This is a genomic window from Vibrio halioticoli NBRC 102217 (assembly GCF_000496695.1).
Taxonomy (GTDB): domain Bacteria; phylum Pseudomonadota; class Gammaproteobacteria; order Enterobacterales; family Vibrionaceae; genus Vibrio; species Vibrio halioticoli.
Genome location: NZ_BAUJ01000012.1, coordinates 1 through 94,808, shown reverse-complemented (window position 1 = coordinate 94,808; position 94,808 = coordinate 1). Strand labels below are relative to the sequence as shown.

Annotated in this window: 79 protein-coding genes and 1 pseudogene; 29 read left to right on the top strand and 51 right to left on the bottom strand. The window is 43.1% G+C overall.

Annotated features, from left to right (window positions below; translation table 11 throughout):
- Positions 1-125: 125 nt before the first annotated feature.
- Entirely contained in the window at positions 126-869 is a 744-nt protein-coding gene (locus VHA01S_RS05380) for a phosphatase (protein WP_023403339.1), read from the bottom strand.
- A gap of 685 nt (positions 870-1,554) precedes the next feature.
- Between VHA01S_RS05380 and VHA01S_RS05375 the strand changes: the two genes are divergently transcribed.
- The 3 genes from VHA01S_RS05375 (at position 1,555) to VHA01S_RS05365 (ending at position 10,124) form a co-directional block, all read left to right on the top strand.
- Positions 1,555-4,134 carry a GH92 family glycosyl hydrolase gene (locus tag VHA01S_RS05375; RefSeq protein WP_023403338.1) on the top strand — a complete coding sequence of 860 codons (2,580 nt, stop codon included), beginning with the start codon at positions 1,555-1,557 and terminating at the stop codon, positions 4,132-4,134.
- Between the two features lie 473 nt (positions 4,135-4,607).
- Positions 4,608-7,181, top strand: coding sequence for a GH92 family glycosyl hydrolase (locus tag VHA01S_RS05370; RefSeq protein WP_023403337.1), 2,574 nt, complete (start codon positions 4,608-4,610; stop codon positions 7,179-7,181).
- Between the two features lie 345 nt (positions 7,182-7,526).
- Complete coding sequence (locus tag VHA01S_RS05365) at positions 7,527-10,124, top strand: GH92 family glycosyl hydrolase (RefSeq protein ID WP_023403336.1); 2,598 nt, start codon at positions 7,527-7,529, stop codon at positions 10,122-10,124.
- A gap of 922 nt (positions 10,125-11,046) precedes the next feature.
- Here the strand turns inward: VHA01S_RS05365 and VHA01S_RS05360 are convergent.
- On the bottom strand, positions 11,047-12,408 hold the full coding sequence (locus VHA01S_RS05360; protein ID WP_039970210.1) for a PTS fructose transporter subunit IIBC: 1,362 nt from the start codon (positions 12,406-12,408) through the stop codon (positions 11,047-11,049).
- Between the two features lies 1 nt (position 12,409).
- The gene (locus VHA01S_RS05355) at positions 12,410-12,850 is read right to left on the bottom strand and encodes a PTS sugar transporter subunit IIA (RefSeq protein WP_023403334.1); all 441 of its coding nucleotides are present in this window, start codon (positions 12,848-12,850) and stop codon (positions 12,410-12,412) included.
- Between the two features lie 411 nt (positions 12,851-13,261).
- On the opposite strand from VHA01S_RS05355, the gene VHA01S_RS05350 reads away from it, so the two are divergent.
- Positions 13,262-15,847, top strand: a complete 2,586-nt coding sequence (locus VHA01S_RS05350; protein ID WP_023403333.1) for a GH92 family glycosyl hydrolase — start codon at positions 13,262-13,264, stop codon at positions 15,845-15,847.
- 160 nt (positions 15,848-16,007) lie between these two features.
- Here the strand turns inward: VHA01S_RS05350 and VHA01S_RS05345 are convergent, their stop codons facing one another.
- From VHA01S_RS05345 to VHA01S_RS05340, 3 genes and pseudogenes are all read right to left on the bottom strand, one after another.
- The gene (locus VHA01S_RS05345) at positions 16,008-16,886 is read right to left on the bottom strand and encodes an acetamidase/formamidase family protein (RefSeq protein ID WP_023403332.1); all 879 of its coding nucleotides are present in this window, start codon (positions 16,884-16,886) and stop codon (positions 16,008-16,010) included.
- A gap of 187 nt (positions 16,887-17,073) precedes the next feature.
- Positions 17,074-17,151 (bottom strand): annotated as a pseudogene (locus VHA01S_RS18030) (peptidylprolyl isomerase); the annotation flags it as partial.
- A 36-nt stretch (positions 17,152-17,187) separates the two neighbouring features.
- Positions 17,188-18,063, bottom strand: a complete 876-nt coding sequence (locus VHA01S_RS05340) for a bacteriophage abortive infection AbiH family protein (RefSeq protein WP_023403331.1) — start codon at positions 18,061-18,063, stop codon at positions 17,188-17,190.
- Between the two features lie 237 nt (positions 18,064-18,300).
- Between VHA01S_RS05340 and VHA01S_RS05335 the strand changes: the two genes are divergently transcribed.
- Positions 18,301-19,596, top strand: coding sequence for a phospholipase D-like domain-containing protein (locus VHA01S_RS05335; RefSeq protein ID WP_023403330.1), 1,296 nt, complete (start codon positions 18,301-18,303; stop codon positions 19,594-19,596).
- Between the two features lie 66 nt (positions 19,597-19,662).
- Here the strand turns inward: VHA01S_RS05335 and VHA01S_RS05330 are convergent, their stop codons facing one another.
- From VHA01S_RS05330 to VHA01S_RS05285, 10 genes are all read right to left on the bottom strand, one after another.
- Complete coding sequence (locus tag VHA01S_RS05330) at positions 19,663-21,759, bottom strand: DEAD/DEAH box helicase (protein WP_023403329.1); 2,097 nt, start codon at positions 21,757-21,759, stop codon at positions 19,663-19,665.
- Positions 21,759-22,610: a HamA C-terminal domain-containing protein gene (locus VHA01S_RS05325; protein WP_023403328.1), complete on the bottom strand. Its 852-nt coding sequence runs from the start codon at positions 22,608-22,610 to the stop codon at positions 21,759-21,761. The genes VHA01S_RS05330 and VHA01S_RS05325 overlap by 1 nt, the downstream gene beginning before the upstream one ends.
- Positions 22,611-22,866: 256 nt before the next feature.
- On the bottom strand, positions 22,867-23,145 hold the full coding sequence (locus VHA01S_RS05320) for a peptidylprolyl isomerase (protein ID WP_023403327.1): 279 nt from the start codon (positions 23,143-23,145) through the stop codon (positions 22,867-22,869).
- A gap of 85 nt (positions 23,146-23,230) precedes the next feature.
- Positions 23,231-23,476 (bottom strand): hypothetical protein, encoded by a 246-nt coding sequence (locus VHA01S_RS05315; protein WP_021714543.1) that lies wholly within the window; start codon positions 23,474-23,476, stop codon positions 23,231-23,233.
- A gap of 69 nt (positions 23,477-23,545) precedes the next feature.
- Positions 23,546-24,724: a tetratricopeptide repeat protein gene (locus VHA01S_RS05310; protein ID WP_023403326.1), complete on the bottom strand. Its 1,179-nt coding sequence runs from the start codon at positions 24,722-24,724 to the stop codon at positions 23,546-23,548.
- The gene (locus VHA01S_RS05305; RefSeq protein WP_023403325.1) at positions 24,721-25,347 is read right to left on the bottom strand and encodes an energy transducer TonB; all 627 of its coding nucleotides are present in this window, start codon (positions 25,345-25,347) and stop codon (positions 24,721-24,723) included. The genes VHA01S_RS05310 and VHA01S_RS05305 overlap by 4 nt, the downstream gene beginning before the upstream one ends.
- 9 nt (positions 25,348-25,356) lie before the next feature.
- Positions 25,357-25,761 (bottom strand): ExbD/TolR family protein, encoded by a 405-nt coding sequence (locus tag VHA01S_RS05300; protein ID WP_023403324.1) that lies wholly within the window; start codon positions 25,759-25,761, stop codon positions 25,357-25,359.
- 35 nt (positions 25,762-25,796) lie between these two features.
- Positions 25,797-26,354, bottom strand: coding sequence for a MotA/TolQ/ExbB proton channel family protein (locus VHA01S_RS05295; RefSeq protein WP_023403323.1), 558 nt, complete (start codon positions 26,352-26,354; stop codon positions 25,797-25,799).
- Complete coding sequence (locus VHA01S_RS05290; RefSeq protein WP_023403322.1) at positions 26,354-27,733, bottom strand: MotA/TolQ/ExbB proton channel family protein; 1,380 nt, start codon at positions 27,731-27,733, stop codon at positions 26,354-26,356. The genes VHA01S_RS05295 and VHA01S_RS05290 overlap by 1 nt, the downstream gene beginning before the upstream one ends.
- A 3-nt stretch (positions 27,734-27,736) precedes the next feature.
- Positions 27,737-28,516 (bottom strand): DUF3450 domain-containing protein, encoded by a 780-nt coding sequence (locus VHA01S_RS05285; RefSeq protein WP_023403321.1) that lies wholly within the window; start codon positions 28,514-28,516, stop codon positions 27,737-27,739.
- 481 nt (positions 28,517-28,997) lie between these two features.
- Here VHA01S_RS05285 and yegD point away from each other — a divergent pair, with 481 nt between their 5' ends.
- On the top strand, positions 28,998-30,350 hold the full coding sequence (gene yegD, locus VHA01S_RS05280; protein WP_023403320.1) for a molecular chaperone: 1,353 nt from the start codon (positions 28,998-29,000) through the stop codon (positions 30,348-30,350).
- 121 nt (positions 30,351-30,471) lie between these two features.
- Complete coding sequence (locus tag VHA01S_RS18320; protein ID WP_023403319.1) at positions 30,472-30,642, top strand: hypothetical protein; 171 nt, start codon at positions 30,472-30,474, stop codon at positions 30,640-30,642.
- Between the two features lie 28 nt (positions 30,643-30,670).
- Here VHA01S_RS18320 and VHA01S_RS05275 read toward each other — a convergent pair whose 3' ends face one another.
- The 13 genes from VHA01S_RS05275 to VHA01S_RS05215 form a co-directional block, all read right to left on the bottom strand.
- A complete protein-coding gene (locus VHA01S_RS05275; RefSeq protein WP_023403318.1) occupies positions 30,671-31,774 on the bottom strand; it encodes a S1 family peptidase in 1,104 nt (367 codons plus the stop codon).
- A gap of 297 nt (positions 31,775-32,071) precedes the next feature.
- Positions 32,072-32,644, bottom strand: coding sequence for an elongation factor P-like protein EfpL (gene efpL / locus VHA01S_RS05270; RefSeq protein ID WP_023403317.1), 573 nt, complete (start codon positions 32,642-32,644; stop codon positions 32,072-32,074).
- Between the two features lie 205 nt (positions 32,645-32,849).
- The gene (locus VHA01S_RS05265; protein WP_023403316.1) at positions 32,850-34,070 is read right to left on the bottom strand and encodes a M20/M25/M40 family metallo-hydrolase; all 1,221 of its coding nucleotides are present in this window, start codon (positions 34,068-34,070) and stop codon (positions 32,850-32,852) included.
- Positions 34,071-34,628: 558 nt separating this feature from the next.
- Entirely contained in the window at positions 34,629-34,841 is a 213-nt protein-coding gene (cspE, locus tag VHA01S_RS05260) for a transcription antiterminator/RNA stability regulator CspE (protein ID WP_021714528.1), read from the bottom strand.
- Positions 34,842-35,515: 674 nt separating this feature from the next.
- Complete coding sequence (locus tag VHA01S_RS05255; RefSeq protein WP_023403315.1) at positions 35,516-35,959, bottom strand: F0F1 ATP synthase subunit epsilon; 444 nt, start codon at positions 35,957-35,959, stop codon at positions 35,516-35,518.
- A 15-nt stretch (positions 35,960-35,974) separates the two neighbouring features.
- Entirely contained in the window at positions 35,975-37,360 is a 1,386-nt protein-coding gene (gene atpD, locus VHA01S_RS05250; protein WP_023403314.1) for a F0F1 ATP synthase subunit beta, read from the bottom strand.
- Positions 37,361-37,389: 29 nt separating this feature from the next.
- Positions 37,390-38,259 carry a F0F1 ATP synthase subunit gamma gene (gene atpG / locus VHA01S_RS05245; RefSeq protein ID WP_023403313.1) on the bottom strand — a complete coding sequence of 290 codons (870 nt, stop codon included), beginning with the start codon at positions 38,257-38,259 and terminating at the stop codon, positions 37,390-37,392.
- A gap of 46 nt (positions 38,260-38,305) precedes the next feature.
- Positions 38,306-39,847, bottom strand: a complete 1,542-nt coding sequence (gene atpA / locus VHA01S_RS05240; protein WP_023403312.1) for a F0F1 ATP synthase subunit alpha — start codon at positions 39,845-39,847, stop codon at positions 38,306-38,308.
- Positions 39,848-39,856: 9 nt separating this feature from the next.
- On the bottom strand, positions 39,857-40,408 hold the full coding sequence (locus VHA01S_RS05235; RefSeq protein WP_023403311.1) for a F0F1 ATP synthase subunit delta: 552 nt from the start codon (positions 40,406-40,408) through the stop codon (positions 39,857-39,859).
- An 11-nt stretch (positions 40,409-40,419) separates the two neighbouring features.
- Positions 40,420-40,890, bottom strand: a complete 471-nt coding sequence (locus tag VHA01S_RS05230; RefSeq protein ID WP_023403310.1) for a F0F1 ATP synthase subunit B — start codon at positions 40,888-40,890, stop codon at positions 40,420-40,422.
- 67 nt (positions 40,891-40,957) lie between these two features.
- Complete coding sequence (gene atpE, locus VHA01S_RS05225; protein WP_004730405.1) at positions 40,958-41,194, bottom strand: F0F1 ATP synthase subunit C; 237 nt, start codon at positions 41,192-41,194, stop codon at positions 40,958-40,960.
- A gap of 45 nt (positions 41,195-41,239) precedes the next feature.
- Complete coding sequence (gene atpB / locus VHA01S_RS05220) at positions 41,240-42,007, bottom strand: F0F1 ATP synthase subunit A (RefSeq protein ID WP_023403309.1); 768 nt, start codon at positions 42,005-42,007, stop codon at positions 41,240-41,242.
- 1 nt (position 42,008) lies between these two features.
- A complete protein-coding gene (locus VHA01S_RS05215) occupies positions 42,009-42,410 on the bottom strand; it encodes an ATP synthase subunit I (protein WP_023403308.1) in 402 nt (133 codons plus the stop codon).
- 634 nt (positions 42,411-43,044) lie between these two features.
- On the opposite strand from VHA01S_RS05215, the gene VHA01S_RS05210 reads away from it, so the two are divergent.
- Together VHA01S_RS05210 and VHA01S_RS05205 are read left to right on the top strand one after the other, a co-directional pair.
- Positions 43,045-43,527 carry an arginine repressor gene (locus VHA01S_RS05210; RefSeq protein WP_023403307.1) on the top strand — a complete coding sequence of 161 codons (483 nt, stop codon included), beginning with the start codon at positions 43,045-43,047 and terminating at the stop codon, positions 43,525-43,527.
- A 145-nt stretch (positions 43,528-43,672) separates the two neighbouring features.
- Entirely contained in the window at positions 43,673-44,764 is a 1,092-nt protein-coding gene (locus VHA01S_RS05205) for a DUF3541 domain-containing protein (RefSeq protein WP_023403306.1), read from the top strand.
- Positions 44,765-44,868: 104 nt separating this feature from the next.
- Here the strand turns inward: VHA01S_RS05205 and VHA01S_RS18315 are convergent, their stop codons facing one another.
- Both VHA01S_RS18315 and hpf read right to left on the bottom strand, forming a co-directional pair.
- Positions 44,869-45,027: a hypothetical protein gene (locus VHA01S_RS18315; RefSeq protein ID WP_023403305.1), complete on the bottom strand. Its 159-nt coding sequence runs from the start codon at positions 45,025-45,027 to the stop codon at positions 44,869-44,871.
- A 238-nt stretch (positions 45,028-45,265) separates the two neighbouring features.
- Positions 45,266-45,622 carry a ribosome hibernation-promoting factor, HPF/YfiA family gene (gene hpf / locus VHA01S_RS05200; RefSeq protein WP_023403304.1) on the bottom strand — a complete coding sequence of 119 codons (357 nt, stop codon included), beginning with the start codon at positions 45,620-45,622 and terminating at the stop codon, positions 45,266-45,268.
- A gap of 673 nt (positions 45,623-46,295) precedes the next feature.
- Between hpf and VHA01S_RS05195 the strand changes: the two genes are divergently transcribed.
- The 7 genes from VHA01S_RS05195 (at position 46,296) to VHA01S_RS05165 (ending at position 55,238) form a co-directional block, all read left to right on the top strand.
- Positions 46,296-48,374, top strand: a complete 2,079-nt coding sequence (locus VHA01S_RS05195) for a DUF4962 domain-containing protein (RefSeq protein ID WP_023403303.1) — start codon at positions 46,296-46,298, stop codon at positions 48,372-48,374.
- A 290-nt stretch (positions 48,375-48,664) separates the two neighbouring features.
- Positions 48,665-49,567 (top strand): LysR family transcriptional regulator, encoded by a 903-nt coding sequence (locus tag VHA01S_RS05190; protein WP_023403302.1) that lies wholly within the window; start codon positions 48,665-48,667, stop codon positions 49,565-49,567.
- 131 nt (positions 49,568-49,698) lie between these two features.
- Positions 49,699-50,127: a universal stress protein gene (locus VHA01S_RS05185; protein ID WP_023403301.1), complete on the top strand. Its 429-nt coding sequence runs from the start codon at positions 49,699-49,701 to the stop codon at positions 50,125-50,127.
- Between the two features lie 299 nt (positions 50,128-50,426).
- The gene (locus VHA01S_RS05180) at positions 50,427-52,043 is read left to right on the top strand and encodes a phosphoethanolamine transferase (RefSeq protein ID WP_023403300.1); all 1,617 of its coding nucleotides are present in this window, start codon (positions 50,427-50,429) and stop codon (positions 52,041-52,043) included.
- Positions 52,044-52,380: 337 nt separating this feature from the next.
- Entirely contained in the window at positions 52,381-53,340 is a 960-nt protein-coding gene (locus tag VHA01S_RS05175; RefSeq protein ID WP_023403299.1) for a TRAP transporter substrate-binding protein, read from the top strand.
- Positions 53,341-53,431: 91 nt separating this feature from the next.
- On the top strand, positions 53,432-53,932 hold the full coding sequence (locus tag VHA01S_RS05170) for a TRAP transporter small permease (RefSeq protein ID WP_023403298.1): 501 nt from the start codon (positions 53,432-53,434) through the stop codon (positions 53,930-53,932).
- A 1-nt stretch (position 53,933) separates the two neighbouring features.
- Entirely contained in the window at positions 53,934-55,238 is a 1,305-nt protein-coding gene (locus tag VHA01S_RS05165; protein WP_023403297.1) for a TRAP transporter large permease, read from the top strand.
- Between the two features lie 126 nt (positions 55,239-55,364).
- Here VHA01S_RS05165 and VHA01S_RS05160 read toward each other — a convergent pair whose 3' ends face one another.
- Entirely contained in the window at positions 55,365-56,258 is an 894-nt protein-coding gene (locus tag VHA01S_RS05160) for a DMT family transporter (RefSeq protein ID WP_023403296.1), read from the bottom strand.
- Positions 56,259-56,558: 300 nt separating this feature from the next.
- On the opposite strand from VHA01S_RS05160, the gene rbsD reads away from it, so the two are divergent.
- The 6 genes from rbsD to VHA01S_RS05130 all read left to right on the top strand — a co-directional run bounded on the left by rbsD (position 56,559) and on the right by VHA01S_RS05130 (position 62,475).
- Positions 56,559-56,978 carry a D-ribose pyranase gene (gene rbsD, locus VHA01S_RS05155; RefSeq protein WP_023403295.1) on the top strand — a complete coding sequence of 140 codons (420 nt, stop codon included), beginning with the start codon at positions 56,559-56,561 and terminating at the stop codon, positions 56,976-56,978.
- A 30-nt stretch (positions 56,979-57,008) separates the two neighbouring features.
- Positions 57,009-58,514 (top strand): ribose ABC transporter ATP-binding protein RbsA, encoded by a 1,506-nt coding sequence (rbsA, locus tag VHA01S_RS05150; RefSeq protein ID WP_023403294.1) that lies wholly within the window; start codon positions 57,009-57,011, stop codon positions 58,512-58,514.
- Positions 58,511-59,494 carry a ribose ABC transporter permease gene (gene rbsC / locus VHA01S_RS05145; protein WP_023403293.1) on the top strand — a complete coding sequence of 328 codons (984 nt, stop codon included), beginning with the start codon at positions 58,511-58,513 and terminating at the stop codon, positions 59,492-59,494. The genes rbsA and rbsC overlap by 4 nt, the downstream gene beginning before the upstream one ends.
- A 68-nt stretch (positions 59,495-59,562) precedes the next feature.
- Positions 59,563-60,441: a ribose ABC transporter substrate-binding protein RbsB gene (gene rbsB / locus VHA01S_RS05140; protein ID WP_023403292.1), complete on the top strand. Its 879-nt coding sequence runs from the start codon at positions 59,563-59,565 to the stop codon at positions 60,439-60,441.
- A 103-nt stretch (positions 60,442-60,544) separates the two neighbouring features.
- The gene (gene rbsK / locus VHA01S_RS05135; RefSeq protein WP_023403291.1) at positions 60,545-61,459 is read left to right on the top strand and encodes a ribokinase; all 915 of its coding nucleotides are present in this window, start codon (positions 60,545-60,547) and stop codon (positions 61,457-61,459) included.
- Positions 61,460-61,473: 14 nt separating this feature from the next.
- Positions 61,474-62,475 carry a substrate-binding domain-containing protein gene (locus VHA01S_RS05130; RefSeq protein WP_023403290.1) on the top strand — a complete coding sequence of 334 codons (1,002 nt, stop codon included), beginning with the start codon at positions 61,474-61,476 and terminating at the stop codon, positions 62,473-62,475.
- Between the two features lie 124 nt (positions 62,476-62,599).
- Here the strand turns inward: VHA01S_RS05130 and ureG are convergent, their stop codons facing one another.
- The 15 genes from ureG to VHA01S_RS05055 all read right to left on the bottom strand — a co-directional run bounded on the left by ureG (position 62,600) and on the right by VHA01S_RS05055 (position 76,780).
- The gene (ureG, locus tag VHA01S_RS05125; protein WP_023403289.1) at positions 62,600-63,223 is read right to left on the bottom strand and encodes an urease accessory protein UreG; all 624 of its coding nucleotides are present in this window, start codon (positions 63,221-63,223) and stop codon (positions 62,600-62,602) included.
- A gap of 18 nt (positions 63,224-63,241) precedes the next feature.
- On the bottom strand, positions 63,242-63,934 hold the full coding sequence (locus VHA01S_RS05120; RefSeq protein ID WP_023403288.1) for an urease accessory protein UreF: 693 nt from the start codon (positions 63,932-63,934) through the stop codon (positions 63,242-63,244).
- A gap of 39 nt (positions 63,935-63,973) precedes the next feature.
- The gene (locus VHA01S_RS05115) at positions 63,974-64,579 is read right to left on the bottom strand and encodes a HupE/UreJ family protein (protein ID WP_023403287.1); all 606 of its coding nucleotides are present in this window, start codon (positions 64,577-64,579) and stop codon (positions 63,974-63,976) included.
- A 47-nt stretch (positions 64,580-64,626) separates the two neighbouring features.
- Entirely contained in the window at positions 64,627-65,076 is a 450-nt protein-coding gene (ureE, locus tag VHA01S_RS05110; protein WP_023403286.1) for an urease accessory protein UreE, read from the bottom strand.
- A gap of 20 nt (positions 65,077-65,096) precedes the next feature.
- Complete coding sequence (gene ureC / locus VHA01S_RS05105; protein WP_023403285.1) at positions 65,097-66,800, bottom strand: urease subunit alpha; 1,704 nt, start codon at positions 66,798-66,800, stop codon at positions 65,097-65,099.
- Between the two features lie 122 nt (positions 66,801-66,922).
- Positions 66,923-67,261, bottom strand: a complete 339-nt coding sequence (locus VHA01S_RS05100) for an urease subunit beta (RefSeq protein ID WP_023403284.1) — start codon at positions 67,259-67,261, stop codon at positions 66,923-66,925.
- Between the two features lie 80 nt (positions 67,262-67,341).
- A complete protein-coding gene (gene ureA, locus VHA01S_RS05095) occupies positions 67,342-67,644 on the bottom strand; it encodes an urease subunit gamma (RefSeq protein WP_023403283.1) in 303 nt (100 codons plus the stop codon).
- A 25-nt stretch (positions 67,645-67,669) separates the two neighbouring features.
- A complete protein-coding gene (locus VHA01S_RS05090) occupies positions 67,670-68,659 on the bottom strand; it encodes an urease accessory protein UreD (protein ID WP_023403282.1) in 990 nt (329 codons plus the stop codon).
- Complete coding sequence (gene urtE / locus VHA01S_RS05085; protein WP_023403281.1) at positions 68,656-69,351, bottom strand: urea ABC transporter ATP-binding subunit UrtE; 696 nt, start codon at positions 69,349-69,351, stop codon at positions 68,656-68,658. The genes VHA01S_RS05090 and urtE overlap by 4 nt, the downstream gene beginning before the upstream one ends.
- A 1-nt stretch (position 69,352) precedes the next feature.
- Positions 69,353-70,204 carry an urea ABC transporter ATP-binding protein UrtD gene (urtD, locus tag VHA01S_RS05080; protein WP_023403280.1) on the bottom strand — a complete coding sequence of 284 codons (852 nt, stop codon included), beginning with the start codon at positions 70,202-70,204 and terminating at the stop codon, positions 69,353-69,355.
- Positions 70,201-71,376: an urea ABC transporter permease subunit UrtC gene (urtC, locus tag VHA01S_RS05075; RefSeq protein WP_023403279.1), complete on the bottom strand. Its 1,176-nt coding sequence runs from the start codon at positions 71,374-71,376 to the stop codon at positions 70,201-70,203. The genes urtD and urtC overlap by 4 nt, the downstream gene beginning before the upstream one ends.
- A gap of 10 nt (positions 71,377-71,386) precedes the next feature.
- Positions 71,387-73,015 carry an urea ABC transporter permease subunit UrtB gene (gene urtB / locus VHA01S_RS05070; protein ID WP_023403278.1) on the bottom strand — a complete coding sequence of 543 codons (1,629 nt, stop codon included), beginning with the start codon at positions 73,013-73,015 and terminating at the stop codon, positions 71,387-71,389.
- Positions 73,016-73,167: 152 nt separating this feature from the next.
- Entirely contained in the window at positions 73,168-74,451 is a 1,284-nt protein-coding gene (gene urtA, locus VHA01S_RS05065; protein WP_023403277.1) for an urea ABC transporter substrate-binding protein, read from the bottom strand.
- A gap of 302 nt (positions 74,452-74,753) precedes the next feature.
- The gene (locus VHA01S_RS05060; protein ID WP_023403276.1) at positions 74,754-76,121 is read right to left on the bottom strand and encodes a TrkH family potassium uptake protein; all 1,368 of its coding nucleotides are present in this window, start codon (positions 76,119-76,121) and stop codon (positions 74,754-74,756) included.
- Positions 76,118-76,780 (bottom strand): potassium channel family protein, encoded by a 663-nt coding sequence (locus VHA01S_RS05055; protein ID WP_023403275.1) that lies wholly within the window; start codon positions 76,778-76,780, stop codon positions 76,118-76,120. Before VHA01S_RS05055 ends, VHA01S_RS05060 begins: the two co-directional genes overlap by 4 nt.
- Positions 76,781-77,305: 525 nt before the next feature.
- Between VHA01S_RS05055 and VHA01S_RS05050 the strand changes: the two genes are divergently transcribed.
- From VHA01S_RS05050 to VHA01S_RS05030, 5 genes are all read left to right on the top strand, one after another.
- A complete protein-coding gene (locus VHA01S_RS05050; RefSeq protein WP_240432765.1) occupies positions 77,306-77,620 on the top strand; it encodes a hypothetical protein in 315 nt (104 codons plus the stop codon).
- Positions 77,621-78,068: 448 nt separating this feature from the next.
- Complete coding sequence (locus VHA01S_RS05045; RefSeq protein WP_023403273.1) at positions 78,069-80,519, top strand: TonB-dependent receptor plug domain-containing protein; 2,451 nt, start codon at positions 78,069-78,071, stop codon at positions 80,517-80,519.
- An 81-nt stretch (positions 80,520-80,600) separates the two neighbouring features.
- The gene (locus VHA01S_RS05040; protein WP_023403272.1) at positions 80,601-83,393 is read left to right on the top strand and encodes a M16 family metallopeptidase; all 2,793 of its coding nucleotides are present in this window, start codon (positions 80,601-80,603) and stop codon (positions 83,391-83,393) included.
- A 70-nt stretch (positions 83,394-83,463) separates the two neighbouring features.
- Positions 83,464-85,197, top strand: a complete 1,734-nt coding sequence (locus tag VHA01S_RS05035) for an ABC transporter ATP-binding protein/permease (RefSeq protein WP_023403271.1) — start codon at positions 83,464-83,466, stop codon at positions 85,195-85,197.
- A 322-nt stretch (positions 85,198-85,519) separates the two neighbouring features.
- A complete protein-coding gene (locus tag VHA01S_RS05030; protein WP_023403270.1) occupies positions 85,520-86,077 on the top strand; it encodes a VC2662 family protein in 558 nt (185 codons plus the stop codon).
- A gap of 75 nt (positions 86,078-86,152) precedes the next feature.
- Here VHA01S_RS05030 and VHA01S_RS05025 read toward each other — a convergent pair whose 3' ends face one another.
- From VHA01S_RS05025 to VHA01S_RS05010, 4 genes are read right to left on the bottom strand one after another with little or no spacing between them, the layout of a single operon-like run.
- On the bottom strand, positions 86,153-87,316 hold the full coding sequence (locus VHA01S_RS05025) for an ABC transporter permease (RefSeq protein WP_023403269.1): 1,164 nt from the start codon (positions 87,314-87,316) through the stop codon (positions 86,153-86,155).
- Positions 87,313-88,452 carry an ABC transporter permease gene (locus tag VHA01S_RS05020; RefSeq protein ID WP_023403268.1) on the bottom strand — a complete coding sequence of 380 codons (1,140 nt, stop codon included), beginning with the start codon at positions 88,450-88,452 and terminating at the stop codon, positions 87,313-87,315. Before VHA01S_RS05020 ends, VHA01S_RS05025 begins: the two co-directional genes overlap by 4 nt.
- 4 nt (positions 88,453-88,456) lie before the next feature.
- Complete coding sequence (locus VHA01S_RS05015; RefSeq protein ID WP_023403267.1) at positions 88,457-89,437, bottom strand: HlyD family secretion protein; 981 nt, start codon at positions 89,435-89,437, stop codon at positions 88,457-88,459.
- The gene (locus VHA01S_RS05010; RefSeq protein WP_052029579.1) at positions 89,427-90,815 is read right to left on the bottom strand and encodes a TolC family protein; all 1,389 of its coding nucleotides are present in this window, start codon (positions 90,813-90,815) and stop codon (positions 89,427-89,429) included. The genes VHA01S_RS05015 and VHA01S_RS05010 overlap by 11 nt, the downstream gene beginning before the upstream one ends.
- Before the next feature lie 424 nt (positions 90,816-91,239).
- On the opposite strand from VHA01S_RS05010, the gene VHA01S_RS05005 reads away from it, so the two are divergent.
- A complete protein-coding gene (locus VHA01S_RS05005; protein WP_023403265.1) occupies positions 91,240-93,591 on the top strand; it encodes a fatty acid cis/trans isomerase in 2,352 nt (783 codons plus the stop codon).
- A gap of 252 nt (positions 93,592-93,843) precedes the next feature.
- On the top strand, positions 93,844-94,808 hold a 965-nt coding region (locus tag VHA01S_RS05000; RefSeq protein WP_023403264.1), incomplete at its 3' end, for an ATP-grasp domain-containing protein.

Genomic DNA, 94,808 nt, shown 5'->3' with positions numbered 1-94,808 from the left:
GCTAGTTCTGATCACTTACTTAGTGTGATTGGTGTTAAAAGTTAATACCAAGCCCAACAGTCCTATTGGGCTATATCCATTGTTTACCCTCTATTAAACTACAAAATAGCCTTAACTAAATAGCTTTAAAATTCAAATTCGTCTGCAATATCAATACCTTTTGTCGCAAGATAGGCAAACAATGAATCAACGGTATTGTTCACCACACGCTGCGCTGGATAACCCACTTCTGTGATCAATGCTTTTGCGACATCAAAACGCCCTAAATCCCATGCATTGTGCGCGTCTGAGCCAACACTGATTGGCGCATCGTATTGTTTGGCTAGCGTCGCCAATATTTTGCAGTTGCTATAACTGGCTTTTCTTGAATATAAAAAAGAGCTGTTGTTTATTTCAAGGGCGACATTTTCTTTTGCGGCCAGTTTAACTATCTCTTCGATATGAATAGGGAAATTCGGGTTGCCGGGGTGTGTCACCACATGCACCTTGCCACTTTTGATGACGTTACTCATCGCCTCGGTGTTTGAATCGATATCTCGAGGCGCAAACACAGGTGGATGAAAGCCAGTAAGGATAATATCTAGGTTGCTACGGATAGACTCATCAATATCGATATTGCCTTGCAGATCTTTAATATTGCTCTCTATACCACGTAAAATACCGACCCCGTCCACAACACGAGGGAAGGTTAGACTGTTTACGAAATGCCACTTATGAGGCGCATCTTCCATATCAGGGCCATGATCGGTATTGGCAAATAAACGTATGCCACGCTTTGGCGCTTCACGCACATAATCATGTATGGTGCTGTAAGCATGATCACTTGCTAAGGTGTGAGTATGTAAATCCACTTCTAACTTGTAACTCATTGTAAAACCTCTTTTAAAACCCTATAGCTACCGAAATATCACAGGCTGTATGCAAACTTTGAACTGCCTACCATATACGACTTTGTTTAAACTTTCATGGCATAAATCAGTGCACTTTACACCTGCTAACAGTGTCAATTGCAATATAAGGTTTGTATAAAACTGCCGTCATTTACGATGACTATACGATTCGATACCCTCACCAAAGCACTATTCAAAAATCATGCATAAAATGAATTTAATTTCCATTTCATTAAGTGCATAAACTTCCTTTAATTATTTAAATTTATTCTTACCTGATTATTAAAATAATAAAAATTCATTTATTGGAAATAAAATCAAATATACTGAATTTAATAACACCTTTTATTTTAACCACTAAAAATGAAATATTACTTCCCATTCAAACACAAAGTTGATTGCGACCTAAGTCACGGATTCACAAGCACTTTACCCATAATTTAAATAGCAACCAATCAGCACAATAATAATATCACCGACAAAAATAAGACCTAGTTAATTATTGTATTATTTAATGCGTTAATATTTAAATAATGAAACAACCATTATTGTTGTTTCATTAACATGTCTACTGATTAGTAAATTCAATACAGGTGATTAATTGTATTACCTTATTAATAATAAAAAGAACATCTCCCCTACAAATTAATAAAAGGAAGTTACTGTGAAACATAATTTAAGTTTACTTTCGCTATCCATCATCGTTGCTTTAGGTGGTTTAACTGCTTGTAACGATAGCAGTGATAACACTACAGCGAAGGTTGAAAAAGCGGCGCCAACGGTAGCAGCAGAAATAACACCTGCCATTGAGCAGCAAACCCTATTGACACAAGCTCAGCCTAGACAGCTTGATGATTTAACCCAATATGTCGACCCCTTCATCGGTACAGGTGGCACAGGCCATACTCATCCGGGGGCTGTAGCACCAAGCGGTATGGTGCAAATGACACCGATTGTCTACGATACTGGCACGGAAAAATGGAAAGTGTGTTCCGGTTACCATGATGACGAAACAGAGCTTATCGGCTTTGGTCACACAGCATTTAGTGGTACTGGGATCAGCGGTTTAAATGAATTCCAAATGTTGCCATTTACCACTGAAACTATGCCAAAAGACGCGGATATCACTTCCTACCATCCGCATATTGATAAATCTACCGAAGAAGCGTCTCCGGGCTACTATCATGTGAAAATAAAAGAAAGCAATATTGATGTTCAACTCACCGCTACCGAGCGTGTGGGCTACCACAAATACACCTATCCTGATGGTGCCAAACCTAAGATTAACTTAGTGTTTACTGACTTCAATAAGCAAACAAACAAGGTCGACTACTCTATTGTCGATGATCACACCATACGTGTGACGCAGACCATTTCTTCATTCTACACATTGCGACAAGATACCTACTTCTATGTGCAGTTTGACCATAAATTTAAAGCCAACCCAGAGTTCCATCAAATCAAAGGATGGTGGGGACCGACTGAGTCTGGCACTTTAGTGCTCGACTTTAGTGGCGATGGTGATGGTGATGTGCATCAAATCAATGCCAAAGTCGGTATTTCGTACACTAGCTTACAAGGTGCAGAGCAAAACTTTGATGTCGAAGGGACTCGCACATTTGAACAAGCCCATGCCTACACCAAAGGGTTGTGGAACAAAGAGCTGAACGAAGTCAAAGTGGAAGGTGGTACACCTGAAGATCTCACCACTTTCTATACCGCACTTTATCATACAGAGCTAGCGCCGCATCTATTCCAAGACGTTGACGGACAATACCGCACCATGCGTCGTGGCGATTACACCATAGTGAAACACGCCGATGATCCTAACTCTAAAGTATTTAGTGTGTACTCACTATGGGATACATTCCGTGCCTTGCACCCACTTAAAACCATCATCGAGCCTAAACACGCCGTTGAATTAGCCAAAGACCTTATCCGTAAATATGAAGAAGGCGGCATTCTACCAAAATGGGAACTGCACGGTGACTATACCGGCACTATGGTGGGCTACCCTGCTGTTGCTGTTATTGCCGATTCGATTACTAAATTCCCTGACCAATTCACCGCTCAAGAAAAACAAACCGCATTGGCCGCTGCACTGCGCTCTGCTGTTTACAAAAGCGGTAACGAAGTGATGAAATTTGACCCAGGATGGAGAGTGTATGACGGCGTACAAAAAGAGAACTTAAAATTTGTTGATGGTTCTCGCAATAGCCTAGATGAACCAATGAGCACTGAATGTGATCCATTGGCACCGGCTAAAGATTCATTGTGTGGCTTTGTTCCAGCGCTAGGCCATGACCATGGTCAAAACGAATCGGTATCCTACGGCTTAGAAATGGCTAACTTTGACCATGCAGTGGTGATGATTGCTAATGCTGCAGACCGTGATGATGTTGCGAAAACATTTGAGCGCCGCTCCGAATACTGGCACAAATACTGGGATGCTTCTAACCCCGACAACCCAAGTGAAAACTGGAAAGAAAAATACAACATGACCGGCTTTATGCGCCCTGTATGGTCTGATGGTAGTTGGTTCACTTCTGATGATGGTGAATTCCACCCTTACAAAACCAACAGCGGTTCGGGTAACTACACTGAAGGGACTGCATGGCAATGGACATGGTTTGTGCCACAAGATGTGGAAGGCTTAAAAACTATCATGGGTGGCAATGACGCCTTCTTAAGCAACCTAAACGAAGTGTTCTCAAATGTGTGTGACAGTGCTAAGGATTCGACCTGTGCAACCACACCAGATATGACCGGTATGTTGGGACAAGTGGCGTTTGGTAATGAACCATCACAACACATTCCATTCCTATACAACTGGACGAGTGAACCTTGGCATACTCAAGAAGTGGTTGACCAAATTCAGCACACTATGTACGGCACAGATCGTGGTGACATAGTCGGTAACGAAGATGAAGGTCAAATGTCGGCATGGTATGTGATGTCTGCACTTGGGCTATACCAAGTCAGTGGTTCAGATCCTATCTTGACGGTTGCACGTCCTCTGTTTGAGAAAGTGCAAATCCCTATGCAAGATGGCGTATTTACCATTACCGCAGAAAACAACAGCACAGCGAATAAATACATTCAATCTGTGACTATTAACGGCAAACCACTCAACAAAAACTTCACTTTTGATTTTGCAGATTTGAAGGCCGGTGGTGAACTGCACTTTGTAATGACTAATGACGTCAATCAAGCAATGAAAGCGGATCAACTAGCCAAAAGCTAAGCTCCCTTTTCATCCATCGCTAGGTAAATAAAAACGTTAGCTTGGTTCTTCGGAGCCAAGCTATTTTTTATATCTATACATAATGAAAAATAGTGACAATAAGTATTAGAAATCATTCCTTAACGGTAATTTCTTGGTTATTTACACAATAAGACATTATTAATTTTAAAGTGATTCAGATTCATTATTTAAACACGTAAAAGTGCAATATTAATTTTCATTTGGTGACGCGAACCATTGCGATATAAGTCACGGATTCATAAGCACTTTAGCAATACTTTAGACAGCAATAAATCAACAAAAACATTATTCAAACTTGCTTCTAAATATATAATTACTTGTAGTATTTAAGGTTTAAAAAATACTACTTTCCTTTCAGGGCGTAATAATTAAAGCAACAGAATTAATTTGTAATATTTATATTAAAAATAAAAACAAACATACCCTACAATTATTAATAAAAGGAAGTTACTGTGAAACATAACTTTAGTTTACTCTCACTATCCATCATTGTGGCACTCGGTGGCTTAACTGCATGTAACGATAACAGTGATAACACTCCGGCGAAGACGGCAAAAACAACTCCAGCAGCAAAAACTGCTGCGCATAAAGCACCTGTAGTAGAACAGCAGCAGCTACTTACCGCCTCTCAGCCTAGACAACTGGATGACTTAACTCAATATGTTGACCCTTTCATCGGTACTGGTGGAACAGGGCATACTCATCCTGGCGCCGTCGCACCCAATGGTATGGTACAAATGACGCCAATTGTTCATGATAAAGGTGGCAATGGATGGAAAGTCTGCTCTGGATACCATACCGACTTTACTGAACTACTTGGTTTTGGTCATACCGCACTAAGCGGTACCGGTATTGGCGGTTTAAACGAGTTCCAAATGCTGCCATTTACCAGTGAAAGTAAACCTGCAGATATCGATATTACCGCTTATCATCCGCACATTGATAAATCTACCGAAGAAGCGTCTCCGGGCTACTACCATGTGAAAATCAAGGAAAGTAATATTGATGTTCAGCTCACCGCAACCGAGCGTGTCGGCTACCATAAATACACTTTCCCTGAAGGTACCTCACCTAAAGTCGCCTTATCATTTAGTGACTTTAACAAGTTCATGAGCACCTTTGCCTACACCATTGTCGATGATCAAACCATACGCATTACGCAGACAATTTCTTCATTCAATACCATGCAACAATCTACTTACTTCTACGTGAAGTTTGACCATAAATTTAAAACAGGGCCACTTTATCACCCTGTCTCAGCATGGTATGGCTACCAAGGTTCACTGGTGTTAGATTTCAGTGAAGATCCAAATGTACATGAAATTAATGCAGAAGTTGCCTTGTCTTATACCAGTCGTCAAGGCGCTGAACAAAACTACGATGTAGAGGGTAATCGTACCTTTGACGAGGCTTATGCGTACACTAAAGGCCTATGGAATAAAGAGTTAAACGAAGTCAAAGTAGAAGGTGGCACACCTGAAGATCTCACCACTTTCTATACCGCGCTCTACCATACCAATATTGCACCGCATATCTTCCAAGATGTGGACGGCCAATATCGTTCCATGCGTCGCGGTAATTTTGCTGTGACCAAAACAGCCACCGACCCAGACTCTAAAGTGTATAGTGTGTACTCAATATGGGATACATTCCGCGCCTTGCACCCACTTAAAACCATCATTGAGCCTAAACATGCGGTTGAATTGGCTAAAGATTTGCTCAGAAAATACACCGAAGGCGGCATCTTACCAAAATGGGAATTGCACGGTGACTATACTGGCGTGATGGTGGGATACCCAGCGGTGTCAGTAATTGCCGATGCCATCACTAAGTTCCCTGACCAATTTACCGAACAAGAAAAACAAACCGCATTAGCGGCTGCACTTCGCTCTGCTGTGTATAAAAGTCAAAGTGCAGTGGCAGAATTTGACCCAGGCTGGAAAGTCTACGGCGGCGTACAAAAAGAGAACTTAAAATACGTCGATGGCTCTTACAACACCCAAAATGAACAAATGACCAGCGAATGTGATCCATTAGCTTCAGCCAAAGATTCGTTATGTGGTTTTGTGCCTGCGTTAGGCCGTGACAATGGTCAAAATGAGTCTGTTTCGTACGGCTTAGAAATGGCCAACTTTGACCATGCCGTAGTAATGATTGCCAACGCTGTTGGTCGTGATGACGTAGCCCAAACATTTGAGCACCGCTCCCAATACTGGCACAAATACTGGAATGCCTCTAACCCAGACAACCCAAGTGAAAACTGGAAAGAAAAATACAACATGACCGGCTTTATGCGTCCAGTATGGTCTGATGGTGAATGGTCTACCTCTGATGATGGTGAATTCCACCCTTACCTCATTAACCATGGTTCTGGTAACTATACCGAAGGGACTGCATGGCAATGGACTTGGTTTGTACCGCAAGATGTTGAAGGCTTGAAAACCATCATGGGGGGTAACGATGCCTTCTTGAGCAACCTAAACGAAGTGTTCTCTAATGTGTGTGACAGCGCTAATGATTCTACCTGTGACACCACCGATGATATGACGGGTATGTTAGGGCAAGTGGCATTTGGTAACGAGCCATCGCACCATATTCCATTCCTATATAACTGGACATCAGAACCTTGGCACACACAAGAAGTAGTGGATAAAATTCAGCACACCTTATACGGCACCGACCGCGGCGACATAGTAGGTAACGAAGATGAAGGTCAAATGTCAGCATGGTATGTCATGTCAGCATTAGGTTTCTATCAAGTCAGTGGTTCCGACCCTGTACTTACTGTCGCACGACCTCTATTTGAGAAAGTGCAGATTCCGATGCAAGACGGCGTATTTACCATCACGGCTGATAACAACAGCACAGCCAACAAATACATTGAGTCTGTCACTATTAACGGAAAACCGCTTGATAAAAACTTCACCTTTGATTTCTCAGAATTCAAAGCAGGTGGCGAATTGCACTTTGTTATGACTGATGATGTCAACAAAGCGATGAAATCTGTTCAGCTAGCAAATGGCTAATAGCAATCACAGTAATTAAGTGAATATGCATTAATAAAAGCTTGGTTCTTTTGAATCAAGCTTTTTTATGCTCTCTATTAATTATATATTTATAATAATTAATAGCGTTAAATATATTATAAAACTGGAATTTTACATTTCATTTAGAGTGAAGCCTCACTGCGACCTAACTCACTAAAAACAAAGATATTTTAAGTTAATTTATGTACGCCAATTATTCTTAATATATAGATAATTATTACTTTCGCAATTGTATTATTTAACGTTATAAAACGCAGTTAAAATACATTTCCGAACAGCTGAAAATAATAAAAAACACCCTACAATTAATAAAAGGAAGTTACAGTGAAACATAACTTTAGTTTACTCTCATTGTCCATTATTGTGGCACTAGGTGGCTTAACCGCATGTAATGATAATAGTGATAACACCGCAGCCAGCGTTGATAAAAATGCACCAGCAGTAGAAAAAACAACGCCAACTCCGACACCAACCCAGACACAAAACGTCGAGCAACAACTTCTTACCGCAGCTCAACCTCGACAACTTGAAGACTTGACTCAATATGTTGATCCTTTCATTGGTACCGGTGGCACCGGACATACTCACCCTGGCGCTGTGACACCCAATGGGATGATACAAATGACACCGATTGTTGACGATGAAGGCGTTGATTGGTGGACTAGATGCTCTGGTTATCATACTGATTTCACAGCAATTCTAGGCTTTGGTCATACCGCACTCAGTGGTACAGGTATTGGCGGTTTAAACGAATTCCAAATGTTGCCGTATACCACAGAAAGTATGCCTAGTGGTTCTAAAATTGAGACTTATCGCCCCCATATAGATAAATCGACAGAAGAAGCCACTCCGGGTTATTACCACGTGAAAATTCAAGAAGGTAATATCGATGTACAACTTACTGCCACCGAGCGTGTCGGTTATCATAAATACACCTTCCCTGATAGCGCTAAGCCAAAAATCAGCTTTGTTTTTGACCGATACAATAAGCAATTCAACTCTGTTGACTATCAAATTGTGGATAATCAAACCATACGCATTAAACAAACTATTGCCTCGTTCTTTACCCTGCACCAATCAACGTACTTCTATGTGAAGTTTGACCATAGCTTCAAAATGCCCCCAGAGTTTATTGAAATCCCGTCAACATCATCTTGGAGCCAAGATAAAAATGGCGTGCTAGAGCTTGATTTTAGTGGCGATCCTAGTGTCCACCAAATCAATGCCAAAGTGGGAATTTCATATACTGGCCCGCAAGGTGCAGAGCAAAACTTCGATATAGAAGGCACTCGTACTTTCGATGAAGCTCGCGCTTACAACAAAGGCTTGTGGAATAAAAAACTGAATGAAATCAAGATTGAAGGTGGTACACCAGAGAACCTAAAAACCTTCTATACCGCGCTGTACCACACCAATATGGCGCCACACATCTTCCAAGATGCTGACGGTCAATATCGCAGTATGACTCGCGGTGATTACTCGTTTGTGAAAACCGCCACAGACCCTAACTCTAAAGTGTATAGTGTCTACTCATTGTGGGATACGTTCCGTGCATTGCATCCGCTAAAAACCATTATTGAGCCACAACACGCGGTTGAATTAGCCAAAGATCTTCTTAGAAAATACCAAGAAGGTGGCTTGCTACCAAAATGGGAACTTCATGGTGACTACAGCGGCACTATGGTGGGCTACCCTGCAGTTGCAGTAATTGCCGATGCCATCACTAAATTCCCAGACCAATTTACCGATAAAGAAAAACAAACCGCATTAGCGGCGGCGCTGCGCTCTACACACTATAAGAGCTACGCCGAAATATCTAACACTGATCCGGGTTGGAAAGTCTATGATGGCGTGCAAAAAGAAAACTTAAAATACGTCGATGGCTCGCACAACAGCTTAGGCGAACCAAGCAATACTCAATGTGACCCATTAGCGCCAGCTAAAGAGTCTTTATGTGGCTTTGTGCCTGCTAAAGGTCAGCAAAATGGTCAAAATGAGTCTGTCTCATACGGCTTAGAAATGGCCAACTTTGACCATGCGGTGGTAATGATAGCCAATGCGCTACATCGTGATGATATTGCGAAAACCTTCGAGCTACGCTCTCAGTACTGGCATAAATATTGGAACGCCTCTAACCCTGATAATCCAAGTGAAAACTGGAAAGAAAAATACAACATGACCGGCTTCATGCGTCCAGTGTGGTCGAACGGCGAATGGTCTACCTCTGATGACGGGGAATTCCACCCATATAAAACCAACCACGGCACCGGTGATTACACCGAAGGTACGGCATGGCAATGGACTTGGTTTGTACCGCAAGATGTTGAAGGCCTAAAAGCCACTATGGGGGGTAATGACGCCTTCTTGAGTAACCTAAACGAAGTCTTCACCAATAAATGTGCAAGTGACGACCCTGCGCAATGTACGACAACTGCGGATATGACCGGGATGTTAGGACAAGTGGCGTTTGGTAACGAGCCATCGCATCACATTCCATTCCTATACAACTGGACATCTGAACCTTGGCACACTCAAGAAGTGGTCGATAATATTCAGCACACCTTGTATGGCACGGCTCGTGATGACATGGCAGGTAATGAAGATGAAGGTCAAATGTCGGCGTGGTATATCATGTCAGCGATGGGCTTCTATCAAGTCAGTGGCTCTGATCCTGTATTTACCCTAGCGCGACCTCTGTTCGATAAAGTACAAATCCCAATGCAAGATGGGGTATTTACCATTACCGCAGACAACAACAGCGACACCAATAAATACATTAAATCAGCGACCATCAACGGTAAGCCATTAAATAAAGACTTTACCTTCGATTTTACTGAGTTCAAAGCAGGCGGCGAACTTCACTTTGTAATGACAGATGATGTAAGCCAAGCGATGAAACCGGATCAATTAGCGAAAAGCTAATACCCATTAAGGTTATCAATGCCTATATAGCTTGGCTCTTCGGAGCCAAGCTTTTTTATTTGCGGGCCATTTAAATACCATTCCTACCATAGCGTCCCCATACTACCAACAAGACTGACTCTTCACTGTGATTGACGATAGAACGTCAGATAGTTTCAATGCAACTTAAGGAGAGGCAACTTAAGGCATGGCAACTTAAGCTCGCCAAAAGTATTAACTCGATATCGATAGATAAACCACCAGCAAGCTATCCCTTTGCCTGGTCTTTTTATTGCCTAGCAGGAAACCACTTTAAAAACTATCAGGCTGAATGACTATTGATTGCTCTTTAGAAGACTTTAATCAACATCTATTGCCTTAAATATCCATGCCAAGAAATTAACTTGCACAGTGACACTTTCAAATACCAGAAAGTAAAACATCATTCGCTAAGAAGTGTGTATTGTAAAAGGTAAGGTAATAAACGATATAGCACTAAAACGCGATGCATATTTAATAAGTCTATTCACTAGAAGCTAGCCACACTTAAACCAATCCTAACAATATAACTTGCTCAGTAATATTAAAAGAATATGGCTTACCCAGAGTGAGTTCTATTAGGATAAGTTATCTATATAACGAGAAATATTATTCAATGAAATGATAAGGACTGACTAGCACTTTTCTATATGAGATTTGCACAGCGTCCATATTAACTTATATGAATACACTATTAAGACATCATTAATTGCGCAGAAACGAGTGTTTCATATACAGATATAGCCAATGAATAACGGCTATTAGTATTACTATTGTGGATATTAAGAAAGGAAAATAAAAAATGGGAAGAGAGCTCCGGCTATCTTCCCATGAGAACAATGCAGATTTTAAATAATAATCTTCAATATTGGACGCGTAATTTGAAGACTATTAAGGTCAAAACCTAAGCAAATAAACCTGCAGCGTTCTTAATAGCGTCTTTAGTTGAACATTCTACTGTTTCTAAGCTTGCAAAACGTTCAGGCTCTTTCACTTGGATATCGTGGGCTAAAATTACTTTCTTAGCATGTTTAATATCGTCAGCAGTAATACGGTTTTGAATGCCATCTTGGCCTTGAGTTTCAACTTTAATATTAATGCCCGCCGCTTTAGCCGCTTTTTCTAGAGCAGCTGCAGCCATAAAGGTATGCGCTACACCTGATGGGCAACAAGATACCGCTACGATATCAGGGTGACCTGAGTTACCCGCTGGGATAGCTGCGCTTGGAGCCGTTGTAGAATCTTTAACAGTTTCATCATCTTCAGTAACCACTGGTTTCCACAAACCAACAATTAACGCAGTCGTTAGTGAGCCTGCAATAATACCGATTAGGTACGAGGTACGGCCTTCAACAACAGGTAGTACAATCAATCCACCCCAAGGAGCATGACACAATACATCGGCCATGAAACCTATTACGTTACCTACGATACCACCAGCGACGATTGCTGGTAGCACACGCAATGGATCGTTGGCAGCAAACGGAATCGCACCTTCAGAGATACCAATTGAGCCCATGATGACAGCCGCTTTACCCGCTTCTTTTTCATCAGAGTTGAATTTTTTAGGGAACAAGAAAGTCGCAAGAGCCATACCTAGAGGTGGAGTACAGATAGCGATTGCAACGCCACCCATCAACCATGGTTGAGTACCCACTTGAGTTTGTGCAAATAGAGTTGCCACTTTGTTTACTGGACCGCCCATATCAAATGCAGTCATACCACCAAGCAATGCACCAAGAGCCACTTTACCTGCGCCAGCCATGCTAGTAAGGCCTGCGTTCATCGCACCCATACCCAGTTTGATTGGCTCACCAATACCCCACAATACGATACCTGAGGTGATTAACGTACCGACTAGAGGGTATAGGAAGAAACCACCTAATGCCTTCATATTGGCCGGTATTGGGATCTTTTTAAGCTGTCTTACTACATAACCGGCAATGAAACCTGTCACGATACACCCTAAGAAACCACCACCAATATCAGACATTAAACCAGACGCAATCATCGCTGGAGCAAGAGCAGGTTTGTCCGCTAAAGAGTAAGCAATGTAACCACCAAGAATAATAGGGAATAGAACTAATCCTTTAATACCTATCGTCGATATATCGGCCAAAATACCACTATCAGGCACAGCCCCTTTACCAGATAACATTACCGCGATGGATAATAACACCCCACCTGCCACAATGAATGGAAGCATGTGGGAGGTACCAAATAATAAGTGTCCTTTCAGACGGGAAAAAGTTTGAGTAGTCACGATATTAGTCCTTTTTTATTATATTTAGTGCATCTTGTGCAGATTTTGCATTACACAAGTTAGTTACAAATTCTGGGTCAAACTTAACGAATAGGGCCTTCAGTATTTCAATGTGATAATCACTATCTGCCGGAGAAGCAATCATAAAGAAGACTTTGGGTTGAGGTTCATCATCGTCTTGATCGTATTCGATACCGTCTGGTGCTATACCGACTGATATAGCAGGCGAAATAACGGTTTCACTTTTACAATGTGGGTACGCAATTCCATCAGTTGTCGTTGTACACTGTGCTTCTCGAGTTTCAATTCCTTTAAGAAATACATCCAAATCTTTAATTCTCGACTCTTTCAGTAGCGGTGCAGCGAGTTCCTTGAAGAGGTCTTGTTTATTTTTAGAGACAATATTTACATTGATTAGCTCTACATTTATTAACTCTTCGAGCATAGGGTAGTCCTTATTATTTTTTCATGTAGGTAGGAATTGCTTTTTAAATTATTGGAAAATAGATAATTAAAATGGCGAACAAGTCACATAATTAAATTTGAAAGAGATCATAAAAATGGAATGTTACATTTCACGATAAATTAAATTTCCATGCGATATTAATCACAGAATAATTAGTAATTAAAAAATACTTTAATTAGGAATTTATACCAATATTAGAAATAATTATTCTGAATACCAATAATCTATTTGTACGACCATTGTAATGTATTACAAATAGCCGCAGAAATATGTATTCCCTTAATCACATCTCTTAATATTCGTTAAATCAGGTAATTTAAAATAAATAATAATTTGTATTATCTTATTAAAAATAAACATTCCTAATCTACAATAAACAAAGGAAGTATCGTGAAACATAATCTCAGCTTGCTCTCATTATCCATCGTAGTAGCTCTTGGTGGATTAACCGCTTGTAATGATGATAGTAATGACAAAGTCGCCGAACATACTGCGAAGCCTGCCACTGAACAGGCCCCCGTCAAAACTACCCAAGCTACTGAAAATTGGAGCGTTATAAATGCTTCTAAAACAACCACTCCAGAGATTTTACCCGCGACAGACCTCACTCAATACGTTGACCCTTTCATCGGAACGGCTAAAACAGGGCATACTTTCCCTGGTGCAATTGCGCCAAATGGGATGATTCAAATGACACCTGTCACCGACGATATGGGAACAGATTGGTGGGCGGAATGTTCAGGCTATCACGATAAGTTTGATACTTTAATTGGTTTTGGACACACTGCGTTAAGTGGTACTGGTATCAATGGTTTATCTAATTTCCAAATGCTGCCATTTACCAATGAAAGTATGCCAGATGGTACAAAAATTGAGAGTTATCGCCCGCACCTAAATAAAACAACTGAAGAAGCTTCTCCTGGCTATTACCATGTCAAACTTAAAGAAGGTAATATTGATGTAAAATTAACCGCTACCGAACGTATTGGTTATCATAAATATACGTTTGAAGATGGGGCTAATAAAAAAGTCAGCTTAGTATTAAACGCATTTAATAAAGATTATGCCTACAACAGTTATGAAGTAGTGGATAATCGTACAGTTCGAGTGCAACAAACTTTCCGTTCATTTGGCACCATAGAACAAACTGTCTATTTTTACGTTCAATTTGACCACGATTTTGTTGATAACCCTGTTTATCACAAAGAAGATGAGTGGGCTGAAGATGGTGCGCTGGTTCTGGATTTCAACACCTCACCTGACTCCGTAAAAGATCACGTCATTAATGCCAAAGTGGCGATCTCTTACACTAGTCCTGAAGGGGCTGAAAACAACTTCGATAAAGATGCCACTCGCTCTTTTGATGAAGCCCGAGAATATACCAAAGCTGAGTGGAACAAAAAACTGAATGAAACCAAAGTGGTAGGTGGCACTAAAGATCAATTAACCACCTTCTATACCGCGCTATACCACACCAATGTTGCGCCACATATCTACCAAGATACGGATGGACAATACCGCACCATGAGCCGAGGTAACTCTGCCGAAGTCAAACAAGCACCTGAAGATTCACCGGTATTTAGTGTTTACTCTCTATGGGATACCTTCCGCGCCCTACACCCACTAAAAACAATTCTAGAGCCTAAACATGCGGTGGAATTGGCCAAAGACTTGGTACGTAAATATCAAGAGGGTGGCATTTTACCTAAATGGGAGTTGCATGGCGATTACACCGGCACTATGGTGGCCTACCCTGCTGTTGCCGTTTTAGCTGATGCTATTACTAAATTCCCTGACCAATTTACCGATCAAGAAAAACAAACCGCTCTTGAAGCCGCACTGCGCTCATCTGTTTATAAGAGCGAAAATGAAGTGAACGATTATGGCTGGGAAAACTACGACAAAGTGCAGAAAACCAACCTGCAATTTGTTGATGGTACTTTAATGGCCGATGGCACACCTGAAACCACCGAATGTGACCCATTGGCTTCGGCCAAAGATTCACTATGTGGCTTTGTACCTGCTAAAGGACACGACCACGGCAATAATGAATCGGTCTCTTACGGCTTAGAAATGGCTAACTTTGACCACGCTATTGTGAATATTGCCAAAGCAGCCCACAAAGATGACGTCGTCAAAACCTACCAACGCCGCTCGCAATACTGGCATAAATATTGGAATGCCTCTAACGCCGACAATCCAGATGAAAACTGGAAAGAAAAATACAACATGACAGGCTTTATGCGTCCAATTTGGTCAGAAGGCGAATGGGCAACCTCTGATGACGGCGTGTTCCATCCATATCAAACTGTTCATGAAACTGGAGACTACACCGAAGGTACAGCATGGCAATGGACTTGGTTTGTACCGCAAGATGTCGAAGGCTTAAAACAAGTGATGGGCGGAAATGACGACTTCTTGAGCAACCTTAAAGAAGTGTTCTCAAATACCTGTGACAGCAAAGACGAATCTGAATGTACTAAGACTGCAGATATGACCGGTATGATTGGGCAAGTGGCGTTTGGTAACGAGCCATCGCACCATATTCCATTCCTATATAACTGGACTAGCGAACCTTGGCATACACAAGAAGTCGTCGACCAAATTCAGCGAACCTTGTATGGACCACACCGTGGTGATATTGCGGGTAACGAAGATGTTGGTCAAATGTCGGCTTGGTATGTCATGTCAGCAATGGGATTGTATCAAGTCAGTGGTTCAGACCCAGTATTAACGGTCGCACGCCCTATCTTTGATGAGGTACAAGTACCAATGGGCGATGGTGTATTCACCATTACTGCCGAAAATAACAGTGCGCAAAACAAATACATTAAGTCAGTTACCATCAACGGTAAACCTCTGCATAAAAACTTCACCTTTGATTTCTCTCAGATGAAAGCAGGAGGCGAATTGCACTTCGTAATGACCAACGATGTGAATCAGGCCATGAAACCTGATCAATTAGCCAAAGGATAAGCTGCTCTCCCCCGCAGCTAAACCAAAGACAAGCATGGTTCTTTGAGCCATGCTTGTCTTTTTTATGAGAAGGGGTCAGGTCTTGAAATTTGCATAGCTTGCGTGAGCAAGCTATGCAAATTTCAAGACCTGACCCCTAGAGACCGTCCCCCAGAAAAGACTATTTAAGCCAAGATAAGTTGACCGTTACTTTCGCCGTTTTTAATGGATTCACTATCTGAGACACACCTAAGTCTGCGCCCACACTCATCCAGCGACACGCAACATGCTCATCCAGTTGATGTTCAGAAATAAGGTATTGGTGAGTCTTTTCAACGGCCGCCGTCGCCGCTTTATCAAGATCAGGATCAGATGCGATAAAGGTAAACAGTTCGCCATTTAATACCGAAGGAGTCGGCAATTGTGATTGCTTTAATACCTCAACAGAAAGAGTAACTTTACCTGAAATCTCAACACCCGTTCCAGAAAGCTCCCCATCCCCCATTGCCGCATGCAAATCACCAAGCGATAGCAATCCACCAGCATGATTTACAGGCAAATACACGATAGATCCTTTCTTGATCTCTTTAGTATCCATGTTGCCACCATGCTCACCAGGGCTACCACAGGCAATTGCACCCTCTGCTGGCGCAGTGCCGATCACACCTACCATAGGAGACAGTGGCACAGAAAGATTTGGCGCAATTTGTGCGCTTTCACCGATGATCTCAACAGGTTGTACAATCGAACCAGAAAGCTTATGTGAAAGGCTACCAAAAAGATCAGAGGACACCATAGAACCCATTGCTGCCAACTCAATATCATGAATAGTAATGGCAAGCACATCCCCTACTTCCGCGCCGTCAATAAATACTGGGCCTGTAGCTGGGTTTACCTTAGCAAAGTCAATCTCTTCGAGAATATAGCCAGCCCCTTCCATTTGGTTACGAAAGCAATCGAAGGTATCAACAGAGAATGTCTGATTTTGTTGTACATGTGCAACGGCAGCGTTGTCTTTACTCATGGCGTACACATAATCTTTGGTGGTGATGTGAGTCATTGTTTTATCCTGTCTGCAGCGCCTCTCAAACAATTAGAAACGCGGTGATAAATTAGTAATGTGAACCTAATATTTGAAAAATAGAAATTCCAAGCGGAATAAAAGCATCATACTCGCTAGTCAAAAAATACTTAATAATGGATTTGCAATTTTTGATTTTAAAATAAAGGCTTATTGACAAAAACGCCTTCACGATGTGCCAGCCGAATTTTGTCTTCACCAAATGCGGTGTAATTGTTTCAGCGGAGAAAACCACTTTATCAAACTAGGTATGCTATATAACGCAAGTTATGCCTTTATCCTACCCTGCTATCGGATAAGTTGTTCCAAGATCACCAGACGATAATGAGGTCAGCTTAGCTTCAGGCACACCCAAAGTTAGTAACTTATCATGGGTATACATTATGCCATCACCAAAATTCCAGTTCTCCCAAACAGCATCAGGATAGGCTTCCAAGATACATCTAAAGTATGGTACGTCGATATCATTGACAGAGTGACCTATCACAATGATTTTTGAAACATCTCCGTGGCCTTCTAGCTGGGCACGATGACTTTCTAATATCGCATGAACTGGCTTATGAAACTTATCTGTAACTGAAGCAACTGTTCTTTGGGACTCATCAAACCAAGGCTCGTCTTCATTCCAAGGCATTGATGTGGATTGATTGCCGTTCCCGATTCCATGACCAAAAATGACATTCCATCTGGCTTTACCATGGATATGCAGAACATCTTCGTCAGGAATCGAATATACGTCTTGAAGAGTAGATGTATAGTTGAAGTTGATGAACTTGGAATCATTTGGAAATTCAAATAATTGCGAGGCTGTAGTTACGTCTATTGCTCTTATCCAAGTGTTAAAAGTATCTGTTACTGCGCCCACCAATTCATCTACTTTAATGGCCATCTCATCTTCATAGCCATACAAGCTACTTGAAGAGTCTGCCAGTTCGTCTAAGCTTGGCTGCAATACCGCTTCTTCACTGAAGTCATCCTCATTGAAAACACCTAAGTTTTCTTCAAAGTTAGACCATTCTTGATCATCGTAAAACTCAGGGAAAAAGACAAAATGCTCGTTTAGGTCATCATGATGCTCTCGATGAAAGTGCCAATAACTTGTAGGTAATCCATTCTGAATATCAAAACCATTACCGATTATCACTAAAGTTGTCACACTACTAGCCCCCTACAGATAGTATCTCAAAGTTACAAGTTGCATATTATACCAAGCAATAATCGCATAATCTTATGATTAGTCGACAAAATTCCAGAGTAAGAAATGCGTTTATTTGCTTCAATATTGCCTTTCAGTCGAGGGAGGACTAACCCTAAACTTACATTGCTGCTCTGAGCTTGATAAACATTGACTAACTATGCGTTCTCCATACTCAATTAGTGACATAATAGAGGCATGTTTTCTATTTGGGCTGAACTGATGGATTTGTATACTAATCGAACTTCAAAAAATGACTTCATCCAACACGGTATTATTGAGCATGTAGATGAGGGTATGGACTTATTCTTTGCAACCGCATTTTTTACTGAAGCCAATGTTGTAGAAGAACTACTTGCTAAAGGATGCCACCTTCGTTTTGTTGTGCGGTTAGGCTTTCCAACTTCACCAACTGCACTCGAAAAACTTCTAACTCACAAGAACGTTGAAGCTAGATTCTTCACAAGCAAATCATTCCACCCCAAGTTATATATCTTTGGTGATAAAACGATTTTGCTTGGTTCTGCTAACTTCACAACAGCAGCTATTCTATCCAATCAAGAAATCATGGTAGGTATAGGTTCTGATGATCATCGTTTTGCCGAACTACAAGAGCTATTTGGTGATTATTGGAATGAGGCTGAAGTCCTGACAAAAGACGCCATTAACAAATACCGAAGTATCTACAGCAAATTCGCTCAAGCCAATAGATTGATTATTGAAATGGAGAACACTGTCACCGATACAATGGGCGACATCAATTTCTCAAATATTAATCGTGGGAAGAAAAAATCATCGAAGAAATCAATTTTCTTAGACTCCTACCGAAAATCATATCAGGAAGCTGTAACAGCTTTTAGACGAATTGAAGATATCTATCAAAACTTCGATAGAAAGGTTGATGCCGAGCTAATACCTCAACGACTTGAGATTGATTCATTCTTCAGTTTTGTTCGAGATTTCTATGCCACACAAGAAACATGGAAACACCAACCTATTGGATGGGACGATCAACAGAAATCCAAAACAAAAGCTCTGATTGATGAATGGCTAACAACTAAGTGGGAACATTTCGAAGAACGCATAGTTCCAGTTAACTACCCTTTGATAAAGAGGGTTCTTGGTTCAAAAGAGTCAATAAAATCAGCAACAATGGAGGAACTAGTCGACGCTTTGTGTATTCTACACTCATTCCATGATAGGTTCCGATTCTATAAAGGCGGCTTGGGAACTCTAAAAGCTTCTTTTATTGAGCATAATGAAGAATCAAGGGTAAAAAATACCATAACATACTTGTTATACGGGGCTGGAGATGTAGTTGGGCGCATGGCTGACTGCATTTACGATAGTGAGTATAAATTAAACGAATTTGGGAAATCTAACGTGCAGGAACTTATAGGTTGGATTAACAAAGAAGATTTGCCAGTAATTAACGGCAGGACAACCAAGGTACTTAGATATTTTGGAAATGATATTCGCCATATAAGCGAGTAATTTGTACTGATTCATGCCTGATGTTTTGATCATACAAATAAGCCGCCAAAAATGGCGGCTTATTATTTAGATGTTCTTCATCGCATCTTCAATGAACTTGCGCTCAAAGTCAGAAACATACAAGGAGCTAGGATTAATCTGTCGCAGTGAAGCGAGAGTTTCGTCCAACCCCTTTCCTAGTTTGAGTTGCTTGCGGATCTTCTTCGCTATAGGAAGAGGCAAACCATATTCATCCAAGGCAATTAGCTCGGGTACTTCGTACAAGTTTTCAACTTGTGCAATGAACGAACTGTAATCTCCGGCGGGCATTTCAAATACACCAAAAATATGCTTCTGAACCTTATCCAATGCAGAATAAAGACGTGGAATCATATAGTTAGCCCATCTACGCTCAAAATCAAATGATGCTTCAATAGCTTTGTTCATATTATTGATGTTGCTATCGTTTTGATATACATCCCAAATGAAGTCTTTACCAGAGCCAAGACGTCTAAGGCGATTCCACCAAAATGTCAGTTGCTTACTTGATCGAATACCACCTTTACCATTAGTTAGGTGCCTAAATAGTAACTCGTTACAGAAATCTACCTGATCATAGGAAGGTTTATTCTTCCAACATAGAAACTCGTGATAAGCAGAGACATGATCGTAAATATCATTGGCTAAATTGATGATACTTGATGGAGGAACACCCTTTAGCTCTTTGAAAACATCAAACGGTATTGATGTTTGGGAGTGCAGGTATTCGAGTCTATTCTTCAGAGATTCATTTACAATATCCTGATCGTCAAGCTGCACAGCTAAAGACTCAGGAATGTTTTCACCGATAGTGACTGCTGGAATATCAACAGATTCATCGACGGGCTCTGGTGGCTCATCAAAAGTGTAAATATGACCAATAAAGTGCTCAAACATGCGTCCCGCACGTCCTTGAATATTCTTGAACGTGAAATACTCCATCGCATTATTAGCAACTTTGCTTTCATATATCACTACGTTTTTAGCGACAGTATTGACTCCCTCGATTAGTGACGAAGTACAAACAAGAAATTTGAGCTTTCCTTCGTTAAACAACCTTACATTCAGTTGCCCTATCGAACGAGTAATCTTTCCATGATGAACTGATATCCCTCTGCGATACCCGTCAACAACGTTCCAACCTTGATGGTAATTATCTGCCACCCATTCAGCAACATCATCGTTACTCTCTATTACAGGAAGTTCTTCGATGAGGTAGTTAAGAATAGTGTTTGCCTGACCAGGAGACTTTGCATAAATCAATGTTGGTTCATTCATAGTCCGAATAAGCTTCAAGAATGCTTGCTTACGATTCGGCTTCGCTTTCAAAGTCAGTAACTTCGAAGAAACTGTATTGAAATCTGTGCGGAAGAACCTACAACGATACTTCTCACCAAGAGCTTGTGGAATCTCGTTGATGTTTGGACCAAGCATGTAAAGTTGCTTAGCTGTCTTAGCAACCGAGTAGAGTGCAATATTTAGTACAATTGCCCTTTCCTCATCACCCTCAGCAGCAGGATCTAACTTGTAGAACTCATCAATAACAAATAGATCTACATTCTCAATATCGTCTCGCTCTACAGCACGCTCCTGCGTTAGAACGAAAATATTCTTGTCAGCTTTTTCCTGACCAAAGTGAGTGATAATTTTGTAGGCTTTGTGCTTAAGGCACTTCTTTCTAAGCTCGTCAATCAACGCAATAGTTGGGACAATGATTACAATATTGTCATATCTCTCAGTGGCAATGAGCTTGTCAATAATCAAACTCTTACCAAAGCTCGTGGGTGCACTCAATACAACATTTTCACCGGACATTAATGCCCTATACACTTCAGCCTGTTCACGGTGAAACACGATGTCACTGTTTTCAGTTGGCTGATTGAATCGGTAAGCAATCTTATCGTTGATATCAAGGTTCTCGAAATCTACGTAAGGAAACAGCCCCACTGAACGAGTAAGTTTGTCTAAGATGGGCTTGTATTGACCGAATAGCTCCCTTTTTTCCATAGCGAAGATGACAGCATCTCTTGCCAATTTGTCATCACTGCCATTAACGATCTTTGAAACTTCTGATAAAACCGAAAATGGGTTTGTTCGAATGTTATCATCCTCAAAGATTCTATCCATAGTGGTTATCTGGCTCATTAGAATAGCTCTTGTAATGCTTTTAGCTTGTTATCAAAACTACTGACCAAAACAGACTTGTCTTGGAGAGGAAGAAGTATTAGATGAATGTTTACATCAGGGATATTTTTTCTAGTGAACTTGTCATAAATACCCTGAATTTCAGCCTCTACTTGCTCTTTAAACTCAGCAGTCGCCTTAGTTGCATCAGCGTAGAGCTTACTTTCATACGTTAAGAATACTGGTACATGAATCGAGTCTATGATGTCATCAAGACTGTTAGCTGCATCTAACATAGGTTCGAGCTTGCGTTTGTACTCGTTACCATCATTAATCTTATTTTCAATCCACATAAACTCGGAACGAAGATACTTTGCTTGGAAGTGGTCATGCAGCTCAGAGACTACGTCTCTGATAGCCCCATCAATGCTCTTGTAAAACTTCACTTCACCAAGCCAAAGATTAACCGAATCATCCTCCGTCAAAGTGACATGAACGGAATCAAAGCCTTTTACAGTATCGTTAGCGTGTGTTTTGTAGTAGAACTTTGATATCAACGGAACAGCATTGAAATGCTCTAGCATGATCGAATAGAGAATCAGCTCCCCAATCTCACCACGCTTTTCTGGTTTTTCTGAGGTATAGATAGATTGTGCAGCACGAGCCAAGTATGTACCTGCATTGCTAGCATTCACATTGGCGGCCTCTTCTGGAGGTAACACAAAAGATACTAAGTGATTTTTGATTAGGTGCTTAATAAAGTCGTCCCCTCTCCACATACCTTGCTCAAAGCCAACACAAAAAGCTCTCAACACTGGAGAATTACTAGGCTGATGGACACTCACTTTCAAAAAATTGCTTTGGTAGCCCATCAAATCGTCCTTAAACCATTTACAATTACACGCATAGAATCATCAAAATAATAAACAATATGAATACAATCTACTTCAAACGTCCATTTTTTTGAACATAAATATTATGATTTCATGATTTAAAACAGCTAGTTATCTCATTATGATTTAGATGACGTCTAACTTTGAGGACAGCTTCATTGACGTAAAAAGAGGACTTCTGATTGTATAGATATAAAAAAGAGGCTGATTGGCCGCCTCTTAATGATAGATAAGATCATGTTCTCCACAGCACCTTCACAATGTGCCAGCCGAACTTTGTCTTCACCAAATGCGGTGTAATTGTTTCAGCGGTGAAAACCACTTTGTCAAACTGAGGTACCATCTGACCTTTTTTAAACTCGCCCAGATCGCCCCCTTTTTTCCCCGAAGGACAAGTGGAGTACTTGCGTGCTAATTCAGCAAATTTCTTGCCTTTTTTAAGCTGAGCCATGATGTCATCAGCTTTATCTTTATGCTTCACCAATATATGAAGCGCGTGCGCTGTTCTTGCCATTGTTGTTCCCTAGGGGTCAGGTCTTGAAATTTGCATGGCTTGCTTGAGCAAGCCATGCAAATTTCAAGACCTGACCCCGATTAGATTAGTGACGTGTTGGACCTCTTCTTACAAGATCTTGCCCGTTCTGGAATACATCTTCTGTGACCCAACGAGAAAGTAGAAGCTGATGATTATCATCAAGTACCGCAACAAAGCGGCGACCGTCTTTATTGCTAGTTGCTAAAGCCAGTCCAGCCACATTGGTTAGGCTAAAGCCACCATTTTCAACCGCAACTAAAAATGCTTCAAGCTCTTCTAACGTGGTAATAATGTCTGCATCATTGTTCATGTGTGTTTTCTCTAGTGAGCAAAGTGATAATGGCAGAATGGTGCGATATTTTATTCTAGAATGCAAATTTCAAGACCTGACCCCGCTTAATTGAGTTAAGTATTTAACCCAATTGATTGTTGAGGGGGTTGAATTTATTTGGTTGGCTTTTTGTGCGTGGCGTAGGGCGTTGGGGATGTCGCCTAGGCGGTAGTAGGCCTCAACGCTGGTGAGCTCGGTTCTTGAGCTGGTTTTTTGTTTTTTCAGTTGGGTTAATGCGGTTTTGTATTGCTTGTTTTGCATTAATAATTGGATATATGACCAGCGATATTTACTCTCTTTTTCGGTGGCTCTAGCCCAAGCTTTTAATGATTTGTCCCACTCTCTGGCTTGTTGCCAATATTGCGCTTCTATGGCGAGATCTTTCGCTTGAGTGTTGTCTGCTTTGTTTAATGCGTGAAAAACTTCTGCTGCTTTGAAAGGGACATTTTGCTTGGAGTACAGTTGCGCCATCATGCGGCGTTGAGTTTCGGTTAATGTAAAGCCTGCTCGCTGATACTGCTTCAAGGCTGCCAATGCTTGCGGGTAGTCTTGTAGCTGCAAATAGAGATTAATGGTCTGTAGCCACCAACGCGTAATGTCAGGCTCGTATCCGCGCAGAGCTAAAGTGGTTTTCAAGGCGCTATGCCATTTTTGTAGCGACAGCTCTGCCCCTAAACGTAGGTTTAACACGGATACTTGAGGGGCTCCGCCCAATGCCACATATTTGTTGGTTGCATCAATCACCGGTTGCCACTGCTGCAACTGATAGTTGCCTTGTGCGATGCGCAGCCACACTTGTTGGATGGCGTTGATGGCAATAATTTTATGCGTATTATTTTGCGCGATGATCTCATGATAAGTCTTGATTGCAGAGCGAGTATGACCATTAGATAGCTGAATATCCGCAAGCATACGCAAGGTTTCAAGATGCTGTTCCACTGGTAAGCCATTGGCTTCTACGGCTTTAGAAAGTGCCTTTTCTGACAGATGCGTTTGCTTTTGTTGCCAGTACAAAATGCCCAGCATTCTTTGTACGACAGAGGTATCGTAGACGCGACTTGTTGAGATATTCTGTAAAATTTTAATCGCTTTATCATTGTGATCATTGCTTTGCAATTCATAGGCTTGATACACGCGAGTAGCCACATTACGACTTAACGTTTGTGCTTGAGCTGTGCCCCCTATTAGGCTAATCATTAGGGCTAGAGCCAATAGTAAGTGCTTCATTTTTGCAGTCTAAACTCCAACTTCAAGGTTTGCCCTTTTTGCGCTGTGGCTTTGCCGTTAACCACCAGCGGTTGATACTTCCAGCGCTGTAATGCACGCATCGCTTCTCGGTCGAAAATACGTTTTGGTTTGCTATCAACAATCTTAATATCTGTCGGTCGGCCGCGATCATTAATGGTAAAGCTCATCACCACATAGCCTTCTATTTTTCGGCTCAATGCACGGATGGGATAACGAGGTTCAATTCGTTGTAATGGCATGACTTGTTGATTTTGTCCAATACTGACCGGACCCGGATTAGCAATCGTCAAACCAGACACTGCGGTATCTACCGTCACTAAAGGCAAATCAAATTTTTGCATGGTAAACGGTGTATCCGATAGCTGGCTTGAGCTACTGGTGTGCATCTCTGGCGGTTTAGTCGGCGTTTGCGGAGGCTCTGGCAACTGGCGTTGACGCCTTTGGGCGTGGCTATCTTGCTCTACTTGTAAGATATCAAAGCGCACGATTGACTGCTGTTCAGGCAAAGGGCTTTTGCCTAAGTTGACCAACCAAGTCATAAAGCCAAATACAAAAAATGTCAGTAATAGCGCAATCGGCAAAGCGATAAATAATCGTTTCATCAACAGTCTCTATTTCGCCACAGTGGCAAGGGCAATTTTTTCGATACCAGCACCTTTTACGCCGTCCATCACTTCCACCACAGTACCATTAAAGGCAAACTTATCGGCTTGAATCACCACGGATGCATCGGGTTTATCGATAAGTAAGTTCTCTAGCGTTGCTTGCACGCGCTCTATATCGATTAAACGTTTGTCGATATAAACCAAGTTATTGTCGGTAATTGCGATAAAAATGCCGGCATCTTGCTGACTAGTTGCATTGGCCGCTTGCGGGCGGTTCACTTCCACCCCTGACTCACGCACAAAAGAGCTGGTCACAATAAAGAAGATCAACATGATAAATACGATGTCTAGCATCGAGGTCATATCCACTTGCGCTTCATCATTGCGCTGGCGACGTCGTCCTAATCTCATTTTAATAAACCTTTAAAAACTGGGTTAGCATTTGGCTAACCGGTGTGGGTACGTAACAAGCGTTCTAAATGCAATTGCTTACGCTCTGCAAGCCCACACAATCTGGAATAAATAAACATACTCACTAGCGCGGCCACCATGCCCGCCATAGTAGGGATGGTCGCCATTGAGATGCCAGCGGCCATTAAGCGCGGCTCACTATTGCCTTGCGCGGCCATCACATCAAAGACAGAAATCATGCCGGTCACTGTCCCTAATAATCCAAGCATAGGGAATAAAGAGATCAACACTTTCATCAGCGACAATGACTTATTTAAATTAAGTTCTGATTCCGATAGCCAAGCTTCTCGCTGCGACAGAGCAAACCATGAATGGCGGTCACTGCGCTGTTGCCACTTTGAGACCCATTGCTGTTGATACTTAGGAAACACCCACACAAAATACATCACCCTATCGAGCACCAACACCCAAAAAAACAGCATCACAAAGGCAAGCCACCATAAAACGGGGCCGCCTCGAAACATCAACTGCTCAATAGAACCGTAAATGGGGAGATCCGTTAAGGTAGTCCAAAATGCCAATACGTCGCTCATTACGCACGAACCTCTTGGCTAGCACCTTGCGCGTCAGGTTGAGCAAGTTTTCTTTGCTGGGCTTGCTCAGCTCTTTGGGCAACTAAGCCCACGCCTTGCTTCTCGATGATATTGCGAATGCCTTCTGACAAGCTAGACAGCATGTTGTGCACCAATAGCAATGGCATAGCCGCAATAAGGCCAAGTACTGTCGTGATCAATGCCATGGAAATACCACCCGCCATAATACGAGGATCAGCGTTACCAAATTGAGTAATGGTTTGGAAGGTATCAATCATGCCTGTTACCGTACCCAATAGCCCTAACATTGGCGCAATGGCGGCCAATAACTTAACCGTAGAAATGCCTTTTTCTAAGTTTTCTTGCTCATCCATAACCGCTTCCAGTAGACGCAGTTCAAGGGCTTCAATTGTGGGGCTTTTATCCTCTTGATGGACCAAGATAACGCGACCTAGAGGGTTATTTGAGGTTGGATTATCCGTATGTTTCAGCTGTTTTGATATCTTCGACTTAATAGAAATCAAAACAAGTGCGCGGTACAAACCTATAAGCAAACCAATCAATAGCAAACCGATAATAATTTTACCGACAATGCCGCCCTGCTCAATGCGTTGTAATAACGTTGGATTGTTGGCAAGTTGCTCTAGCAACGCCCCGCGAGTAGCATCAACGGCAATCATTGGCGTGCCACTGCTAATGTCCATGCTCGACAGGAGCGGATGCTCAGGCTGAACGCTGTAACTGGTCGCCATCTGCTTAGCGGCATCCCAAGCCAAATAGCCATTTTCATCCGCCAACGCAAATGCGCCCATACGCAGCACTTGTTTTTGGGAAATTTCACCCGCTTGGTTCACATAAGGGATCGTCACCCGTGTTGCCTGCGAGCTAACTTGTATTTGGCGAGCATAAGCGCGCCACAAACCATACAGCTCATCTTTTGCCGGAATAGATTTCGCATCGATAATGCCAGACACCAAAGCAAGATCGCTCTCTAAACCAATCGAGACCACTGAGCGCTGCTGTTCCATTTGTACATCTTTGGCCGCTTGACGTACCACGCCAAAAATCTCACCTAAACTGCCGGTGGCTAAGGTCAGTTGCTTCTCTTTATCAGCTAGTGTTTGCTCGTTACTTTGGAAAGTATCGCTGAGCGTTTCAATCTCTTTATTAAGTTGAGTGCGCTTGGCTTGCAAAGCTTTTAACTCACGTTTCAGCTTGGCTTCTGTAGCTGCAAACTCACCTTCACGCTGCTTATTGGCTTTTTGCTCAGCGGCTTTAGCTTGCGTGGTTTGATTAAGCAGGCTTTGGTTGGCATAACTTGGCGCCGCGCTCAATAGCATCGCCACGCTCAGCGTCATTATGGCTAGGTAGTGTTTCATTGATTACTTCTCCTGGCCTTGGGTTAACGATACAGGTAATTCAAGCAGCGACGGCGAGGCTTGCTTGGCGGCAATATCAAAGGCTTTGTCAATGTCATGTCCGACACTGCTATTTTGCTCAAGCCACACTTTTTGATTGGCATCCCATGCCCAGTATCTTTGACGATCGTTAGAACGTGCCACCAAAGAGATGCGCCCTAGGTATAACTGCTCAACAATCATGGATTTACCTGCAAATTGAATCGCGCCCGTATAGGCACCCATCTTAGTGCCGTAATCCATTTCAATTTGGTAGGCTTCTAAAATACGACGATATTTTTCTGCATCACTGATATCTGCTTGCGTCATCATATGTTGCAGGCTAGCCAGTCGCTTCGCGCGCGCCTCTGTTCGGATAGGACGATCGTTGGCATTGATACCTTCAAGGCCGGCTAACATTTCATACATCAAAGGCACAATGCTCTGGCGCGTATCATCAATTTTTGAAATTTGAGAATCGTAACTGGCTAACTCTTCGGTTTGGCTAGCAATCAAACCATTAAGGTGCTGATGGTAGACCTCTAGGTTATGCACTTCGCGTTTAAGAGCGGCGATGTCAGCTTCTAGCTGAATAGCTTGTTGGCTGCTTTTAAGCACCTTTTTTTGACTGTTTGCCGCACTGCTAGTGATTTGAGTCTCTATTTTTTGCGACTTTTGTAATGTGGCCTGCGAAGAGGCGAAAACGAGCGAGCTGAGCATAGATAAGCCCGCGACGACCAGAATTCGCACTGTATTGTGGTTCATAAGGTTCTCATTAAATCTTTGATTTAGCTTGCATTGAATACGGAAATACACTTTGAGACAAACGCTCAGTACTATTATTTAGTGGAGTTATATAATAATACCTGTCGTACAAACACTTTGATCTCACCCCATTGTTTACGAAAATATGTCTTCAACTCAGTCTAAAAAGTCAAAATTGTGACACAAACGCAAATGAGAAGCGGTATTGTTTACGATAAGTGGCCGCTATCTTAGAGATTGCCATCATTTGATGCAATAGAGATTTCACCTATCTGCTTATTTACACTACAAAATTTCCATATAAAGCCAACAAAACTATTTCTCTAGACCCAAAGTTGTCATCTTTAAGATTGTAGATAAATATCATTTTTTCTGTGCGAACAAATTACGCTTTTATTAATTCAGTGATTTTCTTGACCCAATCCGTCGAAACAGTGTTTAATTGCGCCCCTTTCTAAAAAATAGACCTTTGGAGAACATTATGGCAATCGGCTTTGACTACGGCACAGCAAACTGCTCAGTCGCACACATTATCGATAACCAAGCCGTTCATATTCCATTGGACAACAATCAGAAATACATTTCATCAACTCTATGTGCACCCACCTCAGAATCCATATCTGAGTATCTGTTTCGTCGCAAAAATATCCGTCCAATCACCGAGCATGGTGAAGCTATCTTAAAGCGTGCTATCCGTAGCAACCAAGAAGAAGGGATAGACGTGATGGAAGAAGATATCTTGTTTGGTCAAGCTGCGCTCGACCTCTATTTGCAAGAGCCAAAAGATGTTTACTACATCAAATCACCAAAATCCTTTCTTGGGGCTCGTGGTTTAAAAGAGGTGCAACTCGCATTTTTTGAAGATTTGGTGTGTGCCATGATGGAAAACATCAAATCTCAAGCAGAAACTTCACTTGAGCGCTCCATCACCGACACGGTTATCGGACGTCCGGTTAATTTTTTGGGGCGAGGCGGAGAAAAATCTAACCAACAAGCTCAAGATATCTTACTGCGCGCCGCAACCCGAGCGGGCTTTAAAAACATTGAATTTCAATTTGAACCTGTTGCGGCGGGGCTTGATTACGAAAGCACCTTAACAGAGAATAAAAACGTGTTGGTGGTGGATATCGGCGGCGGTACCACCGACTGTTCAATGATTCAAATGGGGCCGGATTGGCTCGGCAAAAGCGATCGCACACAAACTCTGCTTGGGCATACAGGTCAACTTGTGGGTGGCAATGATTTGGATATCCATATTGCCTATAAACAGTTTATGACTGAGCTAGGTAAAGGCGGACGTAAACTTTCTGGACTTGAACTGCCTATCAGTCAGTTTTGGCATTCTATCTTGATTAACAACGTGCAAGCACAGCGAGAGTTTTACGCCAAAGAGAATCTACCCGTGCTTAAACAATTGCAACGTGAAGCGGTTGATCCTGCCAAACTGGCGCGCATGATTGAAGTCCATCAAGGCGCGCTTGGCTACAGCATTGTCTCTGAGGCAGAAAAAACTAAAATCGCCCTTTCTGAAACCGATAACTATTTAGCACAAATCAAACTATTATCAGAAATTATCGAAGTGCCAGTGCTACAGCGCGAAATGGAAGAAGCCATCAAGGTGCCACAAGAGAAAATCACTAAACTGGTGCTCGAAGCGGTGAATCAATCTCAAATTACCCCTGATGTGGTATTTATGACGGGCGGATCTGCGCGCTCTACAACTCTGCAAAACGCCGTGAAATCAGTACTACCGAATATCCCTATTGTCAGTGGGAACTATTTTGGTTCAGTCACCGCAGGCCTCGCTCGCTGGGCAGATGTTTGCTTTAAATAAAAATAATGTTGTGATTTTTGCGTGCTTGCTCATTTAAGTCTACGATTATAACAATTGTGTTCTGCCAATCCTTATCAGAATAGGATTGGTTGTAACTGGGCGGTTGATATTTGAGGGACGTATGAATATAAAGCCAATACAATTTGTTATCTTAGGTGTAATTGTCGGCTTCTCAATGAATGGTTTGTACGATATGGCGCAAGAAGCACGCTCTACCAGCATGGTACAGCAAAGCGCACAGCAGAAACCAAATACATTTTCTAACTGTACGGTCGACGCTAAAAATTCATAAGCACGCTGATCTAGCGTGCTTTATCACATTAACCGCGTTGCTTATTTTGTAGCAGTCGTCGGCCAACTATCAGGGCCAGTAACCAAGCCCAAGATAGCGTCCCACCAGACTCTTCTAACAAACTAGAGGTTGAGTCGTCTTCTGGGGTGTAGTTTTCTCGATCAAATTCGGTGACCACGGTTTGCGGCGTTTCTCGCCCAGCTAATACGCTATCAATCCAATCTCGATACTCTGCAACTTCGGTGTACGCTGATGAATAATCAGCGCTTGGATCGCCACATTGCGAAGGACCAAAACTGGTAATTCCGACTTGAATATACTCACTGCCGTTGTACCAAAACAAAGGGCCGCCAGAATCACCACCACAGGTGGAATTACGCAGTTGAGAATCTAGGTCAATATCACCTTGCAAACACAGCTGTTTATCACTGATATTGGCCGAATCACAAGCTGAGCTAGACAGTATCCTTTGCGTCACCCCTTGCAGGATATTATCGTTATCACTATTTGAGCGAGTATAACCGTGCCCAATGGAGAGCATTTCGGTGCCCACTACATTATAAACACTGGCATCGGCTAATGAGGCTAACTTTGTGTAGTCGGAAGCCGATACTGCCATCGGCTGTTCCAGCTTGATAATAGCGATGTCATCAGGCCAACTTAAAGTCGCACTATCAATGAAAGTGCTCGGATAATAAAACTCACTGGCTCGAATTAAATCCACCTTAGGAAGTAGGCCAACCGCACTTTTGACTTGCTGTTCATTTTGCAGTTGCGGCGCAACCGAAGTGTAGGTGTAGTAGTAAGAGTCGCCTTCCACACAGTGCGCGGCTGTTAAAATATGATATTGGTCGAGGATAGTGCCGCCGCAGTAGTTTTGATACAGACCTGACGTATCGAGCTGATCAAAGTACACACTGGCAAACGATGGGTACATTTGTACGGAAATGGGAGTGCCATTCACAATGTAAGTGCTTGCTTCGCCTTCGGTTGAGTGCGCGGCAATAGGGCTCACAGCAAGTGCAGTAACTATGGATATTTGAGATAGGGATAGTTGAGATAGGGATATTTGAGATATAGATAGGTTCGTTCTAGAGATCCTAGATATAGCAATTTGCAGTGATTTATACATATACGACTCCGTAAAATAGTGCCCCTACCTAATAGCAATCGCAGTAAATATGGTTCATCCGAGCTTATTAAAATGTAGGTCTTGCAAATCAGTCTCACACCAAATAAACATCATCGCAACAAATTTAACAGTTATTCATAAATATAGCGTTGCTCTTGCACATTTGCACCACAGCACTTAAGTTGTTTTACCCCTTTTGTCTTTTGTAAGATCAAAAAAACGCAGCGCCTTACAGCCACTGCGTTTTCAGATTATTAAAGCTAATTCTGCGAAACAGAAAGTACCTTTAATAGAGATTTATTTGTCAGCACGACCCATAAATGCTTTGTCAGAAGTGTTCACGCGAACCTTCTCACCGCCAGCAATGTACTCAGGAACCTGAATAATAAGGCCTGTAGTCAATGTTGCAGGCTTAGTACGCGCTGCTGCTGATGCACCTTTGATTGAAGGGTCAGTTTCTACAATTTCCAATTCCACAACTGAAGGAAGCTCAAGTGCTACTGGGCTACCGTCAACAAGCAGTACGAACAGACCTTGTGTCTCTTCGTTAACAAATTGCAGTTCTTCTTCAATGCTTTCTTTATTGAAGCTGTATGGGGTGTAATCTTCGCTGTCCATGAACACATATTCATCGCCATCAACGTATGAGAAAGTCGATGGGTGACGGCTGAAATCAGCAAGGTTAATGATTTCATCGGCTTTAAAGCTTTCATCGGCTTTAGCACCTGTCGCTACGTCATACATACGCATGCGGTATAGGCTTGCTCCAGCACGACCACTTGGCGTTAGTTTGTTAATTTCTTTAACGAAGTACACTTTACCGTTGTGCTCAATCGCAGCACTTTTTTTGATTTCACTTGCCTTAGGCATTGTTATTCCCTTGTCTCATTTAAGATCTTTCCAGCCAGAGTATACAAGGTCAAAAAGGGTTGATCATCCTCTACGATCAAATTGTCAGAAATAGCGACAAAATCTGAACCTTGACGGGTATTGACTGGCTTATAGAACGAAAAAACGCTCGAATATCATTCGAGCGTTGATCTATTTATTATCGATGATGAAGCATCACTCTCGATTAAAGAGTATCTAATCGGATGTGGCTGTTTTTCAGATCATCTTGGCGAATGCCTTTGCCTTCATTCATGCTATTGAAGTGACGAAGTAGCTCAGTGATCGCTTCGATAGAGGCTAGCAAATCACCTGTATGCGCAGATTCTGATGAAGTGTGCATATTACGGATAGGATAACCAATAGTGATTGCCGCGCTGTCTACGCCTGCAAGCGCTGCCGCCATGCCGTCTGTACCCATATCACGGCCAGAGAAGTCTAGTTGGCACGGAATGCCTTTTTCACGACATAGAGCATCCATGGTTTGCACTAAGTATTCAGATGATACTGAGCCGCGTCCAATGGTAAAGCCTGCACCCATTTTCAATGGATTCATGTTACGACTGCCAATGCCAGGCGCTGCTTCGTAATCGTGATTAACGTCGGTTGCAATCAGGATGTCAGGTTTTAGCTCGCCCACAACTTGTGTTGAACCAAAGCGACCAATCTCTTCGTGAGTTGCAATAGTATAAAGAACGCGAACGTTATCTAGACCTTCTGCCGCTAGAGTACGCGCAATCTCAGTCACAGAGAAACAGCCCAGACCGTTATCAAGGTAAGCGCCGTAGAAAGTATCTGCCGCTACGCCACGTTTGATAGGACGATCTAACAAGATTGGGTCACCCACACGTAGACCTAATGCTTCAACTTGCGCTTTACGTTCTTCACCGTGCATTTGTAGCTCTAGGTAGATAGATTCAGGTTTAATGCCCTGAGTACCGCTACGTTGCGCAGGAGTAGAGAAGTGAATGGCACCAAGCGCTTCAACGGTTGCGCCTTTGATCGTTTTGTAAGATCCAACATTTTCAGGATCTTGACAGAAAACTTGTACTTCATGACCAATCAATGTGGTCGGCAAGAAAGAATCGGTGTTGATCCACACTTTACCATCTGCATCAATTTTACGAACTTGCATGCGGATTTTATCAGCGTGACCCACGATCATAACGCTAGTTAGATCATCACGACCTGGATGAGAATCGAAAACAATGCTCGCGCTGCCTTTAAATTGATGAACACCCCAGCCTTGTGGCATGAAAGATTCAAATTCTGGTTTGATCACGCCGTAGCTCATTGCCGCTTCAAAACCGATTGGTGAAGGAGCAGAAAGTACTTTAGACATGAACTCAAATTGTTGTTGTGGCATAGGCTGTGCCCATGGCTGACTTTGATTGTTTTCTGTAGTCATTGGTCATTCTTCTTTGGATTTACTGATGGCAGCTAAATTAATACCTGACGCCAATGAATTCAAGGGATTTACGCATAACTCACGATTTGATAAGCACTGTCATGCTTATAAATGACAATAGGGAATTGTTTGAAATTGGAAATAAACGAGGAGTAGAGCTGAAATATTAACTCAAAGCGTTCTGGATCACGAAAACGGCTTGAGTCCACATTTTTTACTATCAACTAATAACGATTAATTAGCTGACTTTTTTAAATTTTGAGCTAGTTTGAATACGCAGTTTTTGAAACCAAAAACGTTTGCGTCCAATAGAACGAGACATAAAATTTCCTTAAATATTGATTATCCTCTCTTTGCAGACGCAATAATGCTGACTGAAATTGATAGGTTGGGTTTTATTTATATTGATGTAGCGAAGAAAATAACTAACTAGACGAACATTTACAGCTTGCAGATGTGTGACAGGTTTTTACTTGCGGTGTTACGATATAAATGATTAATAGGTGTACAACGAAAAGTTAGCGTAGATGATCACAGACCATCTACGCCGACTAAAACTTAGATAGCTACAACGTCAGCAGCTTGAAGGCCTTTTTGACCTTGCTCAACTGTGAAAGACACTTTTTGGCCTTCAGCTAGAGTTTTGAAACCTTCAGAAGCGATAGCACGGAAGTGAACGAATACGTCCTGGCCGCCATTGTCTTGAGTTAGGAAACCGAAACCTTTCTCTTCGTTAAACCATTTTACGATACCAGTAGTTTTGTTAGACATAATGTGTCCCTTATTTTTAAAATCATATTTATTCGCGAAATTGCGAGACGCTGAAATTTTGAATTATTTAATGCTACGATGAAGCTAAGGAAACACTGAGGATGACTACACAAACGAAGGAATTCTGAGGGTTTTGCTTTTACTTTATATTTCATTAATAACTCTGAATTACAGAGTGAAATTGGATACTACACTAATTTATCAGGCTGTAAAGCCTTTAATTTCTTCGTTATCGATGTTTTTTTAACTCATTCACATAAACACTCATTAACGAAGTCGTATTTTAGAACGCGCTATATTTTGCCATTCAAACTAAAAACCGTTCTATAAACAAGTTGTTAGTCGTTGCCATATAACATATGCAACTTACCGCTCATCACTAACCAAAATAAATCGATAGTGAATACGAGAAAGGTGTAAATATTTGTGTTTTGTATATCGCAGAAAGGAAAGAGCCTCAGAGAGAGGGTGAGTCACCTGAGGCCTTAGGGGATCAGAACTACTACTGCTCTGAAGTTTCTCTGCTAAAAGAACCGGTATTCCCTTGGTAAGTCTTACGTTCGACTGCTTACATAGGGAGGCCAACCTGTCGGTAAGAGACAACAAGCCAGCCTATTAACTGATACCAACTCAAGAGCGAACTCTCAAGTTGGTATAAATGAGTCCTAGGACTCTTAGTGGCGAGAGTGTGGGCCGGTAAGCTCCACAGCTCGCAACTGGGCAATGGCTTTCGCTAGTTCAAGCTGAGCTTGAGCAAAGTTAGCGTCCATATCGCCTTTATTGATGTTTTCTAATGCAGCACGTTTTGCTTCTTCTGCGCGAGCACGGTCAATGTCTTTACCATGCAAAGCAGTATCTGCTAGAACTGTGACTACATTTGGTTGCACTTCCACTAAGCCGCCAGAAACATAAAGCACTTGCTCTTCTTGTTTCTCGCCAGTAACAAATACTGTTACCCCTGGCTTAATTTTGCTAAGAAGTGGCGAGTGACCTGGGCGAATACCCAGCTCACCATCAGCGCCTGAAACCGCAAGGGCATGTGCAGGCCCTGAAAACAGCGTACCTTCCGCACTTACGATGTTAAGTTGAAATGTATTCTCTGTAACTCCGATAGCCATAATGCACTCTGCCTCTTAGATAGTTTTCGCTTTTTCAAGCACTTCATCGATAGAACCACAGTACAAGAATGCTTGTTCTGGGATATCGTCGTATTGACCGTCTAGCAAGCCTTTAAAGCCTGACAGTGTTTCGCTTAGAGGTACGAACACACCTTTTTGACCAGTAAATACTTCTGCTACGTGGTAAGGCTGAGTTAGGAAACGTTCAATCTTACGAGCACGAGATACAGTTTGCTTATCTTCTTGAGATAGCTCATCCATACCTAGGATAGCGATGATATCTTTAAGTTCTTTATAACGTTGTAGCGTTGTTTGAACTTTTTGTGCCACGTTGTAGTGCTCTTCACCAACAACTAGAGGATCTAGCTGACGTGAAGTTGAGTCTAGTGGATCGATTGCTGGGTAAAGACCTAGCGCTGCGATGTTACGAGACAATACAACTGTTGCATCCAAGTGAGCAAACGTGGTTGCTGGCGATGGGTCAGTCAAGTCATCCGCAGGTACGTATACCGCTTGGATTGAAGTGATAGAACCTTGGCGAGTTGAAGTGATACGCTCTTGCAGAACACCCATCTCTTCAGCCAGTGTTGGCTGGTAACCTACCGCTGAAGGCATACGGCCTAGCAGTGCTGATACTTCTGTACCCGCAAGTGTGTAACGGTAGATGTTATCGATGAATAGTAGTACGTCACGACCTTCATCACGGAAACGCTCAGCCATTGTAAGACCTGTAAGCGCAACACGTAGACGGTTTCCTGGTGGCTCGTTCATTTGGCCGTAAACCATGGCAACTTTGTCTAGAACGCCTGCTTCTTTCATTTCGTAGTAGAAGTCGTTACCCTCACGAGTACGTTCACCTACACCAGTAAATACTGATAAACCTGAGTGAGCTTTCGCGATGTTGTTGATAAGCTCCATCATGTTTACGGTTTTACCTACACCAGCACCACCGAACAGACCGATTTTACCACCTTTAGCGAATGGACAGATAAGGTCGATAACCTTAACACCAGTCTCTAGTAGCTCAGTGCTGTTTGCTTGATCTTCATAAGAAGGTGCAGCACGGTGAATTTCGTAGTTTTCTTTCTGACCAATCTCACCACATTCATCGATAGGTTCACCTAGTACGTTCATGATACGACCAAGTGTTTCTTCACCTACTGGAACTGTGATTGGAGAGCCAGTGTTCTCAACTTCAAGACCACGACGTAGACCATCAGAGGTACCCATCGCGATACAGCGAACGATACCGCCGCCCATTTGTTGTTGAACTTCTAGTACTAGCGAACCAAGTGCATCGCCTCGTACTGTTAATGCGTCATAAACGCGTGGACCGTTGTTGTGGCTGAATTCGACATCCACCACCGCACCGATCACTTTTACTATTTTACCAACACTCATGTCTAAATCCTCAAATTCTTTTCCGAACCCTATACCGCTTGGGCGCCTGAGACGATTTCACTCAGTTCTTGGGTTATGGCAGCCTGACGCGCTTTGTTGTAAATCAACTGTAGGTTGTCAATCAGTTGACCAGCGTTGTCGGTGGCCGCTTTCATGGCTACCATTCGGGCTGCTTGCTCACACGCGATGCTCTCTACGATGCCTTGGTACACTTGCGACTCTACGTAGCGGTGTAGCAATTCAGAGAGAATGTCTTTTGGTGCTTGCTCGTAGATGTAGTCCCAGCGACGTGCTTGTTTAGCACTTGCATCTGCTTCTACATCTGACGGGTGTGGCAGCAATTGTACTGTCGTTGGGTCTTGCACCATGGTGTTGACGAACTTGTTGTAAACCAAATACAAACTGTCGATCTTACCTTCATCATAGTGTCCCAACATCGCGTTAACAGTACCTAGGATATCTTCCAATTTTGGAGTATCACCTAGGCCAGCCGTTTGCGCTACGACGTTGCCAGCACGTTGGAAGAAGTTGATAGCTTTCGAACCAATCAAAGTGGTATCGACTTCTACGCCCTTCTCACGCCATTGCTGCATGTCATCCAATACTTTCTTGAACAAGTTGTTGTTCAAGCCGCCACATAAGCCGCGGTCAGATGAAATGATGATGTATGCAACACGTTTTGGTTCACGCTGTTGAAGGTACGGGTGTTGGTATTCCAACGAACCCGACGCGACATGAGAGATAACCTGACGCATGTTCTCAGCATATGGGCGAGTTTGCTCCATATGGTCTTGAACTTTACGCATCTTACTTGCCGCAACCATCTCCATTGCACTGGTGATTTTCTGAGTGTTACTAACACTGCCTATCTTGGTGCGAATCTCTTTAGTATTTGCCATTATCTGCTCCTAATTTGTTTCGATTTCTAGTCAACAAACCAGAGCTTTATAATGACTGAACTGAGATAAAGCCTTTCAGTATTTCGTGTAAACCCGCTTCAGTTTCGTCGTTGTAGTCGCCTGTAGCATTGATAGTAGCCATCAATTCTGGGTTTTGGCTGTTCGCGTATGCCAACAACTCTGTCTCGAAATAACCGATCTTAGAAAGCTCTACATCTGCCAAGTAACCTTTCTCTGCTGAGAAGATAACAACAGCTTGATCAGCCACTGACATTGGCGCGTATTGCTTCTGTTTCATTAGTTCAGTTACACGTTCACCATGGTCAAGCTGTTTACGAGTAGTCTCATCTAGGTCAGAAGAGAACTGTGCAAACGCTGCCAATTCACGGTATTGAGCCAATGCAGTACGGATACCACCAGACAGTTTTTTGATGATCTTACACTGAGCAGCACCACCAACACGTGATACAGAGATACCTGGATCAACCGCTGGACGTAAACCTGAGTTAAACAGTTGAGTCTGAAGGAAAATCTGACCATCTGTGATTGAGATTACGTTAGTTGGTACGAACGCTGATACGTCACCCGCTTGGGTTTCGATGATTGGTAGAGCAGTTAAAGAACCTGTTTTACCTTTCACTTCACCGTTAGTGAATTTCTCTACGTAAGCTTCGTTTACACGAGCCGCACGTTCTAGAAGACGGGAGTGGAGGTAGAATACGTCACCAGGGAATGCTTCACGGCCCGGTGGACGTTTAAGTAGTAGCGAAATTTGACGATAAGCTACTGCTTGTTTTGATAGATCATCATAAATGATAAGTGCATCTTCACCACGGTCGCGGAAGTATTCGCCCATAGTACAACCAGCATAAGGTGCTAGGTATTGAAGTGCAGCTGATTCAGAAGCTGATGCTACTACTACGATAGTGTTTGCAAGAGCGCCGTGCTCTTCAAGCTTACGTACTACGTTAGCAATAGTTGATGCTTTCTGACCAATCGCTACATACACACATTTGATGCCAGAATCTTTCTGGTTAATGATTGCATCGATCGCCATTGCTGTTTTACCAGTTTGACGGTCACCGATGATTAGCTCACGCTGACCACGGCCGATTGGAACCATTGTATCAACGGCTTTATAGCCAGTTTGAATTGGTTGGTCTACAGATTTACGTTCGATTACACCCGGTGCAATAACTTCTACTGGGTTTAGTTGGTCAAAGCTGATTGCGCCTTTACCATCGATTGGCTCACCAAGGGTGTTTACCACACGACCAAGTAGACCGTTACCTACAGGCACTTCCAAGATACGACCAGTACCTTTTACTTTCATGCCTTCAGAAAGGTCTGTGTAAGGGCCCATTACAACGGCACCTACAGAGTATTGCTCAAGGTTAAGTGCAAGTGCGAACTTACCACCTGGCAATTCAATCATCTCGCCTTGCATTACGTCTGCAAGACCGTTGATTGTGATGATGCCATCACGAACAGAGACGATAGTACCTTCATTGCGAGCTTCAGTGCTCACACTAAATTTTGCGATACGCTCTCTGATCAGATCGCTAATTTCGTTTGAATTTAATTGCATATCTGTTACCTATCTCGCGTGAAGTTGACTAGCTAGTCGGCTGATTGATGTGTTCACTGAACCATCGATGATTGTTTCGCCAGCTTGGACGACAATCCCGCCTACCATCGTGTTATCTAGCACTTGCTCTAGTTCAACTCGACGCTCTAATTTTTTCTCAAGCGCGGCAGTTAATGCCGTAACTTGCTCTTGTGTAAGTGATTCTGAGCTTGTGACAGTCACAGGAATAACACGTTCATGTTCATCCTTTAGCTCGGTAAACAGGTCATACAACTCTCTTACAACCGAAAGGCGGCCATTTTCTGCCAGGACTTTAATTAGGTTTACGACATGTTCGTCAACTAGTCCTTGGCAAACCTCAATCATGATATCGGCCAGTGTTTCGGCTTGCTGTGCGCCTGCACCTTGTGCTGAAGAAATTTCACTTGCGATGGTTTCTTCTTCTGCCACAGCTACAAGAATTGACAGCATTTGTTGCCATTCTTGTAACTTGTTTTCGCTCAAAGCAAAGTCAAACGATGCTTTGGCGTAGGGATGAGCAATACTTGTGTACTCTGACATATTGCCTCCGCTTAGATTTCACTTATCAATTGATCAACTAGAGCTCGGTTCGCTTCAGAATCCAGGTTCTTACTAATCAACTTCTGTGCACTTTCAATTACAGCGTCTGCCATTTTCGCCTGAAGTTCTTGACGTAATTTTTGACGCTCGCCTTCTAATTCGGCTCTACCTTGTTCTAAGATGCGTGCTTTTTCTTGTTCAGCTTCTTGCTGAGCTAAGCTAATGATTTCACTACGGCGTTTGTTGCCTTGTTCAACCATTTCAGTCACATTGCGTTTTGCATCTTCGATGAGTTGAGCGCCATTTGCTTTAGCTATTTCTAGCTCTTTAGCTGCATTTTCTGAATGGCGTAGGCCTTCAGCAATTTCTTTTTGGCGCTCGTCTAACATCGCTGTGAGAGGTGGCCATACATATTTCATACATAGCCAAACAAAGATCACGAATGAAATTGCTTGTCCGAGCATGCTTGCATTTAAGTTCATACCTTCACCACTAAACTAAATTTTGAATACTTATAAATCGTTCTTTTTTAAGCTTGTAAAATTTGAGTTAAGCTACTGCGAAGATGATGTATAGACCGATACCAACACCGATCATCGGTACAGCATCCACAAGACCCATCATGATGAAGAATTGAGTACGAAGCATTGGTGTTAGGTCAGGTTGACGTGCTACACCTTCAAGGTATTTACCTGCTAGGTTACCGATACCAGATGCTGCACCTGCCGCACCAAGACCGATCAGTAATGCACCTGCTACATATAAAACTGCGCTTACGATATCCATTTGTATCTCCGATATATAAATTTGTTAATTAAATCTGGTTAATAATTAGTGTTCTTCAGTTGCCATGCCTAAGTAGACGATGGTTAGAACCATAAAAATAAATGCTTGTAAGAAAACGATTAAGATGTGGAATAGAGCCCATGGAACACTTAGTGCCCATTGCATCCACCATGGCATTAATGCAATCAGGATGAAGATCATTTCACCCGCGTACATGTTTCCGAATAATCGTAAACCTAGTGATATTGGTTTTGAGATTAACGTTACTAATTCAAGAACAAGGTTTACTGGGTATAAAAGCGGATTATCAAATGGCTGAGTTGTTAACTCTTTAATAAACCCTTTCAGTCCCTTGTGTTTAAATGTGTAAGTTAAAAGCAGAATAAATACACCTAGTGCCATCGACATTGGGATATTTACATCCGCTGTCGGTAAGTCTCTAAAGTGTGTAAAGCCCATGGCTTGAGTAAGCTGTGAAATTAAATCGATAGGTAGTAAGTCGATTGCATTCATTAACAGCACCCATACAAAGGTGGTTAATGCCAAAGGACCAATCAATTTATCTTCTGCCTGGAAAATCTCTTTTACTAGATTATTTACAAATTCAAACGTAACTTCGATTAAACATTGAAAACGTCCAGGAACGCCGCTGGTTCCTTTTGTTACAACATATCGAAAAGCGCCAATGAAAAGTAAACCTGTGATCCAAGACACCAACATAGAATCTATGTTCAATGCCCAGAAACCATCACCTGCAGTAAAGAAAGTTAAGTGGTGCTCTATATAGTCATGAGCAGTAGTAATATGTTCCATACTACGCGTACTCCGATGTATGTGAGCCGATAATAAACGGCGCAAAGAAATATCCAATCATAGTCACTACATACGCTTCTAAAATAACTGGGTTATCTAGTCCGAAGAATCGGAATGCAACGATAAACATTACAAAGGTATATATAAGTTTTACTACACGACTCATTTGCATAAGATCGCGCAAACTATAATTAGGATTTTTTTGAACCTTAAGGCTTGCATATATAAAACCGATTAGCGGTGGGATCATCGCAATAACGACACCCAATGCTGCAGATTCCATATCTACTTTATTACCGAAAATAACTTCAAATAAAACTACACCGACGGCTAATACTACTTGGCAAAGAACAACTCTTTTTGCAGCAACAAGAATGTCACCACTGATTCCATCCAGCCTCATAATAAACCTCGTATTTGGCAGTTAAACTTAATATAAAGAACAGTCGAAAATGACTCGTTATTAATAACTTGATTCTTGGCTGCTCTCTATACATCCCCACGAAATCTCGCCATATAAAACTCATTGGCTATAACTTCGATACCGTTAAGTTACGCCTAAAATTCCGTGATCAAAATACCAAATATCGACATCAATCATTCCATTTATGATAATCGTGTCACTTTATTATGAAACAAAGCATCTGACACTAGATGCGGTTATAAATAAACCAAAGTTATTCAAGAGGTTGCACAATAAGATAAGTTCAGGCTAATTAAGATAAGGATGCTTGCATTATTGGAAGGTAATAATTCATATATGAAATATGGTAATCTGCGCAATTTAGTAGATATGGTCATCATCTTTGATCAACAAATTAACGTAAATTCAGTGGCTTAATAAGCAATAATAATCCAACAAAACTCACTATTTATCCAACCCATTAAGGGTGGATAAATATATGCAACACATTGATTACAAATGAAAAATATTTTCTGATTCAGTGATCTTGTTCAAATACCATTTTTCGTTTCAATGTTAGTATCCGCCACAAAATAATTCACTTAATTTAACGCCCTATAAAGGTAGAAGCTCTATGGACACCCTCACATTAAATCGCATTCAAAATAAAGACCGCACTCTCGAAAGCGTATGTAAACAAGTCCTACAAAATAATAGCTTTTATAATCAAAGTGAATTGAGAAAAAGCTTAATTGAACATGGCTTTGAAGGAATCAGTCAATCTACGGTATCTCGTTTACTGTGCCAGCTTGGTGTTATTAAAGTGGCTAATTCTGTTGGTAAAAAAGTTTACTATTTAGCCCCAGAAAGCAGCCCTATCCGTTTTAACTCCTCGATTGCCTCTCAAATAGAATCCATTGAGCACAACAAAGCGATGGTTGTAGTCAAAACTAAACCCGGTAGTGCACAGCTTATAGCGCGACTGATCGATTTTGACACTGACTCCTCTATCTTAGGCTCAATAGCGGGTGATGATACTGTTGTGGTTATCCCACAAGATGTCGACAATATCGAGATGTGTAAAAGTGCGGTATTAAATATATTGGATTTTAACTAATCGTTTCGTCGTTCTTTATATAGTGCCGATTGCGCTAGAGCCTATTTTGTAAGTGCTAATACGATTAAAGTTAGGATAGCACTTTAAATAGCAACTAAAATAAAGCTAAGTATTGCAGCAGCTTTTAGCAAAAAGGTTCATATACATGCTAAAAAACCGACGGCATTTCATCGGCACACTTATCGTGCTCATTATTGGGGTTGGTTTTTATTGGCAATCCCAGTCTCACGCGCCAGCAAGCTACCGTTCATCCGCCGATATTATTAAGCACACTTACGAGCGAGATCTGTTCACCTTATCGGCGTATAAAAAAGAGCACTATGGATTGCGTATGTTTAGGCAAACGCAAGATCCTAAATACCTGCCACTGGTTCGACAAAACATCGCCGATATTTCGATTAAGCTTAATCAGTTAGCAAGCGATCTCACCATTAACCAATCATTAGATAAATACGCAGAGCAAAGATTGAGTGAGTACCGCCAAAGTAACGGCGAGCGCAGTCAAAGACGATTACAAGTCACCCAAGACAAACCTGAGTATTTTTACCTAGGGTTAGATCTGCTGCATTATATGGCGCGAATTGACGGTTATGGATTACAGCATAAAGATGATGCGCTGTTTCGTCAGCAGTTAAAGGGCTATCCTTTTCAAGCGCTATTTACCGACCAAGAAATGACCAAGGCATGGGCGGCGCAACTGGCCAACCAAGCGTATTGGTTAAAACAGTTACAGCTCGGTGATTATGTAGAGCTATTTACCCAAACTCTGCAGCGTACCTATCCCGATAAAGATGATAGACAGCTCACCACTGAACAATATGAAAACAAAATCTACGGAATGACACATCTGATTATCGCCGACTCAGGCTATTATCAGCGTCAGGTCAATGAGCAAGATCATCCTTGGATTTTTGCCTATTTCAAACAAAACATTGACGATATTATCGCTAACACCAAACAAGACGTGATTTCAGAAGTGGGTATCAGCCTTCTTTTAGCCGGATTAGACAATGATCCGGCAGTAGAAAAGGCGCGTCAGGCTATCCAACACTCTATCGACAAACAAGCAGGCTTAGTCCCTTCCGCCAAAGGTAGCACCGACTACAGCCACGGCGAACACCGCAACCTCCTAGCAATCCTACTCCTCGATTGGCACACCCCAACACCCGGCCCAAACACCACCACAACCCCAGACCTATTCACCCCCCTCCCCTACGGCTTACAAAAGAAACCGTAAGTGTAAAAGCGGGGTCAGGTCTTGAAATTTGCAGTGGCAGGTTTGCCACTGCAAATTTCAAGACCTGACCCCGCAATACCAACCCCGCAACAACCCCGCACACATTAGAAATCTTCAAACACATCATCAACGTAGCCAAATGCCACTATTGACTGGTTTAAACCGTAGAAAAAGTACTCGGCGATCATCAATACCATTAAAATGATGACCAGTAGCGTTGCACCTTGCTTAAATCCATTTATAAAACCCATCTCATAACGCATAAGCAGTTCAATCCTTTGAATTTGCTAATAATTTTTATGGATAGTAATGGTTAATGATTGGTTAAAAAAGAGTTATAAATAAAATGTGTGATATGACCAGTTTGACCTTTATAAAGTCAAATCTGCATCACTTTTTAATGTAATAGATGCAATGAGGGGGTCAGGTCTTGAAATTTGCACGGGGCGCTTTTAGCGCCCCGTGCAAATTTCAAGACCTGACCCCCTTTAGAGGAGAAAATTAAACCAGCTTCATTTCTTGGATGATGTCAGAAGCAATTTCAGGTTTGGTGCTGGTTGGTTTTTCGTGTAGGTCTGATTTTAGTTGGCCTTTACGGTTTCTTAGGCCTACATCGAGTTTTTTAATTGCTGCTGTGATGGCTGGATACATCACATCGTTGGTGGACTTAGCGGAAACTCGGACACCTTCATAATTAGTGAAGACTTCAACTTCGTGATGGCCGTGCTCTTTAGTAATAATGATGTCGCAGCTAATCAGTTGAGGAAAGTGGCTTTCTATCTTATCGAATTTGCTTTCTATTTCGACGCGTGAATCTTCGGTAATTGATACATGATGTGTTTGAATATTTACTTTCATTGTCGCTACCTTTGTTATCACTCTATGGTTTAAACTTAGCAAACAACAATGGCTTTCACCAAGAATCCTCGCAGACATCTGTGATTCACTTCTTTGTAATAAAAAATTCTTCTCTTCTACCCTTGAATATCCATTGTCATGACAGCATATTTTGGTCGCGAACAATTTATCTTGTTGCAATAAAGGGGTCAGGTCTTGAAATTTGCATATGCAAATTTCAAGACCTGACCCCTTTGCTAATAAGTGTAACAAAAAATATTCCTCCCTCCGCGTTCTGTGTTTACTATCATATGAAAAGTATTACTTATACTCACTGAATTTACTGATATACGAACGGTATTGCATTATGGCTTGCAAGCAATACAAGGCTAAGTGCGTATAGAAAATCAATAACCTATCGCAGTAAGAACAGGCTTTCTTCAGTCTATAGTAGGCAACATATAGACCACGCATACTAGGCGCTATCTATTTGAAATAACCAATAGAAGTAGCAGAATAAACGCAATATTCTTTTTATCTTGAGTGGTAAAGAATATTCAGACCTGCGGTAGAGGTCACAAATTTGATCATTTATTGAAATGGTAATCGAGATCATAACTTAATTGTATTACAATAAGGTTTATCAGATTTTTATTTGTTCCCCCAACACTACGATTTATTCACGGGAGTTCGTATGAGCAACGACAAAGCACTTGATGCTATCAGAAAGATGAAGCTAGAGAATGATACGTCAGCAGGTAACTTAGTAGACCTACTGCCTATCGAAGTACAAAAGAGAGACTTTGATCTATCATTCTTGGATACTCTTTCAGAAGCACGTCCACGTCTTCTAGTTCAAGGTGCTGACCTTGCAGAGTTTAAGGCTAAAGTAAAAGCCGATCCTTCTTTCTGTATGTATGATGATTTCATCAAGAACTCTACTGAAAAGTTCTATGACACTGAACCATACGACGAGCCTCAAGCATACCCACCAGAAACAGTAGGTAAAGCTTCTCTTTGGCGTCCTTACTGGCGTCAAATGTACGTAGATTGCCAAATGGCAATGAACGCGACTCGTAACCTATCTATTGCTGGTATCGTTAACGATGACGACGCTCTAATTGCAAAAGCAAAAGCTTGGACTCTAAAACTTGCTACATACGATCCAGATGGCGTGACATCTCGTGGTTACAATGACGAAGCGGCTTTCCGTGTTATTGCAGCTATGGCTTGGGGTTACGACTGGCTAAACGCACACTTCACTGATGAAGAGCGTGAAATCGTTAAGAACGCACTGATCACTCGTCTAGACGAAATCATGCACCACCTTAAAGTGACAGTTGATCTACTGAACAACCCACTTAACAGCCACGGTGTTCGTTCTATTTCTTCTGCTATTATCCCAACGTGTATCGCGCTTTACCACGATCACCCTAAAGCAGGCGAATACATTGCTTACGCACTAGAATACTACGCAGTACACTACCCACCATGGGGCGGTGAAGACGGCGGTTGGGCTGAAGGTCCTGACTACTGGAACACACAAACTGCATTCCTAGGCGAAGCATTCGACCTATTGAAAGCATACTGTGGCGTAGACATGTTCAACAAAACATTCTACGAAAACACTGGTGACTTCCCACTATACTGCATGCCTGTTCACTCTAAGCGCGCTAGCTTCTGTGACCAGTCTTCAATTGGTGACTTCCCTGGTCTAAAACTGGCTTACAACATCAAGCACTACGCGGGTGTTAACCAAAAACCAGAATACGTTTGGTACTACAACCAACTTAAAGCTCGTGATACTGAAGCGCACACTAAATTCTACAACTTCGGTTGGTGGGACTTTGGCTACGACGATCTTCGTTTCAACATCCTTTGGGATGCACCAGAAGAGAAAGCGCCTTCAAACGATCCATTGTTGAAAGTATTCCCAATCACCGGTTGGGCTGCATTCCACAACAAGATGACTGAGCGCGAAGAACACATCCACATGGTATTCAAGTGTTCTCCATTTGGTTCAATCAGCCACTCTCACGCTGATCAAAACGCATTCACTCTACATGCATTTGGTGAAACTCTTGCTTCTATCACTGGTTACTACGGTGGTTTCGGTGTAGACATGCACACTAAATGGCGTCGTCACACGTTCTCTAAAAACCTTCCACTATTTGGCGGCAAAGGTCAGTACGGCGAGAACAAGAATACTAAGTTTGAAGGTCACCAAGATCGCTACTGTATTGAAGCCGGTGGTAACATCACTGATTACGATACAGAATCTGATATTAAGATGATCGAAGGTGATGCAACTGCATCATACAAATTCTTCGTACCTGAAATCGAATCTTACAAACGTAAAATTTGGTTTGTACAAGGTAAAGTATTCGTAGTTCAAGACAAAGCAACTCTTTCTGAAGAGAAAGACATGACTTGGCTAATGCACACTACTTTCACTAACGAAGTGGCTGAGAAATCATTCACTATCCGTGGTGAGAAAGCGCATCTAGACGTGAACTTCATCAACGAATCTGCTGACAACATCACTTCTGTGAAAAATGTTGAAGGCTTCGGCGAAGTTGACCCATACGAATTCAAAGATCTTGAAATCCACCGTCACGTTGAAGTGGAATTCAAACCATCTAAAGAACACAACATTCTGACTCTTCTTGTTCCTAATAAGAACAACGGTGAGCAAATTGAAGTGTCTCACAAACTTGTTGGCAACACTCTTGAGCTAACAGTTGATGGCGAAACAGCAACTATCGAACTGTAATTATTTCGATAAGCTAAAGTAAATGTGAAAGGCTCTAGATATTGCATCTAGAGCCTTTTTTATTGCATAAGATTTACTAACTGAGTTAACCGCCCGTTATGTTTCTATAACGGCCACTTTAAGAGCCCTCAACGAAACCCTCCAATATACATGTATGCCTAAACAGGGATTGTATTAAAATTAACCAAAAGCACACATGCTTGCACTAATACATCAATTTTCATTCGAAACTTGTGTATCTGTGATGTATGTTTAAAAACAGTCTGTTAGAAGAGGATGCAAGGAATCAAATGGCTAAGCACTTCGATAATTTTTATATCTTTTGCCAAGTAGTTAAATTAGGCAGTATGAAAGCCGCAAGTGAGGAGCTAGAAATCCCGCTATCAACTGTAAGTAGACGCATTTCGACCTTAGAAGAAGATGTGAATACACGCCTTTTCATTCGCTCGAAGACAACGCTTTCGCCAACTAGCACTGGCACTCAATATTATCAACGACTCGCGCCTCACTTTCTTAATCTGGCAGAAGAAATTGATAATATCAATAACGATAAAAATGATATTTCAGGGCGAGTATCTATCGACTGTACTGACTTTGTTTATCAATATTTTATTAAAGACAAAGTGGAAGAACTGCTTCGAAAGTACCCAAAACTGAAACTCAAGTTTATCCCTGCTTCCGACACATCCACGTTAGATTCTGATGCCGATATTGGGGTACTGGTTGGCGATCTTCCAGACAGCAACCTTATTGCTAAAAAGCTAATGTCGATTAATGTCAAAGTGGTCGCATCCCCTGACTTTATCCAAACGCCGCCGACCAAATTAGCACAGTTAAAAGACATTGATTACATTGGGCATCTACAACATCAACTCATCACAGGTTACAACACTAAGACCCACAATCTGGAAACGGTAAAGCTGTACCCTAAAATCTCACTCACCGGCGCCGAATCGGTAGTGCAAATGGCAAAGAACAATTTTGGCTTTGCCTTTATTTCGGAATACATTGCCGAAAACGCCATCAAACGTGGCGAACTCGTAGAGTGGATGACAGACTATGAGTTCCCAAGCCGCGACATCTCTTTGGTGTACCGCTACAGGGCGCGTAAGACCAATGCCCAGCAGGTAGTCATCGACGCCATCGTTGCCGGTTTCAATGAATATAAAGAAACTCTAGTCAATCAAGACTAAGAGTTAGCATAAAATAACGCAGCAATAATTGTTTCATTTTATGCTAACTGTCTGATTTGCGAGCTAAGCTGCACACTTTCTCTTCAAATATAACTATGATTAAAGGGTTATTAATCGAAGGGGGTGACGTTATGAACTACAAACATATTCTAGTCGCACTAGAGCTATCTGAAGACAGTAAACTACTGATAGAAAAGGCTTCCGCTCTGGCAAAAACATTCGAGGCGGATGTTTCATTTGTCCATATTGATGGATCACATGGCGAGATTTATACCGAATTAGTGGATATATGTGTCGATGACCAAGAGCCACCAATCAAACGAGTCGCTATGGAGCAGTTAAAGCACTTAACCAGTGATGTTGATGTACCATTAAAGCACTTCCTTATTGGTACCGGAGATCTTGGCGACAAGCTTCCTAACACCATTGCGGACTATGGTTGTGACCTATTGATCTGTGGTCACCATCATGATTTTTGGAGCACTATCATCTCGTACTCCAAACACCTCATCCATAACTCTCCAATTGATATCTTAGTGGTACCACTAGAAGGCCAATAATGTCTTTTAGCTTCATCCATTAATGTCCGATACCAAGTAGACCAGCACGCTACTTGGTATCATATTTAACTAAGTATAAAACTCTGTTATCTGCATTACTTTCAAGCCCCTACCCACTAGTCAGTTTTCTATAAACCACCTAAGCTAAATAAGTTCCATTTAATTTATACAAACTTAATTTCAGCTTTAGCTAGCTATACCCAATATTGTTATTTCGTGAACATATTGCATAATGCCAACCACAGTAATTGAGCGTTTAGCAATAGCGCCGACAAAACTCGCATCCTTCAGGGGGAACAATGAAAGTACTGGCACGGATGATTACGCCGCAATATAGACTGATATGGGGCTGCGCCTTATTGTTCTCAGCTCTATTCAATTTAAGCTTCTTTAAACATTTTATGGATGCTTTTCCAATTGCAGACGGTAATACCGGCTTTGTGGTAAGTGCAGGCGTACTGTTAGTTGCAGTGCATGCTCTGTTCTTTTCCCTATTAGGCGGGCGATTTTTTACCAAAGCTCTGCTTATATTAGGTTTTTTCATTGGCGCAAGTGCCGCTTATTTCTCTTGGACGTACGGCGTTGTCATCGACAAAACCATGTTGCAAAACATGATACAAACCGACACAGCCGAAGCCTTTGGTTTGCTCTCCACGCAACTTGTCATAGTGATGGTTATCTTTGCGGTTGTGCCAGCATTACTTATTTATAAAGTCTCTTTAAATTACCGCTCTCTCTTTATTGAAAGCAGAGCTAAGCTAATTTCTATTTTGCTGTCGGTGGTGATGATCCTGCTGACCTTACTTGCGTATTCAGCAAACTACGCCTCTTTCTTCCGTGAATACAAAAGCGTACGTTACTACTCAGCGCCTCTGTTCCCTATTTACTCGGCAGGTAAATATTTTAAGGGCGATCATAAAGATTTACTTAAACCTGCCGATCAAATGCAAAACGTAGCACCTGATGCCAAGATAGTGCATAAGGTAAAAGATACCCACGAACTGATCGTGCTTATTGTGGGTGAAACAGGACGTGCCGATCACTTTTCATTAAACGGCTATCCTCGCGAAACCAATCCGCTGCTTAGCAAACGCAAAGGTGTGATAAGTTTTTCTAAAATGACCAGTTGTGGCACCTCTACTGCGGTATCTGTGCCTTGTATGTTCTCGTCAGATACCCGTTCACAATTTAGCAGTAAGTCTATTTACAATAAGCTCAATGCGCTCGATACCCTCAAAGATAACAATGTTGCAGTGCTTTGGCGGGACAATAACTCCAGCTCTAAAGGCGTTGCTGAACGTGTTGAGTATCAGTCGTTCAAGTCACCAGACACCAATACCATCTGCGATCCAGAATGTCGTGATACTGGCATGCTCGTTGGGCTTGATGATTATGTTAGCCAGCATCCAAATCAAGACATAGTAGTAGTGTTACATTCAATGGGTAGTCATGGCCCTGAGTATTACAAGCGCTACCCTGCTCGCTTTGAGAAATACACCCCAGTGTGTAAAGGCAACCAGTTAAATAAGTGTTCCAGTGAAGAAATCATTAACGCGTATGATAATACAATGTTATTTACTGACTACTTCATCGACCAAAGTATCGATTGGTTAGACACTTATTCAAAACAGTATCGCACCGCTTTGCTATACATCAGTGACCACGGTGAATCACTAGGGGAAGATGATATTTATCTGCATGGCATGCCTTACGCATTTGCACCAGAAGTGCAAAAACACGTTGCAGCTATCACTTGGTTAAACGACTCCTCACCCTTTAAATACAAGGATGTGGTGAAAAATAAAGACTTACCATTCTCACAAGATAACTTCTACTGCTCAGTGCTATCACTGCTTGAAGTTCAAACCGAAACTTGCCCGCATGAAGCTTCTATTTTCATGAACAAAGGCAATTAAAGATTAAAAAACTCATGGGGTTAGATTTTACATTCTAACCTCTTTTTTCATTCCTCAGCCTTCACTCCATTTTGCATTTTTATTTCTAGTCTTTTAAAAACCCAACGATTTTTTTGCCGTAACCCACAAATCAATTGTCACATTTCATTACACACCCGTTCAAAGCGTGATCAATCACCGTAAAAATTGAAGAAAAACCACTCAATCTCACCGTTGCGAGAGTCAGATCCACAAATGGAGTTTATTTGTCATATAAGATTACTTCTGCAGTGCAAACAGACGCACACATTAGTTAATCCTAATAGGTGCATAAAATTCCCAAAAAAGGATATCAGGAATGAAAAAGTCTCTAATAACGCTTATTGCTTCATCAGTTCTATTCACCGTTGGTGCACAGGCAAAAACACTGACTCTTGGTCATGCAATGAACTTAAACAGTGCAGCGCATGCGGGTATGGTCATTTTTGCTGACAAGGTCAAAGAAAAATCCAATGGCGACATCACAGTTAAGATCTTCCCTAATGGCATGTTAGGTTCGGAACGTGATCAAGCTGAGCAAGTAGTGACCGGCGCCTTAGATATGGCAAAAATCAATGGCTCACTTGCTGAGTCTTTTGAACCAACTTATAAAGCGATTTCAATTCCTTATCTGTTCCGCAACTCAGACCACATGCACACTTTCATGCGCAGTGACGCAGCAGAGAAACTGCTAGCATCAAGTAAAGGCAAAGGCTTTATTGGCATCACCTTGTATGATTCTGGTTCTCGAAGCTTCTACAGCTCAAAACCTATCAACTCTCCAGACGATCTTGCGGGTCTTAAAATCCGTGTCCCTGAGTCACCAACGATGATGGAAATGGTACGTCTACTTGGCGCTAAAGCTACGCCAGTACCTTTCACAGAGGTATACACTGCACTGCAACAAGGGGTTATCGATGCTGCAGAGAACAACATTTCTAGCCTAGTTGAAATGAAGCACTCAGAAGTGGCTAAGTTCTACGCAATGGATCAACACATGATGACACCCGATTTGATCATGATTTCAGAAGCGACGTGGGCTAGCTTGAACCCTGAACAGCAAAAACTGGTAAAAGAAGCGGCGCTTGAGTCTATGGAAGAAGAGATCAAGATTTGGGCTGCTACCGACGACAAAAACATGAAAATCGCTAAAGAATCTGGCGTAACTTTCATCGAGGTTGATACCAGTAAGTTCCGTGAAAAAGTCCTTCCTATGATCAACGATGCAAAGAAAGACCCTGCATTGAAATACTACATCGACGCAATCGAAGCGATGTAAGTAACCTCACCACTAAATAATATCAATCGTTTAATATCAATGCCCTCCCTTCGCGGAGGGCTTAATCAACCGCTGTTGACGTGGAGGAAGGATGTTCTCAGTTTTACGTCAGTTCAAGACTTTTCTAGATAAGGCTATTTTGACATTTTGCGGCATTGCAATTGTCACTTTAGTCATCACCGTAACTTGGCAAGTATTTAGCCGTTATGTACTCAACGACCCTAGCTCATTTACCGATGAACTGGCCCGCTACACCATGATTTGGTTTGGACTTGCCGGCGCCAGTTACTTGTTTGGTAAAAATGGTCACCTTGCTATTACTCTCTTTATTGGTTCTGTTAGAGCCAAACACCGTAAATACTTTCACATCGTCATCAACCTTATCTCAGTGGCTTTCATTAGCCTTGCGATGGTTAAAGGTGGCTTGTTATTGATGAGCCGCACTATGATGCAATTTTCACCGGCATTACAAATCCCTATGGCGTACGTTTATCTCATTTTGCCGCTATCAGGCGTTATCATGCTGACCTATATCCTATTAAGCACCCTTGAGATGTTTGCCCCAGCACAATCTGTTAAGGAAGGTGAATAATATGGATATTTCAATTGGCTTCTGGCTGTTGTGCTTGTTCCTATTTTTAATTGCGTTTAGCGTTCCCATCGCCATTGCGATTGCTATGTCGTCTTTGGTGATCATGTGCTCTATTCTTCCGAGTAACGTGGCCTTTATGACCGCAGGACAAAAGATAGTCACAGGTATAGATAGCTTTAGCTTACTTGCCATCCCCTTCTTTATCTTGGCCGGTAACATAATGAATCGTGGCGGCATTGCCGCGCGACTGGTGCAATTTGCCAAAATTTTAGTGGGTCGTTTGCCCGGCGCACTTTCGCATGTCAACGTATTAGCCAACATGCTGTTTGGTTCGGTATCAGGCTCAGCCGTTGCCGCCGCTGCCGCAGTCGGCAAAACCTTAGAGCCAGAGCTAGAAAAAGAGGGATACGATAAATCGTATTCAACCGCGGTAAACGTTGCCTCTTGTCCAGCCGGACTGTTAATCCCACCAAGTAACTCTTTGATCGTATTCTCAGTGGTCAGTGGCGGCACTTCCATTGCTGCGCTATTTATCGCAGGTTACGTGCCGGGAATTCTAATGGGGCTCAGCTGTATGGTGGTGGCTTATATCATTGCCAAAAGACGCGGCTACCGAAGCGCAGCTGTTGAGCTGACCATACGCGAAAAACTGATTATTACCTGGCGCGCCATCCCAAGTATGGGATTAGTGGTGGTGGTCATTGGCGGCATCATTGGCGGAGTGTTTACTGCAACCGAAGGGGCCTGTATCGCAGTGCTGTATTCGTTTGGTTTATCGCTGTGTTATCGAACGTTAGGCTTAAAAGAGCTCAAAACCATTTGTGTTGAAACCGCTGAGATTACCGGCATCATGCTGTTCTTAATTGGCGCATCAACCATTATGTCTTGGGCAATGGCATTTACTGGCCTACCAAGCATGATAAGTGAGTGGATGTTGTCTATTTCAGACAACCCAATCATTATCTTTATCTTGATGAACATCATCCTGCTGATTGTCGGCATGTTCATGGATTTAACCCCTGCGGTATTAATTTTCACCCCAATATTCATGCCGATTGCTACGCAACTGGGCATGCATCCAATCCACTTCGCGATGATGATGATATTCAATCTATGTATTGGTATTGCCACTCCGCCAGTAGGGACGGCATTGTTTGTCGGCTGTAGTGTCAGCGGTGCGAGGATTGAAGGGGTAATTCGCGCTATATTGCCGTTTTGCGCGGTGTTAATTGCGACTCTATTGCTGATTACCTTTATTCCGTCAATCAGCTTGGCATTACCAAGAGCATTTGGTCTGATTAACTAAGCTAGCGTTAGCTAAGTCAGTCTTAACTAGACAAGCAGAAACAACAGCTTAATCAAAACAAAAGGCATGCCGATTTTATCGTGCATGCCTTTTTAATAGATGTAGCGAGTAAAAATAGCGTCCCTCTTAGCGAGCGCGTTGACCTAGCAACTGCTTACCAAATACATTAATCAATGCCCCAGTCACTATCAATCCGCCACCTAAATAGGTCCAAATTGATGGTATTTCATTAAATATCCATACCCCTAACAGCGCAGAAAACACGATTTGTACATACGAATAAGCCGACGCTTTACCCGCTTCTTGAGTTTGCATCGCTTTGGTTAAGCCGTATTGTCCGATTTGCGTAAATATCCCCACTAAAATCAACAGGATAGTCATAAACAGGCTTGGCCAAACAAAATGATTCCAAATCAATACGATAGATACTGGCAGTGCCACCAGCGGGAAATACATAATAATCACCGAGCTATCCTCGGTTTGGCTTAGCTTCCTGACAATTATGTAGGCAATAGAGCTGCCAAATGCTCCGCACAGCGCAATACCAATACTGAACAAAGGCACCTCACTCGTGCCCTCTGCCAAACTCGGTTGCACCATCACCAATAAACCTACTAAACAAAATCCGATACAGATCATGGTTGATTTTTGAATGCGCTCTTTAAGGAATAAAACCCCAAGCAACGCGGTCGAAACAGGATGCACATATTGTAAAATCGTTGCTTCCGCCAACGGCAAAGTCGTGACCGCATAGTAGACACACATCAAGGCAGATGTACCCACCACACCACGCAACAATAGCAGCGGTTTATTATTACCCCATGCCGAAATGCCTTTACGCTTTACATCGGCATAGCTAATAATCAAAGACACCAACGCCCTTGCCGCCACAATTTCAAATACCGGAATACCGTAATTGCTGATGTATTTCACGCAGGCAGACATAAACGCAAAACCCACCGCAGATAAAAGCATGAAGCGAACCCCAACAGGGATTGATGAGAAAGAAGACGCCGGCATAGTGTTTAGGTACCGTTAAAAAAGAAGACAACGAATCATATATTAATGTGCGCTGGTTCACCATTAGCAGTCAGACTTTGCCTTTAGAAACGCTATAAAATCATCAAGTTTTCACTTTTTATACACCATTACCACCTCTGTCTCTCCTAGAAACCAAGTTCTGTTATTTAATAATTACATGACACTATTCACAGATCATAACCTCTTTTATAGCTAACTATTTCTAAACCATTACACTCTATCGAAACGTATCGATGAAGTGCAAATACAACTTATTGTTTTAGGAAAAGGGCATAACCAATGAAAAAAAGTCTCCTTATCAACTCCGAAATCTCATTTTTAGTCGCCACTTTAGGCCACACAGATGAAATCACCATCTGCGATGCGGGATTGCCCATTCCCGATGCGACTCAACGTATTGATCTTGCATTAACCCATGGTGTGCCATCGTTTATCGACACCATAAAAGTGATCTTATCTGAATCTCAAATCGAAGGGGTTGTACTTGCGGATGAATTCAAATCGATTAGCCCTGATTTACACCAAGCCCTGTTAGAAGAACTAGCAAACGACGAAAAACGTACCGGTAAAACTATAACGATTACCTATGTCTCCCATGAACAATTCAAAGACAAAACTCACCAGAGCCGTGCTGTTGTCAGAACCGGAGAATGTACTCCTTACGCTAACGTTATCTTTCAAGCTGGCGTCGTTTTTTAATTCATATCAATGCTTTAGAAAGGTGGTGTTATGCGACAAGCTACTCTACAACTAGCCAACATAGAGAAGTCCTTCCCAGGTGTGAAGGCATTGGATAAGGCAAGCCTAAACGTTTATCCCGGTCAAGTGATGGCTCTAATTGGAGAAAACGGCGCGGGTAAATCAACCTTGATGAAGGTTCTAACAGGCATCCACAATAAAGATTCAGGTTCAATAACCTATGAAGGCTCAACGGTAGCGTTTAAAGGCCCTAAAGATTCTCAAGAAGCAGGGATAAGCATCATTCATCAAGAATTAAACTTAATTCCTGAGCTGTCTATAGCCGAGAATATCTTTTTAGGCCGAGAATTTACCTCAAAGCTTGGACGTATTCAGTGGTCAAAGATGTATCACGAATCCGATCTTCTTTTGCGTCGACTCAATGTTCAACATAGCTCTAAAAAGCTTCTTGGCGAGCTTAGCTTAGGCGAACAGCAAATGGTTGAAATAGCGAAAGCACTCTCATTTGAGTCCAAAGTCATCATTATGGATGAGCCTACAGATGCCTTGACAGATACTGAAACTGAATCCTTGTTCGCCGTGATTCGAGAGTTGCGAGAGCAAGGTTGTGGCATCGTCTACATATCGCACCGCCTAAAAGAAGTCTTCCAAATCTGTGATGACATTACCGTACTTCGTGACGGCAAATTCATTGCTGAATGCTCCGTTGCAGACACGAATGAAGATGGCTTAATCGAAATGATGGTTGGCCGTAAATTAGATGAGCAATATCCTCGAATAAAAGTACAACACGGTGAAACGTGTTTAGAAGTTAAAGGCTTAACAGGATCGGGAATCCACGATGTGAGCTTTCACCTAAAACGAGGAGAAATCTTAGGTGTATCAGGGCTTATGGGCGCAGGGCGAACTGAATTGATGAAAGTCATCTTTGGTGCTCTCCCCAGTGAGCGCGGTGTCATTAATTTAAATAATCGCACAGTTAATCCAGTCAGCCCTCAAGATGCTCTCGCCAATGGCATCGCTTATATTTCAGAAGACCGCAAAGGTGACGGCTTAGTATTAGGGCTTTCTGTAAAAGAAAACATGTCACTGTGCGCTTTAGATAAATTGACTAAAAAGGGCAAGATCCAACATAAAGACGAAGTGATCGCCGTCGATGACTTTATCCGCCTATTTAATATCAAGACCCCAAGTAGAGAGCAAATCATTGGCAATTTATCCGGTGGTAATCAACAAAAAGTGGCGATTGCCAAAGGATTAATGACCAAGCCCACTGTGCTGATTCTTGATGAGCCTACACGTGGTGTTGACGTCGGTGCCAAAAAAGAAATCTACCAACTGATTAATACGTTCAAAGCAGAAGGTATGAGCATTATTTTGGTCTCGTCAGAAATGCCTGAAGTATTAGGCATGAGTGACAGAATTTTGGTTATGCACGAAGGGCGAATTAGTGGTGAATTTGATGCACTAGATGCGGATCAAGAAAAATTAATGGCATGCGCCGTGGGCAAAAAAATGAAAGAGGTAGCAGCATGAGTAGCAATGCTATGAATAAAACAACAGCAACAAATGACAACAAGTTATTAAGTAAAGAGTGGCTGATCGAGCAAAAATCGTTAATTGCTCTTATCTTTTTAATTATTGTGGTTTCTATTTTAAACCCAAACTTTTTTACCGTAGATAACATCCTAAATATTCTGCGCCAAACCAGTGTCAATGCCATCATCGCCGTTGGTATGACGTTGGTTATCCTAACCGCAGGTATCGATTTAAGTGTGGGATCTGTACTCGCACTCTGTGGTGCATTTGCCGCAAGCTTAGTCGCTATGGAAGTGCCAGTAGCATTTGCCGTGCCTACCGCATTACTTGCTGGTGCTGCATTAGGAGGAATCAGTGGCATCATTATTGCCAAAGGTAAAGTTCAAGCCTTTATCGCCACCTTAGTTACTATGACATTATTACGTGGCGTCACTATGGTTTATACCGATGGTCGCCCAATCTCAACAGGCTTTACTGACACTGCTGATGCGTTCTCTTGGTTTGGTACTGGTTATGCTCTCGGTATTCCTATTCCCGTTTGGATGATGGTCATTGTTTTTGCATCAGTATGGTACCTGCTTAACCACACCCGCTTTGGTCGCTATGTCTATGCACTTGGCGGTAATGAATCCGCTGCCCAACTGTCTGGCATCAATGTCGATCGCGTAAAAATTGGTGTCTATGCCATTTGTGGTTTGCTGGCAGCACTTGCTGGAATCATTGTGACCTCTCGCCTTTCATCAGCGCAACCTACAGCTGGTATGGGCTACGAGCTTGATGCTATTGCCGCCGTGGTATTAGGTGGTACAAGCCTAATGGGCGGTAAAGGTCGAATTATGGGTACCTTAATTGGTGCGCTGATCATCGGCTTTTTAAACAATGCCCTTAACCTTCTCGACGTATCTTCTTATTTCCAGATGATTGCAAAAGCAACCGTAATTCTTCTGGCAGTAATGGTAGACAATAAAAATAAATAACACCTGAGAGCCCACCGTTCTTAGTTTAGAACAGTGAAGTAAACCTCTCCCTACACAAGGAAAGAACAATGAAAAAACTCACAACCCTGATCTCTGCAGCACTACTGTCTTCAACCATGTCTGTTTCTGCGCATGCTCAAGACACTCTTGCCATTGTGGTATCAACATTAAATAACCCATTTTTTGTTACCATGAAAGATGGTGCTGAGTCCAAAGCAAAAGAACTTGGCTATAACCTTATTGTTTTAGACTCACAAAACGATCCTAGTAAAGAGCTTTCCAACGTTGAGGATCTGACTGTCCGTGGTGTTAAAGCTATTTTAATCAACCCTACTGATTCTGATGCGGTATCCAATGCCATTCGCATGGCAAACCGCGCCAATATCCCTGTACTGACTCTAGACCGTGGAGCAAGCCGTGGCGACGTAGTCAGTCACATTGCTTCAGATAACGTGGCCGGTGGTGAAATGGCAGGTAAATTCATCATGGAACGTGTTGGCGAAAAAGCAAAAGTCATCCAACTTGAAGGTATTGCAGGCACATCGGCTGCGCGCGAACGTGGCGAAGGTTTCATGAAAGCAGTGAAAAGCGGAAACATGGATCTACTGGCTAGCCAACCCGCGGATTTTGACCGAACTAAAGGTCTAAATGTTATGGAAAACCTTTTGGCTGCAAACTCTGATGTGCAAGCGGTATTTGCCCAAAATGATGAAATGGCACTAGGGGCACTTCGTGCTATTCAAGCTTCAGGAAAAGACATCACCATCGTTGGCTTTGATGGTACTGATGACGGTATTGCTGCCGTCAATAGAGGCCTTCTTTCTGCCACTATTGCCCAACAGCCCGATATGATTGGATCTCTAGGTGTAGAAACAGCGGACAAAGTCTTAAAAGGCCAAACCGTTGAGAAAAACATCCCTGTTCCTTTAAAAGTGATCACTAAGTAACTTTATCCGTTCCAGCTCTAAATCACCTTAGAGCTGGACAGATAGGTATGCGTTTTTTGTATAAGAGCTTATACATATCTGTTTTTTATTATGAGGACCACCAATGAGCAAATTAGTCGTTTTAGGTAGCGTTAACGCTGACCATGTTTTGCAGGTTCCATCATTCCCCCGCCCAGGAGAAACTCTTCACGGAACAAACTATCAAGTGATTCCTGGTGGTAAAGGAGCCAATCAAGCCGTTGCTGCCGCAAGATTGCAGTCAAACGTATCGTTTATCGCCAGTGTCGGTGACGATGCCTTTGGATTAAATATCATCGACTCATTTGCGAACGATGGTATCGATGTCTCTGGAATTAAAGTGATTCCACACTCTCCCACCGGTATTGCGATGATTCAAGTGTCTGCCAATGGTGAGAACAGTATTTGTATTTCAGCAGAAGCCAATGCCACTTTAACTGCTGAGTCCATTGCACAAGATTTACCCAGCATTGCTAATGCAGACTACTTATTGATGCAATTAGAAACTCCTATTTGCGGGGTCAAAAAAGCCGCATTGCACGCCAACAAACACAATACTAAAGTCGTTCTAAACCCCGCTCCTGCTTGTCCTCTTGCAGATGAGCTTCTGCAACTTGTCGATATCATTACGCCTAACGAAACAGAAGCAGAAGTCTTAACTGGTATTGCCGTAACCGATCAAAAAACGGCGCAATTAGCGGCACAACGATTGCATGACAAAGGCATTGCCATCGTCATGATAACTTTAGGTGCAAAAGGGGTTTGGTTAAGTCAAAATAATGACGGCCAACTGATTGAAGGATTTCAAGTGGACGCGACAGACACAACCGCTGCAGGCGACACCTTCAATGGGGCATTAGTTACCGGATTAATTGAAAACAAATCTTTGCATGATGCCATCGTTTTTGCCCATGCAGCCGCGGCGATTTCTGTGACTCGATTTGGGGCGCAAACTTCAATCCCACACCGACAAGAAGTAGACGTATTTCTACGACAATAATTTAAGGACATTCCATGGCTTCGATGAAAGATATTGCTAAGTTAGCCGGGGTATCAACCTCTACAGTCAGTCATGTAATCAATAAAAGACGCTACGTTAGTGAAGAAATTTCAGAGCGAGTCAATAAAGCCGCAAAAGAGCTAAATTACTTTCCTTCGGCTTTGGCAAGAAGCCTAAAAATGAATCGTACAAATACGATTGGCATGTTAGTCACTAACTCCACCAACCCTTTCTTTGGCGAAGTTGTGAAAGGAGTAGAAAGGCATTGCTACGAAAAAGGATACAACTTAATACTGTGTAATACTGAGGGTAATCACACTCGAATGCGTGATTCTATCGATACTTTAATGCAGAAGCGCGTCGATGGATTAATCTTAATGTGTTCTTTTTTAGACGGTGAGAAATTTGAATCTTTCGACCGCTCTCCTAATATTCCTGTTGTGGTTATGGATTGGGGAGAAATAAACTTTGAGAGTGATAAAATCCAAGACAACTCTCTCCATGGTGGCTACCTAGCAGGGCAACATCTTATTGCTCATGGCCATCATAAAATTGGTTGCATCACGGGACCAACATCACGATATCAAGCTCAAATGCGTTTTACTGGATTTAAAAAAGCACTTTCGGAAGCCGGTATTTCATTAAATCCAGACTGGGTTGAAGAAGGCAACTTCGAATGTAATGGCGGCTATGATGCTTTACAAAAAATCATTCAAAAACCCGAACAACCTAGCGCACTTTTTGTCTGTAACGATATGATGGCAATGGGTGCGATTAATGCCGCTCATGAACATGGCATTTCGGTCCCTAATGACTTATCCATCATTGGGTATGATGATGTCCATCTTGCTAAATTCATCACCCCGTCGCTCACCACTATCCACCAACCTAAATTCAGGTTAGGTAAGGCCGCAGTGGAAGCTGTTTTGCAAAAAATAAACAAGAGTGATGAACCTTATAAAGTAGTGCAGTTGGAGCCAAAACTAGTTGTAAGAAATACCGTAAAAACAATATAGAGTCACGGATACAACTGATTTATCCATCTTTCTAACTTCAACAAACACTAGCCTCGCGGATATAAATCTAAAAAAGGTCGATGGATTCCTAAACAGAAAAATCGAAATCCATCGACAATTATCATCAGCTTTTAGGCGTCAGCATGCCTTCGGTGATAATAAAATCTATGATGGTATTTAGGCCGACACTCTCTTTTAAATTGGTGAATACATACGGCTTAGTAGGGCGCATGCGTTGGGTGTCTTGTTCCATTACTTCTAGGGACGCGCCTACATATGGGGCTAAGTCGATTTTGTTGATGACTAATAGATCTGAACGGGTAATTCCGGGGCCGCCTTTTCGAGGGATTTTTTCACCCTCGGCGACATCAATCACGTAAATCGTTAAATCCGCCAGTTCAGGGCTAAAGGTGGCACTGAGGTTGTCGCCACCGCTTTCCACAAACACCACATCAAGGTTTTTGTGCAGCTTTGCTAGCTCTTCCACGGCGGCTAAATTCATGGATGCATCTTCACGAATGGCGGTGTGCGGACAGCCTCCGGTTTCGACGCCAATGATGCGATCTGGCGCTAGCGCTTCTGCTCGAGTCAGAATTTTTGCATCTTCTTGAGTGTAGATATCGTTAGTGACCACAGCGATATTTAATCTATCTCGGATCGCCTTACACAAGACTTCCAACAGTGCGGTTTTGCCCGAACCCACCGGGCCCCCAATACCCACTCTAAGAGGTTGTTTGTAACTTTCCATTGTCTTATTTCCTATTCATTATGAGCGGAATAACCGCGTGTATTGGGTTTCATGTAAGCTACTTGCCAGCGCAAGCGAAGGGGTAAAACTCGATATCATCCACTCTTCTGTGCGCTTGGCGCGTGCGATGGCGTCAGGAAAACACTCAGTGACCGACAACAACACTCGCTGACCATCAGTTTGTCCAAGAGGGACTAATTTAACTCCCGCCGTGACCATGTTTTCCAGCCAGCTCCATAAATAGCCTTCGGTTAATTGTTCTAAATTGATCTGCCAGTGGTGAGCGGCAATACACATACCTATCAGTTGATTGGGTGATTGGGTCATTTTATCCACCACTGTCATATCCATATTGAGTTGCCTTAATAAGGTATTTAACGCTTTACCTCGCTGCACTTCTTCAGCTCGTAACTCTTTAGATTCACGACTGGCATACAGCAGTTCACTCCAGTGATCGATAGATGCAATAGCCTCATCCGTCACCGCGCAGCTAGTGGCGTAATAGAATTTTTCTAGTATCGGCAACTCCAAAATAGCAATGCTCGACATCACCACATTCATCAGCCAACTTTCAAATTCTTGCCTGTTTCTCACCCAGCCTGCTTCTACTGCATATTCCAGCCCTTGGGAGTATGTAAAACCGCCTATCGGCAATGAGGGGCTAAACAACTGAAACAAGCGATAGCAAGCCAGGTTTTTATCTAACGCCATGCTTCCCCCCTGCATTCATTGATGGATCACCAGACAACACTAAGCGGTCACCATAAACAGCACGCTAGCCGAGGCCACACCGATAGAAAGCCACTTTGAACCAATCCAACGACCCGCCATACAACCTGCACCTAATAGCATGCATGCCATCATGGTCATTCCTAGTGCAAATTGAGAAAGATTGGCGGCCGCTTCCACGCCATGTGCGTATCCGTGGAAAAACAGCAGTCCAATAGCTAAGCTCAGCGCAGCGTTGACTTTGGTCACCGACGGCGTCACCACATGCCACAAACAGACACTCATCACAAACAGTGATGCGATGATCATAGGTTCAATAAACGCGGCATAACCTATAGCTTTACCTGCTAATAACCCCACTACTAACGACGCAACACCTGCCACCAGCAGTGCTAATGTCTTGCCTTTTTTGAAACTTAACGTGCCCACTAACAAGCCAAACGCCAATAGCATAATCAAGTGGTCAACGCCGGTCAGCGGGTGCGTAAGGCCCGAAAAAAAAGAGTGATCGGCATGTCCTGGGTGAGCAAAAGCGCTAATTGGGGTAAGCAGCGTCATGACTAATGCGGCGGTTATTGATTTCGCAGACTTGTTTGCCGCCGCGCGAATGTTTAATAATGTGTTCATTAAGTGATCCTTACTTTTAAACCGATAATTAACTGATAAATAAATGATTAGTGGTGATGACCGCCGCCTGAGCGACCGCCATACGCGCCACTTTCTGGCTCTAATGGCGCAGATTCGACTGTCACTGTTGCGCCAAGCCCTTGTACCATTTCGTCCAATACATGGTCGTGTTGATAGCGAACCCAATCAGCAGTCACTTGCAAAGGAACGTGACGATTACCTAAGTGATACGCCACTCGCATTAGCAATAATGTATCGGAGCAATGCACCGTTGAAACGGTCTCTGGCGCGGCTTTCACTTCCACTACCATGCCGCACTCACTGAGTAACTGTTCGCCACCACGCAAGATATGACCTCGAGGTAAAAACAGCCCAGCGTCTCGACCATCTTCTAGGCTGACTTTTAAGCGGCTTTTGATACGACTATCTATCGGTAAGCTAAGATAGCCATTGGGGTTGCTGACGGTTTGCGAATTGATTTTGGTCAGTTCAATCATGATTTGTCCTTACTGCATGCTTAAAACAAGAAATAACGTTGCGCCATCGGCAATACTTCGGCGGGCTCACACTGTAATAGCTCACCGTCTGCTCGCACCTGATAGGTCTGTGAATCCACTTCAATCTTTGGCATCCAATCATTGAGCTTCATATCGGCTTTGCTGATGTTGCGACAATCTTTGACCACACCAATTAAGCTATTTAAGCCAAGTTGCTCAGCTATCTTGTTCTCTTTGGCCGCTTTGGACACAAACAACATTGAGGTGCTTTGACTCGCCTTACCAGAAGCGCCAAACATAGCGCGGTAATGAACGGGTTGTGGCGTTGGGATGGAGGCATTCGGGTCGCCCATTGGCGCCATTGCAATCATGCCGCCTTTTATAATCACACTTGGTTTCACCCCAAAAAAGGCCGGTTTCCAAAGCACGAGATCTGCCAATTTGCCTTTTTCAATCGAACCGATTTCGTGAGACATACCGTGAGTAATCGCAGGATTGATGGTGTATTTGGCAATGTAACGTTTTAGACGAAAGTTATCGCTGTAGTCAGAGTCTTGTTGCAAACTGCCACGCTGTACCTTCATCTTATGTGCTGTCTGCCATGTGCGAGTAATGACTTCGCCGACACGCCCCATCGCTTGGGAGTCGGAAGCAATCATAGAAAAGGCACCTAAGTCATGCAAAATGTCTTCGGCAGCGATAGTTTCACGGCGAATACGCGACTCTGCAAACGCCACATCTTCGGCTATAGAGGGCGATAAATGGTGGCATACCATCAACATATCGAGATGTTCATCAACCGTATTGACCGTGTAAGGTCGGGTTGGGTTAGTGGAAGATGGCAGTACGTTTGGCTCACCTGCGGCGCGAATAATATCGGGCGCATGACCGCCACCGGCCCCTTCGGTATGATAGGTATGAATAACGCGATCGCCTATCGCACCCAAAGTGGATTCGACAAACCCTGATTCATTTAAAGTATCGGTATGAATGGCAACTTGCACGTCCATTTCATCGGCAACGCTCAAGCAAGTATCAATAGAAGCCGGAGTGGTTCCCCAATCTTCATGCAATTTTAGCCCCACAGCGCCTGCCTCTACTTGCTCTCGCAATGCCTGTGGCTGGCTCGCATTACCCTTACCCAGCAGACCAAAGTTCATCGGGTATTCATCCAATGCTTCTAGCATACGGTGCATATTCCAAGGGCCCGGCGTACAAGTGGTTGCGTTTGTGCCAGTATTGGGACCTGTGCCACCACCAATCATAGTGGTGACGCCAGAGGCGAGGGCTTCTTCGATTTGTTGCGGGCAGATAAAGTGAATGTGAGAGTCGATGCCACCAGCGGTCAAAATTGAGCCTTCCCCCGCTAAAATCTCAGTGCCCGGACCAATCACAATATCAACCTCAGGCTGAACATCTGGATTGCCCGCTTTGCCTAAAGCGTAAATTCGTCCGTCTTTGATGGCGACATCGGCCTTTACCACTCCCCAATAATCGAGCACCACTGCGTTGGTGATCACTAAATCGGGAGTTTCGGCGCTCGATCTTTGGCTTTGTCCCATGCCATCACGGATGACCTTGCCACCACCAAACTTGACTTCATCACCGTAAATGGTGAAATCTTTTTCTACTTCTAGCCACAATTCGGTATCAGCAAGACGCATTCGATCCCCAATTGTTGGACCAAACATTTCGGCGTACGCTTGTTTGGATATCTTTGCCATGACCTACTCTACCTTTCTCTATTAACTGCCTGTTTTTATTAGCAAGATTACGCGCTGCTAAGGTGACGGATGCGGTTGTTGCTCAACACTTTGTACTCGGCACTTTGTTACTCAGCACTTTTTTACTCAAGACTGCCCATCACTTTTCCTTGAAACCCATACACCTCAAGCTTGCCGGCGTATTTCACCAATTCTACCGTTCGAGATTGTCCGGGTTCAAAGCGAGTGGCTGTGCCTGCAGGAATGTTTAAACGGAAACCTTTTGTGGATTCTCGGGGAAAAATTAAGGCGTTATTCGCTTCATAAAAGTGATAATGCGAGCCAATTTGAATCGGTCTGTCGCCGATGTTTTCCACTTTGATAGACAGCGTTTCACGGCCGACATTTAATTCAATACTTCCTTGGCCTGCCTCTATTTCACCGGGGATTAATGTGCCTGTTTTTGCTTTTGCTACTGCCATTTTTCCGTCCCTAAAATTGTGTTGCAGAACTCGTCCCTGAGTATGATGGGGGTGATGCCTTGGCTTATTACAAGTCTGATTTAGACAATGGGATCATGAACGGTGACTAACTTAGTACCGTCAGGAAAGGTCGCTTCCACCTGCACATCAGGGATCATAGAGGCCACACCTTCCATTACTTGGTCATTGCTTAATATGGTGCGACCATAATCCATCAATTGCGCCACTGTTTTTCCCTCTCGAGCACCTTCTAAAATAGCGCTGCTGATCAAGGCGATAGATTCGGGATAGTTAAGCTTTAAGCCTTTGTCTTTACGTTGTTGCGCCAACATTCCAGCGCAAAAAATCAACAGTTTGTCTTTTTCTCTCGGTGTTAATTCCATGTCGTTATTCTTCCCTAACTCTTTTTTAGGTCGCCCAAATACGCGGTGGGGTTGGCGTCTCGCCTGTCCAATAATGTCGGACTTGTTGCCAAACCAAAGTGAAGGCAGACAAGATATCTTCACTCCACTCACCCAAAGCGCGCACTACCATCAAGCCATCAATCTGAGTCACGCTTAATAGCAAAGGCTGTTGCTGACTAGATTGTTGATGACTAGGTCGCTGACTCGTCGCTTGCCTTGCACCGGTGGCATCATTTGAGTTGCTCTCACTTACTATTGATAAAAGCAAACTCCGTACCAACTCCAGTAATTCTTGTGAAACTTCACTCACATACAGTGTTCCCAGCATAGAGCGACCTAAAAGCCCCATATTTATCATGAGGTTATCTCCACCATGAAAATTGATGCCTTCGACTAACAAACGCTTTCCGTCTTGGAAAATTTCAGTTTTCCCAACTAGATGACCCAGCTCAAATCCCTCTTTCAGTGCAGGCCGTCCAAAACAGTGCATTTCCCAACCAATAAACTGCGCCCCTGACTCAAGGTGAACTTCAGTATCTAAACGACTGTAAGCATTAGGGAAAAAGATATTTTCTTGAGGAAGCCACTCTAGGCGAGCACCATTTTTGACCGACAGCACCTGCTTTTGGTGCGCATATTTACTGTCTGAGCGATAAAATTTGGTCGCGCCCGGCGTGGTAATTAAGGAATGAGCACCCGAGTGCAAGGTAACGTTAATATTAAGAGTATCCCCGCCGACCACACCGCCTGGAGGGTGCAGTAGGTAGGTATGGCAAGGCTTACCTTCTGGGTATAAAGGCCGCTGAATCGCCAACGGCCCTTGTTGACTGCGGTGCTTAATGACCGTTTTATCGCCTCTATCGACAAAGCTCAAACAGAGCTGAGCTTTCCAGCCCTGCTCTGTTTGATGTTTGATCTCTGCGCCCAAAGGCGATAGCGCATCCGCGCTATCTTGCAAAACAGAAGCCGCGTGCAAAGCAGAAGAAACACTCATACCGTTAGATACTCCTTAATCAAGCCTTCACTCAATTCTTGTATCTCTCCGGTCGCAACTTGCCTGCCTCTGTCTAAGATACAAAAGCAATCTCCAACCTTTCTAGCAAAAGGCAGCTTTTGCTCTACCAGCAATACGGTTAAGCCCATTTTTTCATTGAGCATTCGAATAATATCGCCAATTTCTTGCACGATATTGGGCTGAATACCTTCTGTTGGTTCGTCTAAGATCAGTAATTTTGGATTGACCACTAGCGCACGCCCTATGGCGAGCTGTTGCTGTTGTCCTCCCGATAAGTCACCACCTCGTCGATGTAGCATCTCTTTTAATACTGGGAAAAGATCGAAGATAAACTCAGGTATTTGGCGATCGCCCTTGTCACGAATCGGCAGTCCCACCTCTAGGTTTTCTTGCACTGTCAACATAGGAAAAATCTGACGCCCTTGCGGCACATAGCCAATCCCTTTACGTGGTCGCTCTTCTGCATCTAAACCCAGTATCGACTCACCTTTTAGTAAAATATCGCCACTTTTGACCTTAACTAAGCCCATCACGCATTCAAGTAGGGTGCTCTTGCCCACCCCATTGCGTCCCATCAGCACAGTGCATTTACCTTCTGGGATAGTGATATCTAAATCCCAAAGGGTATGACTTTCACCATAAAATTGGTTTAGCGATTTAATCTCTAACATCTTATTCTCCCAAATACACTTGCTTCACCTCAGGGTGAGCTTGCACTTGATCCATAGTGCCTTCCGCCAACACATGCCCTTGGTGAAGCACAGTGACGTGACTGGCAATCGAACGTACAAAATCCATATCGTGCTCAACCACCACCACAGAATGATTGCCCGCCAATGAGTTAAGCAGCTCCGAGGTGCGATCCATCTCTTGATGCGTCATGCCCGCTACCGGTTCATCCACCAATAGCAGTTTGGGGTTTTGCATCAGCAACATACCAATTTCTAACCACTGCTTTTGCCCGTGAGATAAGTTTCCTGCCAATAATTTAGCGTTGTCTTTCAAATGGATAAGCTCTAATACCGATTCCAACTTATCACGCTGCTGCGATGACATTTTGGCTCGATATGTCCCCCATACCGAGCGTACGCCCGCCATAGATAACTCAAGGTTTTGCCACACAGAAATACATTCAATCACGGTCGGTTTTTGGAACTTACGACCAATGCCAGCATTGGCAATTTCAGCTTCGTTCATTTCCAATAAATTGATGTTTGAACCAAGCCAAACCTTGCCAGAATCAGGCTTGGTTTTTCCTGTGATGATATCCATCATGGTGGTTTTGCCTGCGCCGTTTGGTCCAATAATGCAGCGCAACTCTCCTTCACGGATATAAAGGTTCAGATCATTGATCGCTTTAAAACCATCAAAGCTTTTGTTCACCCCTTCTGCGTACAGCAAAATGTTATGGCTGGTATCAATGAGCGGGTGAGTTTGCGGAATCAAAAAAGGAAACACTTGATCGCGACGAGTAAATGAACGCACGTTTTCCTTGAGAGTATTCATATTATCTAACGCACTCATAGATTGGCCTCCGCTGGCTTAGCCTCTGATTGACTCTGTTTTGTATCTTGTTGTTTATTCGCTCTTTTAGCGTAAGTAAGTGCAAACTTGTCACTGATAAAGCCCATCACGCCTTTCGGGAAATACATGGTTGAGAACACAAATAATCCACCCAATGCGAACAGCCAAATTTCTGGAAATTCCACCGTAAACCAGCTTTTTGCGTAGTTGATGATCAAAGCACCAACGACCGCGCCCACTAAAGTGGCACGTCCACCTAACGCCACCCAAGCCACAATCTCAATGGAGTTAATTGGTGCAAACTCTCCCGGATTGATAATGCCCACTTGAGGTACATATAACGCCCCTGCGATACCTGCGATGATTGCCGATAACACAAAGATCCACAGCTTTACTCCGTCTACGTCATAACCCATAAAGCGAGTACGAGACTCTGTATCTCTTATCGCCAATGCCACTCGCCCTAAGCGACTAGTGACTACGGTTCTGCACAACACATAGCTGATAATGAGCGCAATGCCAGAGCAAACAAACAGCGCGATTTTGGTGCCATCTAGCTGCAAGCTAAAGCCTAAAATATCTTTAAAGTCGGTCAATCCATTATTGCCACCAAAGCCCATTTCATTGCGGAAGAACGACAACATCAGTGCGTAGGTTAAGGCTTGCGTCATAATGGACAGATACACTCCTGAAACCCTTGAGCGAAATGCCAAATAACCAAACACATACGCCAATGCTCCCGGAATCAACACCACCATCGCCATGGCAAACCAAAACTGGTCAAAGCCCTGCCAAAACCAAGGCAGATCGCTCCAATCCAAAAACACCATAAAATCGGGCAATAATGGATCGCCATACACGCCGCGATCTCCAATCTGACGCATCAAATACATGCCCATGGCATAACCGCCGATAGCAAAAAATGCGCCATGCCCCAGACTCAAAATCCCCAGATATCCCCACACTAAATCCAGTGCCAACGCCAACATGGCGTAGCATAGATACTTACCCATCAGCGAAATAGTGAAGGTCTCTACATGCAATGGGTGTCCAGCAGGTAAAAAAGTATTGGCTAAAGGAATCAACACTACAGCCGCTAGCAAGGCAAGAATGGTGATTTGCCCCGCTCTATCTCCGCTCATGGCGGAAAGTACAAACGATCTTGACTTCATGATGCTCTCCTTAGCTATCAGCGGCGCGGCCACGTTGTGGAAAGAGTCCACGAGGGCGTTTTTGAATGAATAAAATGATAAACACCAATACAATGATCTTCGCCAATACAGCGCCAGCCCAAGGCTCAAGGATCTTGTTGAACAAGCCTAAGCTAAGCCCTGCAACCAATGTGCCCCATAAGTTGCCCACACCGCCAAACACCACCACCATGAACGAATCAATGATGTAAGCTTGCCCCATGTTCGGGCCAACATTGGTTAATTGAGAAAGTGCCACCCCAGCAATGCCCGCCACGCCAGAACCTAAACCAAACGTCATGGCATCAACGCGCTCTGAGCGAATGCCCATTGCCCTTGCCATGCCACGGTTTTGCGAAACAGCGCGAACTTGCAAACCTAATGGCGTTTTCTTTAACACCATCAGCAGTCCCATAAACACCAGCACACAAAACATAATGATGTACAGGCGGTTGTAGGTCAGCGATAACATAGGATTTAACTGTAAAGCTCCCGACATAAAATCAGGTGTACTTACTGAACGATTTAAAGGAGAAAATACCGAGCGCACAGCTTGTTGCAGGATAAGACTGATACCGAAAGTGGCTAACAGTGTCTCAAGGGGACGCCCATATAAATGACGAATAACGCTTCTTTCAATAAGCACGCCGACTAGCCCTGACACAATGAAGGCCATTGGAATAGACAGCAACAACGCCAGTGCGGTGTTGTTTGGTAACAGCAGTTGCATCACATAGGTGGTGTAAGCACCTATCATAATCAGCTCACCATGCGCCATATTAATCACGCCCATTACGCCAAAGGTAATGGCTAGGCCAATGCCCGCTAACACCAGCACTGAGCCCATGCTAAGCCCAAAAAACAGCGTCTCAACCCCAGAGTACAAAGCCTGACTCTGTTGATACTGAGCGAGGGTGTAGTTTGCTGCCTCAATAATCTGCTGATTATCCAATGACGCTAAAACGCTTTGCATGGTTTTAAACACAATAGCGTGTTTTTCATCACTCAAAGAGTGGATAGCCGCCACACGTTTATCCGTCGCCGCATTCACATCTAATGCAGTATCAATTGCTAGAGCAAAATGGATCAGCTCAATCACTTGGCTGTCATTCTCAGTAGCCAAACGAGTTTGCAAGGCATTGATTATATGGTCATCTGTTTGACCTAGCAGGGATTCGACCGCACTGCGACGTGTCACAGGGTTAGGGTCATTTAAGCCAAGGGAGGCAAGCTCTGCGCGAATTGCGCCGCGAAAACGGTTGTTAACGCGAATTTTTTTAAATAAGGATTTCTTTTCTACAACTCGCTGTTCACCATCCCAAACCGAGGTCGCTGTTGAACCTACTTTGTGGCTAGAAATTGTGTATAAAGAAAGGTATTTAGAATGCAACTTATCGTTAAAATAATATAAATCACCGTGTAACCATGCATTCAATATTTGAGTGGAAGTCTCTGGAGTTTGGCTTGATACCAGCCAAGCAATCGCTTCTTGTTTACTTTGCGTATCGCGACCTTTCAGTGCTTGAGTAAAACTGTCTGAATCACTCACACTGGCCATTGCAAAGTTAATGCTAATCAGCAAGAACACGACAACTTTCAACCCATGATAAAAATGTCTCATGAACTGTGTCCTATAAAATAATGAGGCTGATAATCAAAGGTGATCATTCACCAAAAAAATATACGCTCACTAAAGGTGTTAAAAATCACCTCCTTTTGCTCTTTCCCGAACTACTGCTACGAAAAAGAGCAAAAGAAAGCCTCACAGAATGATTAATTTCCGCCAGAGCACTTTTTGGTTTCTACGTTAAATGCGCCACAAGAGAAAGGTTTTGACCAGCTTGAAAATAACTTGGCTGATTCAGGTAAAAAGTCTGACCACGCATCGCCTGCTACTAGACCTTTTGTTTCCCAAACAATGTCAAATTGACCATCGTCTTGGATTTCACCAATCAATACTGGCTTAGTAATATGGTGGTTTGGCAGCATCGTTGAATAGCCACCAGAAAGGTTCGGCACAGCAACACCAATCAAGGCATCTTGCACCGCTTCAGGGTCTGTTGTGCCTGCGTTAGTTACCGCTTGCACCCACATGTTGAATCCGATGTAGCTTGCTTCCATTGGATCGTTAGTCACGCGTTTATCGTCTTTGATAAATTTGTGCCACGCTTCCACAAACTCTTCGTTAGCTTGGGTATCGACACTCATGAAGTAGTTCCATGCGGCAAGGTGTCCCACCAATGCGGAAGTATCCATCCCTGAAAGCTCTTCTTCACCCACTGAGAATGCCACCACTGGAATGTCTTCCGATGAAATTCCCTGTGCACCTAGCTCTTTATAAAACGGCACGTTTGCATCACCGTTGATGGTTGAAACCACCGCTGTTTTCTTGCCTTCTGAGCCAAATTTCTTCACATCCGATACGATAGATTGCCAATCCGAATGACCAAACGGGGTGTAATTGATCATGATGTCTTTATCAGAAACACCTTTGCTTTTCAGGTAGGCTTCCAAAATTTTATTGGTGGTACGCGGATAAACGTAATCCGTTCCCGCCAGCACCCAGCGCTCAATGCCGAGTTCGTCCATCAAGTAATCCACAGCCGGAATTGCCTGTTGGTTTGGCGCGGCGCCAGTGTAAAAGACGTTTTTAGACGACTCTTCACCTTCGTACTGCACTGGATAGAATAAAATGCTATTGAGCTCTTCAAATACCGGTAGCATTGATTTGCGCGATACCGAAGTCCAACCACCAAACACCACATCAACTTTTTCTTTTTCGATAAGCTCGCGCGCTTTTTCGGCAAACAGAGGCCAGTTAGAAGCCGGATCAACGACCACTGCTTCTAGCTTTTTACCTAGTAGGCCCCCTTTTTTGTTTTGCTCATCAACGAGCATCAAAACCGTATCTTTCAATGTTGTTTCACTGATGGCCATAGTGCCTGACAGTGAGTGCAATACGCCCACTTTGATGGTATCTGCGGCTTGCACCACGCCAGAGCCCAAAGTTAGTGCTAAAGATAAAACGGCTAATTTAGTGTTGAACGCCTTGTTCATAGTGAACATCTCCATATTATGATTATTAACTCATATGAAAATATCCAAGATTGATGCCAAGTTTTGCATCAATAAAACAAGCAAGTTAAACGATTGATTTTTAAGTAGATAAAATATCAGCGCACAATAAGTGGGCAATAGCAGAATATTTGGATGGGTGATAACGGTGCAAACAAAGAAAGGATTGAACAATAAAAGAGCATACTTATCCACGTAAATGAGAAATAGTTTCACACTCATTGCTAATAAAGAAGTATGCCCAGTTGCATCACGCAGAGCGTTTGCAGATAAAGGTGATGCTTTTAGCCCGTAAAGACCGGATCTTCTGGATATTTAACTAAGGTTTTTTCAGGTCTTGCCAACATGTAGGCTAAGGTCAAAGGCCCAATACGACCAATAATCATCACCACGATCATGATGAGTTTTCCTGGCTCTGAAAGTTCAGCGGTAAGCCCGGCACTGACGCCGACCGTCGCAAACGCGGAAATGGTTTCAAAGATAATCACGTTAAATGGCGCTTGCTCGGTAATCATGAGTCCAAACATCGCAAAGAACAGTAAAATACCACTGACCACGATAATGGCTAATGAACGAGTCACTGTTTGACTGCCGATAGTGCGATGAAATAGCACCACATGTTTCTTCTGACTCAAAAAGCTCCACGTTGCCAAGGTTGCCACAACAAAGGTCGATACCTTAATACCACCACCGGTAGAGGTTGAACCCGCACCAATTAACATTAACAGCATCATAAATAGCATGGCAGGAGAAGTCAGCGAGGATAAATCAATGCTGTTGAAACCTGCGGTACGCGCGGTTGCCGATTGGAAAAAAGCGGCAAACCATTGCTCAGACGTAGATAAACTGCCTAAAGTGGCGGCGTTGTTACGCTCTAATAGCCAAAACATTAGCGTACCCACAATAAGCAGAATTGGCGTGCCCAATAACATGATTTTGGTGTGCAATTGTAGGTGCCTAAAGCCTTTGTGTAAGTTCGCGGATAAATCACCCACCACAGTAAAGCCCAATCCACCGAGGATAAACAGCGATGCTAGACAACTGATGACAATCGGGTCGCCTACAAAGCCTACTAGGCTATCTGAAAAGAGCGAAAAGCCAGCATTGTTAAAGGCAGAAATGGAATGGAATAAGGCGTAAAACATGCCTGTGCTCCAGCCCATATCCGGCACCCAGCGATAGCTGAGGATCACAAAGCCGACAAACTCAGCGGCTAGAGCAAAAATAATGATCTTTTTCACCAAGCTGTGCAAATTAATGCGTCGGTCTTGTCCTAGCGCTTCTTTGGCTAACGCTTGTTGTTGCAAAGATAGGCGCACGCCAAACATATAAAGCAATACAGCAGAAAGTGTCATCTGACCAAGTCCGCCAATCTGCATCAAGATCATCAACAATATCTTGCCGCTGAGAGTGAAGTGTTGACCTGTATCCACCACGCCCAAGCCCGTTACACTAATGGCAGAGGTGGCGGTAAACAGGGCATCAGTCATTGACAAACCTGAGACAGAAAATACCGGAAGCGTCAGTAGCACCGCAGATGGAAACAAAATCATAAGAAAGCTGAGAACAATAATTCTCGGCTCACCACCTTTGCCACCCTTTCTTTCAGGCCCTAGGCTATAGACTCGGCTTTGATGAATTCTTGGTATCATAATGTACGTAGTTTTTGTGCAAGTATGGCTTCAGGGCCAACAATAATAATCACATCACCAATCTCTAAGCTTTTTTTATAGCTTGGTGAAGAGATCACTTCTGGCCCACGCTTGAGGGCAATAACACTGACCCCTTCTTCGCGACATAGCGACATATCGGCTAAAGATTTACCCAGCATTTTCGCGCTAACAATCACTTCGGTTAATGCAATACCACTGCCTAGAGGATGAAAATCCTTCACCCGTTTGTCTATCATTTGGTTTGCAATACGAATGCCCATTTCTCTTTCAGGCATGATGACTCTATCTGCGCCAACCTTGTGCAGTATTCTGGCATGAAACTTATCGTTGGCTTTCACCCACACCGTTTTACAGTGCGCTTCTTTTAATACTAAGGTGGTCAAAATGCTGGCATTGATATCGCTACCGATAGCAATCATGACCATGTCATATTGTTCTAATTTTAATTCTGCGACCGTTTCTTCTTGAGAGCAATTAGCCACAATCACCTCGGTTGAAAACTCAACCGCACTTTTTACTCGGTCTTCATCAACGTCAATCGCCAGCACTTGTGCTCCTGCTCGGCTTAATTCCTTACAGACGGACAAGCCAAATCGTCCCAAACCTATCACTGCATACTGCTTTTTCGTCGATCTCATTTACTTTCTCCAATGACACTGTTCGGTCTAACTACAATCCTTGCGATTTCAGTATAGTAAACATCTGATTTACATAACGAAATATTGAATAATTAAAAGATAGTTATCAAAGTTCTAGCATTTTTAAAATAGAGCCAATTTACACTGTAAAGATGACCCATACTCACAGGGCTACAAATGCTGAATTAACCGCCACCAGCACCTTTGTCACCAAGAAAAAAGAAACGTTTTAATAACAAAAAGGTACATGTGTACGCTGAAAATTGTTATGCACAATATTGAATAATATTCCAACACTCAAAGATACATTTGAGTTAAAACCTTTATTCAGCTCTGTGTTTTTCACCCCTGAAAATGCGCCCCGTCACCGCTGGCTAAATGATACAAAATGTTAATAAAATGCACCCAATTGCTGAAAACAACCTGCATTTTAGTGTCTACTCCATCACGATCTTGAACGATAGTTTTCAGTATAGTTTGCTCTTTTTGTATAGATAACATTAATCTAACAAAGAACTCACTAATATGCAGAACGATTCAATGACCCAAACGTCACAACGATTTTTACTTTTAACCAAATATCAACAAGCGGAAGCAAAGAAGCGCAAGCAGTTTATCGAGAAGTACCTGACAGAAACCGAGCCTAAACACTTTCTAGAAGCAAGCCGTTGGGAAGTATTTTGTCAGAGACACTGTGTTGACATGCAGATAGCAAAACCAAAGCGCGAAGAGTTTGCCAAGTGGTGTTTTGATTTTAAAATGTGGCAAGGTGACCTGTTTGTGTTAGCGCCGCAGTCAACCAATAGTGACTACTACTCAGGAAAATGCGCTAACTCATAGCATTATCCAACATGACCGCTTTACCATAAACTGACCTCATACAACGGCATAGTAGGCGTCACACCCCTTTTAAAGTTACGGGTAACTGCCCCGATCCCCCCCCAAAAAAATAAATAAGTAAGCCTCATTTCACTCCCATCAAATACGCACATCTTTTGCGCTACACAGCACTATATATTCATCAATTTGATCATTGCTTAAATAATTGCAAATGCGGTTGATTTTCATTCAATAAACCTATAAACACCCCGACAAACATAACAAATATCAATAAAAACTTGAACTTAGCATTAATTTGGTGAATGAATGCTTGTTTTTCATTTTTAGGTGTGGATGATGTACATGCTAACGATAATGATTCGCATAACCGTTCAAAAACAATGAAATCTCCTTTTTCTTTAGCGAATAACTACCAATCACTCTGTCTATATCAAAAATTGTAGGATTTATGGATCGTTCTAACAAAATAACCACACTAGCATTAGGGATAATTGCCGCTTTGTATGGCGGATATGCTATCGCACAAACTCAAACTGACTCTGCAACAACAGAAGAAAATGGCGACCAAGAAATCGTCGTAGTTACAGGAACAGCGCTGACCATTGACCGTTTGGAATTAGAGCAATCACCAAAAGATAATCCAACGCTATCTGAAGCCATCAAGCATGAACCTCGAGTGGGTGTTGATGACGCGCAAAATTCACTGCAAGGTGGCGATCTAACACCAGAAGAAATCTCGTTATCAGGAGCTAGACCCCATCAAACCAAATACACCATTGATGGTGTCGGCGTAAACAACAATACTACCTTTGGTGGCGCTAATGATTTACCTGGGAGCCTAAGCTCAGGACACACTTCAGGTTACTTCATTGACACTAACCTTATTGATAGCATTGAGGTTTTAGACCATAACATTGGCGCGGAATACGGCGGCTTTACCGGTGGTGTCGTCAACGCACATGTGCGTAAACCAACTGATGAATTTGTGATTGATTATAACTATCGCATGAATGACAGTTCTTGGAACTCCAAGCAGAAAGTGGGGATCAACTTTGCAGACGATTATGGTACCCCTATCGATGGTTCAGGCTACTACCAACCTAACTACCAAAAGCGCATGCACTCCTTACATATTGGCGGCGCTATTAGTGAGACGCAAAAGCTAGCGCTTAACGTCAGTCATCAGGCATCGGATATTCCAATGGCGAATGGCAAAGATTCTGACCAAACCATGGACAACCTATTCCTTACCCATATTTGGGAATCTGGCGCATGGCAGACAACCACAGATTTTCGCTATACCGGTCACCATAAAAACACTTTCTTAAATGACGCAAACAGCAATGATGCTGTTCAAGAAGGCAGTGATTCAGTTGTTACTCACGCAGGCATGGGCGGTACATTTAAACTCGATTACATGTTTGACAGTGGTCACTGGCAAACCACGCTGGCGTACGATCATTTAATCGATGAACGTGAATCTGATCATGATTATTTTGGCTCGTTCTTTGTTTTCGGAGCGGATGGTCTAGAAATGTACAATCAGGGAAGCTACGGCAACCTGAAGCAATCTCAAGACTCGTATTTAGTTAAATCAGTCTATTATTCTGATCCAACTTACATCGGTAACGTAGAGCTTCAACCCAGTATCGGTATAGAAGCAACCCACCAGCAAAGTACCGTTGATCGCGCCAATGATTTTGTTGCCTACCAATATCTTGATTTTGGTAGCCCAAGCATTTCAACCTTAACTCGCTACAATGCCTCAAACTACGACGTTGATGCTCAGCAATACAGCCTATTTGCTGACAGCAAAATGCAATGGGATCGTTGGGGGCTTTACTTAGGTGGTCGTGTTGACCACATGAGTGTATTTGAGCAAACCGTATTCTCACCTCGTATTGCCACGAGCTGGGATTTCGATCTTGTTAACACTAACCGCATTACCTTGGGTGCTAACCGTTACTACAGCTCGAATATGCTTGGCTTCGCACTACAAGCAGAACAAGACAACTACCTTTCTCGTTCTAGTAGCTGTACGCCAAACGATGGTGATTGGAACAACCTAGATGAAAGTAACCTGACTTGTGCATCAACTGAAACATTCGATGGCGCAGCACTCAGCTCAGCAGATGTGCCTTACTCTGATGAACTTACTGCATCTTGGGATATCAATGTCAGTAACTTCGCTTTCGATACGACATACATCTACCGTATGCAAAGAGATGGCATTACTTTCTCTGAAGACTCGGACCTAGGCATAGCGACGATCCACAACAATATCGAAAGTGACGACCACATTATTAGCCTTGAAGTTGCCACTCGTAAACCATACGAAGTTGCAGGGGGGTACTTTAGTGCCAACTGGAGAATTGCCTACAACTATCGCCGTGGTCACGGTGACTTAAAAGGCACTTATGGTGCGGGTAATAACCTAAACGGTGGCTACCAAGATGAGTGGGTAATGGTTGACGGCGAGTTAGTTCGCTATAGCGAAATGGATGTGAGTGGTTACCAATCTCCAATAAAAAGCAGCTTAGATCTGAATATGTTCTGGGCAAACGCTGGCGTGGTTTGGAACAACCGAGTGAACTATCAGCAAGGTAAAAAAGACAATGTGTATCTAGGTGTTGAATCAGTTGAAATTGATGGACAACCAGAAACAGTCAATTCTTTGCAGTCTGTCGAACTCGACGATCTTGTGACGTGGGATATGGCCATTAACTGGACTCCAACTCAGCTTAATAACCACCTAATCCTGGGTCTGAGCGTAACCAACATTCTAAATACTCAAGAAGTTATCTCTACTTCCGGTATTCACGTTGATGGTCTGGTTGTTCCAGACGATTACTACAACTCAGGTCGACAAATATGGCTAAACGTCAATCTGCGTAATTAAACCTAATGCCATCTATTTTCATCTCTTTTGAGTCACCTAATAAATAACCAGGAGTTGGCGCGCTTTGCGCGCCACTATCGTATGAAATATATTCCCATTTTGATAGCCGCATGCATTGCCATCACTGGCTGCCAACAAAACAAAACAAACACTGAAGATCCTCAGTTACCAATACGCCAAGATATGATCCAAGGCGAACTTGATAACGGTATGCGTTATATCTTAGTGGAAAATAACCGCCCGAAAGATCGCGTATCACTTCAACTGGTTGTTAACGCTGGTTCTTTAGATGAAGACGATGACCAAAAAGGCATTGCTCATTTGGTTGAACACATGGCCTTTAACGGGACTGAGCAGTTTCCTGCCAACACCCTAATTGAACATCAACAAGCACTCGGCATGGTATTTGGGCGTGATGTCAACGCCATGACCGAATATTACACCACCTCTTACTTCCTACACTTACCAAATAGCTCAGAAGAGATGCTAAGTGAAGGTTTTAACATGCTTTCTCAACAAGCGAGCGCTCTGGTCTTTGATCAAGATGAACTGGAACGTGAACGTCCTGTTGTCGAAGAAGAATGGCGTAGCACTTTGAGTATGATGGCACGCCTAGGCAAAGCCAATCGCCAAATTCTACTTGAAGGTAGCCGCTTTGGTGATCGTGAGCCTATCGGCGATATGGATCTGGTGCGTCATGTAGATGCAAGTCGCATAGAAGCATTTTGGCACGATTGGTACCATCCAAATAATATGACCCTGATTGTGGTCGGTTCAACCAACCAAGCTGAAGTGGAAAAAATGCTTAATCGCTACTTTGCACCTCTGCCGGCCAAAGAGCTTCCACAACGCCCACAATTAAACGTACCTTTAGACAATACTCTTGATCTAAAAGTGATTGCCGACAAAGAAATCACCACTGAAGTACTCTCTTTTAACTTTAGAGACTATGAAGTGACGCCGCATACTGAATCGGAATTGCGCGCTAAACTGGTTAACGATATCACCATGCAAGTGCTCAACAAGCGCCTGCGTGAGCAATACCAAGTAGAGAGTGACAACATCAGTAAATTGATGATGATGACACGTCCAATGGCTGCCGGTTATCGCAACAACCGTCTTATGGTGATTTTGACGGATAAAAACTACCTTGCGAGCACTGAAGAAGCGTTTGAACAGCTCAGTCGTTTTGCCGCACATGGTTTTAATCAAGACGATCTGAATACCGAACGTCAATCCATGATCAATCGCTATTCGCAAATGGCTGACTCATTACGCAACACCACCAACCGCCGCGAAATGATGTCTATCTTTAACCGTTTGCGCTCACAATCGCCACTGATCGATTCAGATCAATACGCTGTGGTGATTGAAAAACTGTCAAATAGCATCACCCTTGACGAAATCAATGCGCACCTAAAGCGCATGGTACAAACGCTTAATCCATTAGTTATTGCACAAGTAAAAGTAGACAACCAAGCGCAATTACCAAGCGTTGCCCAATTACAACAAGCATGGGAATACGCCAAGGCCAATCCTCCTGCCGCCATTGCGCCGGTTACCGTGAGCAAAAATCTAGTTTCTGATGTGCCTGAAGCTGCCAAAATTGTCGCTTACAAAGAGCAACAAGGCGTAAAAATGTGGACGCTAGAAAACGGCGCTCAAGTTTGGTTTGAATACAGTGATGAGTCGAGCAATGAACTGCGCTTAGATTATCGCGGTTGGGGTGGCAGTCAGCATCTTCCTGCTGAGCAACGCTCAATTGCACTGCTACTGCGTCAAATGAGTAAGTTTGGCTACGGCGGCTTTAGCACTGACCAACTGGCAATGCTAAATGCTCCTTATTCAAACCGCATCAGCAGTTATGTAAACCAAAGTATGCATGGTTTTTCGGGTACTTCGAATCCGAAATCACTAGAAAACTGGTTACAAAACGTCTATCTACAAATCACACAACCGCAAGTGGATGAGGAGCTTTGGCAAGCCTCTAAACGCTTGATGGAACGTGGTATTGAGAACCAAAAAACAAGCTCAAATGGTCAATTTAACACTGCAATCGATGCAATTCGTTATGTAAACAACCCTGAGCGCTTGCGTTTAACCAAAGAGCAATTAAGCAAGATTGAGACTAAAGATCTGTTCAACGTTTGGAACATGCTGTTTTCCAACGCTAACCAGCATCACTTGATTGTGGTCGGTAATGCCGATGCAAAACAAGTGATTGAACTTGCGCAGCGTTATATCGGCTCGTTGCCAGCAAGTGCAGAAGCTTACTCTCAAATCGAACTTCCGCCTCTAGGCAGTGGCAAACATGAAATTAACATTGCCGCTGGCGAAGAGCCTATGGCAATCACAAGCTTGCTGTTCAATCAGGACTTTGCTTACAGCACGCAACGTGGTGATAAAGCGTATCTATTAAGCCGCATTATTTCTAATCGTTTACGTGAATCTTTGCGTGAAGAGGCGGGCGGCGTGTATTCGGTGCGCTTTGCCATTCGACTAGACAGAAACCGCAACCAAGCCTTTGGCATGCTGAGTTATGGGCATGATCCACTGCGTGGTGAAGAGCTAAGAACCAAAGCCACGGCTGTGCTAGACAAAGTATTAGAGCAAGGTGTTACCCAAAAAGAGCTTTCCGAAGTCATTGCGCAAACAAAGAACTCACTCGCACCAGACAATATCTCAGATCGTCAGCGCCTAAATTATCTTAATGACGCGGCGCAATACGGAGATAGCCTAACCTCTATCGCAGACTATTTGGCATGGGTTGACAGTGTCACGCCGGCACAAATAGATGAAATGGCGAAGCAAATATTGGTTACTAACAATTGGATCGATGCCAGTTTAATGCCTGCTGAAAAAGCAGAAGATTAATAAATTTCGACCTTAATACAAGCACATACGGCTTATACGCTGTATGTGCTTTAGTCACATCAGGGAATGTATGTTAATCCTTAAACAATTTTATGCTATAGCAAAACCCTATTGGTCTAGCAAAGCCAGTATCATGTCGTGGCTGCTATTTGCCGCCACCGTTGCGCTATCTTTATTGCTTGTTCAGGTGATGGTGAAACTGAACGTTTGGAATAAAGAATTTTTTGATGCCTTGGCCGCATTAGATGGTCCACTAATTTACGACCTGCTACTTAAATTTATTGGTTTTGTGGCCATCATCGTAGTGATGAAAGTCTACGCAAAGTGGCTACAACAATGGGTGGAAATACGCTGGCGTACTTGGCTTACCGAGCGCCTTGTCGGTCGCTGGTTGAGCAACCAAAACTTTTATCGACTCACGCTTACCGAAGAACCTGATAACCCAGATCAACGTATTGCTGAAGACATTAAACTACTCACCACTGATACCTTAACCCTGATTTTGGGTTTAATTCAAAGTGTGGCGACTATATCCGCATTTAGTGTCATCTTGTGGAACCTTTCCAGTGACTTTTTATTGCCTCTATTTGATGACGTTAAAATATCGGGTTACTTACTGTGGCTCGCCATAATTTATTCGCTCGTCGGCGCCGGCGTTACGCACTTTTTTGGCCATAAACTGCATAAACTCTACTATCAACAACAACAGCGAGAAGCAAACTTTCGTGCTCGACTGCTGCGTAGCCGCGATAGCGCCGAACAAATTGCTTTAATGCATGGTCAACAGCGAGAGAAATCCCAGTTAGACTCCACATTTGACGATATTTCGTTCAACTGGAAAGCCCTAATGGGACGTGAGAAAAAGCTAGGCATGGTCATCAACACCTATCATCAAATTGCGGCTATGGTACCTTACTTTGCTGCTATTCCTGCACTGATGGCAGGCGTGATTACCGTTGGAGGTCTATTCCAAGTACGTATGGCCTTTATGCGTGTTTACAGCTCACTAAGTTGGTTTATCTTCCGTTATGACGACCTAACTTATTGGAGTGCCACCGTTATCCGTTTAACCCAATTTATTGAAGCTATGGATAAGTGCGAAGCATTCTCGCAAACCGCGCCAAACAAAGGGTCTACGCCTCATCCAGTAACAGCAGACAAGCCTTTGGCTACACCTTATGGCTTATCTTGCGAGCAATTGAGCATACAAAAACCAAACGGTCAGATACTGCTTTCCAATATTTCATTGCAAGTGAAGTCAGGAGAGTCGTTGATGATCAGAGGGGCCAGTGGCTTAGGTAAATCGACACTACTGCGCACATTGGCGGGCATTTGGCCATTTTATCAAGGTCAATTCCACACTGATGATCACAACGTGTTACTACTTCCTCAAAAGCCTTATCTGCCAAAAAGCAGTATGCGTGAATGTTTAAGCTACCCGCAAGCACCAAGCTCAGACGATGCGCCCTATCAAACCGCTCTAGAGCAAGTTGGACTTAGCGCACTGGCAGAAGACTTGGACAATGAAACCGAATGGCAAATGAAGCTCTCGGGAGGCGAACAACAAAAAATTGCTCTAGCGCGTGCTTTGGTACAAAAACCTCAACTGCTGATCCTAGATGAAGCCACCAGTAGCCTTGATGAACCAAGTGCCTACGCCCTGATTGAGCAATTGCGTACTCTATTGCCGCATAGCACCATCTTGATGGTCAGTCACCAAAGCCACCTAACTGAGCTGTTTGAACGGGTAATGGAGCTAGGTACAGACAAGCACACCACAAAGTCATTGCTTTCAGCGAGTTAGATCTACCTACTAATTAAAGCGAACAAGTATGAAAAAGGCCTGACTCCAATAGAGTATGGGAGTCAGGCCTTAATTTAATATCACAACACGTGAATTAATAAATTACTTTAAATACAATTACTTACCACAATATAAATTCAAGTTTGTCACTTGCTTTTTTACCAGTAAACGTTACATTCCATTTTTACCAGTTATATCAAATCATTCTCACGATTATTATCGATGCTAGGAATAATGTCAGAAACGATAAGCACTTAGCTATTTTTGCTTTGCCATTTATTTTGACATCACTCATTTTAATCACCGTTAGGATAGATTCTGTATGAAAAAAAGACTTGTTGCCGTAGCTTTTGCTGCTAGCGTTGCTTCTTCATTTGCCTGTGCTCAAACACCTGTTATGTTTTCCTCAATCAACCTGAACGCACCGCACGATAATGTGGTTCACGGCGTACGTTTAGCGGTTCTACACGGTAAAGTATCTGAAGTTAAAGGGGTTGATTTCTCTTTAATTGGTATGTCTGAATCCGATCGTACTACCGGTGCAAACTTCAGCATCGCCTTTGGTGCAAACAAAATTAACAAAGAAATGACTGGTGTCTCTCTTGGTTGGTTTAACTGGAACACAGGTAAAGCGACAGGTGCTAACTTAGGTTTAGCCAACATTACTCATGATGTGAATGGTCTTAACTGGTCAGCAGTAAACTACTCAACAGGCACAACTGTGGCCGATGTGGGCCTTGTAAGCCTTTCAAACAAATCTACTGTACAGGTAGGTATCTTCAACAAAACTAAACACATTGACGCGGTACAAGTGGGTTTAGTGAACTGTGCCGATAACGGATTCTTTAAATGTTTCCCAATCGTCAACTTCCCTAAATAAGCAAAGATGACGTTATAGCAATTACAACGTTCGATATTGCCACAGGTCTGAACCACTCAGACCTGTGGTCTCTTTCTACAATACCTTTCCCTCTTGCAATTTCATTGCCTGCTTACGCCTTCTTAGGGCATACACCAGTATTGACCAACCAATCACCTGCGCAATTAATAAGAAATATTGAGGCGTGACTTGAGAAAAATCAGCACCCATTTGATTCAACTTTAAGAAGCCTTGAATGGCCGGAGTGCTTGGGAATAAGTTGGACAACCATATTAACGGAGTCGGGATTGCCTCAAGTGGCCAGATAAAACCGGCGCTAAAGACTAACGGCATTGAACTCATTAGCACAATCACAGTCACTAACTCACGTCTCGGTACTAGCATGCCTAGCAATAGCCCTATCATGCAACCGGACAATAAAAAGGGTGTACCGAAGATCAACAATTGCAATGGATGCGCTAAGCGAGCCACCGAATAAAAATCAAAGCTCCAACCAAAATAATAAGCGCCCAATAAATAATAAAACCCAGTAAAGCACACCACTCTCGCCAGTAACCTCTGCCACGACTCGCGCTGTTCTTTAGCATGCTGGGCTATGGTTGGCTGGGTAATGGTTGCTCCTACGATACCAACGCCCATGACTAGGGTTTGTTGCAAAATCAACACAAACACCGCAGGAACCACATAATTAACGTATCCGCCAGTCACATTAAAGGTGGGCTTCATGTTCACATCAATTGACGCGTGGTGCTTGGTAGCGCTCACTAAAGGCTCCCCTTCCATAACCAGACGCGCCACTTTTGCTTTAGCGGCCAAAGTACCACCAGCTCGGGCCAACCCTTCCACAATGGTGCCGTATACAAGAAAATAGGAGGCATCACCAGCAAAGGATAGGGTCGGACTCTTGCCTAGCAATAGATCGCGATAGAAATGCTCTGGAATGACCAAAATCCCTCGCACATCACCATTTAAAAACTGCTGTTTCGCCTGTGCAATGCTGTGCGCTCGCTCTACAATCTGAATTTGAGAGGTAGCATCTACCATGCGCTCCAAATCAAAACTCACCTTGCTTTTGTCTAGATTCACCACCGTAATATGTTGCTGATTCGGAATTTGTTTTGCATAAGGCAGTGGATACAAAAACGAATAGAATACCACGCCACCAAAGATAGTAAGTACTACCACCGGATTGGTTAAAATGGCTTTTAATTCAAGCTTAAAGATGGACAGCCAATTCATGCTAACGCCCCTTTTATCTTTTTCGGAGCCAGTTTAGCCAGCACCAGTAGCAGAACTAAATACCCCAACATAGGAACGAGAAAACCTAAGGTTTGCAAAGTAGAAGCGCCATAAGACACCTGACTCACCTGCGCCTCGATATAATGGCTTATTGGCAACAAACTGCGCCAACCTTGTGCTAGCGTCCCCATATCCGTTACCGGAAAAGTGATCCCCATAAAGGCAAAACCTGGGGCAGTAAATGCACCGGCAAAACTCAAGGCTCTGGCTGCATCAAAGGTCATAAAGAAGAATACTGCGCCGACTAAAGTGCACGCCAGCACTGTGGCAAATTGTGCAAAAATAAGCACCGCATAGCCGCCTTGCATCGGCCACTGCAAGTAGGCATAAAACCACAATAAAAAGCCCACACCTAATGCCCAATAAATCGGGATGTAACAGGCTAACGTCTTCGTCATAGCGCCCACTACGCCCTGCTCAAGCCACTTATCCATAGTGCCTAATCGCTTGTGCATTGCTAATGTCAGCACTGTGCCCACCACTATCACAATTTGCCAAACGGCTGGCACAATCGCTGATACCAAAAACTGTGCGTAGTTGCTGTTTGAGTTAAACAGCGGCGTAATTTGCGTGCGCACCGTAACCGCTTTGCCTAACGCACTTTTAATGGTTGAGTTACCAGAGGCTAGCTTTTTCGCCGTTTGTATCTTCGCATCAAATGTTCCCACTGAGCGCAATACCGATGAATTGACCAGTTTCCCCACCAAAATGTACTGGCTGTTATAAAACACGCTGACTTGCGGTGGATTGGACAAGAAAATATCGCGGTCAAAATCTCTCGGGATCACCACATAGGCATAGATATCACTACCACTGAGCGCCCTTTTGGCATCATACTCACTTTGAAAGTGAGTGCTAACATGCAAGGTTTCACTGGCGTCTAGGTATCGAACCAACTCATGCGATAAACGGCTTTGCTGATGATCCACGACCGCAATCGGCAGTGCGCGCGCGATGCCTTGTGAGAAGATCCACCACAAGCTCACCGCCAGCAAAATCGGCACCCAAGTAATGGAGGCCAATAGCCATTTATCCCGCCACAATCGTTGCCATTCGTCCGCTATAAAACGAAACATACGATTACTCTTTTTCGTCTAGCGTTAACACAACACTCATACCAATGCGGAATTTATCCAAATCTTGCAGTGGACGAGCTTCCACTTCAAAAGTGCGTAAATCAAAGCCCTGACTGCTGTCCGTTGATCGCCATGTAGCAAAGTCGCCCATTACTGAAATATGCGAAATACGAAAACGAACCGTTTTATCTAATGCAGGAACAAACGCACTTATTTCTGAGTCTTTTTGGAAATGTTTAAGCAGATCTTCTCGCACATTAAACACCGCCCAAGAATCTAAGGTATCGATAACGGTCACTACCGGGAAACCTTGCGGAGCAAGCTCGCCGCTGTGCAGTAGCACTTGTGAGACTTCGCCATCAAACCAGCTTTCAATGTGGGTATCCGCCGCATAGGCTTCTACTTCTGCCACTGCGCCGGCGGCCATACGCGCTTTTTCACTGGCGGCTTTTTTGGTTTCAGAGCGTGCGCCTTCTTTGGCTAACAAGTACATTTGACGAGCGGCATTTTCTGTATATTTAGCCGCTTGCCACTGCGTGTAGGCCTCGTCACGTTTTTGCTCGGCGAGTACGCCGTCTTGATATAAATTATCCACGCGGCGATAGGTTTTCTCCATCAACTCAGACGCCGCTTTGGCTTTACTCCATTGGTCGCGAGCGGCAGCAATTTGCTGAGTACGAGCGCCGTTTTCCGCTTCTTGAGCTAATGCACCGGCGGCTTCTTGGCCTGCGCGCGCCTGCTCTAATTTGGCATCAATTTCTGGGCTATAGATAGTAAAGATAAGGTCGCCTTCCTTAACCTGATCGCCCTTTTTCACATTGATGCTTTCAATGCGACCCGGAACTTTAGAAGATATGCTGTATTGCTGAGCGGTCATCTGTCCTTGAATACGAATAGGCTGTGGTTGGTAAGCTTGATAAAAACCGTATCCAACAAGACCAATAAGGACTACTGCGACTAGAGCAATAGGGGTTTTAGCTGACATTGACTTCTCCTTTAGTGCCTACGCTAGCTTCATTGATAGCCTTGTTAGGACGGGTCTCATATTGATTAAAAGTGTTCATTTTGCCACTCAGTGCGAGCAGTTTATTTAGTGATATTAAGTAGTTAAAACGAGCAACATGCTGCTGGGTTTGAATGCTGGCAAGGTATAACTCCGCATCCACCACATCTAACGAGTTAGATAACCCTTGGCTAAACATTTTTCGACGTAAGCGTAGGTTTTCTTCGGCGAGCTCGATACTGGTCTCTAGCCCTTTGACCTCTTCCATCGACTGCTCGGCTTCCAAATACGTTTTTTGTACTAATACCGAAAGATCTTGCTTCGCCTGAGCGCGCAAATGAGTGATTTGCAATACTGCGCTATGAGCGGCGTCGAGTTGGCTAGAGCGGCCACTGGTTTCAAGTAACGGAATACTGACCCCTACCCCGACAAACCAGTCTGGCTTTAATTGCGAGGCTAACGAGTCATCTTCATACAGGTTGTAGTCTCCGTATAAATACACATCTGGGTAGTATTTACTTTTTTGCACATCCGTTAACCCTTTGGCTTGTTTCTCTTTGGCATCCAAAATAGACAAGCCCGGATAGGTCACTAACGTTTCGTTGGTATAGGCACTTAAAGGAGGAAGCGATTTATTGATAAAGAGGGGGCTAACAGGGGTCACGGTTTGCGACTGATTTAAAATTTGCGTTAATGCACTGGTGGCAATTTCTAAATCTCGCTCTGCTTTTTTTCTATCCACTTTAGCTTTGGCAAGCGATGCATCCGCTTGTAATCTTTCTACTCGAGCAATCTGCCCTTGCTTTTCTAACTTGGCGGCAAAGCTGGCATGTTGCTCCAAGCCTTTCTCTACATTTTTGTAGGTTTCAACCACTTGCTTAGACAGTACAACCCCAAAATAGTACTTGGCTAAATCTTCATATCGGGCTTGTCGCTCCATCTCTAGTTGTGCACGAGCTTCGTCGGTTTGTGCAGACGCAATAGATTGTGCCGAAATGATTTTACCCCCAGTAAAGATGGGCCAAATCGCTCGAATAGAAGAGGTAAATACGTCTTTTTCTGCAATAGTTGAATAAGAGCTGGCTAAGATTGGCAGAGAAATAGGCGGCAGTGCGATAGGGGTCGAAATACTATCAGCAATCTGTTGTCCACTAAGCTTAATGTCATCATCCAGACGGGTGTAGTTGGCATTTAAAGTGACCGACGGCAAATTTAAGCTCTGTTTGGCACTTTGCAGGTTTCGATAGCGGTCAACATTGGCTTGGCTAGCCGCCAGAGAGTTGTTTTGTTGCTGTAACAATGCCCACGCTTGAGAGAAGGTCACAGGTTGAGCAACAGCAGGTAGCGCAAACCCACACATCAACGCAATGACAATACGTTTAAATTTCACCTTGTTCTATTCCTTGGCGATATCTGTCGATTAAAAATTAGAATATATACTCTATTTTATCTCGGATACTAAAACAATCAGACTACAAGTGTAGTGTGATATCACTGACTTAAAAGATAGATTTTTCATACAATTAGAAAAAATTACACGATTTGGCATACTCAAATACGAATAAGTCGCCTGCTACGATAATACTCTCTATTAAAACAAGATAAATATCCGACAGCATTTAACCGACAATTTCTCTCCATAAGTTCGTAATTCTATTAATTACAGTGTGTTATCAAAGATATATTCTCTTTAATATCCTTCACTATGAACTCATATTCTTTGACACAACTTGCAGATGCGACCATCATAAAAGAGTCGCTTTTATTGAGGATATGGATGTTAAATGAAAAAGTACGCACTGATTGCCTTCATCATTGTATTTACTGGTTGTAGTACCTTCGTAGGATTAAATTTTGAAGCGCTGTTTGGCCCCGAAAAGGTTCAAGATAGAACTGTCTCACACGACTTCTCGCAAGCTCAGTATTTTATCGATGAGGTGCAACCTATTCTCGATAAACGATGTGTTGTCTGCCACGCTTGTTATGACGCCCCCTGCCAACTCAAACTGACCTCACCAGAAGGCATAGACCGAGGCGCAACCACGGCGATGGTGTATCAAGGTGCTCGCTTGACTGCCACCACTCCAACTCGATTATATGAAGATGCGTTTTCCACCCAAGAGTGGCGTGAACATGGCTTTTATCCTGTTTTGAATGAACGCCTGCAACGCGCAGATGCCAATATAGAAGCGGGAGTAATGGCGCAGTTGTTAATTCAAAAAGAAGAGTTTCCTCTTCCGCAAGATGTCATTTTAGATGATGACGATTTTGATTTTAGCCTCGACCGCGCCTTTGTCTGTCCCACTTCAGATTCTATTCAAGCCTATAAAGAAGAATACCCGCTCGCCGGAATGCCTTATGGCATGCCCGCACTTGCTAACGACGAACAACAAACCTTGCTTGCATGGCTACGCCAAGGGGCAAGCATGTCAGAGCCTGTGCCACTCACTAAAGCACAACTTGCAGATGTGGCTAAATGGGAGGCGTACTTCAACCAAGATGACCTAAAGCGTCAAATTACCAGTCGTTATATATACGAGCATCTGTTTCTTTCGCATATCTACTTCTCTGAGCATGAACAAACGCGCTTCTTTAGCCTAGTACGCTCAGCAACGCCTCCCGGTGAACCAGTAAAACGTATTGCGACGCGCCGACCTTATGGCGATCCTCAAGTTCCACGTGTCTACTACCGCTTAATTGCAGAGCGCGAAACCATTGTCGACAAAACCCACATGCCATACGCACTAAACCAAGAGCGCATGCAAAAATGGCTAACATGGTTTGATAAAGCCGATTACACCATTAAAAAACTGCCAAGTTACGACATTGAAGTGGCATCTAACCCCATTCTCGCCTTTGCGGATATTCCTGTCGATTCTCGCTACAACTTCCTTTTAGACGAAGCGCAAAACACCATAATGGCCTTTATTAAAGGACCTGTTTGTCGCGGACAATTGGCCCTAAACGTAATTAATGATCACTTCTGGGTATTCTTTACTAACCCAGGCCGCATGGATAACAAAGTGGCGACTGATTTCCTTAGATCTCAAGCCGAAAACATGGCATTGCCGGGGCAATTAGACAGCAATACCACACCACTGTTTAACTGGGTCAAATTCTCTAAATCTCAGTCTATCTATCTGACAGAGAAGATGAATTTCATGAATGACCATTTTAAAAATGGCGAGCATCTAGATATTGATATCATCTGGAATGGGGACGGCACTAACCCTAACGCAGCCCTAACAATTTTCCGCCACTTCGACAGTGCAACAGTGGCAAAAGGCTTAGTCGGCAATCAACCCAAAACAGCTTGGGTTATCGACTATTCATTGTTAGAGCGTATTCATTACTTGCTCGTAGCTGGCTTTGATATTTACGGTAACTTCGGCCACCAGCTCATTACCCGTATGTATATGGATTTACTGAGAATTGAAGGAGAAACCAATTTTATTGCGCTGCTACCAAAAGAGTCTCGCCACGATATTTTATCCAGTTGGTATGAAGGCCAATCTATAGAATTTACTGATTACCTAACGCGTAACGCCAAGCCTTTTGATCAAGAATCAGGCATAGAATATCGCACCAACGACCCTAAGACAGAGCTACTGACACTGCTGACTGAGCATGTCTCGTCAATCCTTGAGCCGCGCTATGAAATCGCCAATACACCGCTCAAGCGAGAAAGTGAGTTGTTATTGCAACAAATCAACAGTTTAGTGGGTGGAGGCATCGAAAACTTTCCACAACTAATGACAATCAACATAGAAGCAGACAACGGGCAACAGCACGTATTTACCTTAGTGCACAGCAACGCACACACCAATATCTCCAGCTTATTTGCCGAAGAAGATAACCGCAAACCCGAAGAAGACACCCTCACCTTAGTAAACGGTATTCTGGGCAGTTATCCAGCGGCTTTCTTGACCCTGCAAGAGCGAGAAATCCCAGAGCTACTAAAACGCATTCGAGAAGTGGATGACGATGATGACTATGAAGAATTGCTGGATCGTTTCGCTATTCGTCGTACCGATCTTAGGTTTTGGCCATTTAGCGACAAGATTCATGAATGGTATGCCAAAGATCAACCGATAGAAAACGGCCTACTCGACTACAACCGTTTTGAAAATAGATAACTCAGAAAAAGCAAATGCCCAAAGCCAATACCGAAAATAACGCGCTTTGGGCATTTCTCTAATATCTTGTTTAAACAATCAGTTAAGACGGTATTTCTAACTGACAACCCTACTTTAACCATTCGTGCCTGCCTGCATGTTATAAGCTATATCCATTTCATATACGCAATCGGCCACTTGGTACTGGCTTTCAGGTGAGGATTTGGCACTATCTAAATCATTCGATAAAAAGTGAGCGAAGGAAACGCTGTTATGAAACCAATCTATATTTTACATGAGAACGCAGAATGGGTTGCTCCACTTCATGAAGCCTTTAAAAAGCTAAACGTCCCCGCCAAAGAGTGGTTCGTCAATGAAGCCCATATCGAGTTTGATTGCGCTCCGGAAGATGCCATTTACTACAATCGCATGAGCGCCTCTTCACATACCCGTGGGCACCGTTATGCGCCTGAGTTGACTCGCGTTATTGATAAATGGCTTGGTTTGCATGACGTGACTGTGGTCAACGGCAGTGGCGTTATCGATTTAGAAGTGTGTAAGATTTCACAATACGCCGCCTTACAAAAAGCCGGCATCGCAACGCCAAAAACTCAAGCAGTAGTGGGGAGCGATTTAATCGTTGCCGCTGCAGAAAAATTTAACACTTGGCCTCTTATTATCAAACCAAACCGTGGCGGTAAAGGGCTTGGAGTGGAGAAATTCAACACCCTTGATGATGTAAAACTCGGTCTTAGACGACTCAAAGCCGACGCGCCTCTTGATGGCATTTGGTTACTGCAAGAATATGTAAAATCAACTCAGCCTTACATCATCCGTTGTGAATATGTCGGTGGTAAGTTCTTATACGCGGTTAAAGTCTCAACCGAAGGTGGATTTGAACTCTGCCCTGCGGATGGTTGCTCTATTGAAGATGCTTTCTGTCCTGCATTTGCAGACAGTCAACCTGCTGACAACCAAGAAAAAGATAAGTTTGAAATCACCACGGCTCTAGATGACTCACCCTTGATAGAGCTGCATGAAAAGTTCTTAGCCGATAACCATATTGATATCGCCGGCATCGAAGTGATCAGTGATGAAAATGGCAACTGGTATTCTTATGATGTAAATACCAACACCAACTACAACTCAAAAGCCGAAATTAAAGCGGGCGTGGCAAAATCAGGTATGCAAGCTATCGCTGAATATCTGGTGCAGTTAGCAGAAAATACCAATCATAC

What these genes read in the sequence shown, in the direction of transcription:
- VHA01S_RS05380 (WP_023403339.1), bottom strand. Translation starts at nt 869, where the DNA reads ATGAGTTACAAGTTAGAAGTGGATTTACATACTCACACCTTAGCAAGT.
- VHA01S_RS05355 (WP_023403334.1), bottom strand. Translation starts at nt 12,850, where the DNA reads ATGCTCGAAGAGTTAATAAATGTAGAGCTAATCAATGTAAATATTGTC.
- VHA01S_RS05345 (WP_023403332.1), bottom strand. Translation starts at nt 16,886, where the DNA reads ATGACTCACATCACCACCAAAGATTATGTGTACGCCATGAGTAAAGAC.
- VHA01S_RS05335 (WP_023403330.1), top strand. Translation starts at nt 18,301, where the DNA reads ATGTTTTCTATTTGGGCTGAACTGATGGATTTGTATACTAATCGAACT.
- VHA01S_RS05330 (WP_023403329.1), bottom strand. Translation starts at nt 21,759, where the DNA reads ATGAGCCAGATAACCACTATGGATAGAATCTTTGAGGATGATAACATT.
- VHA01S_RS05325 (WP_023403328.1), bottom strand. Translation starts at nt 22,610, where the DNA reads ATGGGCTACCAAAGCAATTTTTTGAAAGTGAGTGTCCATCAGCCTAGT.
- VHA01S_RS05320 (WP_023403327.1), bottom strand. Translation starts at nt 23,145, where the DNA reads ATGGCAAGAACAGCGCACGCGCTTCATATATTGGTGAAGCATAAAGAT.
- VHA01S_RS05315 (WP_021714543.1), bottom strand. Translation starts at nt 23,476, where the DNA reads ATGAACAATGATGCAGACATTATTACCACGTTAGAAGAGCTTGAAGCA.
- VHA01S_RS05310 (WP_023403326.1), bottom strand. Translation starts at nt 24,724, where the DNA reads ATGAAGCACTTACTATTGGCTCTAGCCCTAATGATTAGCCTAATAGGG.
- VHA01S_RS05305 (WP_023403325.1), bottom strand. Translation starts at nt 25,347, where the DNA reads ATGAAACGATTATTTATCGCTTTGCCGATTGCGCTATTACTGACATTT.
- VHA01S_RS05300 (WP_023403324.1), bottom strand. Translation starts at nt 25,761, where the DNA reads ATGAGATTAGGACGACGTCGCCAGCGCAATGATGAAGCGCAAGTGGAT.
- VHA01S_RS05295 (WP_023403323.1), bottom strand. Translation starts at nt 26,354, where the DNA reads ATGAGCGACGTATTGGCATTTTGGACTACCTTAACGGATCTCCCCATT.
- VHA01S_RS05290 (WP_023403322.1), bottom strand. Translation starts at nt 27,733, where the DNA reads ATGAAACACTACCTAGCCATAATGACGCTGAGCGTGGCGATGCTATTG.
- VHA01S_RS05285 (WP_023403321.1), bottom strand. Translation starts at nt 28,516, where the DNA reads ATGAACCACAATACAGTGCGAATTCTGGTCGTCGCGGGCTTATCTATG.
- yegD (WP_023403320.1), top strand. Translation starts at nt 28,998, where the DNA reads ATGGCAATCGGCTTTGACTACGGCACAGCAAACTGCTCAGTCGCACAC.
- VHA01S_RS18320 (WP_023403319.1), top strand. Translation starts at nt 30,472, where the DNA reads ATGAATATAAAGCCAATACAATTTGTTATCTTAGGTGTAATTGTCGGC.
- VHA01S_RS05275 (WP_023403318.1), bottom strand. Translation starts at nt 31,774, where the DNA reads ATGTATAAATCACTGCAAATTGCTATATCTAGGATCTCTAGAACGAAC.
- efpL (WP_023403317.1), bottom strand. Translation starts at nt 32,644, where the DNA reads ATGCCTAAGGCAAGTGAAATCAAAAAAAGTGCTGCGATTGAGCACAAC.
- VHA01S_RS05265 (WP_023403316.1), bottom strand. Translation starts at nt 34,070, where the DNA reads ATGACTACAGAAAACAATCAAAGTCAGCCATGGGCACAGCCTATGCCA.
- cspE (WP_021714528.1), bottom strand. Translation starts at nt 34,841, where the DNA reads ATGTCTAACAAAACTACTGGTATCGTAAAATGGTTTAACGAAGAGAAA.
- VHA01S_RS05255 (WP_023403315.1), bottom strand. Translation starts at nt 35,959, where the DNA reads ATGGCTATCGGAGTTACAGAGAATACATTTCAACTTAACATCGTAAGT.
- atpD (WP_023403314.1), bottom strand. Translation starts at nt 37,360, where the DNA reads ATGAGTGTTGGTAAAATAGTAAAAGTGATCGGTGCGGTGGTGGATGTC.
- atpG (WP_023403313.1), bottom strand. Translation starts at nt 38,259, where the DNA reads ATGGCAAATACTAAAGAGATTCGCACCAAGATAGGCAGTGTTAGTAAC.
- atpA (WP_023403312.1), bottom strand. Translation starts at nt 39,847, where the DNA reads ATGCAATTAAATTCAAACGAAATTAGCGATCTGATCAGAGAGCGTATC.
- VHA01S_RS05235 (WP_023403311.1), bottom strand. Translation starts at nt 40,408, where the DNA reads ATGTCAGAGTACACAAGTATTGCTCATCCCTACGCCAAAGCATCGTTT.
- VHA01S_RS05230 (WP_023403310.1), bottom strand. Translation starts at nt 40,890, where the DNA reads ATGAACTTAAATGCAAGCATGCTCGGACAAGCAATTTCATTCGTGATC.
- atpE (WP_004730405.1), bottom strand. Translation starts at nt 41,194, where the DNA reads ATGGATATCGTAAGCGCAGTTTTATATGTAGCAGGTGCATTACTGATC.
- atpB (WP_023403309.1), bottom strand. Translation starts at nt 42,007, where the DNA reads ATGGAACATATTACTACTGCTCATGACTATATAGAGCACCACTTAACT.
- VHA01S_RS05215 (WP_023403308.1), bottom strand. Translation starts at nt 42,410, where the DNA reads ATGAGGCTGGATGGAATCAGTGGTGACATTCTTGTTGCTGCAAAAAGA.
- VHA01S_RS05210 (WP_023403307.1), top strand. Translation starts at nt 43,045, where the DNA reads ATGGACACCCTCACATTAAATCGCATTCAAAATAAAGACCGCACTCTC.
- VHA01S_RS05205 (WP_023403306.1), top strand. Translation starts at nt 43,673, where the DNA reads ATGCTAAAAAACCGACGGCATTTCATCGGCACACTTATCGTGCTCATT.
- VHA01S_RS18315 (WP_023403305.1), bottom strand. Translation starts at nt 45,027, where the DNA reads ATGCGTTATGAGATGGGTTTTATAAATGGATTTAAGCAAGGTGCAACG.
- hpf (WP_023403304.1), bottom strand. Translation starts at nt 45,622, where the DNA reads ATGAAAGTAAATATTCAAACACATCATGTATCAATTACCGAAGATTCA.
- VHA01S_RS05195 (WP_023403303.1), top strand. Translation starts at nt 46,296, where the DNA reads ATGAGCAACGACAAAGCACTTGATGCTATCAGAAAGATGAAGCTAGAG.
- VHA01S_RS05190 (WP_023403302.1), top strand. Translation starts at nt 48,665, where the DNA reads ATGGCTAAGCACTTCGATAATTTTTATATCTTTTGCCAAGTAGTTAAA.
- VHA01S_RS05185 (WP_023403301.1), top strand. Translation starts at nt 49,699, where the DNA reads ATGAACTACAAACATATTCTAGTCGCACTAGAGCTATCTGAAGACAGT.
- VHA01S_RS05180 (WP_023403300.1), top strand. Translation starts at nt 50,427, where the DNA reads ATGAAAGTACTGGCACGGATGATTACGCCGCAATATAGACTGATATGG.
- VHA01S_RS05175 (WP_023403299.1), top strand. Translation starts at nt 52,381, where the DNA reads ATGAAAAAGTCTCTAATAACGCTTATTGCTTCATCAGTTCTATTCACC.
- VHA01S_RS05170 (WP_023403298.1), top strand. Translation starts at nt 53,432, where the DNA reads ATGTTCTCAGTTTTACGTCAGTTCAAGACTTTTCTAGATAAGGCTATT.
- VHA01S_RS05165 (WP_023403297.1), top strand. Translation starts at nt 53,934, where the DNA reads ATGGATATTTCAATTGGCTTCTGGCTGTTGTGCTTGTTCCTATTTTTA.
- VHA01S_RS05160 (WP_023403296.1), bottom strand. Translation starts at nt 56,258, where the DNA reads ATGCCGGCGTCTTCTTTCTCATCAATCCCTGTTGGGGTTCGCTTCATG.
- rbsD (WP_023403295.1), top strand. Translation starts at nt 56,559, where the DNA reads ATGAAAAAAAGTCTCCTTATCAACTCCGAAATCTCATTTTTAGTCGCC.
- rbsA (WP_023403294.1), top strand. Translation starts at nt 57,009, where the DNA reads ATGCGACAAGCTACTCTACAACTAGCCAACATAGAGAAGTCCTTCCCA.
- rbsC (WP_023403293.1), top strand. Translation starts at nt 58,511, where the DNA reads ATGAGTAGCAATGCTATGAATAAAACAACAGCAACAAATGACAACAAG.
- rbsB (WP_023403292.1), top strand. Translation starts at nt 59,563, where the DNA reads ATGAAAAAACTCACAACCCTGATCTCTGCAGCACTACTGTCTTCAACC.
- rbsK (WP_023403291.1), top strand. Translation starts at nt 60,545, where the DNA reads ATGAGCAAATTAGTCGTTTTAGGTAGCGTTAACGCTGACCATGTTTTG.
- VHA01S_RS05130 (WP_023403290.1), top strand. Translation starts at nt 61,474, where the DNA reads ATGGCTTCGATGAAAGATATTGCTAAGTTAGCCGGGGTATCAACCTCT.
- ureG (WP_023403289.1), bottom strand. Translation starts at nt 63,223, where the DNA reads ATGGAAAGTTACAAACAACCTCTTAGAGTGGGTATTGGGGGCCCGGTG.
- VHA01S_RS05120 (WP_023403288.1), bottom strand. Translation starts at nt 63,934, where the DNA reads ATGGCGTTAGATAAAAACCTGGCTTGCTATCGCTTGTTTCAGTTGTTT.
- VHA01S_RS05115 (WP_023403287.1), bottom strand. Translation starts at nt 64,579, where the DNA reads ATGAACACATTATTAAACATTCGCGCGGCGGCAAACAAGTCTGCGAAA.
- ureE (WP_023403286.1), bottom strand. Translation starts at nt 65,076, where the DNA reads ATGATTGAACTGACCAAAATCAATTCGCAAACCGTCAGCAACCCCAAT.
- ureC (WP_023403285.1), bottom strand. Translation starts at nt 66,800, where the DNA reads ATGGCAAAGATATCCAAACAAGCGTACGCCGAAATGTTTGGTCCAACA.
- VHA01S_RS05100 (WP_023403284.1), bottom strand. Translation starts at nt 67,261, where the DNA reads ATGGCAGTAGCAAAAGCAAAAACAGGCACATTAATCCCCGGTGAAATA.
- ureA (WP_023403283.1), bottom strand. Translation starts at nt 67,644, where the DNA reads ATGGAATTAACACCGAGAGAAAAAGACAAACTGTTGATTTTTTGCGCT.
- VHA01S_RS05090 (WP_023403282.1), bottom strand. Translation starts at nt 68,659, where the DNA reads ATGAGTGTTTCTTCTGCTTTGCACGCGGCTTCTGTTTTGCAAGATAGC.
- urtE (WP_023403281.1), bottom strand. Translation starts at nt 69,351, where the DNA reads ATGTTAGAGATTAAATCGCTAAACCAATTTTATGGTGAAAGTCATACC.
- urtD (WP_023403280.1), bottom strand. Translation starts at nt 70,204, where the DNA reads ATGAGTGCGTTAGATAATATGAATACTCTCAAGGAAAACGTGCGTTCA.
- urtC (WP_023403279.1), bottom strand. Translation starts at nt 71,376, where the DNA reads ATGAAGTCAAGATCGTTTGTACTTTCCGCCATGAGCGGAGATAGAGCG.
- urtB (WP_023403278.1), bottom strand. Translation starts at nt 73,015, where the DNA reads ATGAGACATTTTTATCATGGGTTGAAAGTTGTCGTGTTCTTGCTGATT.
- urtA (WP_023403277.1), bottom strand. Translation starts at nt 74,451, where the DNA reads ATGAACAAGGCGTTCAACACTAAATTAGCCGTTTTATCTTTAGCACTA.
- VHA01S_RS05060 (WP_023403276.1), bottom strand. Translation starts at nt 76,121, where the DNA reads ATGATACCAAGAATTCATCAAAGCCGAGTCTATAGCCTAGGGCCTGAA.
- VHA01S_RS05055 (WP_023403275.1), bottom strand. Translation starts at nt 76,780, where the DNA reads ATGAGATCGACGAAAAAGCAGTATGCAGTGATAGGTTTGGGACGATTT.
- VHA01S_RS05050 (WP_240432765.1), top strand. Translation starts at nt 77,306, where the DNA reads ATGCAGAACGATTCAATGACCCAAACGTCACAACGATTTTTACTTTTA.
- VHA01S_RS05045 (WP_023403273.1), top strand. Translation starts at nt 78,069, where the DNA reads ATGGATCGTTCTAACAAAATAACCACACTAGCATTAGGGATAATTGCC.
- VHA01S_RS05040 (WP_023403272.1), top strand. Translation starts at nt 80,601, where the DNA reads ATGAAATATATTCCCATTTTGATAGCCGCATGCATTGCCATCACTGGC.
- VHA01S_RS05035 (WP_023403271.1), top strand. Translation starts at nt 83,464, where the DNA reads ATGTTAATCCTTAAACAATTTTATGCTATAGCAAAACCCTATTGGTCT.
- VHA01S_RS05030 (WP_023403270.1), top strand. Translation starts at nt 85,520, where the DNA reads ATGAAAAAAAGACTTGTTGCCGTAGCTTTTGCTGCTAGCGTTGCTTCT.
- VHA01S_RS05025 (WP_023403269.1), bottom strand. Translation starts at nt 87,316, where the DNA reads ATGAATTGGCTGTCCATCTTTAAGCTTGAATTAAAAGCCATTTTAACC.
- VHA01S_RS05020 (WP_023403268.1), bottom strand. Translation starts at nt 88,452, where the DNA reads ATGTTTCGTTTTATAGCGGACGAATGGCAACGATTGTGGCGGGATAAA.
- VHA01S_RS05015 (WP_023403267.1), bottom strand. Translation starts at nt 89,437, where the DNA reads ATGTCAGCTAAAACCCCTATTGCTCTAGTCGCAGTAGTCCTTATTGGT.
- VHA01S_RS05010 (WP_052029579.1), bottom strand. Translation starts at nt 90,815, where the DNA reads ATGTGTGGGTTTGCGCTACCTGCTGTTGCTCAACCTGTGACCTTCTCT.
- VHA01S_RS05005 (WP_023403265.1), top strand. Translation starts at nt 91,240, where the DNA reads ATGAAAAAGTACGCACTGATTGCCTTCATCATTGTATTTACTGGTTGT.